Raw genomic sequence first — 86,479 nt, forward strand, 5'->3', positions numbered from 1 at the left:
CCGCGACCGCCCCGCGGCCCCCACGCGCCGCCGCTCTTATTGTCGTCCGCGCCCCACGTCCCCCTGGAGCCCCCCGCCCCCCCCCTCCCCACTCTACAGAAGCGCTTCACCGCGCCGCCAGGCGCTCGGGGTCAGGCCCGTCTCGCGGCGCAGCGCACGGGTCAGTGCGCTCTGCTCGGAGTACCCCGCCGCCAGCGCGATATCGCTGATCGACACTGCAGTGGTCAGCAGCGCATGCTTGGCCCAGCGCAGCCGGCTGGCGCTGAGCCACGCCTGCGGACTGACCCCGAATTCGCCCTGGAACAAGGCATGCAGTCGGCTTTCGCTGACGCCCACATGGGCCGCCATGCGCGCCACCGGCCACGCCTGCCCGGGTTCGGCCTGCACGGCCGCACACAGGGCCTGCAGCCGCGCACCACTACCCGCAGGGGCAAACGCCCGCAGCAGGTCGGGCAGCAGCTCCGGCATGCAACCGCCGACCCGCACCTGGGCCAGGCGCTGGCGCAGTGAAAGCGGGAGGTGCAGCCAGCGCTGGCGACTGAGGTGTTCCTGGGTCAGGTCATCGAGCACGCCCGGTCCGCAATCGACGATCACGAAACCGTTCGGCCCATGTGCCACCTGGTCATGCGCCTCACCGGCGGCAACGAAGGCTCCCTGCAACAGGTCCAGGCGGCCGCCGCGCCCTTCCAGCTCGAACTGCAGCTCACCCTGCAGCGGCAGCACCCACTGTGCATAGTCGTGGCGGTCCAGGCCCGTTGACTGGCCGTAGTGCCGCAGGTGGAAGATGGCGCCCATCGCGGCAGTGTGCGTGTGCGCAGTCCGGCCTGCAATGCAGTCATCAAGGCGGGCAGGACCGCATGCTATGTTCGGACGATGTTCACCCCGCAAGGATTGCATGATGAATATCCGACCTTTCCTGCTCGCCTTGGCCCTCGCCGGCCCCGTCGTGACGCCGCTGCACGCGCAGGAAGCGCGTACGCCGCCGGCGCCGGACTGCCTCGACGCGCGCGATGTGCAGCAGGTGGAGCAGGACACGCCCGGTGCCATTGCCGTCGCCGATGGCCAGGGCCGCGCATTCCGCCTTGATTTCGCCGCCGCCTGCCCCGGCGTCAACGAAGCCGACGCGCTCAGGCTGGAAGCCCCGCAGGGCTGGGCCTGCGGCCAGCCGGGCGAACGGGTGGTGGTTGACGGTCGGAGCTGCGCGGTCAGCGCGGTCACGCCGATCGACGGCCGCAGTTTCGCCACCATCGCCCGCGAAAGCAGCCGCCAGTACGCGGCCACCCTGCCCGGCGTGACCGTGAGCGCGAAGGGGCGCGGGGGCCGCAGCGGCGACACCCCGCATACCTTCCAGACCTCGTCTGCGGTGTGCTTCGCCACCCGCAACGTGCGCGGCTGGAGCGAAAGCCCGGAAGGCGTGGTGGTGGAAACCAACCCACGCCGCAATGGTGGCCATCGCTATTACCACGTGGAGCTGGCCAGCAGCTGTTCGATTCTTGCCGGCGCCACCGACGTGGACTTCCAGTCCGGCCTGCAGAACGGCCTGATCTGCGGCAACCCCCGCGACCGTATCGTGCTGATGCCCTCGGGCATCGAGAATGACGGCCGCACCTACACTCCCAGCATGGCCCGCCCAGGCTGCGACATCCTCGCGGTCTATCCCAAGGACGACAGCCGCGCGCCCTAGCCGTCGGTGCCGAGGAAGGTGAACGGCTTGCTCGGCACGAACTGCGACAGCGCATCACCGGAGAAGGTGTTGCGCTGGTCCCGGCCCAGGTCGAGCTTGAGTACCTGCCCGCCGAAATCAACCTTGTTGAGATCGACCCAGAACGTATTGGGCGTCAATGCCGATTCAAAGAAGTACAGCCGGCGCTTGTGGTCGGCCACCGTGCGCCAGCGCGTGGACGAGATGTTCGGCTCGCCCGGCGTGGTGATGCCAAACGGCACCGATACGTTGCGGATGACGCTGAACACACTGGCCAGCGCCTCCACCGGATCCTCGGCCTTGGGAATGGCATTGATGTAGAACGAGGCGCGTGCGAAACGATCGGCCGAGCGGTTGGTACCCGGCAGCATCACCGTGCCGCCGATGCTCTTCCAGTAAGCATTGAGCGCAAGCTGCTGATCGAAGATCGGCGAGTTCGTCATCACCTGGTAGCGGCGGTCGTGATGGATGACCTGGCGCCCGCCGATGTATTCGATGATGGCGCTGTCGCCGGTGGCATCAGACAGCGAAAGATGCAGGGTCGCCTGACGGTCCTCACCGGGCACCTTGTCGGTGACGATGGCAAACGGCTCGCGCTCCAGTGCAGCCACGGCCTCGGCCACGCTGCCGAAATTGTCCAGCACGTACTGCGCCCACAGCGAGATGGCCAGCCCCGGCTTGTTGCCGCGCTGCTGCGGATACTCCGATTCGACCAGCCACAACAGGTTGGCCACCAGGCCCTTCTCGTTCATGCCGTCGGTGGTGGACACGTCGTAGCCGGTGGCCACCACGCTGCCGTAGCGCGCGGTCCACTTCGCCGACTTCGGTCCGGCCTGGCCGGTACGTTCGATGCCGCGCGGCAGGACATACAGGTTGGTGGCAACGTCCACCTTCCAGTCCATCGACCGGGCGGTGATCACATCGCCGTTGTCACCCAGATAGACCGCGCGCGTGCACGCCCATGCAGGAACCATCGCTGCCGCCAGCGCCATCGCCAGCGCCGCCCTGCCCTGCCACTTCATCCGCTTCATGCCGTGCTCCCTTCCCCAGGAAGCCCGATGGGAACCCGGCAACGGTGACAGCGGGGTGAAGCCCCGCGTCCGGCGTCAACCAGCGCTGAGCATCGGGCGCACGAGGGCGCTCAGAAGATCCACCGCCGTGGGAGCAGCATCATCGCCCTCCACCGTGCGCGAGAAACCGGACCAGTCACTGCTGCCCAGCTGGCGCAGCTTCAGCGCATCGACCGGCAATGCGCGCATCGACCAGTACGGAAACTGGCGCTGGCCCAACCGACCGCGCGCCAGTTCGACGATGTCCACGTGGCTGCCCGCCTGCAGGATGCGCTCGTACACCGAATCGATGCCATCGGGCGGCCCTTCGATGTACTGCAGGAAACGCTGCCCATCGTGCAACAACACGCCCGTCACCCCGGCCATCCGGTTGAACCGGGTGGCATCGTTCACCAACGTCTGCAGGCGTTCGGCGGAAAGGTCCGGCCGGGCCTGGCTGACGTAGGCAATGGCGCGTAGTGGCATGAATCTTCCTTGGCAACGTGAGCGGCCACGGTAGCAGCTACGGACGAGCCCGTCTCAGTTCGCCCCCGCGCTCCCTGAAGAATTCAGTTAACGGCTGATGCGCGTGTCGGCGCGGCGCGGCAGCACCGCCTCGAACACCACCTGCCCCTGCTCGTTGCGCGCACTCAGCCGTCCACCGTGCGCGGCCACGAACTGATCGACGATGTACAGGCCAAGGCCCAGCCCCTTGCTCTGGTGGAAGCTGGCCTTGAACGGCTCGAACAGGCGCGGCAGCAGAGCTTCCTCGATGTGCCCGACATTGCGCACGCGCAGGGTCACCACACGCGAATCGCTGCCATCGACGGCAACCCGCACCACATCGTTGCCCCCATGGGTGATCGCATTGCCGACCAGGTTGGCCACCACCTGCCCCAGGCGATCTATGTCGCCGTGCAGGGTGGCATCACCAGTGGCTTCGAAGGCGATGCGATCGCTGCCGTGCGCGCTGCCGGCTTCGGCGATCACCGCACGCGCCAGTTCCTCCATGTCGCAGGCATTGGTCTCCAGGCGCAGTCCGCCGCTGCGGATGCGCGAGAAATCCAGCAGCTGCTCGACCATGCGCGCCATGCGCACGGTGCTGGCCTCCAGGTGCTGCAGGGTCTGCTGCGCACTGGTGTTGCCCGGCGGCAGTTCCAGCGACAGCTTGTCGGCGCACAGCAGGATGGCCGACAGCGGCGTGCGCAGATCGTGGGTCAGCACCGCGGCCATCGTCTCGTTCAACTTCAACGCGCGCTCCAGCGCCTCGTTGCGCGCCTTCAGCAGCTGGCGCTGCTGGTAAAGCTCGATGAAAACATTGACCTTGCTCAGGATCACCTGCGGCGCCACCGGCTTGTGCAGGAAATCGACCGCACCGCTTTCGTAGCCCTTGAACGCACGCACCGGATCATCCGGCGAGGCGGTCAGGAAGATGATCGGCACATCGCGGCTGCGCTGCGAGCCGCGCATCAGCTCGGCCAGGGTGAAGCCATCGATCTCCGGCATGTGCACGTCCAGCAGCGCCAGCGCCACTTCATGCTCCAGCAGCAGCTCCAGCGCCTGTGCGCCCGAGCCGGCCAGCAGCAGGTTGACGCCCTCGCGGCGCAGCAGCGCCTGCATGGCTACCAGGTTCTGCGGCACGTCATCGACGATCAGCAGGTTGACCGGGGTCTGCGACTGCGCAGGGTCCGGTGGCAGCAGGTTCATGCGAACAACTCCTTCAAGCGGCGGCACATCAATTCAAGAGGCAGCACGGCATCAGCGCCGGCGTGCTGCAGGGCGGAGGCCGGCATCATCGATGCCTCGGCCTCCTCGGGGCATTGCAACCAGGCACGGCCACCGGCGGATCGCACCGCGGCCACCCCTTCACTGCCATCGCTGCTGGCACCAGTCAGCAGCACCGCCAGCAGCTGCGGCCCGAACACGGCCGCGGCGGATTCAAACAACGGGTCGATGGCCGGGCGCGAGAACAGCACCGGCTCATCCATCGACAGCGCGATGGTCTGCGCGTCCTCCACCAGCAGGTGGTAATCGGGTGCCGCGAAGGTCACCGTCCCTGCCTGCAGCGGCTGCTTGTCCTCTGCCTCGCGCACCTGCAGCGCGCAGTACGGCGCCAGCACCTCGGCGATGCGACTGCTGCGGTCACGCGGCAGATGCAGCACCACCAGCACCGGTATCGGCAGACCGGCCGGCAGCGCACCCAGCAGTGCCTGCAGCGCGGCCACGCCACCGGCAGAGGCGCCGACGACCAGCAGATGCGGACGCGGGGCGACCATCAAACGACCTTCCGGTACAGCCGATGCTCGCGCGAGCAGGCTTCGAACGCATCGTGGTGGCGGCCGAACTGCAGCGATTCCTTGCTGCCCAGGCCAAGGAATCCACGGTGCACCAGCGCCTCGCGGAACAGACCCACGGCACGGTCCTGCAGGTCGCGGTTGAAGTAGATCAGCACGTTGCGGCAGGACACCAGGTGCACTTCGGAGAACACCGTGTCGGTGGCCAGGCTGTGGTCGGCAAACACCACGTTGCGGCGCAGCTGGCGATCGAACACCGCACCGTCGTAGGCGGTGGCGTAGTAATCGGACAGCGAACCGGTACCGCCGGCGGCCAGATAGTTGCGGCTAAACTGGGCCAGGCGGTCGATGCTGTAGGCACCGGCTTCCGCGGTGGCCAGCGCTGCCGGATTGATGTCGGTGGCGTAGACGATGCTGCGCTCCAGCAGCCCTTCTTCGTGCAGCAGGATGGCAAGCGACCACACCTCTTCACCGGTACTGCAGCCGGCCACCCACAGCTTCACCGACGGGTAGGTGCGTAGCACCGGTACTACCTGCTCGCGCAGCTGCTTGAAATAGGCCGGGTCACGGAACATTTCCGAGACCTGCACGGTGAAGAACTGCATCGCCTGGGCGAATAGATCCGGCTCGTGCAGCAGCCGGTGCTGCAGGTCGACCAGGCGCTCGCAGTCATAGCGCTGCATGGCCTGGCGGATGCGCCGCCGCAGCGAAGAGACCGCGTAGCTGCGGAAGTCGTAGTGGTAGCGCTGGTACAGCGCCTCCAGCAGCACCTTCAACTCCAGGTCGAACAGCGCCTGCTCATTCATTGGCGCGAGCACCAGACCCGGCACAGCGAGACCAGCTTGTCGACGTCGATGGGCTTGGCAATGTAGTCGTTGGCACCGGCCTGCAGGCAGCGCTCGCGGTCATCGGGCATGGCCTTGGCGGTCAGCGCGATGATCGGCAGGTCCTGCAGGTGGCGCTGCGCACGGATCTCGCGCATGGCGGTCAGGCCATCCTTCTCCGGCATCATGATGTCCATCAACACTAGGTCGACCTCGCGCTGGGCCAGGCGATCCACTGCTTCCTGACCATTGCGCGCGATCTCCAGGGTCACGCCCAGCGGCTCGAGCACGCTGGACAGGGCGAAGATGTTGCGCACGTCGTCCTCGGCCAGCAGGACGGTGCGGCCATCGAGCACAGTGTCGCGGCGGCGGGCCTCACGCAGCAGGCGCTGCTGGTCGCTGGGCAGGCTGGCCTCGACGCTGTGCAGGAACAGGGTCACCTCGTCCAGCAGGCGCTCGGGCGAGCGTGCGCCCTTGATGATGATGCTCTTGGAATAACGGCGCAGGCGCTGTTCTTCCTCGCGGCTGAGCGCGCGGCCGGTGTAGACGATCACCGGCGGGAAGCCGACATCATCGTTGCCGGCCATGTGCTCCAGCAGATCGTAGCCACTGCCGTCGGGCAGCGACAGGTCCATCACCATGCAGTCGAAGGTCACCGTGCTCAGCTGCTCCACTGCAGCGGCCAAGGTACCCACCGCCACGATCTGCAGCTGGTCACGGCCCAGCAGCAGCTCCAGGTTGCGGCGCAGGTCGCTGTCGTCCTCGACGATCAGCAGGCGGCGCACATCGCGCTGGCTGGTCTGTTCCAGCTGCTCGATCGCGGCGGCCAGTCGTTCGCGGGTCGCGGGCTTCACTGCGTAACCAATCGCGCCCAGCTCGCGCGCCACCTGGCTGCGATCCATGGCCGAGACCACGTGCACGGGAATGTGGCGGGTTTCCGGATTGCGCTTGAGACGTTCGAGCACGCTCAGGCCGGACACGTCCGGCAGGCCGATATCGAGCAGGATCCCGTTCGGCCGCAGCTCGCTGGCCAGGGTCAGCGCCTCTTCGGCAGTGGTCGCCACCACGCAGTCGAAATCAAGTTCGTGTGCCAGCGACACCAGTGCCTCGGCGAAGCTGGCATCGTCTTCAACGGCCAGGATCAGACGCCCGGCACGCTGGCGACGGCCACGATCATCGGCAACGCTGGCGGCGGCCGCCGCCGGTGCAGCAGCCATGGCCAGCGGCGCGGCAGCGGCGACGTTCTGCACCGAAGGCATCGGCGCCGGCGCCACCGCGGCCGGCTCGGCCGGCATGTCGCTGGCCGGTGCGCCCTGCAGCGGCAGTTCCAGGATGAAGCAGCTGCCGCGACCCGGCTCACTGTCCACCTGGATGTCGCCGCCCATGCGCACGGCCAGGTCGCGCGAGATCGACAGGCCCAAGCCGGTGCCACCGTAGCGGCGGCGGGTGCTCCCATCGGCCTGGCGGAACGCCTCGAAGATCACCTGCAGCTGGTCACGGGCGATGCCAATGCCCGAATCGCAGACTTCGAAGCGGATACGGCCATTGCCACCCGCTCGAACGTGCAGGCTGACCTTGCCGTGCTCGGTGAACTTCACCGCATTGGCCAGCAGGTTCTTCAGGATCTGCTGCATGCGTTGGTTGTCGGCCACCAGCTGGGTCGGCGCCAGCGCATCGGCCTCGATCTGCAGGGCCAGGCCCTTCTGCCGGGCCATCGGCTCGAACGTCTCGCGCAGGCGCTGCAGCACGCTGTCGACCACCACCACTTCGTCGGCCAGCTCCACATGGCCGGCTTCGATGCGCGACAGATCGAGGATGTCGTTGATCAGCGCCAGCAGGTCGTTGTTGGACGACAGGATCGCGCGGGCGTACTTGACCTGTTCCTCGGTCAGCGTGCCGTCCTTGTTGTCAGCCAGCAGCTTGGCCAGGATCAGCGAGCTGTTCAGCGGCGTGCGCAGCTCGTGCGACATGTTGGCCAGGAATTCGGACTTGTAGCGCGAGGTCGCCGCCAGCTCGTTGCTGTTGCGTACCAGCTGGCCCTGCGCCACCAGCAGCGCCTGCTTCTGCGCTTCCAGCTCGTGGGTGCGCTCTTCCAGCTGCACGTTGCTCTGTTCCAGCTCGGCCTGCTGCTGCTCCAGGTGGCCCTGCGACTGCATCAGGCTGCGGCTCTGCTCTTCCAGCTCTTCATTGGCCACGCGCAGTTCTTCCTGCTGGGCCTGCAGCTCTTCACCCTGCCGCTGCGATTCTTCCAGCAGCACGACCAGCTGCGCGCGTAGCAGCGAGGCACGCAATGCCATGCCGAGCGTGTCGCCGCAGCGCTCCAGCAGTTCCGCATCCAGCGTGCGCTGGCCGCCGGCCTGCGCGCGGCCCAGCTCGACCACGCCCACCACCACGCCATCGCTGCTGATCGGCGCCAGGATGCGCTCGCGCACCGTCACCTGGCCCAGGCTGGACTGCAGCTGCAAGGCGTGCTGGTCGTCGCCCTGCACGTGGCGGATCTCCTGGTCGCGCGCGGTCTGGCCCAGCAGGCCCTCCTGCAGCGTCACCGACGAAGGCAGCCCACTTGGCAGCGAGACGCCCCCGGTCAACTGCAGCCGACCACCTTCGAGGCGATACATCACGCCCACATCGGCCTGCAGCTGGCCCGCCAGGCTGGTCATCGCCGCATCGGCAATCTGCTCCGGCCCCAAGTCACCGCGCAGGCTCATGGACACCGCGTTTTCTGCCTCCTGAAGCCACAGCGCACGCATCGCCTCGCGCCGCGCAGTGATGGCGCGCGAGACGATCAGCGCGATCATCAGGAAGCCGATGCCACCGATGGAGCGGTTGACCAGAGAGAACGAGGAATTGGTGCTGGCCGGGGCGACGTTGTAGCCGATGGCCAGCAGGCCGCAGGCGATCACCGCAACCACGAACGGCGCCCGCGCACTGCGCTGGAACACGGTGACGCCGACGGCCATGAAATAAGTCAGCCAGGCCGCATAGCCCAGCGGGACCACCAGTTCCATGGCGATGGTCACTGCCAGCAACACGGCGGCAGCCATCCAGATCCAGCGGTCACGCGTTGTTGCACCAGGACGCATGCAGGCAGGTTCCAAAACACGAAAGGCCGATGATGTTACTCCCTGTCGCATTCAGCCGCATACGACCAATGGCACACGCGCGGCGTGCACAATTCCTTCACGCTCGCCTGCCTACGGTCGCAGCCCTTACAGGGGTATTACTGACTTTACGTGGACGCTCTTGCTTCTACGCCCTCCGTGCTGACGGACACGTCCCGACAACTGCGATTGCTGATCGACAGCGTTCGCGACCATGCCCTGTACCTGCTCGATCCGCAGGGCATCGTCTGCAGCTGGAACCCGGGCGCCGAGCGGATCAAGGGCTACCGTGCCGACGAAGTCATCGGCACCCACTTCAGCCGCTTCTACCTGGCCGATGAACGCGAGGCCGGCGAGCCGCAGCGCCTGCTGCACCTGGCCGCACAGAACGGCCATGTGGCCAGCGAAGGCTGGCGGGTGCGCCGCGACGGCTCATCATTCAGGGCCAGCATCGTCATCGAGGCGGTACGCGAGGACCGCGAGCTGCTGGGTTTCGTCAAGATCACCCGCGACATCACCGAGCACTGGCAGGCCCAGCGCCTCCTGCGCGACGCCCAGCGCGCCCTTCGCCAGACCCAGCAGTTCGAGGCCGTGGGCCGGCTCAGCCGCGGTCTGTCGCACGAGTTCAACAACCTGCTGACCACGGTCGGCAACGCGTTGGACCTGCTGTCGATGCGCCTGGGCAGCGACGCCCGCGCCGCCGAACTGCTGGCCACCGCGCAAGCTGCCACCGACCGCGGCGCCCTGCTGACCCGGCAGCTGCTGGCCTTCAGCACGGGCCAGACCCTGATCCGTGAACCGCTGGACATCAACCAGCAGATCCGCGAGTGGCTGCCCGGCCTGCGCAGCGCCTGCCCGCCCGGGGTCACCGTGGAAGCTGCGCTCACGCCGGGGCTGCCCCTGCTCAGCACCGACCCGCTGCAGCTGCAGACCGCGCTTGCCAACCTGGTCGCCAACGCTGCCGACGCCACGCTGGACGGCGGTCGCGTGCTGGTGGCCACCGCGCTCGAGCACCGGCTGGATCCGGATGCGGACACCGCGCTGCAGCGCCGATATGTGACACTAAGCGTCTGCGACGAGGGCCACGGCATGGCCCCGGACATCGCTGAACGGGCCACCGAGCCCTTCTTTACGACCAAGGACATCGGCAAAGGCAGCGGCCTGGGCCTCAGCCAGGTGTTCGGATTCACTACCCAGAGCGGCGGCTTCGTTGATGTGTCCACCACACCCGGTGTCGGCACCACGGTCAGCCTGCTGCTACCCGCAATGGAGGACCCTGCCGATGACTGATGACCCGCTCCGCGTATTGATGGTGGAGGACCAGTCCGATCTGCGCGAGATGATCGGCCTGGCGCTGCGCGATTTCGGCATCGATGTGGCAACCACGTCCGACGGCCACGAAGCCGTTGCCCTGATGCAGGGTGGCGAGCGCTTCGACGTGGTGTTCAGCGACGTCAGCATGCCCAACGGCATGTCCGGCATCGAGCTCAGCGAGCACGTGGCCCGCGACCAGCCGCATGCACGGATGATCCTGTCGTCCGGCTATGCACGTTCGCAGCTGCCGCCGCTTCCCGACCAGGTGGAGTTCCTGCCCAAGCCTTATCGGCTGCGCCAGCTGGTGGAGCTGTTGAAGCAGGATTGAGGGATCACCGCCCGGTGTTGGGTGCGTACCACTGGCGGTGGGTACGGACCGTTGGTGGTGGGTGCGGACCGTTGGTGGTGGGCGCGGACCGTTGGCGGTGGGTGCGGACCGTTGGTCCGCACTGCGGAAACCCTCATCCACGCCCGACGTGGATCGACGCTCGCCTGGTAGCGCCGGGCCATGCCCGGCGGCGAGACGCGGCTACCAACGCAGGAACAGCGTCACCACGAATATGGCCAAGGCCACGCCGATGACGATCCACAGCCCTCTGCTCTGGCGCCAGGAGGGCTTACGGGTGCCGGGGTTGTTCATCGCTTGCTCCATCGTGATAACAGGGATGGAACGAGCTTCGCGTTCTAGATGTGCAGTGCGCGTGCATGCTCACGACGTGCGACCCAGTGCATTCAGGAATCCGCGTCGCGGTCCACCCGCAGACGACTGACCCGCCAGCCCCCATGCGAATTGAATCGCCCAGTGTCACCGGTCAGGCCGTAGCGCAGCGCCAACCAGCCGGCGCGGACCGAGCCCACATGCCATTCCCGCACTTTCCTGTACGCATACCGAAAACGACAAGCTTGCATGGGCACACCCCAAGTGTGACGTTCATCACGATTTTCGGACGATAGCGCGAATTCATTTCGGCGGGAAGACACCGCTCGATCCACCCGAAATCAGCGTTTGCGACGGCGCCAGGCCCGGTCTGCGACATGAACGAGCCCAAGCAGGCAGGCGGCCACCAGCGCTACCTCACCAATTGCGAGCAACAGGTCCACAGTGATACTCCGGCCGACAGGGTTGCGGCCAGGCTGATGCCGTGAAAATGACGGCCAACCTGCGCTGCAGGATCACCGTAAGGGCAAACGGGCTCGCCGTTCTGCAGGGTGATACGCATTTCCGGCAATCGGGTGCGGATGAATGCGGGGAATAAGGGCGGCACTGCGAATGAGGCCGCCAGGAGCATGGTGACCCCGGCCCGATTCGAACGGGCGACCTTACCCTTAGGAGGGGGGCGACCACCCCTTATGTACCAACGCGCTCGGAATGCACTGTGCCAAGGCTGTGCCTAATTGGGCCCCGCTGCCGCAGATCTAGCCGGAATCTGCGCGGTTACGGCGCCCACCCGGTCGACCCCAGCGCCTCGGCCGCCCCCTGGTGGATCGGCGGCTTTGACAACATGTACAGTTCATGAAACCTTCATGATCCACCCAGCCGCCCGGCTGCCAGGAGTTGGCGGAGACAGACTGTGGAGAGCAGTAAATGAAGATTGCGAAGATCTTAGCGGCAATGGGACTACTCGCCGCTGGCGCCTTTGGAACGGAAGCCCAAGCCACCACCCTTCGGTGCGACGGCTGTTCCGGGCCTGAAATGCAGGAGTGGGCCATCATGGAGGTGGCTCAAAACGGGTACACCTACGACGAGGTGTACGTCATCAACCAGACCGAAAACTTCATGAAGAAGTTCATCGTGACCGTGGATGCTGGCGGGGGGGATATCCCGGATCAGATACCTGACGGCACGAGCTACGGGACGGCTACCGAGGTCCCAGTACCGGCGAGTGAGCTGCAGTACTTTTCTGTAGCGCTTGTGGTCAATGGGCAAATCATCGCAATGGCTAGTGGGCTGCCAGGCTCGATGTACGACGTAGTGAACAACCCATCGGCCGACTTCGCACTTTCGGAATACGCGCGTACCACTCCACAAGCCCAAGGTCAGACGCTGTTGGATTTTCTGTCGGCGTTGAAGTTCAGCCTTCTCGATTTTTCGAAAATCGACATATCAATCAGGCTAGTGGCGAGCGATAACTCTTACGCGACACTAGTGTTTGATCCCGTAGCGAAGAAGTGGGAACGCCTGAAGAACGAGACTCGCGACTCAAGCGGCAACGTCATTCCGTCCACGAAAACTGAAGTGAGCGGTGGGTCTAACAGCTTCAGGGAATACACGTTCAACAACCCAAATGACTTTACTAGCTTCGTTCAGCACGTAGGGAACTTGGGCGTTGTCTTCGTAGGCTCAGTTGGAAACGTGAGCGGTCAGACAGGTGTGGTCTGTACTTCGATCATCAAGAGCACCGAAGGCCAGGAGTCTCGGGAAGAAACGCAGTGCTCAACGACCAATTGAGCTGAAAGCCTAAGCAAAAATGCCTCCGCAGCTGCGGGGGCATTTTTTTAGCTGCAAGAGAGCACAGGCTTAGAAGTCTACCTGACTGTCGTTGCAAATCAGCCACTTGGATCGAATTGATTTCTGGAAGCGGACTACCCTGGCCCTTGCGGCACAACGGTTCCACACGGAATTTTCTGGAGCCAAGGCAGCCATTGCGAGACATCTCACACCAAGCGGGATAGGCGCCCGCTGCCCGCCCCTGCGGCGAGGCAACCGTCGTATGCAGGCAGTTGTCACGAACTGAGGCCGTCTGGCGTCTCCACCTATAAGTGGGCCAATTCCGGTCCACACTTACAGGACAGGACAATGCAGATGAACCGAGCGAACTGGTTTGTGGTCTCTCCCGAGGGTGCCAAAGCGGTTGGACAGCTCCATCACTTTGTGACCACCGGCACATCGTTGCCCTCAAAATTGATCCACCTGGTGTTCTTGCGCGTTTCTCAACTGAATGGATGCGCGCACTGCATAGACATCCACACACGCGATCTACTCAAGGAAGGAATGCCCTTCGACACAATCACCCTTCTGCCTGTTTGGCACGAAGCCGCGTACCTCTTCTCGGACCAAGAGCGCGCCGCGTTGGCATGGGCTGAGGAAGTGACGCTTGTCAGCGAGACCCACCCATCTGACGAGGCGTACCAGGCCGTGGCCGCAGCCTTCAGCGAGAAGGACCTTGTCGATCTCACGCTCACCATCGCGGCAATGAACGCGATCAATCGGCTAGGCGTGAGCTTTAGGCTCAAGCCCCGGGCCAAGCCCGCTACCGAGTAACCACACCGGCGAGCGCTGGGCATTGGCCCAGCGCCGCGTCAGCGCCGCTTCGATCCGACTTTTGCCTCCCTCAACCGAGCCTTAGCGGGATCCGTCAGTCGGGGCTTTGCCTCCGCTGGCGGCCGGATCGGCTCCAGTGCCGCCATCACCCGGGCGGACGCAGCCGCAGCCGCCCCTCCAAGCGCTGGGCCTGCTGCTGTTGCTGCGGGTCGGAGGCAAACCCGGCAACGGGGCCCTCGGACCGATGGGCGTGCTATCAGTGAGCAGGGCAACGGCCTCGCGCAGCGGCAAATCGGGATAGAGCCTGGAAACGCTTGCCCTGCCCGATGCTGACCACCTTCACGCTCTTGGTCTGCCACATCTTTAAGGCGTTCAGAGCCATGCGCTGGCCACCAGCGCAATCAGGCGTCAGGCTGGCCACCTCAAGGCCGTTCCACCACAGGCCCCAGCGGTCACCCATCTGCACCCAGCCCGATGGGATAGGTGCAGTGCGGAAGCCCTGGTAGCCAATTGAAGGAAGCATAGTCGCAGGATACTGCTGGCCGTCGCAAAGCCTGAGAACACCCGTGTGCAGCAATTTGATGAATTATTCACACACATGTGAGATGGTCACAGCTCTTGGCTCTTCTCTGGCGCGAAATTCTTCGCCCCCGTGTCCAGCCCCTAGCCGGCCAGACACATGCCCTCCCCTAGCTCATTCCGGATTATTAGAATTCGTCCGTTGCTTTGCCCGTATGGTTCATATGAGGGTGTCCAAGCCATCCAATGCAGGTGCGAGACCTGCAGCAAGGAGTGCCGGTTAGAACCAGGCCTCGGCCTCTTAGACGTACCGGGCGGTCTTGAGCTGGCCTGTCCCTTCTGCCAAGCCCATGACCGTATTACCACCGGAACGCTTCGTATGCACTGGTCTGAGCAGCTTAGGCGCGACCGGCTGCTTCGTTCATCCGGCATCGATCCAGACGACTTGTATCCAAGCAGGTAGCGCCTTCCGCCGAGCTCTACTTCGCAGACAGAACCGATGCGGAACGTAACGACGCAGCTTAGACCTGCGGCTTTGCCACGATCTCTTCCGCACCCAGGTCGCAATCGACCCCCGTCACGTACGAGGCCGCCACTTGGGGCGGCACAAAGAAGTTCCAGACGGCGCCGGAACCATCGTTGAGGCGGAAGATCAACTGCACCTTCCCCGGGGTCTCTGCATCCTCAACCTTCCGGTACAGCTGTGCACGTGCAAGCATGGTGTATCTCCTGTAGGAAAAGCGGGGCAAGAGCCAGCCCCGCATGGCTTACTGCTCGATGGACACAATCGACAGGCTCTGCGTGATCGTTTGACTGTCGAAGCTGCCCGACTGGTGGGTTACGGTCTGTTCGGTGAAGCCCACAATCTCGGCGCGGTAGCTACGCCGTGTCGTGCCGTTGGTGTTGTCGTTCAAGGTCAGCGATGCATTCCAAATCGAGTCGGCCGAGTCAGGGCCATCGGGCTGATTGAGAATGTTCACGCTGCCGGTGATCGGGATCTGCTGCCACAGCGTCTCGGCCTGGCCATCCAGCTGTCGATACAGATTGATGGTCCCGCCATTGGTGCCGGCACCTGCCACAAAGCCCTGCGCGGTCTGCGCATTCTTGATGCGACGATGCCGCCGGTTGAAACCGACCACCACTTGCTTGTTCCGGCCATTGGTATCGAACGGGCCCACCAGCACGCTGTTGCCCATGGTGACGATGCTGGTGCTTTGCGCCGCGTTGCGCAGGATACCGGCGGCGATAGAGCCACCCCAGTAGGCATTACCGTCGCGATCCATCCACATGGTCGCGTTGGTCTTGCTGGCATTGGCAGCACCCACGTTCGGCCCGAAGTAGTCGACCAGACCGTCAGCGCCGAAGTTGTTGCCGATGATGCGTTGCGAATTGCCTGCCCACGTGCGGATGTAGCCATTGGTCATTTCGACTCCGTCTGCACCACCTGGCGAAAGGATGTTCATCGCATTCGCCATGATGTTGAACGCAGACGTTTCACCAGTGACGCCCAACTGCAGACCAGCCGCGATGCCGTTGGCCTGAATCGCCAAGCTCCACTGCGCGGACGCTTCGGCACCGCCCGTGGAGTACATAGGTGGCTGCGTAGCACCGGCAGCGACTTCCGAGAACATCGGATACCACATCCAGTAGTAGGGGTCCGACTCCCCAGTACCTTCCAGCATGAAAACGACCATCGCGCTGACAGCACCCGCAGGCGGCTTCCCGATCATCTGGAGCCCGGCGTGGCTGCTGTGTGGAAGGAGCTGGAGCGATGTGCCCTGCCCGGGGTGCTGACCAGCTCCGACCGGTTCGTGATGGAGGTCGCCGCCTCCCTGCTCGCTGAGTTCCGGGCCATCAGGACCGAGTTCAAGGCGGCCAAGTATTCCCACCTGATCGGGTGCCTGGCCCGGCTGGGCCTCACCCCTGCGGACCGCCAGAAGCTGGGGACCGAAGCGCCGAAGGAGGGCAACCCATTCGACGAGTTCTGACCCATGACGCCGAGCGAATCCGCCAAGGCCTACGCCAAAAGCGTTGTGGCCGGGAAGACGCCGGCCAACGAGTACATCCGCCTGGCGTGCCAGCGGTTCATCGATGCAGCAGTATCTCGGGCCAGTGCAGCTCAGGCGTCCCGCGCCAAGCCTGCAATGTGCTTCTCGATGGCAGCCATGGCGAGTTGCATGGCGTCACCCTTGTTGCGGATCGCGCCGGCGCGCGGCGCGTCCACGGCAGCGCCATCAACCGTGGCAGCGAACTCAAACACGTCCTCCACCTGGCTGGTGATCGTGACGTGGAACCGACGCCCGTCGATCACGCCCTGCAGTGTCCGGCGATAGCCCTCTGTCTTCATTTCGGTTCCCCAACCGTCAGCGATGGCAAATCTACTTCACGGCGAACCCCGGTGAAAAGGGCCAGATCTGGCGGCTCAGTACCAGTCGGCACCCATGAGGTCGGAGAGCAGCGCCTCTGTCTTGACTGCAGCGTCCTCTCTGGACTCCACGCGCACCTCCAGGCCGATCCGGCTGGGGCCGTACACCACATGGAAGCCCGTCAACGTCCCCTGTCCGACTCGGCCGATGCCGTCGAGCGCAACCCGGACCGTCACGTCGCGGCCCCGAATTTTCAGGTTCCAGTCTTCTTGCCTGTGCATCCCATCACCTTCGCACCTGCTCCGTTCCGGTGCGCTTACCCGCAAAGCATACACAGCGCGCGCACCGCGAAGGATTCGACCAATGGCTGACCACCTCGCAACCGTCGTCGTACGGTTCGTCATCGTGCTGGGCGCTCTCCTGTTCGGGATCACCGCACTGTGGCTGGGGCGTCAGGCTGGAAGGGCATGCGACAGGTGCTGGCGGAGGGTGGCGGCGTGATGGCGCGCGTCCAGCTGCGTGCATTCGCGCGCTCAATCCTCGACCGCAAGCTGCGCAAGGGCTGGCGCCCCGAACAGATTCAGCGCATCGAGTACGAGGCATTCACCGGGCCGGCCCACGCGAGCTACCTGATTTCCGCCGGCAAGATTTCGGTGTGCCAGGAGGATCAGTACCTGATACGCCACGCCGATGCATGGGCTGTGACCTTCCGCATGGCCGACCTGCTTCGCGAGGAAGCCACCCCGCCGCCGGCACTGCCGTCCCAACTGGATCTGTTCGCATGACCGCTGCAAGCTTCCCCACCACCCCGGCAGCCACCGCTGACGCATGCCAGGCATCCTCGCCCGTCGCCGCGGTCGTCGCCACCATGCACCGCCTGGGCGCCGCCGGCGCGCCGATCTCGGCCGACCAGGTCCGCGAGTGGAGCGACACCCTGCTGCAGGAGCTGTATACCCAGCCGCCCGTCCGATGGGAGTACCGGCACCAAGGCGACTCGCGCCCCGGCTGCTGGATGACCGCGACCCCGGAACACGTCTATCACGCTCGCGTCCGCCGCTGGGTCGTCCGGGCCCTGTGGGAAACCCCGCGCGTCATCCAGCCCCAGCGTGACCACGCGTTCAAGGCAGGCGTATGCACCAGGTGCGGCGACCCCGAGGACTGGGCCGGCCCCGACTGCAAGCCGATGGTCAAACCCGTGGACCCGCGCACCCGCCTCCCCATCGATGCCCGAATGCTGGTCGAGCCCCTGAAATGGCTGCGCGATGCCGGGCCCTACGTCTTGAACCGCTACGACCGGGAGAAGCGCGCCAGGGAAGCCGCCTTCCTGCTGGAAAAGATCGAAGCCCACATCCTGGAGTGCCAGAAGCCATGACGCAGAAACACATCAGCCATCCCGAAGGCCTGCCGAACTGCGCCCCCGGCCACCGCGCACGCCACATCCACGACCTGCGCGGACCCGCCGCCGGCGGCGGCCACTTGGTCGAGTGCGCATGCAGGGCGACCAGCAAGAACCAAGATCCGGAGAAGGCCCTTGCCGAGTGGCGCCGCATCAACCGTCCGGCACGCAGCGCGCGCACGCCAGCGCCGTGCGACTCGGCCGACAACGTCCTCCAGTTCAAGCTAGGCCTGGCACCGGCCCGGCAGGGAGCGCGGCGATGAGATCAGTCTGCGGCGGCTACAAGCTCAAGAGCGATTCGCTCACTTGCTTGGAGGGCTTCCAGACACGATCTGGCCTCGACCCCCTCCACTTGCCTCTCCCCTTTTCCACGCACAGAGACCCGCAACACGTGCCAGCGCTCCGCGTTCTCCCTCAAAAGTTCGGCCGTGAACATATCGGCGCCAACCGCCAGCGTCACGCGCCTGATGGGATCAACAATTTGGCCAGCCACTCTTTTCATGCCCTATGCCATCAAAAAACGAACTACCAGGGCGTTTGCAGAGGTAGGTACAGGTGGCGAGCCTACGCGCCGGCTCTGAGTATCCATCCGCGCACCCACCGTCCGCAAGGCCTCGGAGACCGATATGGGAGCCGCTGAAAAGCTGGACCTCTCCGGCAAAGACTGGCTGACGGTCGAGGAAGCCGCTCACTACTGTGGCGTCTGCAACAGCCAGTTCAGGAAGAGCGCCATGGGCTATGGGCTGACGCCCCGCCGCTTCATGGGAAAGCAGTTGTACGAAAAGGCGGCGCTCTATGCCGCGATTGAGGGTGCAGAGGAATGGCAAAGGTTCGACTCTACTGGCCCGGCAGCAAGGCCTACCTCGACTGGTCGGAAGGCGGCGAGCGCTTTCGCAGGTCCATTGGGGAACCTGACGCCCGTGAGGCGGAGAGAATACGTGCCGCGAAAGAAGCAGAACTGACCCATGGGGTCCGGATCTTGGCGCGCTTGCCCAAGGTCCGCGACTACCTGGAGTGGTATCTGGACTGGTACGAGGCCGAGCACCCGACCACGATCTCGAAGGCCAGGAGCGAGGTGAAGCGCTTCATCGAGCGCTTCGGCCACCGACCGATCGACAGCATCCGAGCGGTCGAGGTGGAGCAGTACAAGCGCGCGAGGCTGCTGGACGACAAGGCAGCTAAGGAAACTGTGGGGAAAGAAATTCGACGGCTGAAGGCGGCGTTCAACCGCGGCGTCGAATGGAAAGAGCTGGACGTGAACCCGCTCGCCTCTGTTAAGGCGCCTCGCGGCGTGCGGAGCGTGGCCGTCAAGTTCTATGACCGGGCGGCGATGCGCCGGCTGTATCGGGCGAACCCTGGACGGGCGCCGCTCTGGCTCTTCATGGCCCACACCGGGCTGCGGCGGGGCGAGATCATCGGCTTGGAGAAAAGCTCTGTCGTGGCCGGCCGCCTTCTGGTGGAGAGCGATCCGGACGAGAACGGCGAAGGCCGGACCAAGTCAGGGAAATGGCGGGAGGTTCCCCTCAACCGCTACGCCAGGTGGGCGCTACGTCACCTGCCTGATCCTCTCGTAACGGTCCATAAGGATACCGTCTCGGACTGGTTCAAGAAGGATTCGGAGCTGGCTGGTGTTGGTGGGCACCTACATAGGCTACGCCACACCTTCTGCGCTCATATGGTGATGGCTGGCGTGCCATTGCGTCGCGTTCAGATTCTTGCGGGACATGCAGACTATGCGACCACTGAGAAGTATTACGCCCATCTAACTCCCGATGGGGATGAAAGCGCGGTAGCGAAGCTGCACTTCTGAAGTCCAGCTCCGCGCCTCCGCGCTCGTTATCCTAAAGAGCGATGCCGAGATCCGAGTAAATCATTTCGAGATCTCTAACGGACCCCGGATAAGGCCAGTGCCTCGATGTACTACGAGCATTCTTGCTTGCCAGCCAATAGACCAACAGCGTAGACGCTGGGAAGGCAAAGACGCCCCGCCCTTTTCGCGATGCAATCTTTTCCAGAATGTAGTTGCGCCCACGGATAAACTCTCTGAACTCCGCAAGTCCTTCAAACGTAATGGATTCGGGATAGGCTTCGAACAAGTCATCCAACAGATCCGCACCCGCTCCGCCAACCGAAGACGCTTGGACAAGAGCTTCTTTTCTCATTGCTTCAAACGGAGCTTGAGCAGTGCGTATCGTGTCCATAGCCATGCACATTAGCTCGTCGGTCGTCTCCATGAGAGCGATGCTACGAGCTACCAATCTCTCAGCCTGAGACGGTACTGGGATGGGAGACTTGTAGATGGCGTCGTGAGAGAGCTCAGCCATCGTGTGCTGAAGCAATGTGCGAACCTGAACTTCACAGCACCATTGCGCTCCATTAGTTGGGCGCAGCTCATAGTGATGCGATTGATAACCGAACGTCGCCGGATTCTCTCTGGCCTCAGCGTTCGGGTCACCTGTCTGCTTATAATTCCAGCAATCGCTGCTTTCGATCGCCTCCAGGATCGGGCTAAGTTCGTCAGAGGTAAGCACGACGAAGCGAACTCCAACCAAATCAGTCATACCGACCACGGGATTGGCGTACTGCTTTTTCAGTTGCTTCTTTCGAGCAGAGTCCGGATCTTTCACCCGAGGAGTGGCAGGAACCTTGAACGAATCGCCGTGTTTACCCCCGATAGCAGCAGCGATCAAATCTCCCCATTCCTGCAGACTGGCTCGATTTTCGGTGATGAAATCGCCGATATCGAGATCACTCTTCATGGAAAGTACCGCGAACCACGATGGTAGCCTGCTCGTCGTTCTGATCAACAACTTCGACGACGCATTTTTCAGAGTCTGGCGGAATGATGATCTTGACGCCGCTTGTAAAACTCAGCTTCCGCGGACTACGCAGCTTCGATTTGACGAACTCAACGTCCTTCGCAACCGCAGCCTTGGGGAAAGACCTGGCGTCCATAAAATCAAGGAACGAATCCCGAATTTGCTCGGTAGGCATGTTCTGCTCGGCAAAATCGGAAGCACTTATTACAGCAGACGTACTGCGGAGCTCAACTCGAAGCGCCTCTTTTAGCTCCCAACGCTGATCCTCAGACAATGGAGAAGATGCGATGAATGTTCTCACATTCTCATAAAAGTCCTGGGTCAGCTTCTTCGAAGACTTTTGTATCCCCATACCGAGGAATGCTTGGTAGAAATAGGCTGCAGCAGATCGCGTCTCCGTGGCAGTGATCAGATGATCAAAGAGAAAACCCCTGTAGTTCCCCCGACTGTAATCGCCAAGAGTGGTGGCAGGTACAGGTGTCTCTTCAAGCAGCAACCCGACCTTATACAAGCGCTGCGAAGGCGTTAAGGCGAGATTTTTCAAATATTTGAATGCAGCATCCTCAGCGTCGTCAGATGAGCCGAAACCATCATGGAGCTCCGCCTTGATCACAGAGACAAAGCGTTTCGATGCTGCACCCATGCGCCCTCGGATTACGAAAACGATGCCTGAGAGACCGCTGGTACTGGCTTGAGCAGTTGAAAGATTGATAGCCATAGTCTTCGAGGCGGATATAAAGTCCGCCTTGGGCAGCAGCGCAATGGCATGCGCGCCGAGCTGCATGAAGCTGCCAACATCGTCGCGCTCAATCGAGAGCTCAATCCCATGGGACCGACTGCCGAATGCCTTGGTAGGCGTTGCTGCAGCGCGTCGACCCCCTCGCCCGGGAGGACCATGAGCTCGCCCTTCAGGTGGGGAGGCTTCACCACCTTCTTTGCATCTTTTGCATACACCCCATGCGAAATGATCTCGTCGATCAGCAAATTGGACGTATCAAGTGCTGTTGCCGGCTTCACGGAAACCGGCGCGATGGCAACTGCAACGTTCATCCCCAGACATCCATCTTTGGCGGGAGGATCCTGGCCGGCCCCCCCCCCGGACCGGGCCGTCGAGGGTCGACGACAGCCCTTTTACCCAAAACCGTGTCCGAAGTCACATCAGAGCAGCTCGCTATAGCGAAGCTGGCTGTCCATCGGCGCGCGGACATTCGTTGCGGGGGGCGCCTCATCCGCACGCTCCAACCCCGACCCGCCCTGTGCCATCTGTGCCAAACGACCGTCGAATCATGGCATTCAATGCCATGCCGACACGCCACGTGAAAGGCTAAGCCTTTGATTTATGGTGACCCCGGCCCGATTCGAACGGGCGACCTTCCCCTTAGGAGGGGGACGCTCTATCCAGCTGAGCTACGGGGCCATTGGCAGCTGGGAAGGATACCGCGTCTGGCTGAATGGACCAAGCCACGTACCGTCGACACGGGTGCCAACGTCGCTATTCTGTCCGCCCCCAACCCACTGCCATCCGACCTCCGCCACATGACGACTCTCTGGGAGAGCCTGTCCGCCCTCGGCGACAGCCGCGCCCTGCTCCCGCTCGCCGTGATTCTGGCGTTGTTCCTGCCTGCCACTTATCGCACCCTGCTGTGGCGCTGGACAGCGGCCATCGCCGTGGTCGCCAGCGTCACACTGGCCAGCAAGATCGCCTTCATGGGCTGGGGCCTGGGCGTGAAGTCATGGGATTTCACCGGCATTTCCGGCCATGCCGCGATGTCCAGCACGCTATATCCGGTGGTCGTCTGGCTGCTCGCCAGCGGCCGCAGTCGGCACCCTGGGGCCTGGGCGATCGCCGGCGCCGTGCTCGCCGTGGCGATCGCGTGGTCGAGAGTACCGCTGCGCGCACATTCCCTTTCCGAGATCATCATCGGGCTCGGGATCGGCTTCGCCGCATCGCTCTGGGTGTTGCGCGGCGTGCGTTTGACCGGAATGAACCTGGCCGTGCGCGCCCATGCCGTACTGCTGGCCATTGCGGCAGCTGTTGCCGCCCCGGTACTGCTGGCAGACCTGCACACTCATGACGTCGTCAAGGCCACCGCCAAAGCGCTATCTGGCCGCGAGCGGGCGCTCGAACGTGACGACCTCCGCAGTTCTACCTCACCAGTGGGTAACCAGCATTGACAGGGCGCCTCACAAACCTTGACAGCCAAGGCTCATACACCGAACATACAGGTGGAATTTTCCCTGACGGAGCAGGCCTCCCCATGTTCAAGAAGACGATCGCAGTTGTGGCCCTGGCGGCCTTTTCCGCCTCCCCGATGATGAGTTTCGCGCAGGAAGCGCAGGCTACCGCCGGCGCAGAATCCTCCTCGGAAGTTACTGCCGCTGAAGTCGCTGGCGCAGAAGCTGCAGGCGTATCGACTGCAACCGTAGTCGGCACCACCGTACTCACCGTGGCAGCAGCTGCTGTTGCCTACAGCATCGGCGGCGACAGCACCAGCGGCAGCAACGATGGCGGTGGCGGCACCGATCCGGGCGGCCCGGGTCCGGGCGGCCCCGGCACGGGTGGCACCGGCGGTACCGGTGGCACGGGTGGTACGGGCGGCACCGGCGGCTGATCGGCGCTCTGCGTACCACACAGGCCCTCGCCGGGCGCGACCCGGCGGGGGTTTTTTATGCCCGCCAGAATTTCATCCTCATGACCAACACCACCCCTCGCCTTCTTGCCGCCGCACTCACTGCGCTGGCGCTGTCTAGCTGCGCGCTTGCGCCGGGCCAGCATCTACGCCGCGGCGACGTCGCCATTGACCGCCACAGCGGCGATGGCCAGCTGGAAATCGTCACCATCACGCCGAAGCTGATTGCCCAGGAGAATGCGGCGCGGGCGCAGAAATCGCTGCCGAATGCCCTGTTCGACTACCAGCCGGAACCGTACAAGGTCGGCATCGGCGACATTCTCTACGTCACCGTCTGGGATCACCCTGAGCTGACCGTACCGGCAGGCTCGCAGCAGGCAGGCGCCCTCGCCGGCCGCCTGGTGCAGAGCGATGGCACGTTGTTCTACCCCTATATCGGAAAGGTCAAGGCATCCGGCAAGTCGCCGGTCGAAATCCGCGAAGAAATCAGCCGCCGCCTGGCGCAGTACGTGGAGTCACCGCAGGTTGACGTCTCCGTCCTCACCTACGGCAGCCAGCGCGTCTGGGTGACCGGCGCCGCCGAGCGATCCTCGCCGATCGCCCTGGGCACGTCGCCGCTGACCCTCGCCGACGCCATTAGCCAGGCCGGGCTGAACAGCGCCCAGGCCGACCTGTCGGGCATCCAGCTCAGCCGTGACGGCACCACCTACACCATCAACCTGGAATCCCTGGCCCGCCAATTCGGCGGCCGCCAGCTGTTCCTCAAGGATGGCGATTCCATCTTCGTGCCCTACCTGGATCGCAAGGAGATCTTCGTGGTGGGCGAAGTCAACCTGCCCGGCGCATACAGCTTCCGCACCGGCGATGTCTCGCTGAACCAGGCACTGGGCCGTGCACGCGGCCTCCTGCAGCAGACCGCCAACGGTAACGCCGTGTACGTGATCCGTGGCAGCACCGATCTGCAGCAGGAGCCCTCGATGGTCTACCAGCTGGAGGCACGCTCTCCCACCGCATTCGCCGCAGGCAGCCAGTTCCATCTTCAGCCGGGCGACGTCGTGTTCGTGGGCGCCGCCGGTGTCAGCCGCTGGAACCGCTTCGTGAACCAGCTGCTGCCCTTCACCAGCATCCTGTACAACGCGGCGCGTACCGGAACCGAAGTCAGGGACAACTGACATGGCCCGCATGGATGCGGCCAGCCAGCGTCTGGCCCGGCGCGCACTTCGCGCGCTGCTGCCGGCCGTCGTCGCGGCCCTGCTGTTCACCGGCTGCACTACCGGCAGCCGGTCTACGGCGGACACCTTCCGTCTGATCACGCATCGCCCGGCGCAGGCCACCGCCGAAGGCGTCGCCAGCAATCGTTTCCCACAGATGCAGGTGGATACGCCCGACATCGTCGCCGTGGCCGTGCTGGGCTACATCGATGGTGGCCGCCAGCAGTGGTACGCAGGTTCGCACGCGGTGTTCGAGCTGGACCGCCACGGCCTACTGCTGGGCGGAAGCGGTCTTGGCCAGCAGTGGCACGCGCGGATCGACGGTGCTTCGCCTTTCGATGACCTGCGCACGGTGACCACACCGGTGACCGTGCAGCGCCGCTATGACTGGGTTCCCGCCTACCAGGTCGACGTGGCAGTGACCGGCACCCTGAGCAAGGGTGCACTCGAACAGGTGGACATCCTCGGCACGCGCCACACCCTCCAGCGCTTTGACGAACAACTGCAGGGCGGCGGCATGCACGGCCGCAATGTCTACTGGGCCGATCCGGCCACCGGCTTCATCTGGAAGAGTCGTCAGTATCTGGCGCCCGGCCGTGTTGCTGAGCTGACCCAGCTCAAACCCTATCGCTCGGCCAAGGACTGAGCCATGACGTTTCGATTTTCCGGCGCGGCCGTCATCGCCGCGCTGTTTGCAGCCAGCGCCGTCCACGCGACCCCAGTGCGCATCGAGGGCGCGACCGAGACGACCGGCACGCTCGAGCTGCCGGCCAACGCGCGACTGGCCGATGCCCTGCTGCTGGCCCGCCCACGCGCTGACGCCTACCTGCTGGGCGCCAGCTTCGAGCGGCCGCAGGCCCTGGAGAGGCAGGTGCGCCTTCGCGCCGGTCTGCAGTATGGCGCCGGGCAATTGGCAGAATCCAGCGACCCACAGCTTTCGGCGTTGGCGCAGACACTCCAGGCGTGGCTGGACGCACATCCGGCCACTGGGCGGATGACCATCGCCAGTTCCGCACGACTGATCCAGGTCCAGCCCGCAAACAATCCGGTGCTCGCCGCCGGCGATACGCTGCGCTTCCCGCAGCGGCCGCGCACGATCACCGTCATGGGCGCGGTCGGGCAAGCCTGCGTGCTTCCCCACGTCCCGCAGCGCGATGCGCGCGACTACCTGCGTGACTGCCGGCCCAGCTCCCTCGCCGACCGCAATGACATCTTCGTGATCCAGCCCGACGGCCGGGTCCAGCAGCTGGGCATCGCCCTGTGGAACCGCGCCGATCCCCAGGCCATTGCCGCCGGCGGCACGCTGTTCGTCCCGCTGCGCGCCTCGCTTCTCAAGCGCCTCGATCCGCTGTTCAACAGCGACTTCGCCGCGTTCATCGCCACCCAGCCAGTCAACCCGTGATGACCCAGCCCAACCCGCGTGCGCGCCTGGCGCGTCCCGCCCGTTTCGCGCTGAGCGCGCTCGCCCTGTCGCTGTCCTGCGCGCTGCATGCACAGGAGGCGCCACCGCCCACCGCCAATGAGTGGGGCGGCATCGGTCTGCTGCAGACACCAACTGCGCGAATGGCCGACGATGGCGACCTGAGCTTCACTGCGTCGTACAACTCGCCCTATGCCCGCTACAACCTGACGATGCAGCCGTTCCCGTGGCTGGAGGCGTCCTTCCGCTACATCAACGTCAACAACCTGTACTACGGGCGAAGCTACGCCGGCAACCAGCACTACAAGGACAAGTCGATCGACTTCAAGCTGCGTCTCTGGGAAGAGTCGCGCATGCTGCCGGAAGTGGCCTTCGGCGTGCGAGATCTTGGCGGCACCGGCTTTTTCTCAAGCGAGTACCTCGTCGCCAACAAAAACTTCGGCCCCATCGATGCGTCCATAGGCTTTGCCACCGGCTACATCGGCAATCGTGGAGATTTCTCCAATCCGCTCGGCGCCCTCGATGACCGGTTCAAGGATCGGCGTCCCGTTGGCACCAGCACTATCTCCCAGGCCGGCAAATTCGGTCTCAGCAACATGTTCAAGGGCCCGGTCGGTATTTTCGGCGGCATCACCTACCAGACGCCAATGGACGAGCTGCTGCTCAAGGTCGAGTACGACGGCAACGACTATCGTCGCGAGCCCCGCAACAACAACCTGCGCCAGCGCACGCCCATCAACGTAGGCCTGGTCTATGTGCCCAGCCGGAATGTCGAGCTGACCGCCGCCTGGGAGCGCGGTGACGCGGCGATGTTCTCGCTCACCCTGCGCGGCAACCCGGGCAATACGCCTGCGGCACCGAAGCCGTTCGACCCGCCCCCGCAGCGCCTGCTGCCCACGGCAGCCGTCGCCGACCAGCGCGATGCCTCCAACAGCAGCGATGCTTCCGCGGCCGCACCCGCCATCAGCCCCGACTGGGCAGCGGTCACCGCCGAACTGCAGCGTAATGCCGGCTTCCGTGTCGAGCGCATCTCCCGCCGCGGCGACGAGCTGTACATCGATGGCTACCAGACCCGCTACCTGCACGCCGCCAAGGGCCTGGGGCGCGCCACGCGCATCCTTGCCAATGCGACCGGCGACGACTACGACTGGTTCACCCTGCGCACCACCCGCGTGGGCATGCCGATCGCCGACCTGTCGATCAACCGCGAAGCGTTCGCCGGCTACCTGGACGGCACCGTCAGCGAAGACGTCCTGCGCCGGAGCACGGAGCTGCAGGCGCCCGACGCGCGTGCGCGGGAGACGCTGTACAAGCCCAAGCGCTCGCCGTTCGGTGGCGGCTTCAACGTCGGCTACCGGCAGAACCTCGGCGGTCCCGACGGATTCATCCTGTACCAGGTCGCCGCCAATTACACGGGCAGTCTATTCCTGCGCGACAACATCTGGCTGACCGGCACCGTCAGTGCCGACGTCACCAACAACTACCACAAGTTCAAGTACAACGCCCCCAGCCGCCTGCCGCGCGTGCGCACGGACATCCGCCAGTACCTGACCACGTCCGATGTCATGCTGCCCAACCTGCAGGCCAACATCGCCGGGCGACTGGCACCGGACCTGTATGGCATTGCCTATGCGGGCTACCTCGAGTGGATGTATGCCGGCGTCGGCGGCGAGCTGCTGTACCGCCCCAGCGGCGAGCGCTGGGCGGTGGGCGCAAACCTCAACCGGGTACAGCAGCGCGACTACGACCAGCACTTCGGCCTGCGCGATTACCGCATCACCACCGGCCATGCCACGTTCTTCTACGCGTTCGACGCCCAGCAGCGCATCATCGGCTCGCTGTCGGTTGGCCAGTACCTCGCAGGCGACAAGGGCGCGACGCTGGACCTTGCCCGCGTGTTCGACAACGGCGTGACCATGGGTGCCTATGCGACCAAAACCAATGTCTCGGCGCGCGACTTCGGCGAAGGCAGCTTCGACAAGGGCATCTACTTCAGCATTCCGCTGGATGGCTTCCTGCCGCGCTCCACCCGCGGTCGTGCCGCGTTCAACTGGAATCCGCTGATCCGCGACGGCGGCGCGATGCTCGGGCGCAAGTACGGCCTGTACGGCATGACCGGCGACCGCGACGAGCGCTTCTTCTACGGCAACCTGCGTACTGTCGGCGATTGAAAGAAAGGCCGGGAGCTTACTGCTCCCGGCCTTCCATCTGTCGCGCCCCTGGCAGGTCGCGGGTGTTCAGAGGTAACGCACCCAGCTTTTAATGCCCTCATCCATCAGCGTGTAGACGTGCTCGAACGCAGCACGCTGCTGGCGATAGGGATCGGGAATCTCGCGATCGGACTGCCACTTGCCCAGCAGGAAGGTCTTTCCCGATGCCTCCGGCGCGATCTCGATGATGCGATGGACGTGCTTGCGCTCCATCACCAGCACCAGATCCGAAGCCCCCAGGATGCTGCGGTCGATCTGCCGCGCACGATGGCCGCTGCCATCCAGGCCATGCTCGACCAACAGCGCCTGTGCGGTGGCGTCGACACCATGGTTGACCAGGGCCCCCAGGCCGGCCGAGGACACCGTGATGCCCTTGCCCTGCACTGCTTCACGCAGCATCACTTCAGCCGACGGACTACGGCAGATGTTGCCGACACATACAACCAGAATATTCTTGAACACGGACTACGGCTTCCATCAGTTCTTCGATACATGAAACGCAGCGCCCGGTCGCTGCTGCAGACCGGGCGCTTCCACGTGGACGGGGCCGGCGCAACGCCGACAACAGCCTCGGTGCCTAGTATGCCGACTTCTGGCCCAACACCTTGAATGCCGTCATCACAATGATGCGCACATCCAGCGTCGGGCTCCAGCGGCGGATGTAGTCGATGTCGTACTGCACGCGCTTCTTCATCGAGCGCAGCTCAGGGGTCTCGCCACGCAGCCCATGCACCTGCGCCCAGCCGGTGATGCCCGGCTTCACATAGTGGCGGTGCATGTAGCGGTCGATCAGGCGCTCGTAGTGATTATTGTGCTGCACGGCATGCGGCCGCGGCCCCACCACCGACATGCTGCCACCCAGCACATTGAAGAACTGCGGCAGCTCATCCAGGCTGCTGCGGCGCAGGAAGGCGCCAAAGCGGGTCACGCGCGGATCGTTGCGCGTCGCCTGGGTGATCTTGTCCGAAGAACCTTCCGCATGAACCCGCATGGAGCGGAACTTCAGCATCGAGAACTCCTTGCCCCCCAGGCCATGGCGGCGCTGGCGGAACAGTACTGGACCAGGCGAGCTCAGCTTGACGCCGATCGCCAGCACCGCGAATACCGGCGCCAGCATGATCACCGCCAGGCCCGCCACCAGGATGTCCTCGATGCGCTTGGCCAACCGGAAATTGTGGTCCGCCAGGCCTTGGCGCACACCGATCATTGGCACGTTGCCAACCTGGTGCACGCCCGGATTCAGGGTGCCCCAGCCCGTGGTGTCCGGAATCAGCCGCACCGGCACCGGGAAGCGCTCGATCTGCTTCAGCATGGCCTTCATGTCACCGGCATCACCCGGGGTCATCGACACCCAGAGCTGATCGAATTCGCCACGATGCTGGTCCATGTAGCGCGGCAGGTCGGCCAGCGCACCCAGGCAACGGGGCGCATCGCCGCCGCGGCGCGTCGCAAGATCGCCCTTGGCGGAGAAATAGCCGACCACTTCCTTGCCCAGTTCAGGCTTGCCGCGCAGCAGGCGATGCAGCTTCAGCCCCGACGAGCGCAGGCCGACCAGCAGCACGCGCTCGCGATCCAGGCCGCGCGCGCGCAGGCGATGCAGTTGCACCCGCAACAATACGCGCACGCCGACCATGCCAAGCAGGCCCGACACATACCAGGTCAGCAGCCAGCGCGTGGGAACGGCCCCGGCCATGTCGACCAGGACCGCGTAGAAAGAGAACAACCCGAAGCCGCAGGACCACGCCAGCAGCAGGATCCACAGATCCACCACGAGACCACGACCCCGCCACGCCCGGTACACCGGACCGATCATGAAGCAGACCATCGCGCTCAGCAGCACGGCACCAAACACCACCCGCTGCGACGGGTCCGGCGCGGCCGAACCATAGAAAAGCACGTGGGAAAGAATGGCCGAAACCGGCACGACGACCACGTCACCGAGGCGCAACGCCAGTTCGAGGGCGGCACGCGCTTCTACACGCCTGCGTGAGCGACTGGGGTGGCTGGCAAGCTCTTCTACGGATCCATGTAGCACGAGACAACTCCTATGAAGGTTCCGCAGATCCGGGCGAGATCCAAAGCGGCTCCGGTCTCCCCAGCCGGCGCCTGCATTTCGTTGCGGTTCTATTGAATACCGCGTGATTGTGTCTGAAGTCCGTCACAAAAGATAGCAGCCAGCTGAGGTTCATGTGTCGCAACGGGACCTCAAGCGAGACGCAGACCCATGATTTATATCACTTTGCAGCAATTTACCCCGACTCAAATCGTGACGCTCGCGACGTCAAGCCTCTGGCACCACCCCACCCCGCACCGCACCAAGCCCGGCCACATCCCTCTGCTACCATCGCCGGTTCAGTCCACCGCATCCCCCACCTGCCCGCGGCGGCACCAACTACGTAACGAAACACAGGAGTCTGCATGTCTTCCGAGCTGCTCAAGTCCCTTGGTCTGGACGCGATCAACGCTGGCACCTACCTGGGCAACGGGGAATGGTCGAGCGCCACCGGCGGTGAGCTGATCACCCCGGTCAACCCGACCACCGGCGAGCCGATCGCGCAGGTCCGCGCCACCACCGAGGCCGAGTACGAAACCGTCATTACCCGTGCCCAGGAAGCCTACAAGAACTGGCGCACCACCCCGGCCCCGCGCCGCGGCGAAGCCGTGCGCCTGTGCGGCGAAGCGCTGCGCAAGCACAAGGACGCCCTGGGTTCGCTGGTCGCACTGGAAATGGGCAAGAGCAAGCCCGAAGGCGACGGCGAAGTGCAGGAGATGATCGACATCGCCGATTTCGCCGTGGGCCAGAGCCGCATGCTGTACGGCTACACCATGCATTCGGAGCGCCCCGGCCACCGCATGTACGAGCAGTACCATCCGCTGGGCCTGGTCGGCATCATCTCGGCCTTCAACTTCCCGGTCGCGGTGTGGAGCTGGAATGCCTTCCTGGCCGCCATCTGCGGTGACATCTGCATCTGGAAGCCGTCCAACAAGACCCCGCTGACCGCCATCGCCTCCATGCGCATCTGCAACGACGCGCTGCGCGAAGCCGGTTTCCCGGACATCTTCTTCCTGGTCAACGACGCCGGCACCGCCCTGTCGGAAAAGATGGTCGACGACCGCCGCGTACCGCTGATCAGCTTCACCGGCTCGACCCAGGTCGGCCGCACGGTCAACGAGAAGGTCGCCCGTCGCCTGGGCCGCTGCCTGCTGGAGCTGGGTGGCAACAACGCCATCATCCTCGACGAGACCGCCGACCTGAAGCTGGCCGTGCCGGGCATCGTGTTCGGTGCGGTCGGTACCGCCGGCCAGCGCTGCACCACCACCCGCCGCCTGATCGTGCACCGCTCGATCTACGCCGACGTGCTGGCCACCCTGGTCAAGGCCTACAAGCAGGTGGAAGGCAAGATCGGCGATCCGACCGATGCCGCCAACCTGATGGGCCCGCTGAACAGCGACGGCGCCGTGCAGCAGTTCCTCGATGCCATCGCCCAGGCCAAGGCCGCCGGCGGCACCATCGAAACCGGCGGCACCCGCATCGATCGTGCAGGCAACTTCGTGCTGCCGGCCATTGTCTCGGGCCTGAAGAACAGCGACGCGGTGGTCCAGCACGAAACCTTCGCGCCGATCCTGTACGTCATGCCGTACGACAGCCTCGATGAAGCCATCGACATGCAGAACGGCGTGCCGCAGGGCCTGTCGTCCTCGATCTTCACCCAGAACCTGAAGACCGCCGAGAAGTTCCTGTCGGCAGCCGGCAGCGACTGCGGCATCGCCAACATCAACATCGGCACGTCCGGTGCGGAAATCGGCGGCGCGTTCGGTGGCGAGAAGGACACCGGCGGTGGTCGCGAGTCGGGTTCGGATGCGTGGAAGGTCTACATGCGCCGCCAGACCAACACCATCAACTACTCGGATTCCCTGCCGCTGGCCCAGGGCATCAAGTTCGACCTGTAATGGCAGAGGTTTCGGCCATTGCTGCGGGTCAGAGCCCCTCCGGGGATCTGACCCCTGCCCAGGGTCGGATCCCCACAGGGGCTCCGACCCTCGACTTCAGCGGCCGCCGCGTACTCATCGCCGGCGGCAGCAAGGGTATCGGCCGTGAACTGGCGCTGGCATTCGCCGGCGCCGGGGCACGGGTCTCGGTCTGCGCCCGCGGCCTGCCCGGGCTGCAGGCACTGCAGGCCGATGCCGAGGCACAGGGCACGCCCGTGCATGTTGTCGCGGCCGATCTGGCCGAGGTCGAGCAGATCGGCGGCTGGCTGCAGGCCGCCGCCGATGCGCTCGGCGGCATTGACGTGCTGGTCAACAACGCCACGGGCTACGGCATGGCCGACGACGAGGACGGCTGGGCGGCCAGCCTGCAGATCGACCTGATGGCGGCCGTACGTGTCTCCCGCCTGGCCCTGCCCTGGCTGCGGGCCTCCGATGACGCCTGCATCCTCAACCTGTCCTCGATCGCCGCGCAGCAGCCCCGCCCCGGTGGCGCGCCGTATGCGGCGGCCAAGGCCGCACTCTCGCACTACACCACCTCGCAGGCGCTGGCGTTGGCGGCGGACCGCATCCGGGTCAATGCCATCGCGCCGGGCTCGATCGAGTTTGCCGATGGCCTGTGGGACCGACGTCGCGTGGAGGATCCCGCGCTGTACCAGGCCACCCTGGCGCGGATCCCGTTCGGTCGTTTCGGCCACCCGCGCGAGATCGCCGATGCCGCGCTGTTCCTGTGCTCGCCGCTGGCGCGCTGGATCACCGGCCACGTGCTCAACGTGGATGGTGGCCAGGTGTTGATGGGCTGATGCTTCCGCCCCGGTAGCTGCCAACCTTGGTTGGCGCTCTCCATCGACCAAGGTCGACGCCTACCCCAGCCGCCACGCTGCCGCGCTGCCGCCCATGGGCTTGCCGGCCCGCAGGCACTATCATGTGTGCACTGCCAAGGAGGATCCCCATGAGCGTGGCACCCCGACAGACAAGCGGCCTGGCCGTCCTCAGCCTGGTGCTGGGCATCGCCAGCTGGACCGTTCTGCCCTTCGTGGCCAGCATCGTGGCCATCATCACCGGGCACATGGCCCGCAGCGAGATCCGCCGCCGCCCCGCCGAGCTGGAAGGCGATGGGCTGGCCCTGACCGGCCTCATCCTGGGCTGGTTGAACGTGATCATGCTGGGCCTGGGCCTGCTGGTCCTCGTCCTGTTCTTCGGCGGTCTGGCCTGGCTGGCCACGCTGTCGAACTGACCGCCATGAGCGCGTCGGACAGCACTGAACGCTTCAGCAGCCGGGTCGCCGATTACGTGCGCTACCGCCCGGACTATCCCGCTGCGCTGATGGACTGGTTGCACGGGCCGATGGCCGTGCCCACTGCGGCGCTCGTCGCCGATGTCGGTGCCGGCACCGGCATTTCCAGCCGCCCGTTCCTGGCCGCGGGTCATCCGCTGGTGGCCGTGGAGCCCAATGCGGCCATGCGCGCGGCGGCCGAGCAGTGGCTGGCACCGCAGTTTCCGCTGTTCCGCGCCGTCGATGGCCGCGCCGAGGCGACCGGGCTGGCCGATGCCGGCGTCGATCTGGTCAGCGCCGCGCAGGCCTTCCACTGGTTCGACACCGTGGCGGTGCGTGCCGAATGGCAGCGCATCCTGCGCCCGGGCGGACTGGCGCTGGTCTACTGGAATTCGCGCCTGCTCGATGCCAGCCCGTTCCTGGTCGGCTACGAGCAGCTGCTGCTGGACTACGGCACCGATTACACCGCCGTGGCCGAGCGCTACCAGGACGATGCCACCATGCAGGCCTGGTTCGGCCCCGGCCTGCGCGGCATGATCGAGCTGCCCAACGTGCAGCAGCTGGACTTCGACGCCCTGCGCGGACGCCTGCTGTCTTCCTCCTACGCACCGCAGCCCGGGCACCCGCGCCATGCGCCGATGCTGGCTGCGCTGCAGGACCTGTTCAACGCCCATGCGGTGGATGGACAGGTCGCCTTTGAATATCGAACCCGAGCCTTCCTCGGCACGCTGGACTGAACCGACGCATGTATTCGCTTGCCCGCCCCTTCCTGTTCTCGCTCGACGCCGAGCGCGCCCACGGCCTCGGTCTGTCCGCATTGGACCTGGCCTACCGCACCGGCACCACGCCGCTGCTGGCCGCACGCATCGCGCCGATGCCGAGCACCGTGTTCGGGCTGACCTTCCCCAATCCGGTCGGCCTGGCCGCCGGCCTGGACAAGAACGGCGAGCACATCGATGCCTTGTTCGCGCTGGGCTTCGGCTTCGTCGAGATCGGCACCATCACCCCGCGCCCGCAGGATGGCAACCCGAAGCCGCGCCTGTTCCGGCTGCCGGCGCACCAGGCCATCATCAACCGCATGGGCTTCAACAATGCCGGTGTCGATGCGCTGGTGCGCAACGTCGAGCGCGCGCGCAACCGCCGCGGCCTGCTCGGCATCAACATCGGCAAGAACAAGGACACCCCCAACGAGCAGGCAGTCGATGACTACACGACCTGCCTGGACAAGGTGTATGCGCTGGCCGACTACATTACCGTCAATATTTCCTCGCCCAACACCGCCGGCCTGCGCGAGCTGCAGGAAGAGACCGCGCTGCGCCAGCTGGTCAGCCAGCTGCGTGAGCGCCAGGAGACCCTGGCCGCGCAGCATGGTCGACGCGTGCCGATGCTGGTGAAGGTGGCGCCTGACCTGAGCGAGCGCGACATCGACGCCGCCGCCCGCGTGCTGGGCGAACTGCAGGTGGACGGCGTGATCGCCACCAACACCACCATCAATCGCAGCCGCATCGCCGGCGATCCGCTGGCCAGCGAGGCCGGCGGCCTGTCCGGTGCGCCGGTGCTGGACCAGTCGACCCTGGTACTACGTCGCCTGCGCGCGCGCCTGCCCGAATCGGTGCCCCTGGTGGGCGTGGGCGGCATCCTCTCCGGTGCAGACGCGGTGGCCAAGATGGCCGCCGGTGCCGCGCTGGTGCAGTGCTACAGCGGCCTGATCTACCGTGGCCCGTCGCTGGTGGCCGAGTGCGTGGAGGCGATCCGTCGCCGCCGCGAAGCGCCCAGCCGTGGTGCGGTGGCGCCGCTGTGAGCGCGCCCATGAACGGCCACGACACTTCCGCCGCACCGCTGCGCTGGACCCTTACCGAAAACGCCCCGCTGCAGGCGCTGAACACTTTCCACGTGCGCGCCAACGCGGCGCAGCTGCTGGAACTGCACGACCCTGCCCTGCTGCCGGACGTGCTGGCCCTGCCCAGCGTGGCCAATGGCCCGCTGCTGGTGCTGGGCAGCGGCAGCAACGTGCTCATCGCCGATGATCTGCCGGGCACCGTGCTGGTGTTCGGCAACCGCGACATCAGCTTCCTCGAACACCGTGCCGACCACGCGGTGATCCGCGCCGGCGCCGGCGTGTCCTGGCACGGCCTGGTGATGTTTTCGCTGCAGGAAGGCCTGTCCGGCCTGGAAAACCTCGCGCTGATTCCCGGCACCGCCGGTGCGGCGCCGATCCAGAACATCGGTGCCTATGGCGCGCAGGTGGGCGAGTTCATCCAGACCGTCGAAGCCTGGGACTGCCAGGAGCAGGCCTGGGTGCGCATGGACAACGAACAGTGTGGCTTCGGATACCGCGACAGCGTATTCAAGCAGCAGCCCGACCGCTACCTGATCACCGCCATCGAACTGAGACTGCCGCTGCTGCACGCCCTGCGCATGGACTACGCCGGCATCCGCGAGGAACTGCAGGCACAGGGCGTGGAACTGCCCAGCGCGGTGGACGTGGCCAATGCGGTCATCACCATCCGCCGTCGCAAGCTGCCCGACCCGGACGTGCTGGGCAACGCTGGCAGCTTCTTCAAGAACCCGGTGCTGCCGCTGGAACAGGTGGACGTGCTGCTGCAGCACTTCCCCGAACTGCCAGTGTTCCCGGCCGAGCGCGATGACCAGCGCAAGGTCTCGGCGGCCTGGATGATCGAATCCTGCGGCTGGAAGGGTTTCCGCGAAGGCGACGCCGGCGTGGCCCCCAGCCATGCGCTGGTGCTGGTCAACCACGGCAACGCCACCGGCGCCGAACTGCTGGACCTGGCGCGGCGCATCTCCGCCTCGGTGCTGGAGAAGTTCGGCGTGCCGATTGAACCGGAGCCGCGCCTGCTCGGCGCCCAGTGGTGAACACCACGGCACGGCCCGCGCTCGCCACTCCGGCGCGGGCGGCGCTGCTGATGCTCGCCAGCACGATGGCGTTTGGCTTGATGGCCATCGCCATCCGCTATGCGACGCGCTACGTGCCGACCCAGGAGGTCGCGTTCTTCCGCAACGCCTTCGGCCTGCTGGCACTGCTGCCGATGTTGCTGCGCCCGGGCCGCGCGCCGCTGAAGACCCAGCAGCTGCCGCGCTACTTCGTGCGCAGCGCGATCGGCCTGGGCTCGATGCTCTGCGCCTTCTGGGCCCTCGGTCACCTGCCCCTCGCACAGGCGGTGTCGCTGTCCTACTCCACACCGTTGTTCGTGACCATTGCCGCAGTGCTGTGGCTGGGCGAAACCGTGCGCGTGCGGCGCTGGGCGGCGGTGGTGGTGGGTTTCATCGGCGTGCTGGTGATCGTGCGACCGGGCACGGCGGGGTTTTCCGCCGGCAGCCTGATCGCCGTCGCCGCGGCCCTGCTCAGTTCGCTGGTGGCCATCCAGATCAAGCAGCTGACCCGCGTGGACAGTGCCGACACCGTGGTGCTCTACACCTACGTGTTCTGGGTACCGCTGTCCCTCGTGCCGGCGGTGTTCGTATGGGTCTGGCCCACGGGCCTGGCGTGGGTGTGGCTGGTGGCAACGGGCGTGATGGGCACCGTCGGCCAGCTGCTGTGGACGCGCGCCTTGCGCTTGGGCGAAGTGTCGGCCCTGACCCCGATCAGCTTCCTGCAGCTGCCGCTGGTGACGCTGGGTGGCTGGCTGCTGTTTGACGAAAGCGTGGACCGCTGGACGCTGATCGGTGCCGGCATCATCCTTGCGGCAAATGCGTATATCGCGCATCGCGAGGCAGTGCTGGCGCGGCGCGCCGCGAGCGTGGCGGCGACGGCGGCGGCCAAGCCGGCCGAGTAAGGGTTGTTCGGCAGGGCTTGCAGCCCTGCACCTGCAGAGGCCGAAGCAAGATCAAGAGCGGAATTCCGTGGGATGGCGGGGCGGTGTGGGTGGTCAGGACACGCCGTAAACCCATCCATGGGGGCTCGATGGCGCCATCCATGGCGCCAACGGTCCTGCCCACCCACACCGCCCCGCCTCTGACAGGTTCACGCGGCTGATGGGAACTGCTGGTGGTGGGTGCCGACCGTTGGTCGGCACATCTGTCAGATGTCGAATGAATTCATCCACGCATGGCGTGGCTCTACTGCGACATGCGGCTGTCGGTAGGTGTCGACCGTTGGTCGGCACATCTGTGGGATATCGAATGAATTCATCCACGCATGGCGTGGCTCTACTGCGACAGGCGGCTGGTAGGTGTCGACCTTGGTCGACACGATTTTTCTATCAGATATCGAATGAATTCATCCGTGCCGACCAACGGTCGGCACCCACCAAAGCAGAACGCCGTTCTGACAGATCGCGGAGAACTGTCGAAGGCCGGGTGGGTCCGGTTGAGGGGGTGTGAGCGGCATGGATGCCGCGGCCAAGCCTACATGGACGTATTTACGGCGTCCCCCTCAACCGGACCCACCCCGCCAACCCACGGAAAGCACGCTTTTGCAGTTGCCGTTGCAGTTGACGTCGCCGTTGCATTGAGCAGGTGCAGGGCTGCAAGCCCTGCAGAAACCCCTACACCGCGCTGTAGGCCCGTTCCGCCGCGCAGAAAACATTCCCCTGCGCGAACAACTCCCCCAGATGATGCAGCGCCTGCCGCCGCTGTTGCGGCGGCCGGTAACCGCCCTCCACGCCCATCAGCATCTGCTGGAACGCCACCAGATCCTCCAGGATGCGCACATGCCGATACCACGCGATCCACTGCGCATCGCCCAGGTCATCGCCATACCCCTCGGCAAACCCCTGCGGACGCTCGCGCCCCCAGCGGCCACCCACTGCTGCCCCGACGAACATCAGGTCGCGCTCGCGCGGCGCCAGTGACAGACCGTCCCAGTCGATCAGGTGCAGCGCCCCGTCGTGCTCCATCAGCAGGTTCCCCGCATGCAGATCGGTATGGCAGGGATGCAGCAGCGGCTCACGCTCGGCCAGCGCCTGCTGCAGCGCCAGCGCACGCCGGTGCAGCGCGGTGATGCGCACGCGCTGTAGCGCCCACACCGCGTGGAAGGCACGCCCCCAGCGATCCTGCGCGGCGGGCAATGCCGCCGGTTCCTGCAGCCAGTGCCCTACCATCTCAAGTGCCTCGCAGCACAGCGATTGCCGCGGCAGTCCTTCGGCCAGCGCCTCCGGCAGCTGCGCCGTGTGCAGGCGGCGGAGAATTTGACCCAGACGCTGCCATTGCGCCGCACTCAACGGCGCTTCGAAACCGGACTGCCCTTCGATATACGGGAACAGCGTGAACTGCAGGCCCCAGCGCTGCACCGACGCACCACCGGTCATGGCCGGCCACGGTGCCACGATCTCCTCGATGCCCAGCGTGCCGCGCAGCCAGTGCAGACCGTCCCACACCTGCGGCGCCACCTGGTAGCTGCGGCACTTCAACCACCACTGGCTGCCGCGCGCATCGATGCGGAACACGCTCGCGTTGGCGTCGGCACCCACCACGCGCGGGACCACCGCGGTGGCGGTGATGCCGTAGGACTGCTGCAGTACTTCATTGATCTGCTGCGCCGACGCGAAGGACATAGGGCGGTCTTGCCGTGGAATCCTGACGCAGTGTCGCAGATGGCCAAGTCGGTTCGATGGCGATCCCGTCACAACATTGCATCAGTGGACAGCGACGCGATGCTATGTCGCAGTCGCTGGCGCAGCTCAGCGTGCGTAGAACCCCAGGAACATCGCCACCGCCGATTCGGCGACCTTGCGCCGTTCGACCGGGCCCAGCGGCGGCTGGCCCATGGTGACCTGCGGCCAGAACGCGAAGCCCTTCACCAGGCCCTGCAGCTGGTGGTCGGCGAATTCCGGATCGACCTCACGCAGGCGTCCATCGGCGATGGCGGCGCGGATCCATGCGCTCACGCCACCTTCCTTTTCGCCCATGCGGCAGACAATCGCCTGCGCACGCTCGGGCGAATGGATGATCTCGGCCATCGCCACACGCGCCAGGTCGATGAAGTTGGCATCGCCCAACAGGTCCAGTTTCTGCCCGAGCAGCTGCAGCAGCTGCACGTCCAGCGGCTGGTCGGCGCGGTACGGCAGCACGACGGCGGCCATGCTGCTTTCCCACAGCTCTTCGAGGATGTGGCCGAACAGCTCTTCCTTGCTGGGGAAATGGTTGTAGACCGTGCGCTTGGACACGCCGGCCGCCGCCGCGATGCGGTCCATGCTGGTCGCCTCGTAGCCGGCGCTGCGGAACTCCTCCACGGCCGCGCGCACGATGGCTTCGCGTTTGCGGTCGGTCAGGCGTTGCGGGGCGCGGGACATGGCAGGGAACCAGGAAACTGAACGGATGCGCATATTTTACACCGACCAGTGTACTTTCCTGAAATCGGAAACTACACTGTGCAGTGTACCCAGCGGACGTCCCTGATGAAGCGCCTGCTCCTCATCCTCCTGATCGGAACCCTTGCCGTGACCGCCTATACCTTCTGCAAGTCGTGGTCCCTGCCCGACTTCCCTGATTCTCCGCAGTACCGTGATGGCCGGTTCCAGAATGTCCTGCCGAAACCGGCGATGGGCCTGCGTGCGGGCGTCGAGCTGTGGTGGACCTTCCTGTTCAACCGGCCCAAGGGCACCGTGCCGACCGACCCGATCCCGGTGCAGGCGCTGGACCGTGCCACCTTGGACGCCGCACCGGACCGCACCCTGTTCCGGCTTGGCCACTCCACGATCCTGCTGAAGCTGCGCGGCCAGTACTGGCTGACCGACCCGGTGTTCTCCGAGCGTGCCTCGCCGGTGCAGTGGATGGGCCCGGCACGCTTCCACGCACCGCCGATCAGCATTGAAGACCTGCCGCCGATCGCAGCCGTGATCCTCTCGCACAACCATTACGACCATCTGGACCATGCCGCGGTGATGCAGCTGGCCGGCAAGACCGCGCGCTTCATCGCGCCGCTGGGCGTGGGCGACCAGTTGATTGCCTGGGGCGTGGATGCGGCAAAGGTCGAGCAGCTGGACTGGTGGCAGTCGACCGATGCCAATGGCCTGCGCCTGACCGCCACCCCGGGCCAGCACTTCTCCGGCCGCGGCCTGGGTGACAGCGATCGCAGCCTGTGGGCCTCGTGGGTGATCCAGGACGGCGATTTCCGCGTCTTCTTCAGCGGCGACACCGGCTATTTCGACGGCTTCAAGGCCATCGGCGAGGAGTACGGCCCGTTCGACCTGACCATGATCGAGACCGGCGCCTACGACAAACGCTGGGCCTTCGTGCACATGCAGCCCGAGCAGACCCTGCAGGCGCACCTCGACCTGCGCGGCAAGTGGCTGCTGCCGATCCACAACGGCACCTTCGACCTGGCCCTGCACGCATGGCAGCAGCCGTTCGAGCGGATCACCGCGCTGGCGGCGGCGAAGAACGTGCCCGTGGCTACGCCGATCATGGGCCAGGCGCTGGACATGCAGGCGCCTGTGGCGGGTACGCGATGGTGGGAGACGGCGAAGCTGTAACGCAGCACGGTAGAGTCGAGCAATGCTCGACTGTTTTCTGCTCTCCGCGGAACGCAGTCGAGCTCGCTTATTTACCCGGCCAGATCCAGGTTCACATCAACCAGCTCGGCACCAGGTACGGCGCTTTGCACGTGTTCAAGCGCAGAGGCCAGCGCAGATGCAGCACTCTCAGACTCCCTGTAGAAGGCCAACGCCAGGTACCCCGGTTGACCGCTTCCCAACAGTGCATCATCGCAACCTGCATCGGCCAGGCACTGCTCGATCAGGTCGATGTCATGGGGGGCGTGCGGCAGGCGATATGTGAGCGTGAAGGTGAATTCCACCACGGGGAGTCTCCGGCGACAACGCGGCACAGGGCTCTTGCACCCTACCGCCTGTGCCCAGCAGCGCCAGAGCCATCTACGACACCCGCGCTCTGGTAGCTGCCAACCTTGGTTGGCGCTCTCCGTCGACCAAGGTCGACGGCTACCCGAGCGCCCCAAGGCGATCACCCTTGCTGGTGAATCCCAAGACCCTCGGCTCCTTCTGCCAGACCCGGCCGCAGTTCCAGCGAAGGAATCAGGTAGTCCCCTGCGTTCTGCCGGCGGTACGGAATCACCGCGTCAGTGGCCAGGCCATCCAATCGCCTGCCCAGCCCTTCCAGCACGTCCGCCACGTTCTGCTCGCCCACCTTGCTGCTGCGGTAGATCACGTGGGGCGGCAGCACATCGAAACCGGGATAGAACAGGATCCCGTGCTGGATCGGGAACAGCAGATCATCGATCGGACCGTTGATGCCGCGGGCGGCGTAGTGCGACTCCCAGCCACCGGCGGTCACCACCAGCATCGCGCGCTTGCCGGCCATCACGCCCTCGCCATAGCGATCGCCCCAGTGGTGGTCCGAATGCTCACCCACGCCATAGGCGAAGCCATAGGCGTAGACCCGGTCGATCCAGCCCTTGAGGATGGCCGGCATCGAGAACCACCACAACGGGAACTGCAGGATGACCGTGTCGGCCCAGCGCAGCTTGTCCTGTTCGGCGGAAATGTCGTCACTCTGGCGGCCATTGGCATAGGCCTCGCGCGAATCCAGCGAGGCATGGAAGGGGCGCTGCGGATCGCGCCCCGGATGGTCATCGCCATCGATCGGCGCCTTCCAGCGCATGGCGTACAGGTCTGACACCTGCACGGTATGTCCTGCCGCCTGCAGGCGCCGCACGGCGAAGTCCTTCAGCGTGCCGTTGAGCGAGGTGGGTTCGGGATGGGCGTAGACAAGCAGAACGTTCATGGATCACCAGATCAGGGAATGCCGATGACGATAGGCAGCATCACGCTATAGTTGAAATGAATTCCCGCAATTGCCCCCATTGCCATGGACAATATCCTGCGTCGCATCGACCTCAACCTGCTGGTGACCCTGCAGGCGCTACTGGAAGAACAGAACGTGACCCGCGCGGCCGAACGCCTGCACCTGGCCCAGCCCACCGTCAGCATCCAGCTGGCGCGGCTGCGTGACTTGTTTGATGACCCGCTGCTGCTGCCGGGTTCGCGCGGCATGCGCTGTACGGCCCGCGCCGAGGCGCTGCGCGAGCCGCTGGCCGAAGCACTGGAAGCGGTCCGGCGCACCGTCGCGCCGGTGCAGGCGTTCGATCCTGCCCGTGCACAGCAGACCTGGCGGATCATGGCGTCGGACTTTGGCGAATCCACCGTTGTGCTACCTGCACTCCCCGCGATCCGCGATGCCGCGCCGGGCACACGCCTGGCGGTGGTCAGCCTGGCGCCGGCGCAGATGGTGGCGCAGGGCGAGCGTGGTGAGATCGACGTTGCCATCCACATCGCGTCTGAAGCGCCGCCGTCACTGCACCAGCGTCCGCTGTTCCAGGAACGGTATGTCCTTGCTGGCCGGCGCGACCATCCAAAATTGAAGCGACGGCCGACGCTGAAGCAGTTCTGCGCGTTGCAGCACGCGATCGTGTCACCCGATGGCGGAGGCTTCCACGGCAACACGGACAGCGCGTTGGCGCATGTCGGTGCACGGCGCGAAGTCGTGCTGTCGGTGCCGCACTTCCTGTTCCTGCGCAGTGCCCTGCTACGCACCGACCTGGTCGCGATGATGCCTTCGCGGATGGTGGAAGCTGATCCGGCGTTGAAGGCGGTGGAGCCGCCGATCGACGTGCCGGGATTCGAGATGATGCTGTTCTGGCACGAGCGCGTGCACCGCGATCCCGCGCATCGATGGCTGCGGGAGCGTTTGGCAGCCCTGTAGAGGCCAACCCTGGTTGGCGCTCTGCCGCTCTGGTAGATGCCAACCTTGGTTGGCGCTCTGCGTAGACCAAGGTCGACGGCTACCAAAGCAAGGACGGTCGACGGCCATCAAGCGTGGTCACAGATCCGGCAAACCCGGCGGATTGGTCTGCGACTGCGGCACGGCTTCCTCGGCCAGGTTCCAGCGCGCCAGGGCCTGCGCATAGGTGCCGCTGCGGATCTGCGTGTTCAACGCTGCGGTGATCGCATCGGCCAGGCCGCTGCCCTTGCGGGTGGTCGCCGAGATCGCCGCGGCATCCGGCCAGCCACCGGGGAACAGCCCCACCCGGCGCACCTTGCCGTCGCGTGCGGAGTACGCACCCGTGGCGTTCGGCTCGAACGACACATCGGCGCGGCCGGTGATCACCGCCAGCCGCCCCACCACGGCATCGTCGAAGTACTGGTACTCCACCGGCTTCAGGCCGGCGGCGATGTTCTGCTGGTCCCAGTGCCGCAGGATCTGGTCCTGGTTGGTGCTCGCCCCGACCACCACCTTCAGCCCGGCCACGTCGGCCGGCTTCTCGATCTTCTGGATCGGCCCGTCGGTGCGGGTGTAGATGCCCAGCAGGTCGAACCGGTAGCTGGAGAAGTCGAACTTCTTCTTGCGCTCCTCGGTCACCGTCACATTGGACAGCACCGCATCGTACTTGCCGGATTCCAGCCCCAGCGGCCAATCCGGCCATGCCACCGGCACCAGCACCAGCTTCAGGCCCAGGCCATCGGCGATCAGCTTGGCGATGTCCGGCTCGACACCCACCACCTGCTTGCTGTCGGCACCGTAGTCGGCCAGCGGCAGCTGCGCCGGATGGGTTGCCACGGTCAGCACACCGGGGGTCACGAAACGGTAGCCCGCCGGAATCAACGCCTGCGCCTTCGGGTCGGGCGTGCCGGTCAGCGCAGGCGCATCGGCACCGGCCAGGGTCACACTGGCGGCAGGCGCATCAGCGGGCGCGCGCACGCGGGAGTAAACGATGCCGGCGATGCCGATGACCAGCACAGCGCCGATCAACAGGGTGCTGCGCGAGGGGCGGCGGGATGCTGCAGGGCTCATGGAAGTCCTTGGGAGTTACAGGGTCTTGGCCAGGAAATCGGCCGTACGTTGCTGGCGTGGGCGCTCGAACAGCGCCTCCGGGCTGCCCTGCTCGATCACCCGCCCCTGATCCATCATCACCACGGTGTCGGCCACGCGGCGGGCGAAGCTCAGTTCGTGGGTGACGATCACCAGGGTGGTGCCGGAGCTGGCCAGCTCCTCGATCACGCTCAGCACTTCGGCCACCAGTTCCGGGTCCAGCGCCGATGTCGGCTCGTCAAACAGCAGCACCTTCGGCTGCAGCGCCAGTGCACGCGCAATGGCGATGCGCTGCTGCTGGCCACCGGACAGCTGCCGCGGGAAGGCATCGGCCTTGTCGGCCAGGCCGACACGCTGCAGCAGGTCGCGCGCCTGCTGCTCGGCCTGCGCACGCGCCAGGCCACGCACCGCGATCGGCGCCTCGATGATGTTTTCCAGCGCGGTCAGGTGCGGGAACAGGTTGAAGCCCTGGAACACCATGCCGACCTCGGCACGTCGGCGGCGGATCTCGCGCTCGGGCAGCTCGTACAGCGTGTCCCCGTCGCGGCGGTAGCCGATCAGCTGCCCGCCCACGGTCACATAGCCACCGTCGGCGCGCTCGAGATGGTTGATCAACCGCAGCAGGGTCGATTTGCCCGCGCCCGAAGGACCAATCAGCACGGTCACGCTGCCGGCGCGCAGCTCAAGGTTCACATCCTCCAGCACCGTCTGTTCGCCGAACACCTTGCCGACACCGTGCAGCGCCACCGCGGCGCCCTGCCCGGGCTCGACCTGGGCCGCGACACGCGGTCGGCTGGCCACGCGCGGTTCCCCCTGCGCTGCGGGCCTTACCGGTGAGGACACCCGCGAGATGCTGCGCTCGCGCTGCAGCTGGCCACGCGCGAAACGCTGCTCCACCCGCCGCTGCAGCAGCGACAGCACGGTGAGAATGACCAGGTACCAGACCGTGGCCACCATCAGCAGCGGCACCACTTCCAGATTGCGCCGGTAGATCACCTGCACGGTGTAGAACAGCTCCGGCAACGCCAGCACGTAGACTACCGACGTGCTCTTGGCCAGGCCGATCACATCGTTGAAGGCCGCCGGCAGGATCGAGCGCATTGCCTGCGGCAGGATGATGCGGCGTACCTGGCGACCGCGCGGCAGGCCCAGCGCCGCGGCGGCTTCGTACTGCCCATGGTCGACCGAGAGGATACCGCCACGGATCACTTCGGCCGAGAACGCCGCCTGGTTCAACGTCAGGCCCAGCACCGCCGCGGTGAACACACCGATCAGCTGCGTGGTCGGGTACGAGAACAGGCTGATGCCGGTGAACGGCACGCCCAGTTCGATGGTGCTGTAGAGATAGCCGAGGTTGTTCAGCAGCAGCAACAGCACCAGCAGCGGAATTGAACGGAACAACCACACGTACCCCCATGACACCGCCGACAGCAGCGGCGAGCCGGAGACGCGGGCCAAGGCGAGCAGCGTGCCGAGCGCGAAGCCCAGGCCGGTGCCCAGCGCGGTCAGCAGCAGGGTGCGGCCCAGCCCTTCCAGCACCGGGCGCGCGAAGAACCATTCGGCAAACGTGCCCCAGCCCCAGCGCGGATTGCCCAACACCGACTGCAGCCCGATCAGGATCAGGGCCAGCGCAAGCACCGTGCCGACGGTCTGCAGCGGATGCCGCGCCGGTACGATCTTCAAGGCGGGTGCGGGTGCGCTTGCTGGGCGGGCGGCGATGCCCTCCAGCGCGGTGGAAGGCGTGCTCATGTATGGGCTCCGTGCAGCAGTGCAGCACTGGCCGCCGGCAACGGCGCCGACGCGTGCAGGTGTTTCTCGAATGGCAGATGGGCGATGGACTCCGGGTCCGCCTGCAGATCGAACAGCGCGGTGTAGCCATGGCTGAGGTACAGGCCCACCGCCTCGGGCTGGCGGAAGCCAGTGGTCAGGAACACGCGGCGATAGCCCTGGCGTGCGGCCTGGTCTTCCAGCTCCTGCAGCACGCGACGGGCAATGCCCTGGCGGCGCAGGCCGGGCAGCGTCCAGATCCGCTTGAACTCGGCGGTGTGCGCATCGCGGTGCGGCATGAAGGCCCCGCCGGAGATGGCGACGCCATCGCGTAGCAGCAGCACGAAGGCCCCCACCGGTGCGGCAAACGCCTGCGCCGGGTAGCGCTGCAGCTCCTCGCGTGCACTCCCGCCGACGCGCCCGCGCACATCGGCGTAGCGGCTGTCGTACTCCTGCTCCAGGCCATCGAACAGCGGCCGCGCCAGCGGGTCATCCACCGAGGTGTAGAGGAAACGCTCGTTGTCGAACTGCACGCTCATGCCGCGTCCTCCACCAGGTAGTGCTCGGCCAGGCGCGCCCACAGGCTGGCTGCCGGGGCGATGGCTGCGTCGTTGAACACGTAGCGCGGGCTGTGCAGCGGCGCGCTGTCGCCGTTGCCAACGAAGACGAAGCTGCCAGGCCGCGCCTGCAGCAGGAAGGCAAAATCCTCGCTGGCCGTACGCGGCGCGAACGTCGGCACCACCTGCGCGTCACCAAAGCCCTGCCGCGCGACCTCGCGGATGTAGGCGGTCTCCTGCGGGTGGTTGATCACGCTGGGGAAGCCGCGCGGGAATTCGATCTCGGCACGCGCACCAAACGCAGCGGCGGTCTGCTCGGCAATGTCGGTGACCCGGCGGCGCAGGGTGTCGCGCACTTCCGGCAGGTAGGCGCGCACGGTCAGCTTCAGCTCCACCACGTCGGGAATCACGTTGGCCGCCTGCCCGCCGTGGATCGAGCCCACGGTGACCACGCCCATCTGCCGCGGGTCCACGTTGCGCGAGACCACGCTCTGCAGCGCAGTGATGATGTGCGCGGCAACCAGGATCGGGTCGACGCTGCCCTGCGGCTCTGCGCCATGGCCGCCCTTGCCGATCACCTTCAGCCGCGCCCAGTCCACCGATGCCATCGCCGGCCCATCGACGAAGCCGAAGTGCCCCACCGGCACGCCCGGCCAGTTGTGCAGGCCGTAGATGGCATCCACCGGGAAGCGCTCGAACAGGCCGTCCTCGATCATCTTCGAGGCACCCGAACCGGTCTCTTCGGCCGGCTGGAACACAAGCTGCAGGGTGCCATCGATGCGCCCGTGATGGGCCAGGTAGTGCGCCGCCGAAAGCAGGATGGCGGTGTGGCCATCGTGGCCGCAGGCGTGCATCAGGCCTTCGTTCTGGCTGGCATAGGCCAGGCCGGACGCCTCCTGGATCGGCAGTGCGTCGATGTCCGCGCGCAGGCCCAGCCGGCGACTGCCCTGCCCACGCTGCAGCGTGCCCACCACGCCGGTGCCACCGACGCCCGTGGTCACCGCATAGCCCCACTCCTGCAGCAGCTCGGCCACGCGGGCGCTGGTGCGATGTTCCTCGAACGCCAGTTCGGGGTGGCGGTGCAGATCGTGGCGCAGGGCGATGGCTTCTTCGGCGCGTGCTGCGATCTGCGGCAGCACACCGATCGTTTCATCGTGTCGGCGGGCGTGGCCCGGGGCGACCGGCAGTTCTCCGCTCATCGTCCTACCCCACCTTCCGCGCCGGCTCGGCGTCGCTCGCATGGCGGCTGGCCTTGCGCGGCAGGCCCAGATGGTCGCGCAGGGTCTGCCCCTGCAGCTCGCGCTGGTGGTAGCCACGCGCCTGAAGAATCGGCAGCACCAGCTTCACGAAATCATCCAGGCCCTCGCGCTGCGCGGCAAAACCCAGGATGAAGCCATCGCTGGCACCGGCATCGAACCAGCGGATCAGTTCGTCGGCCACGTGCTGCGGCGTGCCGATGAAGTTCGGCCGCGGGCTGACCGCCTGCAGCGCCACCTGGCGCAGGGTCAGGCCCTGCTCGCGGGCGTCCTGCTTGATGCGGTCGGTGGTGGAGCGGAACGAGTTGCTGCCGATGTCGCCCAGCTCAGGGAACGGCGCATCCGGGTCGTACTGGCTGAAATCATGGTGGTCGAAGAAGCGCCCCAGATAGGCCAGCGCATCGTCCAGGCTGGCCAGCGCGGCAATGGCCTGGTACTTGGCCTCGGCCTCGGCCGCCGTATGACCAACGATGGGGCCGATGCCGGGGAAGATCTTCACGTCGTTGCCGCTGCGGCCATGGGCGATGGCCGAATTCTTCACCTTCTGGGTAAACCCACGCGTCTCTTCCAGCGAAGGCGAATGGGTGAACACCGCATCGGCGTACTTGCCGGCCAGCGCGATGCCATCATCGGACGAACCTGCCTGGAAGATCACCGGCTGCCCCTGCGGCGAGCGCTGGATGTTCAACGGGCCTTCCACCTGGAAGAACTTTCCCTTGTGGTCCAGGCGGCGGAATTTCTCCGGCGCGAAGAAGGTGCCGCTGTCGCGCTCACGCACGAAGGCATCGTCATCCCACGAATCCCACAGGCCCTGCACCACGTCCAGGTACTCATCGGCAATCTGGTAGCGCAGCGCATGCTCCGGGTGCGGGCGGCCGTAGTTGCGGCCCGAGCCTTCCAGTGGCGAGGTCACCACGTTCCAGCCGGCGCGGCCACCGCTGAGCAGATCCAGCGAGGCGAACTGGCGGGCGACGGTGAACGGATCGCTGTAGGAGGTCGACAGCGTGCCGGCGAGGCCGATCTTCTTCGTCGCGGTCGCCAGCGCGGACAGCAGCGAAATCGGCTCGAATCGGTTGAGGAAGTGCGGGATCGACTTCTCGTTGATGTACAGGCCATCGGCAACGAAGCCGAAGGCAATGCCGTTGTCCTCGGCGGTGCGCGCGATGTCGATGTAGAACTGCAGGTTGACGCTGGCGTCGGTCGGGTTCGAGGGATGCTTCCAGGCATGCATGTGGCTGCCGGGGCCCTGCAGCATGATGCCGAATGGAATGTGGCGCGGAGGGGTGCTCATGGGGGTCGCTCCTGCAGGTCAGGCCACCGCCGCGCGCGGCGCGGCCGACAGCAGTTCAAGGGATGTCAGGCGGGCATCCAGGTCGGTCACGGGGGTGTCGAGGATGAATTCACCCACCCCGAAGCGCCGGTGCAGTGCGTCCAGTTCGCCCCGCACGTGCGCGGCATCACCGGACAGCACGCTGGGACGGGCTTCCTCGATGCGGAAATCGCTCACCCCGACCTGCCGCGCGTACTCGGCGGCGGCTTCCGGGCTGGGCAGGTTCACCGTCTGACCCGGGCCGAGGTGCAGCTTGTAGACGCGCAGTGCACCGATGTGGCGTGCGGCGGCTTCGCTCGTGGGCGCAGCGAAGGCGACGGTGGCCAGCAGCGGCGGCTGTGCAGACACCGCGCGATAGGCCTCGAACGCCGCTTCGATATGGGCTGGATCGCCATCGAAGTGCGCGGCATAGACGAAGCGCCAGCCGAGCTCGGCCGCCTGTCGCGCGCTCTGCGGGCTGGCGCCCAGCAGGAAGCGTTCGGGTGCACTGTGTGGCACAGGCCGCGCCTGCGCGTCTTCCTGCGTGCCGGACAGATAGCCTTCCAGATCACGCAGCTGCTGGGCGAAGTCGGCGAAGGCCGGTCGACCCGCGGCCAAAGCTGCGGTCGAGGCCGGCAGCCCACCGGGGGCCTTGCCCACGCCCAGATCCACGCGGCCCGGCGCCAGCGCTGCCAGCAGGTTGAAGTTTTCGGCCACCTTGTACGGTGCGTAGTGGCGCAGCATCACCCCGCCGCTGCCGATGCGGATGCGCCGGGTCTGCGCCAGCACCCACGCCGCCAGCACTTCCGGCGCCGGGCTGGCGAGGGTCGGTGCGGCATGGTGTTCGGCGAACCAGTAGCGGTGGTAGCCGAGTTGTTCGGCACGCTGCGCCAGCTGCAGGCTGTTGCGCAGTGCCTGCTCCGGCGTGCCACCGTCGGCCACCGGGCTCTTGTCCAATACGCTGATCAGGTAGCTCATGCGCGCGTCCTCGCTCAGGGATGGGCCACGGGAATGCCGAGCAACCCGTTCAGGGCAGCCAGGATGGGTTCGGCACCGGACACGTACTGGCGCTCGTGGTGGGCACCGTTGGCGTGTTCGCTGTGCACGCCCTGCGGCAGCACCAGCTTGGGCAGCGACTGGTCCTGTTCGCCGATCTCGGCAATCACTTCGCGGCGCGGCCGTGCAAAGCCGATCCGGCGCACGTCCAGGTGTGCATCCAGGCCATCGATGCTCGACAGCGCGCCTTCCAGCAGCAGGCTGTGGCGGCAGAAGAAGCGCTGACCGGGCAGCTGGCCGTCCTCGAATTCGCGGTCCATCAGGAACAGGATGGGTTTGGGGGTTGCGTCTACAGCCACGGGGTCGTCCTCATCAGGTCCGGCACCGCAGTGCCGCTTCGTCTTCGATGCTAGAGAAGGCCGGCGCTGCATCTGCGCCATCGCGCGACAATCGGCGGTCAGATCCGGCCACGCAGATGCGCCTTGGCCATAAGCAAAGCGCCGCCGGTTATGCCGCGCGCTCGCCGCTCACGCGATACGCCGCAATGGCGCGGGTGCAGCGACCGCCTGCACCGTTAGGCGCCCAGCGGCACGATCGGCCGCCAGCGCGATGCGCGCCTGCAGCGCCGCGCTGTTGATTTGCGCGCCATCGAAGTCGGCCGGTGTGGCATACACCCCGATCGGCAGCGTGTGCGCCTGCAGGAAACTGAACAACGGGCGCAGCTGGTGGTCGATCACCAGTGCATGGCGCTCGCTGCCACCGGTGGCGGCCAGCAGCACCGGCGTGTCCACCAGCGCCTCCAGCTCGATGAAATCCACCAGGTGCTTGAACAGCCCCGGGTAGGAACCGCGATACACCGGCGTGGCCACCACCAGCAGATCCGCCGATTCCACCGTGGCCAGTGCCTGCTCAACGGCCGGCTCAACTTCGGCACGCGTCAGCGACTGGCCCAGCGATCGCGCGATCGGCGCCAGCTCCACCAAGGTGACGCTGGCATGCAGGCGCTCCTGCAGTGCGTCCAGCAGGTGCCGCACCAGCAGCAGCGTCCGCGACGTCGCCGAACTCGACGGCGAACCAATCAATGCAACCACGTTCAATGCAGATGACATGCAATGCTCCTTTCAATCAAAACCGGAAATTGACCCGCCCGTACCAGAACGCACCCACGGTGCTCAGCACATCGCCGGTATCCCAAGTGGTCTCGATGCTGGCCACGTCGCTGGCGCTGCGTGCGTACTCGGGCACCTTGCGGGTGCGCTTGTCGAACAGGTTGTTGATGCCCAGCGCCGCGCTCCAGCCGCCGCCCAGCTCGACGCCGCCGGACAGATTGGTCACCAGCGCAGGCGGCTGCTTGTATTCCACGCCGTTGTTCAGGCGCTTGATCGGGCCGTAGTAGGTGAAGTCCAGGTTCGAGCGCCAGCGTCCGTTCTGCCAGCCCAGGCCCGCCACCTGCGTGTAGCTGGGCGTGCGGAAGCGCAGTGCGTATTCGCTGGATTTCGTCAGCAGGTTGATGTTCGGCAGGCCCTGCAGCGCGGCAGGAATGTCGCTGACCTTCTGGATGGTGGTGCGGCCGACGTTGGCCGCGTAGGTCCAGCGCAGCTTGCCCCACGCGGTGTCCTGGTTCGCTTCCAGGGTCAGCTCCACGCCGCGCGTACGGGTATTGCCGACGTTGGTGAAGTAGCTGGCATAGAACGCATCGCCGGGCAGGATGCTGATGCCGGCCGTGCCCAGCAGCGCATCGATGGTGTTCTTCTGCGCCGCGGTCAGCACCGTGCCGCTGTTGTCGGTGATGTTGGCCGGGTCCTGCGCGTTGTAGCCGATCTGGCTGGACTGGCCCAGCTGCCCGCGGATGTCGATCTGGTAGGCATCCACCGCCAGATGAAAGGCCGGGCTCGGGTCCCAGGTCACACCCAGGCTGTAGTTGGTGGCTTTCTCCGGCTTCAGCGGCGTCGCGCCGAGGGCAATGGCCGCCGGCGATGACACCTGCGCGACCAGCGTGGTGCCGCACGGGCAGCTGCCGGTGGCCTGGTAGAACTGTGCCCCCAGGCTGGGCGCATGGAAGCCGTTGCTGACCGTCGCGCGCACGCCGAGCGCATCGGTGAAATCAAAGCGCGTGGTCAGGCGCCCGGTCGACACGCTGCCGAAGTCCGAATGGTCTTCCCAGCGCGCGGCCGCATCCAGGTACCAGCGCGAGGTGATGTTGCTGGCCGCGCCCACGTACACCGCCTTGCTGTTGCGCGTGGCCTTCACCGCATCGGCAGTGGAGTAGCCGACGAAGGCCGCGGCACCGAAACCGGTGTACGACTCCCACTGCCCTGCCCCGCGTTTGTACTGTTCGTGCTGGTACTCGGCGCCGGCGCTCACTTCCAGCGGCGAAGCCAGTGCCGCCACTTCAAAGCCACGACGCAGGTCGAGGTTGGCGATGCCCTGCTGGTAGTCCAGCTTGCCGTCGTAGAAATCGGTGGGCGAGCCCGGGTACGGCAGCGAGAAGTTGGCCGAGTTGCGCGTGTAGGTGCGCACTGTGCTGCGGTTGCCGGTCAGGCTGGCATCGTAGTCCCAGCCCGCCAGCTGGCCCTTCACCCCGGCACTGCCGGTGTACTGCTTTTCCTTGGTTTCCAGCACCGGCAGGAAGCCGTCGGGCCAGACGCTCAGCACGCTCGGTGCCTTGTAGGTGGTGAAGATGGTCGCCGGCAGGCGGAAGTTCTGGATCGCCTGCGCGCTGCGGTCGCTGGCCGTTGCCGTGGCATAGAACTGGGCGTTCTCGCCCAGGCCGTGGCCAGCATTCAGCGTGAAGGACTTCAGCGAATACGACGGCGAACTGAGGATGGTGTTGGCTTCGGCATCGCGCGTGGCCTCGGCCGGGTTCGGCGTGGCACCGGCGGGAAGCTGGTTGTTCGGCCGCAGGGCAACCAGGTTGCCGTTGGCATCCACCGCTGGGTAGCTCAGGTAGCCGTCGATGTAGCGGCGCGTGCGGATGGCGTGGTGCTGGCGGGTGGTTTCGCCGGACAGGTTGACGAAGCCATCCTCACCCCACGGCAGGCCGACGTTCGCGCGCACGCTGCTACGCGTGCCGTCGCCATCGATGCTCTGCCCGCTTTCCACCGAGACGTCGCCACCGTGCGCCTGCGATTTCAGGATCACGTTGACCACGCCGGTGATGGCATCGGAGCCGTAGATGGCCGAGGCACCATCGCGCAGCACTTCCACATGGTCGATGGCCGCCACCGGAATCAGCGCGAGGTCGGCCCAGGCATGGCCGGGATAGCCGCCGCCATTTGCACCGCTGACATAGGCGCTGGCGTTGCGGCGTTTGCCGTTCACCAGCACCAGCGTGTAGCCCGGCGACAGGTTGCGCAGCTGGTAGCCGCGGATCAGGCTCTCCTGGTCGCTCTGGTAGCCACCGATCTGGCTCAGCGACGGCAGGCTTCGCTGCAGCGCTTCGAGCAGGTTGGCCTGCCCGGTAGCCGCCAGATCCTCGGCGGAGATCACGTCGATGGGCGTGGAACTGTTCTTGACCGTGCGCGTGCTGGAGCGTGAGCCAGTCACCACCACTGCATCCAGGGTGGAGGCGGCCAGCGTGGCGGACGTGGCCGTCGCCGTGTCTGCGGGGGCATCTGCCTCGGCAGCATGGGCAGTGGCAGCGGCCAGTGCGGCTGCGATCAGGACAGCAAGGGTATTCAGGACAGGCGAATGGGTGGCAGGCATGGGGGCTCGTGGGGGTGGGCTGGAGACACACGTCCATTCAAAGACCCCGACCGACGACGCAACAGCCGATATCGCGTCACCCAACCGTCATATCCGGCCAGCCACATGACCGCTGGTAATGACCTTACGCAAGGGGTGATGCCAGGGGTCGGATCCCTTCCGCAGGAAGGGCTCTGACCCCGATTCCCGCACCCGGCCGTCTGCGGGGTCAGAGCCCGTCCTGCGGACGGGATCCGACCCCATCCATATGCCCCGCCGGCATCTGCACATGCCCGCACGCCACTGCGCGCACTGCGGCCGCCTCGGTAGCATCAAGCCATGAGCATCGACCCGACCGCGCCCACCGTCGCCATCGTGGCCTGCCACGGCCAGGGGCTGTTCGAGTTCGGCTGCGCGGTCGGCCTGTTCGCGCCCATCCGCCCGGAACTGGGCGTGGCCTGGTACCGCACCCAGCTCTGCGCCGGCGAACCCGGTGCACTGCGCATGTTGGGCAGCGCACAGGTGCAGCTGCCCTACTCGCTCGATGCCATCGACGACGCCGACATCATCGTCATCCCCGGCTGGCGCGAGCCCAGCGAACGGCCACCGCAGGCGCTGCTGGATACGCTCATCCGCGCCCACGCGCGTGGCGCACGCATCACGTCCATCTGCTCGGGCGCGTTCGTGCTGGCCTGGGCCGGCCTGCTCGATGGCCGCCAGGCCACCACCCACTGGCGGCTCACCGAAGCGCTGGCGCGCGACTTCCCGCGCATCCACGTGCGCGAGGATGTGCTGTACGTCGACACCGGCGACATCATCACCTCGGCTGGCTCGGCAACCGGCATGGACATGATGCTGCACATGGTCCGCAAGGATTACGGCGCGCGCGTGGCCAACCTCGTTGCCGAGCGTCTGGTGCTGGCACCGTGGCGCGATGCCGAGCGCAGCCAGCGGGTCAGCCGGGCCATTCCCAACGGCAAACCCACGCGGCTGGCCAAGCTGATGGAATGGATGCGCCACAACCTGCGCGAGGCGCATTCGCTGGGCAGTCTTGCCGAGCAGGCGGCGTTGAGCCAGCGCACCCTGCAGCGGCAGTTCCTCGAAGCCACCGGCCTGTCACCCATCGACTGGCTCATCCGCGAGCGCGTGGCGTTTGCCCGCGAGCTGCTGGAATCCACCGACCGTTCGCTGCAGTGGGTGGCCGAGCAGGCCGGCTTCGGCTCGCAGGAATCCTTCCGCCGGCATTTCCGCGGGCTGGTCCATGCCAGCCCGACGGAATACCGCAACCTGCATCGCGGTGCGCTCAGTGCGGATCGGCTGGTGGGATGCTGATCCCCGCGCTCACGAACGCACAGCTCGCGCATGGATGCGCCAGCACTGCGCGGCGAAGCCGATCACGAACACCACCGCACAGCCCAGCAGCACCTGCAGCACCACCGGTGCCAGCGGCGCGGCGGCAATGGGATGGCCCACCGGCACGCGGGTCAGCGTCTCGTTGGTGCCCGGCACCAGCGACAGCAGGAAGCTGAAGGACAACGCGAACGTCGACAGGTACGGCGCCAACCGGCCGAGAAAACGAAGCCGCCCCGCCAGCACGCCGCCGAAGGCAACCAGCAGCACGATCACCCCGAACGCATGGCCGGGGTTCAATCCGCCGGTGCTGGAAACGGTGAAGGCCGTCGCGACCGACAGCACCAGGCCCAGCAGGTAGAGCTTGCCCGAGCGCGTGGCCGGGTCGATTGCGCGATGGCGGATGAAGGCATACAGGCCGGCAAGAACCGGGATCAGGCTGACGGCGGTGTGGATCGCGCCGAGGGTGGACAGGGGGTGTGCCATGGGATGTCTCCGAGGATGATTGAACCTACTAGTAGGTAGGCCAGAAAGGTATAAAGAAGGCCCGCGCTGCCGCAGGCCCATCACACAAACCTCAGGCCGCCGCGCTGACCCGCGCGATGGCCAGGCGCGCCAGCGCCGCGAACGTGGCCGCATCCCCCAGGCCACGCGCGGCCAGCATCGCGCCGTGCACCGATGACATGAACGCCTTGGCTTCTTCCGCCGCCGAACCCTGCAACCGCAGTTGGCCCGTCGCCGCGCCCTTCTCCAGGGTCAGCGCCAGCCAGCCGCTGAGATCCTCGAAATGGCCGCGCACTTCATCGGCGATCTCGGCCGGAATCATCGGCGCCTCCGCGGCCAGCATCGCGCAGATGCAGAACGAGGAGGTGCCGCCGGCAATGCAGCTGGACCAGTAATCCACGTAGGCATTGAGCTCCTGCAGCGGGTCGCCCAGCTGCCGGTCGAGCAGCGCCAGGCCCTCGCGCGCCTCGGCCCGGTAGAGCACCACCACCGTCCGCACCAGATCCGCCTTGCTGGGGAAGTGGTGGTGGATGCTGGCCTTGCTGATGTTCACCCGCGCCGAGATGTCGGCGTAGCTGAAACCGTTGTAGCCGCCGGCTTCCAGCAGCGAACGGGCGTGGGCGAGGATCTCGTGGGCTTTGGGGGAGAGCGGGTCTTTCATGGAGCTCCACCCTACTAGTAGGTAGATTCACTGTCAATACGCCGGGCATGGCCCGGCGCTACCGGGAGTCGTGGCCTTGCGCCCCTGTTGGCTGGGGATCTTGGCCTCGAGACCCTGCTGGTGGGTGCCGACCGTTGGTCGGCACGGTGTCGGGTCCGCGGGCCATAGCCCGATGCTCGCCAGGCATTGCCTGGCGCTACCGGGGGCGACTCCCTCAATGCGATGACACATACACCGCATCCACCGGCGCCGGCGGCAGGGCGAAGCTGCGCCGCATTCGCGCCACCTCGGCCGCCGGCGGCAGCGCGAACAACCGCTTGAACTCACGATTGAACTGCGAGGCGCTGGCGTACCCGACCCCCAGCGCCGCCGCCTCGGCCGTCATGCCCTGGCGCAGCATCAGCAGGCGCGCCTGGTGCAGCCTGGTCGACTTCACGTACTGCATCGGCGAGGTACCGGTGATCGCACGGAAGTGATCGTGGAAGGTCGGCACGCTCATCTCCGCCTCCGCCGCCAACGCGTCCACATCCAGCGCCGTCGCGTAGGCCGCATGGATACGCCGCAGGACCTTGCTGATGCGGCCAAAGCGCCCGCGCATCGCCAGTGCCTCGCGCATCGCGCCGCCCTGTGCACCGGTCAGCACGCGGAAATACAACTCGCGCACCAGCGCCGGGCCGAGCACCGCCGCCTCCAGAGGATCGCCCAGCGCCTCCAGCAGACGCAACACGGTGGCCTGCATCGCCGGCTCCATCGGGCTGGCCATCATGCTCTGCGCCGGTGCTGGCACAGCATCCGCGTGCGCCTCCAGCTCCAGCATCAGATCCGCGGCCAGTTGAAGGTCGAGGTGCAGGTAGATCGCCAGCAGCGGCGCGTCGGCGCTCGCCTCGGTTTCCATGGTGAACGGCACCGGCACTGACACCGCCAGGTAGTGCTGCGCGTCGTACTGGTAGACCTTCGCGCCCATGTAGCCGCGCTTCACGCCCTGGCAGACGATCACGATGCCCGGGTCATACAGCACCGGCGTCCGCGCCAGCGGCCGGTCCGAGCGCAGCAGGCGCACGCCCGGCAGGGCCGTCAGCGTGTAGCCCTCCTGCGTGGCCTGCGCCTGCAGCAGGCCGACCATGCGCGCCTGCAGCGACGATTCAACAGCGGGCACGGGCACCTCAGAGGAATAGGCAAGAATGACCGAATCCTAGGTCTGGGCCGCCTTCCAGGCAAGCACTAACGTGCAAGTCCCGCAACCGAGACCCATGACCATGACGACCTCCCGCCTCTTCCTCATCACCGGCGTCAGCAGTGGCTTCGGACGTGCCCTGGCCGAGCAGGCCCTGCAGGCCGGCCATCGCGTGGTCGGCACCGTGCGCAGCGAAAACGCCCGCAGCGACTTCGACGCCCTCGCCCCCGGCAAGGCCTTCGCGCGCCTGCTCGATGTCACCGATGCCACGGCCATCGATGCGCTGGTACGCCATATCGAAACCGACATCGGCGCCATCGACGTGCTGGTCAACAACGCCGGCTATGGCCACGAAGGCGTGCTCGAGGAATCGACACTCGCAGACCTGCGCCAGCAGTTCGAGGTGAACGTGTTCGGCCCGGCCGCCCTCATCAAGGCCGTACTGCCGCACATGCGCGCGCGCCGCCGCGGCCACATCCTCAACATCACCTCCATGGGCGGCTTCATCACGATGCCGGGCATCGCCTGGTACTGCGGCAGCAAGTTCGCGCTGGAAGGCATCAGCGAAGTGCTGGCCAAGGAAGTGGCCGGCTTCGGCATCCACGTCACCGCCGTCGCGCCCGGTTCGTTCCGCACCGATTGGGCCGGCCGCTCGATGGTGCGCTCGCCACGTGCGATCGAGGATTACGACGCTCTCTTCGACCCCGTCCGCAGCGCGCGCGAGGCCAAGAGCGGCCAGCAGCTGGGCGACCCGGTCAAGGCCGCGCAGGCCATGCTGCAGCTGATCGATAGCCCTGCCCCGCCCACCCACCTGCTGCTGGGCAGCGATGCGGTGCAGCTGGTGCGCGGCAAGCTGCAGGATCTGGCTGCCGGCATCGAGGCGTGGGAGGGACTGAGCCGTTCCACCGATGGCTGAGCTGGCCTGGCCGCTGCACTCGCCGGGCATGGCCCGGCGCTACCCGCGCACGACCCAGTTGGTGAGTGCCGACCGTTGGTCGGCACACCGCCGGCTCCCTGGTCCGCGCCCCTTTCGGTGGGTGCCGACCGTTGGTCGGCACGCTGCCTGGCCCCTGGTCCACGTGAAGGCCGCGCGCACGGTTCGCCCTCCCCCCGGTTGTAGCCTGAGCGCCTACCAGCAGCCAGGGAGGCGCGAGGGTGAATGCATCGATCCGGCAGGTGAACCTGCAGCGGCTGATCCTCGCGCTCGCCACGCTGTCGGCACTCGTCATGCTGGCCAATACGCTGTGGGCCAGCTACCAGGTGCAGCACCAGCAGCTCGTCGAAAAGAGCCTGGAAGCCAACCGCGTGTACGCCCACTCGCTGGCCCAATCCACCCAGCACTTCGTATTGAACGCGCAGCAGCAGCTCGCGCTTGGAGCCGAGCGGCTCAGTCGTGGCCTCGGCCAACCGACCGCGCATGACGATGAAGTCGAGCGCATCAAGCTGCAGACCGATGCCTTCAACAGCGTCATCGCGGTGAACGCGCAGGGCATGGTGGTCGGCACCTCGCCCTCGCTGCCGGAACTGCAGGGCAAGGCGCTCACCAGCGCCGCCAACCGCAAGGCGCTGCAGCAGCGGCTGCCGATGGTCAGCGATCCGTTCATGGCCCACACGGGGAACCTGGTCGTCACCCTCTCGCACCCGGTGTTCGATGCCGACGGCGAGTACGCCGGCTACATCACCGCCTCCATCCACCTGCGCGACCCGAACGTCCTGCATTCCCTGCTCGGCACGCACCCCTACGAGGATGGTTCGTACCTGTACGTGGTCAGCCGCGATGGCACCGTGCTCTACCACCCCGAGCCGGACCGGGTCGGACAGCCTGCCACCCGCAACGCCGCCGTCGATGCCCTCAGCCAGGGCCGCGCCGGCGCACTGCATTCGCACAACAGCCACGGCGTGCGCATGCTGGCTGGCTTCGCACCGGTGCCCGCCGCCGGCTGGGGCATCGTCGCCCAGCGCCCCATCGAGGCCGCCACCGCGCCCATGGGCAGCCTGTTCGGCACCGTGCTGCGCAATGCCGCGCCGCTGGGCCTGCTGTCGCTGGTATTGATCTGGCTGTGCTCGCGACGCATCGCCGCGCCGCTGCAGCAGCTGGCCCGGCACGCGCAGGAAGGCGATGTCGGCGCCGCCATGTCCCGGGTCAAGGCGGTCAATTCCTGGTATTTCGAAGCCGCCCAGCTGAAGCAGGCGGTGCTGGTCAGCTTCCGCAACCTCAGCGACCGCATCGGCAAGCTCGACCTGGCCGCACTTACCGATCCCCTCACCCAGCTGCTCAACCGGCGCGGGCTGGAACGCGCGCTCAGTGCGCTCACTGCCTCTGGCGTGCCGTTCGGGGTCATCACCCTCGACGTGGACCACTTCAAGGAGGTGAACGACCGCCACGGCCACGAGGCCGGTGACCAGGTCATCGCCGGCGTTGCCCAGAGCATGCGCGCCAATGCCCGCCCGCAGGACGTGCTGTGCCGCCTCGGTGGCGAGGAGTTCCTGGTGCTGCTGCCCGAGGTGAGCGCCGAGACCGCGCTGCAGGTGGCCGAGCGCCTGCGCGTCGCCATCGAAGCGCAGGCCTTCGCAGAGGTCGGGCACGTCACCATTTCCGCCGGCGTCAGCCATTATCCGGAAACCCAGGCCAACCCGGATCTGGCCATTCGCCAGGCCGACAAGGCGCTGTACCGGGCCAAGCACGGCGGCCGCAACCAGAGCGTGCTCTACCGCAAGCGCAGCCAGCGGCCTCCACCGCCGTCTTGACGCGCTGCTTGCCGCGTCTACACGGCATCCCCGCCGGCCACGTGTATATCTGACACCGCCGCCTTTCCGTCAGTACCGCGGCACCCCGGCTTCCCTGCGCTACCGTTCAACCGGAATCAGCACATGGCCCCTACCCGTTCAGAAGAACGCATGTCGACGCTGGGCAGCCTGGATGTCCTGGACGACGTCGCCAGCAGCTCGCTTGACCGCCTGACCGAACTGGCCACGCGGCTGTTCCAGACCCAGGTGGCCTTCGTGTCGCTCGTGGAAACCAACCGGCAGCGGATGATTGCCCGCCAGGGGCTGGACGTCGCCGAGATGCAGATCGAGCATTCCATCTGCGCCCACACCATCCGCTCGGCCGATGGCATCGTCGTGCCTGACCTGCGCGTTGACCCGCGCTTTGCCGGCAACCCGCTGGTGGTCGAGCCGCCGCATCTTCGTTTCTACGCCGGGGCTCCGCTGGTCGCCAAGAATGGGGTAGCCATCGGCGCCCTGTGCGTCATGGACCCTGACGTCCGCACGTTCGGCGATGACGACCGCAGGCAACTGCAGACGCTGGCCATCGCGGTCATGAACGAACTTGAGCTGCGCGTGCTGACCGGCCGCCGCGATCCCGTCAGTGGGCTGCCCAATCGCCACCAGTTCTCGCTTGACTATGCCGCGTGGTCGGCGCGCGCACCGGGGCGTGCCTGCATTGCCGTGCTGGTGGACGTATTGGATCTGCCGCGCGCCAACGAGGCAGGCCAGGTGCTGGGCATGGCGCCTTTGGAAGCGCTCATCCGCCGGGCGGGTGCACGCCTCAAAGCCGCTCTGGAGGGAGTTGGCAAGGTCTACCACGTGGGCGTTACCCGCTTCGCATTCGTGCTGGAACAACCTGATCCGGACGCGGCGGAGCGGCTGGTGACCGAACTGCATGGCCGGTTGACCCGGCCCATGCTTGCCGCTGCCGTGCCGATGTCGCCGTTGTTCCATGCCGGCCTCTGCGAGGTCGAACTGGGCCTGCACACTGCCGACGATGCCCTGCGGCGCATGCTGATCGGCCTGCACTGCGCGCACAGCACCGGCGCACCGTTCTGCTGGTACTCGGCCAGCCGGGATGCCGGCTTGAAGCGCGGCTACCGCCTGGCCACCGACGCCGAGCGTGGCCTGCTCAATGAGGAGTTTCATCTGGTCTACCAGCCGCGGTACCGCGCGCTGGATCTGGTGCCGGTCGGTGCGGAAGTGCTGCTGCGCTGGCGTCATCCCGAACTGGGTGCGGTGAGCCCGGCCGAATTCATTCCCGTGTTCGAACGCACCGCCTTGATGGAAGCTGTGACCGATTGGGTGCTCGATCATGCACTCAGCCAGCTGGCACAGTGGCGTCGGGACGGCCTTTCATTGACGCTGTCCATCAACCTGTCTCCGCGCGACGTTGCGCGTGCAGGGATGGCCGACCGGCTCATCGCCCGCATCCACATGCACGGCCTGGCCTTCACGGATGTGGAAATCGAGATCACCGAGGGCGAGTGGCTGCGCGCCGATTCACCTCCCGGCGAACAGCTGAAACAGCTGGCGGTCGCAGGCGTCCGCATCGCGGTGGATGATTTCGGCAGCGGCTACAGCAACTTCGGCTACCTGACCGACCTGCCCATCAGCACGATCAAGCTGGACAAATCGATGATCGACGCCTTGTCCACCGACAGCCGCGCGCAGCTGAAGGTGAAGGCGGTCATCGGCCTGGCCCATGGCCTGGGCTACCAAACCGTGGGCGAAGGGGCGGAAACGCTCGAGCAGGTTGCCCTGCTGCAGGCATATGGCTGCGATGAAATCCAGGGCTTCGCGCTGTCGCGTCCGATCAGCGCCGCCGATCTGGCCACCTTGCACAAGGAACCCTACGCCCCGGCGTGAGCCCTACGGCTGGCTGAACGTCATTCAGGGCATTCATGTTCTCCGCACACCTTTTACGGCGGCAACGCGTCATGATGCAGCCGCAGCATCAATGCCCCTTCCCCTGGATTTCCTTTGCAGCCCTCTCCCCCTTCGGCCGGATCACCGGCCTCGCCGTCGCGTACCTTCTTTGAATACCTGGCCGTACGGGCCGGTGAGCAGTGGTTCGCGGTGGACGTCCAGGCCGCCGTCGAGATCCGCGGCCCGGAGACCTTTGACCGCCCGGTGGGCGAAGTCGGGCCCAGGCTGACCGTCCGCGGGGACGCCCTGCGCGTGGCCGATCTGCGCCGCCTCAGCGGGCTGGCCCCGTTCACCTACACTTGCGCGGCAATGGTGCTGGTGCGCGCGGGGAGTGACGTAATCGGCTTGGCCGTGGATGAGGTGGGCGACATCGAGAGCGTCCCGCGCAAGCGACTGCGGGCGGAAAATCCGCTGGGGTATGTGTTCTGCAGCCAGAGCATTGCCATGGCCGACAACGGCGAAATACCGCTGATCGACCCGATGTTGTTGATTGCCCCGTAGCCCGTGTAGAGCCGAGCCCACGCTCGGCTGTTCTTGCCCATCACGCCCGGCAACGTTGAGCCGAGCGTGGGCTCGGGCCTACAGCCCTTCTCGCCGCCCTCGCAACGCGTGCTGTAGGGTGGCCCCATCTGGCTCCTCTGCGGTGCGAATCCTTCGTTCCCCTGTCTAGCCCTCTACCGGCTCGACACATGAACTTACCTCCTGCATTCCGGGTGCTTCGCATCCGGCCGCTGCTACGCCTCAACGGCACCGTCGAGCGGGTGGAGGTGCTGCACGGCGCCTGCACCCACTGTGGACACGAGGCTAGCTATTCCCAACCCGGAGGTCTGCGGCAGGTCGGCCTGGACATCGAGTTGACCTGTGCCCACTGCGGCAACACCGGCACGTTGACCGAGGCGCGCATCTTTGCCGCGTGGGTACAACAGGTCCGGCGGGACCGCGTGCTCGTCCTCGCCGGAATCGACCCCGAAGCGCTTTACGGCCCCTAGCCGCGTCACCCTGCGCCTCGCGCGCGGTGGCCTATTGGCACACTACTTCCACATTCACCCCATCCGGGTCCAGAACATACGCCGCGTAATAGCCGGGGTGGTAGCGCTCGCGGATGCCGGGGGCTCCATTGTCGACGCCCCCTGCAGCCAGCGCCGCCTGGTGAAACGCGTCCACCTGGGCCCGCGTTGCGGCCGCAAAGGCAATGTGGGTGCCCTGCCCTGGCACGTCCTTATCGTGGAACCACAGGCAGGGGTAACCCTCAGCGCCGAAACCATGGCGCGCACCGCCTGTGGCCGTCCGCACCTGCAGCACATGCACGATGCCCAACGGTGCCAGTGCACAGGCATAGAACGCGCGGGAAACCGCCGCATCGCGCACGGCAAATTCAATGTGGTCCAGCAAGCTCATCGCACGCTCCTCATGGTGGTGTGGTGCTTCACTCCAGGTCCGCATCGATACGCGTGATACGCCCCGCCGTGTCCAGCGTCATCACCAGGCGGCCAGTCTCATGGCCGAAGTCACCCTTGAAATCGACCCGCACGCAACCCCGCCCGCGGGCGTCGGCATCCACCGCCAGAATGCGGGTCACCGTGTGGTACGCCACGAAATAGCGCGCAAGGTAGTCCCGCACGCCGGCCGCGCCGTCAAAACGGTGGCCGGTGGACGGGTCATCAATTACCGCATCCGGCGTGAACAGCGACACGGCCGCATCCACGTCGAATGCATTGGTCGCCGCCACCAGCGCGTCGGCAGTGCTGCGCATCCTTTCCATCGAAGCAGGCATACGTATCATCCTCCGTGTTGCCAGGGTTTGTGCACGAATTCCAGGCTGTAGCCATCCAGATCCCGCACCTGTGCAGCGTAGTAGCGCCGGTCGTAGTGCAGCTGTGCGCCCGGCAGGTGCATCACCGTGGCGCCCGCATCCAGCGCCGCGGCGAACGCCGCGTCCACCTGCGCGGTGGAAGCGGCGGCAAAGCCCACATGCACCGCCTGCGGTGCCGGCACGCCGTGCCGCAGCCAGAAGAACACCCGCCCACCCGCGCCGAACCCCTTCAGATCCGGGTGGCCGGGCGGGCCCTGGCGGCCGTCGTAATCCAGCCGGCGGTCGATGCCCAGCAGCGGCAGCACATGGCTGTAGAAGGCGATGGCTCGCTGCGTATCGGCAACGGTCAGAAATACATGGTCCAGCATCAGAGGGCTCCTGTGCAGTGATCAGATGACATAGCCGCCGGACACTTCCACGTTCTGCGCCGTCACCCATCCGCTGTCCACGCACAGCAGCGATGCAATGACCCGGGCCACTTCCTCCGGCTCGCCCACCCGGCCCAGCGCGGTCTGCGCCGACAGGGCGGTTTCGAACGCTGCGTCCAGGCCGCCGCCCAGCTCGGTCCGGATCGGCCCCGGCGAGACCGAGTTGACGCGAATGCCCTGCGGCCCGAACTCCTTGGCCATGTAGCGTGTCAGCACCTCCAGCCCGCCCTTGAACGCCGCATACGGCGCCACCCCGGCCGTCGCCACACGCGTGGTGGCGCTGCTGACATTGACGATGGACGCCTGCGGGCCCAGCAGCGGCAGCAGCATCTGGGTCAGGAAAAAGGGGCCTTTCAGGTGCACGTTGAACAAGCCATCAAACTGCGCCTCGCTCACCGTGGCAATGGGGTTGAACAGGCCATGGCCGGCGTTGTTCACCAGCCCGGTCAGCTGCGCGGTCGGCCAGTGTGAAGCCAAGGCATGTTCCACCTCCGCGCGGAAGCCGGCAAAGGTGTGCACCTGGCCCACATCCAGCGGCAGCGCCACAGCCAGGCCGCCTTCGTCGGCAATCTGCCGCACCACGGCCTGGGCAGCCTCTGCGTTCTGCTGGTAGGTCAGGATGATGCCGTGGCCGCGGCGTGCGCAGGCCCGCGCGGTGCTGGCGCCAATGCCGCGGCTGCCGCCGGTGATGAGGGTGATGGACATGGATACTCCGTGTTGGGGACAGCCCCCACCTTAGGCAAACGGGCCAGCAGCGGCCGCCCGGATCCTCGCCCATTCCTGCCCAATCCTGCTTTGTGCCTTGCGCACGCGCCGCGCGAAGCGTCCAATGCCGGCATGCAAACCCAGCTTGAAGAACTGCGCGCGTTGACGGCGCATGCCCAGAACCGCCGAACGGAAACGGGCATCCCGCGCGTAACGATGGTGCAGGGCGCCGTACCCGAGCACGAACTTGCCGCCGTCTACGAGCCGATGGTCAACCTGATCCTGCAGGGCAGCAAGTCGATGACCGTGGGCAACCAGACCCTGCACTACGACCCGGCCACCTACTTTGTGATGTCCGTGGATCTGCCCGCTGCCGGCGTGGTGCGCAGCAGCGCTGCCGGTGCACCGTATCTGGCGGTCGCCCTCAGCCTGGACCCGGTGCAGCTGTCGGGGCTGCTGGCCGACCTGCCCCTGCCTGCCCCGGCCGCGCAGGCCAAGGCTTTCTCCGTGGCGGACGTGACCCCGCCGCTGCTAGACGCCTGGGTGCGGCTGCTGCGCCTGATGCAGCACCCCGCCGACATTGCGGCACTGGCCCCGGCCTACGAGCGCGAAATCCTCTACCGCGTACTGCAGGGCCCGATGGGCTGGATGCTGCGCGATATCGCCAGCCCCGACAGCGCACTGGCGCGGGTCAACCACGCCATCCAGGCGATCCGCCGCGACTACGCCCGCAGTTGGCGGGTGGAAGACCTGGCCGCCGATGCGGCCATGAGCGTTTCCGCCTTCCACCGCCACTTCAAGGCGGTGACCTCCCTCAGCCCGGTGCAGTACCAGAAGCAGGTGCGCCTGCTGCAGGCACGCACGCATCTGTTGGCCTCCGGCTGCAGCGTCATCCGCGCCGCGCACACCGTGGGCTATGAAAGCCCCACCCAGTTCAGTCGCGAATACGCGCGCGCGTTCGGGCACCCGCCAGCCAAGGATGTCGCGCGCATTCAACAGCGCAGTGCCGGCAAGGGCTGACGACACCGGTCAGGCAGACGCACTCATACCTGCGCCATGCCCCCATCCACCGCCAGTTCGGCACCGGTGGTGAAGCTGCTCTCGCTGCTGCCCAGGAACAGCGCGGCCGCGGCCACTTCCTCGGCCCGGCCCAACCGCCCCATCGGCACCAGACCGGTAATCGCTTCGCGCACCTCGTCGCTCACCGCATCAAACATCGCGGTATCCACCGGCCCGGGGCTGACCACATTCACGCGAATGCCCTTCGGCGCCAGCTCATTCGCCCAGGTCCGCGCAAACGCGCGCAGTGCCGCTTTGCTCGCGCCATACACGCCGTAGCCCTTCGTTCCGATGGCCCCGGCAATGGAGCCGATCAACACGATGCTGCCACCGGCCGGCATCAGATCAAGCGCACCCTGCGCGGCAAGCAGTGCCGCGCGCACGTTCAGCGCGAAGGTGCGGTCGAACAGATCCTCGCTGACGTCGCCCAGCATCGCGAACTCGGAAATACCGGCGTTGATGACCAGCACATCGATGCGCCCGGCATCCGCACGGATGCGATCGAACACCTGTGCAAGCCCAGCCGTCGTGCCCGCATCAGCGCGAAGAGGGTGGATGCGCCCGGTTCCCGTTTCCGCAGAGGGCTGCGGCGCGGCCTCCCCGGCTGAGCGGCTGGTGGCGTACACCGTTGCGCCCTCGGCGGCGAAGCGCTGCGCGATCGCGCCACCAATGCCCGAGCCGCCACCGGTTACAAGGGCGACTTTGTCCTGCAATCTGTTCATTACGACCTCGCATGGTTAAGTGCGGTCGATGATATACAGCTTATACTTACGGCAAAATACGCACTTAAGCTAGCGTAGATATCGTGGAGTAAACCGATGCCCCGCCCTGCCCGCCCGCATACCCGTACCGACTGCGTTGCCGAAGACGCGCTGATCGATGTGCACCGTTCGCGCCCGATCCTCGAACAGATCGCCAGCAAGTGGTCGATCCTCATCCTCACCGTGCTGTGTTCGCGTCCGTCACGATTCAACGAGATCATGCGCCGGCTGGACGGCATCACCCACAAAGCGCTGGCCGATGCGCTGAAGCGGCTGGAGCGTAACGGCTTGATTCAACGGCACGTGCTGCCGACCACGCCCGTGGGCGTGGAATACACCATCACCGCGTTGGGGCGTTCGCTGCAGCAGCCGTTCACCGCGCTGTACGACTGGGCCTTGCACTACGGGCCCGAGATGGAGCGCGCCCAGGCCGAGTACGACCAGGCAAGGTAGCGCCGGGCCACGCAAGGTAGCGCCGGGCCATGCCCGGCGAGCGCAGCGGCGCCGCCGTCCATCAGCTGTCGCATCCGGCTCGCCAACAGCGCCGCTCAGGTCGCTTCAAGGCACACCTCACGCCATCAACGCGTTCGGCAAGGCCGCTTCATACAAGAACTAGTAAGCGGGAAGCGTCACACGCGCCTGGGCTTTCCGCGCACTTTGCGTCATTCCCGGTCGTGAACGGCGTACGTAAAGCCCGATGGCGTCATTCACTGTCGCGTGCGTCCGGGATGAAGCATGCGACACTCGCGCCTGCCTCGCCGATGTCCGCATGATCTTCAGATTTTTCTCATTGCATCGAACAAGCAGGCGTAAACACCATGGCGTGCCACTGACAACGAGTGGCCGGGTCTGCAAACCCGCGATGCATTGATGTGCCTGTTGTTTGCGCTTGCCCGCCGGTACCGCCCGGAAACCGGTACCGGCGGGCAATCCGTCGGCCTGTATGGCGGGCGGTGCGTGGGGGTATTCGTACCCACCGGCCAATGGCACATATTGCATCCCGGTTTGCAGCCACGCACCGTCCGCCACCCGCTTCTGCGCGGTGGCGCTGTTAAGTACAGCTACGGAAGCCGACGCCATGACCATTCCCAAGAACCCGCCCTTCCCCGTCGATGACCCCATCAACGACGACAACAACCCTTCCTCTGACCTCAGCACCTTCCAGGGCTGCCTCAAGCGCATCCGCGATGGCGAAGGCTCCGATGGAATGTTGTGGCCCGAAGAGAACCTTTCCGAAGGACGAAGGCAGTCGCTGGCCCGGATTGATCGTGCCGCCGTGGCGATTCTGACGGGGGTCGAGATGTTGCACGCGGCACGCCGGTGCGAATCGGTGGCCACGCCCAGCCGACACCTGGACGAAGGCGTGGTTGAGGGGTTGTTCTTTGCCTGCCGGGAACTGGCGGAACTGGTTTGCAGGGAGGTCAGGCCCGCCTGACGATGCGGCAACCGCACGGTAGCGCCGGGCCATGCCCGGCGGGAAACCCAAACACGCCGCGCTGCGCGCGCGCGGGGCAGGGCCCCGCGCTACCACCACCTGCACGGTAGCGCCGGGCCATGCCCGGCGGGTAATCAAACATCCCGTGCAGCCACCCTTAGCGCGCGGTCCAACCACCATCCATCGGAAGCGCCGTGCCCGTCATCTGCGCCGCGGCGTCCGACGCAAGAAACACCACCATCTCCCCAAGCTGCTCCGGCGTCACGAACTGCAGCGAAGGCTGCTTCTCGGCCAGCAGTTCGCGGGCCGCCGATTCCTGGTCGGTTCCCTCCCGCTCCGCCAATGCGGTGATCTGCTTTTCAACCAGCGAGGTCCGCACCCAACCCGGGCAGATGGCGTTGGCCGTAATGCCCGTGCCCGCGTTCTCCAACCCGGTGACCTTGGTAAAGCCGACCACGCCATGCTTGGCCGCTACATAGGCCGACTTGTTCACCGAGCCCACCAAGCCGTGCGCCGACGCGATATTGATGATGCGGCCCCACCCCTGCTGCTTCATGTGCGGCACGGCCGCTGCCGTTGCATGGAAGACGGCCGAAAGATTCAGCGCCAGGATCGCATCCCACTTCTCGACGGGGAATTCCTCGATCGGGGCGGTGTGCTGAATACCCGCGTTGTTCACCAGGATGTCGATGCGCCCCATCGTGGCAACGGTACGAGCGATCATCTCCCGCACCGCTTCGCCACGGGAAAGGTCGGCGCCATCGTGCGCCACCCGCACCCCGAACTCGGCCTCCAGGCTGGATCGGATGCGCTCGATGTCCTGCGCATCGCCGAAGCCATTCAGTACGATGTCAGCCCCCTGCCGCGCCAGGGCAGTGGCAATGCCAAGACCGATACCGCTGGTGGAGCCAGTGACTACCGCGACCTTTCCAGAGAACATGGGGAAGATTCCTTAGGACGGAGGCCCAAGTGTAGATCCACGCCACGCGTTGATGGACCACCTCTCGGCACAAGCTCAGGCTGGCCGTATAGTCAGCCCATCACGCCAAGGATGGTCCGATGAACCTGCGCAACGCCCTGCTGCCCGCTGCCCTGACCGCACTGCTTTTCCCCGTGGCCAGCCTTGCGTTACAACCGCAGGCCCCCAGCACACCCCTGACTACCGGCAGCGTGCGTCTGGATATTGCCAGCGGTCGCGTCGAGGGCGATATCTGCGTTACCCACCTGCCAGCCGAATCACGGGGCTCGTTCGCAGTCAACGCCGGCCTGAATGTTGCGCGGGTCACCAATGGTGACGGGAAGGCAGTCGACTTTGATGGTTGGTATCAACCCGGCGTAAACGGCGAAGCACGTGTCTACACCCTTGCCGAACCCGCAACCTCGTTGTGCGTGCAGTACGTCGGCGCGTTTCCGCTCTACCCGAAGCACGATGCCATTGACGACTTCAAAGGCATGATGGCCTTCAACGGCGACAGCGCCCGCTTTACCGAACAATCCGCATGGCTGCCACTGGCATTCGACCCCAAGACCCGTGTGCGCAGCCGCGAGAGTCGTTACGACCTGCAGGTAGACTGCAATGGCTGTCGGTTCCTCTACCTCAACGGCAGCCCGGCCATCGAAGGCACACAAGGCCGCTTCCGCAGCGATATCGCACGGCCGATTCTGCTGTTCGGCGGCAGCGGCCCGATCACCCGCACCGCACAGGTCACCCTGCTCAACGAGAGCCTGCCCGCGGCCAAGGTCGATGCGCTGTCCAACACGGTTCAGAAGGTGGCCGATTTCTATGCGCGCTACATGGGCGTACCGACCGCCGATCATCCCACCTTCCTGCGCATGGTGACGCTCGACCAGATAGAGCGCGACCGCCGTGGTAACGAGTGGGGTTTTGCCACCTGGCCGACCATCGCCATGAGCGGCAGCATCGGCAACGTAGCCGATTCGCTGCTGGCCGGTGGCGAACCGGCCGAGCGGCGCGTGCAATACATCGCACACGAGATGGGCCACTACTATTTCGGCACCGTGAACCAACCACAGGGCCCCTACTATTGGTTCCTGCTTGAATCCAGCGCCGAGTTCCTCTCGATCAAGGCGCTGCGTGAGGTCAATGGCGATACGGCAGCGGATCGCTACGTCGCGCGGCTGCAATCGTCCATCGACAAGCAGGACAAGCCACTCCCTGCATTGGACACCGTCGACGCCAGCTCCGATCTGGACGAGCTGCATCGCTACGTCTATGCGCCCTTGCTGCTGCTCTCGCTGGAACAGCAGGTGGGCGAAGCGAAGATGCAGGCCTTCATGCGCGGCCTGCTGGCTGCGCCCTCCCCCAAAGATTGGGCCGAGCTGCAGAGCATTGCGATGAATGCCGGCATCGACGCCAAGGCTTGGGAACAGTGGCGCGCCAGCTGCGTGTCGGGCGGAGCGCCACGTTGTAGATCCACGCCACGCGTGGATGCTCCTCCTCAGCACCCCATCACTTCAAGCGCTCAACCAACCGCTGCCCCACCTCCAGTGCCGAAGCCGGGTTCTGCCCGGTGATCAGCTCGCGATCCACCACCACGTGGCCGGTCCATGGCGTGGTGTTGCTGCTGAACCGCGCACCCGCCCGCTCCAACCCCGTTTGCGGGTGGAACTTCATCTCACCGCCGCCCAGCATCGGCTTGGCCTGCTCTTCTTCCTGGTTGCTGATCACCGTCATCTGGTACCCGCTGTAGATCCACTTCGGAGCGGTCGGCATGCCACCCGCTTCCAGCTTCGCCACGAAACCACCGGCATCCGGCAGCGTGGACAGCAGCGCGATCGGGCCGTGGCAGACCAGCGCGGTGGTCTTGTTGCGCTGGTGGAAGTCTGCCAGTAAGCGGCCCAGCGCCGGGCTCTTCAGCAGGTCCTGCATCGGCGCATGGCCGCCGGGAATGTAGACCGCGTCGAAGTGAGCGTAGCCCTGCTGCTCGACGCGCGCCAGGCTGACCACCGGCGATGCCGTCGGTGAGGTCAGCGCCAGCTTCTCCAGCAGAACCTTGTGCAGCTTCAACTGCGCGGCATCGTCGCCGAAGTACGCCGCCGTCACCGAGGACGCATCCACCGTCGGCGCCCGCCCCTGCGGCGTGGCAAAGGTCACCTCGTGGCCCGCGTCCAGCAGCAGCTTGACCGGCTGCATCAGCTCGTTGAGATAGAAGCCGGTGGACAGCACCTTGCCGTCCTTCAGGTCCAGGTGGTTCTCGTCGGACAACACCACCAGTACGTTGGCGGCATGGGCGCCGGTCGCGGCCAGGGTCAAGGCGAGCGCTGCGGCCAGCCGGGTCATCAGGTTCATGGGTAGCTCCTCTGGGAATGGCGGCCACTTTATTCATCGCCGCAGCGGCGATAAATTGGCCTCCTCGCAAAAGATCTGTTCCCCGGAGAGCAAAATGAGCCGCAAGTTCGACTACCTGGGTGATGTGGAGGTGTTCCTGGCGGTGGTCGAGCACGGCTCGTTCACTGCCGGTGCGGTGGCGCTGTCCACCACGCCCTCGGTGCTGAGCCGCGCCGTCACCCGCCTGGAAGCGCGGCTGGGCCGGCAGCTGCTGCAGCGGACCACCCGCCGCGTGGGCCTGACCGACGCCGGGCGGCTCTATCTGGAACAGGTGCGCACTGCCTTCGGCCTGCTGGACGACGCCGAGCGCGACGTACAGGGACAGGACGGAGCGCTGGCCGGCCGCGTGCGCCTGAGCGTGCCGACCACCTATGGCCACTACCGGCTGCCGCCCGTGCTCGCGCGCTTTGCGCAGCAGTACCCTCAGGTGCAGGTGGAACTGAGCATCACCAACCGCAATGTGGACCTGGTGGCTGAGGGCTTCGACCTGGCCATCCGACTGGGCCAGCTGCCGGACAGCGGGCTGGTGGGGCGGAAGCTAGAAGATGCGGAGTTGCTGCTGGTGGCTTCGCCGGAGTACCTGGAGCACCGGGGCACGCCGCAGACGCTGGACGACCTGCAGCAGCACATGTGCATGCCGTTCGTGATGCCGCGTACTGGGCGGCTTGCGCCGTGGGTGTTTCGGGATGGCGGGCAGGATGTGGATTGGGTGCCGCGGTCGTCGATTGAGACGTCCGACGATGTGTTGGGCGTGGTGTCGCTGGCCGAACAGGGGATTGGGATTTGCCAGAGCTATGCGTTCATCGTGCGCGAGCGGTTGCTGCGTGGGGAACTGGTGGAGGTGTTGCCGCAGCTGCGCGGGAGATCGCGGCCGTTCTCGGTGATTTATGCGCCGCATCGGCGGCAGTCGGCTGCGGCGCGGGCGATGATTGAGTTGCTGGTGGGGAATACGGCTGAGGCTGGCGTTGGTTGAAGCCCCAAGGCTCGCTGGCGGTGTGGGGTTTGAACCGATTTTCGGGGTGTGCGGTTGATCGGGCGCCGTTGCCATTCGGTGCGGATTAAGAACTGTTGCAAAGAAGGCTATCGCGCTATTTGCTTGTGGCATGGGCGATTGCGCCACTTTGATCCGCAATTGACAGGGCGGTTGCGCGAATGCGTCTACTGGCGTCGCGTGCTGCACGAATGGTGCATGCAACAATAGTTCTTCGCTCTCGGATTCAACGATTCCTTCGCGAATTTCTATTGGCATTCGGAGCGGCTGCGTAAACACCATGGCGCGCCACCGAAAACGGGTGGCTCGGGTCTGCAAACCCGAAGAAAGGGATGTCTGTAGTTTGCGCTTGCCCGTCGGCACCGTCCTTAACCGGTGCCGGCGGGCAATCCGTCGGCCTATCTGGCGGGCGGTGCGTGGGGGTCTTCGGACCCACCGGTCATTCGTTGCTTCATCCCGGTTTGCAGCCACGCATCGTCCGCCACCCCGCTACGCGGTGGCGCTGTTAAGCACAGCCACGGAAGCCGACGCCATGAACGAATCCGACACCTTCTCCTCGTACACCGTCGTTGAGCCCATCAACGACGACACTCCCCTGCCCGACCTGAACTCCCTGCTCGGCATCCTCAAGCGCATGCGTGGCTGCGAGGGAGCCGATGGGCACCCGTGGCCAGAGACCGACGTGTCACCCGGCCGTCGCGTGAGCCTGGCCAGGAGCGAGCGCGCGATGGTGGGGGCACTCACGGTGCTGGAACTGCTGCACGCGGCAGACCGCTGCCGGGTTGCAGCGGAGCCGGAGCGGCATTTGGATGAGGGAGTGGTTGATGGGCTATTTCTGGCTTGCCGAGGGTTGGTTGAGTGGGCTTGTCGGGAGGTTAGGCCGGAGCCATGACACAGATCCTAGAACAGTGAAATACTTCGTTTATTGCAGACCATACCAGGCGTGACGTTCGTCAACCTTGCGTTGCCATGCCGCAAATCCCCGACTCTCCCTAGGTCTAAGTAGCACGGCGAACCGGAGTTCAATCCCCAACGAGATGGATACATAACATAAAGAAGCGCTTCTTCGACGAACAGATCATCGCCTTTCTGCGCGAGGCATAGGCCGACATGGCTGTGAAAGACCTATGCCATTGGTCCGGTTCGGTGAGGCCTCTGGCGACCAAAGCCGCCACGATGAAATCTAAGCTGCAAAGAGCCCCGCCAGCTAAAGCGCGGCGACGCAGGTGTTTCTTCTTGCATCCCAATACCAGGCGAAACAATCACATGTGACGAGATTACAGTCGCCCAGCAAGCCCGTACCCAAAGAATGCTGACAAGGCGAACTCATCCATAATGCGCCCCCCTGACCGCCATCCCTTTAACCGGTAAATGGCTATTAATTATACCCGACACTTCTTAGAAATGAACTCAAAGAGCGGTCTAAGCGGCTCGAAACAGACTACCGGCAACTGCGGCACAACCGTCTTTGCAAAAGCTGCCTTATCCCTGTTTGACTTGAATGTCACTTTGCTGCCGCCAGGGCATGGCTCTTTTTGGTAATAATCAGTAGCAGCATCATACCCATAGAAGAGATGCTCGATTTCGCAACAAGATTCGCCACCAAATGTTTCACCTGTTGCTGAATTTTTAATGACCTGCCCCCTAATTTCTGCATGTGGCGGAACCGGCAGCATAAGTGCGTAGGATTCACCATTTTTCCACTTTTTTATCAAACCCTGCACCGGATCAGCCACAATCACGTCGCCATCCAACCCATACCATTGGTTGTAGGCTTTATCGAAGTCAAACAGAGCGAAAATTGGCAAGCCACCCATTTCGCCGTGAATACGGTTATCGGTCAGCAGCTGGTTAATGTAAGTGCAGCTGAATGCGTAGAATGGAATGAAGGGCATCTCCTCTTCGTATAGCTTGTACCAAGCCTCCTTGAGAATTATTGGGTCAGTGCTACCCTCTGTAAACAGAACAGGCTTCCGCTCTATCTGAATCGCATTAATAATACTTAGCAGCCGATCCTGCTCTGAATATTTGATCAAATCTGCACTCAGTTTTTTGATTGCAATTGCTTTCGGCAAGTCATAGCAGTTCGCCTGACTATCCTTGATGTCAAAAAATTTGATCTTCTTCTTGTCATGAGGAATTAGCGTTACAGCACTGTGACTACTCATCAACACATGACTTGATTTTGCTGCAGCATCTGTGATGTCGAAAACTTGCCGAAGAAAATCAAACTGCCATTCTGGGTGAAGAAAAGCGTCCGGCTCATCCAGAAAAATCAGGCAATTGCGGTCTTTAAACAACTCAACGATGGAATAGATGTAGATAGACTGAAACTGCCCATCACTGAAATGAGCGACAGTAGCATTCAATCCGCTGATCAGCGTGAGCGGAATCGATATCTCCGCCAACATCCCCAATGTCTTTAAATTATCGAATTTGCGGAATATGTCCGCCATCGACTCATCAGCAAAGCGCTTTTGAAACAATTCAACGTTCACGCGTAGATGATATCTATCTTTGTCTGCGTCAAACACGTCGTCATGCTTAAACTCACCCTTGACACAGGCGACCAATTTCCCTAGAAAATCACGCGTAATACCATCCGCACCCCAATAGTGGGTACGAGGATCAAAGTTCTCGACGCTGTCCGCGCCAATTGCCTTGAGCGCGCCAGCGGCAAATGATGGCCGCTGCAACACCAGCTCCAAGTCCGCGCCAACATTTTCTATCCCCAGCTTTTGACAAATAAAATGCCGCGCCCTGTTATTAGCTGGTTGCATCAGCAAAACGGATAGCAGGAGTTCCTTGTACTCCTGACCAACGCCGATAAAGCGGCGACTTTCATCGAAATTCGCGCCTTTAATGCGCTTGCGGAAGCCAGCCTCGTACCATTGGACCAGATTGGCTACGGTGCTGTTGTGACCAGAATAGTAGATCAGTACATTGTCTGGCAATGGCGCCCTGCCAATAGTAGTGCGCTCTTTGCCGTTGATGCTGAGCTTACCTGCCCTCCACGCGATTTCGGTTTCTTTACCGTGGATTTCGTATTTGATGGAGTAGTCGAAACTGATGTCGCCCTTCTCCCTATCGAACTCGTAAATGTGACGGAAGATTTCAACCAGCGCCTCGAAGAGATTCGACTTTCCGCTACCGTTCTTGCCAACGAATACATCAATGAAACTGATACCATCGAAGCTCAAGGAAAAATCGAGAAGGTTTTTGTATTGACTGATAGTGAGCGATATTAGGCGCACAGCATCTCCTCACACCTGCGCCATGACTGCGCTCAGCAATTGACTTCGCTTTCTATTGGCCGAGTCAATCTGCTGTTCTAGAGAATCGCATAGAGCCATCAACTCTTTGATTTTTTTGACGATTCGATATTGCTCCTCAAGTGGAGGAATAGGAATCGGAAGGCTGCTCAATGTTCTTTGATTTATTTTCGGCATAGTTCCGGATGTACCAGACGCTCGACCACGAAGAAAATCACGACTCGGCGGAGAGCTCATCACAAAATAAACATACTCCGTGTTGAGCGCGGCAGAAATACGAAGCTTCATCATTAGGTCAGGGTAAATGAACGTATTTGGCTTTCCTCGATAAATAGCCGGAACGCCGACATACTGAAGCGCGTTCCCACGTTGCACAAGGATATCCCCCTCCTGCAACCAGAGCTCCGAATCAGCAGGAATCTTCTCCGAAATAAATTTAAAGCACTCACCCCTGAAGGTGCCAGACGTTGTTGCACTCAATGTCAGTGATTTTACGTCGGTTTCATAATCAACAGCCCTAGGCGAGTAGCCATTGGCAGGACCAAAGACCAAAATATCCCCCAAAGGCAATATGGACCAATGGTCTGGAATGGTATAACCAAGCTTATTTCGCTCAATTGCCTCTAAAGGCGTATTACACAATTTTAGATGCAACCGCTCGCCCTTAACTCTCTGCAAAAGCTCGCTTACGGCACGATCATCTTTACTGAAAGATGTGAGCTTCCCTGCTACTGCTAGTTGCAGGATAGCTTTCCGCAGCTCTGTGACGTTTTCTTTGACGGAGTAGAGCTCACCAAAGTGCTCAGCGAGGAAGGTTTGAGCGCGCTGGTACTGGATGAATTCGGCGGTGTTCAGCAGCCGCTTGAGGGCTGCTGCATGAACGGTCAGACGCGCTTCCTGCCGTGTAGCATGCAGTTCTTCCAATTCATCGCAACGAGCCATCAGTTCGGCAATTTTAGATGCAATGCGGTGTTGCTCTTCAAGCGGCGGGAGAGGCACAGGTATCTCGACAAACTTTGCAATGGACACACCACCAATGATGCCTGTCATCGCGGACATAAATGATGCACGAAAAACAGGAGACAGATAAATGTAGAGAATGAGTCGTGAGGGGATCTGTCCGTACAGTTCATTGGCAAAGAGTTTGTTGCCAAAGCAGATATCGCGATCGGTCAGACCACACTTTTTCCCAGCACTACCTCCTTCCGCGCAAATCAACACGGCGCCTTCGCGAGCTATCCTGAACTTCTCCTCGCCCGGAGGAATATAAATCCCATTGTCATAGTCCAATGCATCTAAACCGTAACCGACATCCTTCGTTGCTATGTAGGGCAATCCCTCGACACCAGCATACTTTGATTCCTTTTCTCCGGCGTTGATACTATTGCCATTGAAAATATTGCCAATAGCGCCGATTCGAACCCACTCCCATCCCTGCGGCAGTGAATAAGCCTTTGCGTTTTCGGGTATCGGTGGCAGCGGCTTAGCTTTTTTGATCGCGCCCTCCTTCACCAGACGCTGTTTCTCAACCTCAATTTCTTCCAACAGCTTGCTTGCAGGCTGATTATTCGGATCCTGCGGAACCAGCTTGCCCTGCATGGCCAGCGTCAGAATCAACTCGCGCAGCTTTTTGATGCCATCGGGGGCCGCAAAGGCGGTATCGAAGTGCTTTTCCAGCAGCTCGGCGGTGTGCTTACTCATGCTCGCTTCCCAAGTTCGCACTCGATCTTTCGCACCAGCGCTCGGTTGACGGCCAGCGCCGCCCACCGCTGAGCGCTAGGGATGCTCTTCAGCTCGCCCAAGAAGTTGGCGTAGTTTTCCGGAGCTGTAACGAGAGACATGGGCTTGTCGCTCATTTCGCCTCCCCGCTGATGGCTTTGAGCGCGGCCAGCAGTTCAGTTTTCAGTGTCTCTTGAGCAACCTGCAGCTGGCGGGTGATGTCCTGGTATTCGGACATCAGCTCGTACGGATCACCCAGTTCAACAGCCACCTCGTGCGGGTTCTTGCAGTCCAGATTGTAGCTGCGAGCCGCCAAATCCTTGGCAGATACTTTCCAGGCATGCTCGGTGGTCTTGCGCCCCTTACGCTGCGGGCCGCCCCACCACGCCTTCTCAAGACCGAATTCCTCGATGGTCAGGGGCTTGGAGCGGGAATAGCTCTTGTAGCCTGCCGGGTAGGGATGCTCGAAGAACCATACGTCCTTTGTGGGGCCGCCCTTCTCAAAGAACAGGATGTTGGTAGCGATGCCGGTGTAAGGAGCGAACACACCCTTGGGCAAGCGCACGACGGTATGCAGGTCAAACTCTTCCAGCAGTTCGCGCTTGAGCGTGGTTTTCACCCCCTCACCGAACAGGAAGCCATCCGGGAGCACCACGGCGGCGCGGCCGGTGTCGTGCCTGAGCAGGTGCATGATCAACGCCATGAACAGATCCGCAGTCTCGCGGGTCTGGTGCTTCGCGAGGAAGTTCTTTTCGATTCCATCCTCTTCCATCCCGCCGAACGGTGGGTTGGTGATGATGATGTCCACCCGGTCGCGCGGGCCATAGTCCTTGAAGGGACGAGAGAGTGTGTTGTCGTGGCGGATCCGGGTAGGCACATCGATGCCGTGCAGCATCATGTTGGTCATGGCCAGCATGTGCGGCAAGGGCTTCTTCTCGACGCCATGGATGTTCTCTTGCAGCAGCCGGTTGTCATCTGGCGTCTTGACCTGCTTCTTGAGGTGTTCGATGGCGCAGGTTAGAAAGCCGCCCGTGCCGCAGGCCGGGTCGAGAATGCTCTCGCCGAGTTTCGGGTCGAGGATATCGACCATGAATTGTGTGACCGCACGCGGGGTGTAGTACTCGCCGGCGTTGCCGGCCGACTGCAGGTCGGCGAGGATTTTCTCGTAGATATCGTTGAACAGGTGCCGGTCGCTGGACGAGTTGAAATCCACGTCCTCTTCAATTGTGTTGATCACTTGGCGCAGCAGCGTGCCGGACTTCATGTAGTTGTAGGCATCCTCGAATACCGAGCCGATCACCCGGCCTTGCGCGGACACGCCCGCCTTGGTAGCAAGCTGTTTCAAGGAGGGAAAGAGGTCATTGTTGACGAAGTCGATCAGCTCTTCTCCGGTCATGCCTTCCGGATCTTTGGCCCAGTTGCTCCAGCGAAAGCGGCTTTGCAGTGGCGAGCGGTAGCTGGACTGGGTCAGTTCCCACTCCTGTTCCTTGTCATCGAAGATCTTCAGGAACAACAGCCAGCAGATCTGGCTGATGCGCTGGGCATCGCCATCGACGCCGACATCCTTGCGCATGATGTCCTGAATGGCTTTGATAAGAGTTGCAAGTGACATGAATACTTCCTGAGTCTAGTTCTGGTCAGGCGCGATAGAGCTCACGCTCGAGCTCGCCCACGGCCTGCTGGTATTGGGTCTTGCCGCCAAAAGCACGCACAAGTTCGATCGGTGTGCCCAGGCGGTTGAAGGGGGCGATGGCGAGGATCTGCGTTTCCTCGATGGCGGCCACGCCTTCGTCGGCATACTTGTCGAGCAGGGCTTCGAGTACCTTCTGCGCTTGCTCGCCGTACTTGGCGAAGTAATGGCGCTTCTTGACCTGCTCAGCCCGCTCCTTGCGCGTGAGAGGGGGTTGATCCCAGGCCACGTGGCATAGCAGATCGAAAGGGTCGAAATCCTTGCCTGATTGCTTGTCTACCTCGTCGGCCAAAGCCTCGAAGAAGATGCCCTGATGAGCCAGCTCATCGATGATGGCCTGCTTCTTCTCGGCCTTGCTCCAATGGCGCAGGAAATCGTCGAGCGACGCGAACTCCTTGGCCAGGGTATTGCGGGTGTAATCCTTCAGGGACTCGGTGATCAGTTTGCCGTTGGCGTCGAAATACTGCACCCGCTCGGCCACCACCTTGACCTCGACGTTGGCGACAACGTAACGGCGCACGTTGCTGCCTTCCTCACCTGGCAGCGGTTCGGCTACGCCACCGGGAGGCGTGGGGTTGTCATCCGGCGTGGGATAGGTGAATTCATCGTCAGGCGACGCCTCCCCATCTTCTTCATCTGGAGGAAGCGGTGACTCGCCTGGGCCTGGCTCATAAATCTGCACGGGATCGCCATCGAAAGCCGGATCGGCGAACAGCTCGGTCGCCTTCTTGAAATCAAGGATGGTGAACCAGTACTTGTCGAAGTCCTCGTTGATACGCGTTCCACGACCGATGATCTGCTTGAATTCGGTCATCGACTGGATGCGCTGATCCAGCACGATGAGCTTGCAGGTCTGAGCATCGACGCCCGTGGTCATCAGCTTAGAAGTGGTCGCGATGACGGGGTATTTGCTTTCCGGGAAGATGAAATTGTCCAACTCCATCTTGCCTTCTTCGTTGTCGCCGGTGATGCGCACGACATAGCGGTGGTTCTGCGCCACAAGGTCGGCGTTTTCGTTTACCAGCGCCTGGCGCATGCGTTCGGCATGGTCGATGTTGTCGCAGAAGACGATGGTCTTGTCGAAGCGGTTGCTGGCTTTCAGGTATTCGCTGATCTTGCGCGCCACCACGTGCGTGCGCTGTTCCAGCACAAGCGTCTTGTCAAAATCACGCTGGTTATAGATTCGGTCTTCGATCTCGTTGCCGTGCTTGTCGAGCATGCCCTTGTCGGGACGCCAGCCGGTCAGGTCTTTGTCCAGGTCGATGCGCACCACCTTGTAGGGCGCGAGAAAGCCATCGTCGATGCCCTGGCGTAGCGAGTAGGTATAGATGGGCTCACCGAAGTAGTCGATGTTGGATACGTCCTTGGTTTCCTTGGGCGTAGCGGTCAGGCCAATCTGTGTGGCGGAATGGAAATACGTCAGGATCTCGCGCCAGGCCGAATCTTCGGCGGCGCTGCCTCGGTGGCATTCGTCGATCACGATCAGATCGAAGAATTCCGGGCTGAACTGCTTGTAGATGTTCCGTTCTTCTTCGTTACCGGTAACGGCCTGGTAAAGCGACAGGTAGATCTCATACGACTTGTTGGCCTGCCGCTTCTGGATCTTGGTCATCGCTGCGCCGAACGGCTTGAAGTCGTTGGTCATGGTCTGATCGACCAGGATGTTGCGGTCAGCCAGGAACAGGATGCGTTTCTTGGCACGCGACTTCCACAACCGCCAGATGATCTGGAAGGCGGTATAGGTCTTGCCTGTGCCCGTGGCCATCACCAGCAGAATGCGCTTCTGCTCTTTGGCAATCGCCTCGATGGTCTTGTTGATGGCGAGCAATTGGTAGTAACGGGGCGTCTTGTTGCTACCGTCGCTGTAGTAGTCCTGGGCTACCAGGGCCTGTTGCTGTGTGCTCAGCCCTTGATGCTCTGCCCACCATTGCCACAGCGTATCGGCACTGGGGAACTCGTCCAGGCTCAGTTCGCGCTCGATCACACCGTCCTTGGCGATCTTGTTGTGGAACAGGAAGCCATCTCCATTGCTGCTGAATACGAAAGGCACTTGCAGCATTTCGGCATAGCCGAGGGCCTGTTGCATACCCGAGCCGATGGCATGCTTGTTGTCCTTGGCTTCGATGACGGCAATGGGCAGGTTGGGCTTGTGGAACAGCACGTAGTCGGCGCGCTTGTGCTGACCACGTGTGTGCAGTTTGCCGCGCACGATAATGCGCCCCTTGGTCAGCAGAAACTCTTCGCGTACCTGGGTCAGGACGTCCCATCCAGCCCCTTCTAGCGCTGGCGTGATGAACTTGGTGCAGATGTCACGTTCGCTGAGCGCCTGCTTATTCATAGGATGTTGCTCCTTCCATGTCGGCATTGCCCGTTGCTTCTACCCATCGCCCGCCGCCCAGCAATCAATCCCGCATCCTATTCCATGCGCCTGCCAAGCTTTACCTCAACTGCGCAATACCCTGCCCCCTTCCCGCCCGGGTGGAAACTTAAGGAATTCAGCCTCAGGCTGGCTAAGTCGTTCGGAGCCCGACACCCGCCCAATGCTATGAATTCTGCGGACACGAAGATATCACTGCTGCAAAGAGAAAAGGCGCCGCAGCGCCTTTTCTCTAACTGCATCACACCCGCAATTTCACTCCCACTCAATAGTAGCCGGCGGCTTCCCCGAGATGTCATAGACCACCCGCGACACCCCCCGCAACTCATTGATGATCCGGTTGCTCACCGTCCCCAGGAACTCATACGGCAGATGCGCCCAATGCGCCGTCATGAAGTCAATCGTCTCCACGGCCCGCAGCGCAATCACCCACTCATAAGCGCGCGCATCGCCCACCACGCCCACTGACTTCACCGGTAGGAACACGGCAAACGCCTGGCTGGTCTTGTCGTACAGGTCCGCCTTGCGCAGCTCATCAATGAAGATGGCATCGGCCTTGGCCAGCAGTTCGGCGTATTCGCGCTTCACTTCACCCAAGATGCGCACGCCCAGGCCCGGGCCCGGGAACGGATGGCGGTAGACCATGGTGCGCGGCAGGCCCAGCTCAACGCCCAGGCGGCGCACTTCGTCCTTGAACAGCTCGCGCAGCGGCTCCACCAGGCCCAGCTTCATGTGCTCCGGCAGGCCGCCCACGTTGTGGTGGCTCTTGATCACGTGCGCCTTGCCGGTCTTGCTGCCGGCCGACTCGATCACGTCCGGGTAGATGGTGCCCTGCGCCAGCCACTTGGCGTTCTTCAGCTTGTTCGACTCTTCATCGAAGATCTCGACGAACAGGTTGCCGATGATCTTGCGCTTGGCTTCCGGGTCGCTCACGCCTTCCAGCGCGGCGAAGTAACGGTCGGCGGCATTCACGCGCACCACCTTTACACCCATGTGCTCGGCGAACATCGCCATCACCTGGTCGCCTTCCTGCCAGCGCAGCAGGCCGGTATCCACGAACACGCAGGTCAGCTTGTCGCCGATGGCCTTGTGCAGCAGCGCGGCCACCACGGACGAATCGACGCCGCCGGACAGGCCCAGGATCACTTCGTCATCGCCCACCTGTTCGCGCACGCGGGCGATCTGGTCGTCGATGATGTTGGCGGCGGTCCACAGGGTCTGGCAGCCGCACACATCCACCACGAAGCGGCGCAGCAGCGCTTGGCCCTGCAGGGTATGGGTCACTTCCGGGTGGAACTGCACGCCGTACCAGCGCTTTTCTTCGTTGGCCATGGCGGCCACCGGAATGCGGTCGGTGGTGGCAGTGATGGTGAAGCCCGGCGGCGCGACGGAGACGTGGTCGCCGTGGCTCATCCAGACATTCAGCTTCGGCTCGCCGCCGTGGTCGCTCAGGCCCTTGAACAGTGCATCGGGGTTGATGACGTTCACTTCGGCGTGGCCGAACTCGCGCTGGTCAGCGGCTTCGGTGGCACCGCCCAGCTGGGCAGCCAGGGTCTGCATGCCGTAGCAGATGCCGAAGATCGGCAGGCCGCTGTCGAACACTTCCTGCGGTGCGGCCGGGGCGCCCGGCAGCGTGGTCGATTCCGGGCCACCGGACAGGATGATGCCCTTGGCGCCAAACGCCGCGATCTCGGCCGGGTTGTGGTCCCACGCCCAGATTTCGCAGTAGACGCCCAGCTCGCGGATGCGGCGGGCGATCAGCTGCGTGTACTGCGCGCCGAAATCGAGGATCAGGATCTTGTCGTTATGGATATTGGTCATGGCGCCCTGGCAATGCAGTAGGGAAAACGAAACTTCAAATAATTTGCTGCGGCAGATGGAAAAAGAGGAACGGGAATCAGCTTCCTCGTTCCTCTTTCTCCGGCCCGCGTCAGGCGCGGTAGTTCGGCGGCTCTTTGGTGATCGTCACGTCGTGGACGTGGCTCTCACGCTGGCCGGCGCCGCTGATCTTGACGAACTTGGGCTTGGTGCGCATGTCGTCGATGGTGGCGCAACCCACGTAGCCCATGGTGGCGCGCAGGCCGCCCATCAGCTGGTGGATGATGCCGCCCACCGGGCCGCGGTACGGCACGCGGCCTTCGATGCCTTCCGGCACCAGCTTGTCGGCGGTGGCGGCGTCCTGGAAGTAGCGGTCCTTGGACCCCTTTTCCATGGCGGCCAGCGAACCCATGCCGCGGTAGCTCTTGTACGAACGGCCCTGGTACAGCTCGGTCTCGCCCGGCGATTCCTCGGTACCGGCCAGCAGGCCGCCGACCATGATGGTCGAGGCACCGGCGGCCAGCGCCTTGCCGATGTCACCCGAGTAACGGATGCCACCATCGGCAATGAGCGGGATGCGGTCCTGCAGGGCTTCGGCCACCAGATCGATGGCGGTGACCTGCGGCACGCCGACGCCGGCGACGACGCGGGTGGTGCAGATCGAGCCCGGGCCGATGCCGACCTTGACCGCGTCCGCACCGCTGTCCAGCAGCGCCAGTGCGGCTTCGCCGGTGCAGATGTTGCCACCGATGACCTGCACGTGCGGGAAGTTCTTCTTTACCCAGGCAACGCGGTCCAGCACGCCCTGCGAGTGGCCGTGCGCGGTATCGACCACGATCACGTCCACGCCGGCGGCAACCAGCGCTTCCACGCGGCGATCGGTGTCACCACCCACGCCGACGGCAGCGCCGACCAGCAGGCGGGTCGACAGATCCTTGGCAGCGTTCGGGAAGTCGGTGTTCTTCTGGATGTCCTTGACGGTGATCAGGCCGCGCAGGGCAAAATCATCGTTGACCACCAGCACCTTTTCGATGCGGTTGCGGTGCAGCAGCTGCAGCACTTCATCGCTGGCGGCGCCTTCCTTCACCGTGACCAGGCGATCCTTCTTGGTCATGATGTGGCGGACCGGATCGTCCAGCTCGGTCTCGAAGCGCATGTCGCGATGGGTGACGATACCGGCCAGCAGGCCGTCGCTGCCCACCACCGGCACGCCGGAGATGTTGTGCGCCTGGGTCAGGGCCAGCACGTCGCGGATGGTGGTTTCCGGGCCGACGGTGATCGGGTCGCGGATGACACCGGCCTCGAACTTCTTGACCTTGGCCACTTCCGCGGCCTGCTGTTCCAGGCTGAGATTCTTGTGGATGATGCCCATGCCACCCAGCTGTGCCATGGCGATGGCCAGGCGGGCTTCGGTGACGGTATCCATGGCCGCAGACAGGATCGGAAGCTTGAGCTTCAGGTCGCGAGTCAACCGCGTTTCGAGGTTGACGTCCTTGGGCAGGATGGTCGAGTGGGCGGGGACGAGCGAGACGTCGTCGTAAGTGAGTGCTTCAGCCTGGATGCGCAGCATCGGCATACCCGAGATGTGGGGAAGCGCGACATTTTACCCCTTTTTCACGCCCCGTGGGAGGGGGTGGATGCGACGCAGTGTCGCGCGGGCGGCGCCTTTGGAATGTGCCGACCAACGGTCGGCACCCACCAGAAGCCAGCCCGGCCTGTTTTTGGTAGGTGCGGACCGTTGGTCCGCACTGTCCGGCAATGTGCCGACCAACGGTCGGCACCCACCAACCCACCAGGAGCCGGCAATCAGCTCAGCGCTTCCGCAGCTTCCAGCGTGTTCTGCATCAGCGTGGCCACGGTCATCGGGCCAACGCCGCCCGGCACCGGGGTGATCCAGCTCGCCCGCTCTGCAGCAGCCTCGAAGCCGACATCGCCCACCAGGCGGCCGTCTTCCAGCCGGTTGATGCCGACGTCGATCACCACCGCGCCCGGCTTCACCCACTCGCCCGGCACGATGCCCGGGCGGCCCACGGCCACCACCAGGATGTCGGCATTGCGCACGGCCTGTTCCAGCACGTCCTTCGGGGTGAACTTGTGGCAGCTGGTGACGGTGCAGCCGGCGATCAGCAGCTCCAGGCCCATCGGTCGGCCGACGTGGTTGCTGACTCCGACGATGGTGGCGTTGCGGCCACGCACCGGCTGGTCGGTGTGGCCCAGCAGCGTGGTGATGCCGCGCGGGGTGCACGGGCGCAGGCCGAATTCACGCAGGGCCAGGTGGCCGACGTTTTCCGGGTGGAAGCCGTCCACGTCCTTGCGTGGGTCGATACGCTGGATCAGGCGGCGTGCGTCGGGAATGCCCGGCAGCGGCAGCTGGATCAGGATGCCGTTGATCTTCGGGTCGGCGTTGAGCTGGTCGATCAGGGCCAGCAGCTCGGCTTCGCTGGTGCCGGCCGGCAGATCGTAGTCATGCGCTTCGATGCCGACCTTTTCGGCCGCGCGGCGCTTGTTGCGCACGTACACGGTCGAGGCCGGGTCGCCCCCCACCAGCACCACGGCCAGGCCGGGGCGGCTGCCACCGGCGGCCACCCGGGCGTCGACGCGCACCTTCAGGCTGTCGAGCAGGTCCTCGGCAATACGTCGGCCATCGAGGATGCGGGCAGGAAACTGGGGGGCGGAGTCAGTCATCGAATGCGGGGGGCAGGCGGCGGCGGGGACGCTATTGTCCCTGATTCAGGCCCCCTCGCCCACCGGGATGTGGCAGCGGGGTCGGATCCCTTTGCCGCAGGCAAAGGGCTCTGACCCCCACCGACCAAGCTCAGGTACCGGTAGTGGGGGGGGGGGGGGCGGGGGGGGGGCAGCCCCCCGCACGCCCCCCCCCGCCCCCCCCGCCCCCCCCCGCGCCGGGGGGGCGACGACCACGGGGACGGCCACCGACGCGGCC

General features: G+C 64.8%; 82 protein-coding genes and 1 tRNA gene. 37 read left to right on the forward strand and 46 right to left on the reverse strand.

The genetic code is table 11. The annotated features are described in order from the left end of the window. Positions 1 to 93: 93 nt before the first annotated feature. On the reverse strand, positions 94 to 795 hold the full coding sequence (locus tag ACVOK1_RS02750) for a helix-turn-helix domain-containing protein (RefSeq protein ID WP_481561011.1): 702 nt from the start codon (positions 793 to 795) through the stop codon (positions 94 to 96). A gap of 103 nt (positions 796 to 898) precedes the next feature. Here ACVOK1_RS02750 and ACVOK1_RS02755 point away from each other — a divergent pair, with 103 nt between their 5' ends. Continuing rightward, positions 899 to 1,684, forward strand: coding sequence for a DUF6491 family protein (locus ACVOK1_RS02755; protein ID WP_481561012.1), 786 nt, complete (start codon positions 899 to 901; stop codon positions 1,682 to 1,684). Here ACVOK1_RS02755 and ACVOK1_RS02760 read toward each other — a convergent pair. From ACVOK1_RS02760 to ACVOK1_RS02785, 6 genes are all read right to left on the reverse strand, one after another. After that, a complete protein-coding gene (locus tag ACVOK1_RS02760; RefSeq protein ID WP_406231674.1) occupies positions 1,681 to 2,733 on the reverse strand; it encodes a linear amide C-N hydrolase in 1,053 nt (350 codons plus the stop codon). The two genes, ACVOK1_RS02755 and ACVOK1_RS02760, sit on opposite strands and share 4 nt — an antisense overlap. A gap of 75 nt (positions 2,734 to 2,808) precedes the next feature. Then, entirely contained in the window at positions 2,809 to 3,237 is a 429-nt protein-coding gene (locus tag ACVOK1_RS02765; protein WP_481561013.1) for a BLUF domain-containing protein, read from the reverse strand. An 87-nt stretch (positions 3,238 to 3,324) separates the two neighbouring features. After that, positions 3,325 to 4,458, reverse strand: coding sequence for a hybrid sensor histidine kinase/response regulator (locus ACVOK1_RS02770; RefSeq protein WP_481561014.1), 1,134 nt, complete (start codon positions 4,456 to 4,458; stop codon positions 3,325 to 3,327). Further along, complete coding sequence (locus ACVOK1_RS02775) at positions 4,455 to 5,027, reverse strand: chemotaxis protein CheB (protein WP_481561015.1); 573 nt, start codon at positions 5,025 to 5,027, stop codon at positions 4,455 to 4,457. Before ACVOK1_RS02775 ends, ACVOK1_RS02770 begins: the two co-directional genes overlap by 4 nt. Continuing rightward, positions 5,027 to 5,851, reverse strand: a complete 825-nt coding sequence (locus tag ACVOK1_RS02780) for a CheR family methyltransferase (RefSeq protein ID WP_108759365.1) — start codon at positions 5,849 to 5,851, stop codon at positions 5,027 to 5,029. The genes ACVOK1_RS02775 and ACVOK1_RS02780 overlap by 1 nt, the downstream gene beginning before the upstream one ends. Beyond that, positions 5,848 to 8,952, reverse strand: a complete 3,105-nt coding sequence (locus tag ACVOK1_RS02785; RefSeq protein WP_481561016.1) for a response regulator — start codon at positions 8,950 to 8,952, stop codon at positions 5,848 to 5,850. The genes ACVOK1_RS02780 and ACVOK1_RS02785 overlap by 4 nt, the downstream gene beginning before the upstream one ends. Positions 8,953 to 9,102: 150 nt before the next feature. On the opposite strand from ACVOK1_RS02785, the gene ACVOK1_RS02790 reads away from it, so the two are divergent. From ACVOK1_RS02790 to ACVOK1_RS02805, 4 genes are all read left to right on the forward strand, one after another. Then, a complete protein-coding gene (locus ACVOK1_RS02790; RefSeq protein WP_481561017.1) occupies positions 9,103 to 10,260 on the forward strand; it encodes a two-component system sensor histidine kinase NtrB in 1,158 nt (385 codons plus the stop codon). After that, positions 10,253 to 10,612, forward strand: a complete 360-nt coding sequence (locus ACVOK1_RS02795) for a response regulator (RefSeq protein ID WP_116863368.1) — start codon at positions 10,253 to 10,255, stop codon at positions 10,610 to 10,612. The genes ACVOK1_RS02790 and ACVOK1_RS02795 overlap by 8 nt, the downstream gene beginning before the upstream one ends. 1,257 nt (positions 10,613 to 11,869) lie before the next feature. Next, complete coding sequence (locus ACVOK1_RS02800) at positions 11,870 to 12,733, forward strand: hypothetical protein (RefSeq protein ID WP_481561018.1); 864 nt, start codon at positions 11,870 to 11,872, stop codon at positions 12,731 to 12,733. Between the two features lie 354 nt (positions 12,734 to 13,087). Continuing rightward, positions 13,088 to 13,546, forward strand: a complete 459-nt coding sequence (locus tag ACVOK1_RS02805) for a carboxymuconolactone decarboxylase family protein (RefSeq protein WP_481561019.1) — start codon at positions 13,088 to 13,090, stop codon at positions 13,544 to 13,546. A 1,040-nt stretch (positions 13,547 to 14,586) separates the two neighbouring features. Here ACVOK1_RS02805 and ACVOK1_RS02810 read toward each other — a convergent pair. Then, the gene (locus ACVOK1_RS02810) at positions 14,587 to 14,784 is read right to left on the reverse strand and encodes a hypothetical protein (RefSeq protein ID WP_481561021.1); all 198 of its coding nucleotides are present in this window, start codon (positions 14,782 to 14,784) and stop codon (positions 14,587 to 14,589) included. 48 nt (positions 14,785 to 14,832) lie between these two features. Continuing rightward, positions 14,833 to 15,747 carry a hypothetical protein gene (locus tag ACVOK1_RS02815; RefSeq protein ID WP_481561022.1) on the reverse strand — a complete coding sequence of 305 codons (915 nt, stop codon included), beginning with the start codon at positions 15,745 to 15,747 and terminating at the stop codon, positions 14,833 to 14,835. Positions 15,748 to 15,807: 60 nt separating this feature from the next. On the opposite strand from ACVOK1_RS02815, the gene ACVOK1_RS02820 reads away from it, so the two are divergent. Continuing rightward, positions 15,808 to 16,053, forward strand: coding sequence for a hypothetical protein (locus ACVOK1_RS02820; protein WP_481561023.1), 246 nt, complete (start codon positions 15,808 to 15,810; stop codon positions 16,051 to 16,053). Between the two features lie 131 nt (positions 16,054 to 16,184). Here the strand turns inward: ACVOK1_RS02820 and ACVOK1_RS02825 are convergent, their stop codons facing one another. Then, positions 16,185 to 16,412, reverse strand: a complete 228-nt coding sequence (locus ACVOK1_RS02825) for a hypothetical protein (protein WP_481561024.1) — start codon at positions 16,410 to 16,412, stop codon at positions 16,185 to 16,187. A 75-nt stretch (positions 16,413 to 16,487) separates the two neighbouring features. Continuing rightward, entirely contained in the window at positions 16,488 to 16,712 is a 225-nt protein-coding gene (locus ACVOK1_RS02830; RefSeq protein WP_481561025.1) for a hypothetical protein, read from the reverse strand. 186 nt (positions 16,713 to 16,898) lie between these two features. Between ACVOK1_RS02830 and ACVOK1_RS02835 the strand changes: the two genes are divergently transcribed. The 4 genes from ACVOK1_RS02835 to ACVOK1_RS02850 all read left to right on the forward strand — a co-directional run bounded on the left by ACVOK1_RS02835 (position 16,899) and on the right by ACVOK1_RS02850 (position 19,637). Beyond that, positions 16,899 to 17,216 carry a hypothetical protein gene (locus ACVOK1_RS02835; RefSeq protein ID WP_481561026.1) on the forward strand — a complete coding sequence of 106 codons (318 nt, stop codon included), beginning with the start codon at positions 16,899 to 16,901 and terminating at the stop codon, positions 17,214 to 17,216. Then, positions 17,213 to 17,803 (forward strand): hypothetical protein, encoded by a 591-nt coding sequence (locus tag ACVOK1_RS02840; RefSeq protein ID WP_481561027.1) that lies wholly within the window; start codon positions 17,213 to 17,215, stop codon positions 17,801 to 17,803. The genes ACVOK1_RS02835 and ACVOK1_RS02840 overlap by 4 nt, the downstream gene beginning before the upstream one ends. Next, on the forward strand, positions 17,800 to 18,090 hold the full coding sequence (locus tag ACVOK1_RS02845; RefSeq protein ID WP_481561028.1) for a hypothetical protein: 291 nt from the start codon (positions 17,800 to 17,802) through the stop codon (positions 18,088 to 18,090). Before ACVOK1_RS02840 ends, ACVOK1_RS02845 begins: the two co-directional genes overlap by 4 nt. 557 nt (positions 18,091 to 18,647) lie before the next feature. Then, complete coding sequence (locus tag ACVOK1_RS02850; RefSeq protein ID WP_481561029.1) at positions 18,648 to 19,637, forward strand: tyrosine-type recombinase/integrase; 990 nt, start codon at positions 18,648 to 18,650, stop codon at positions 19,635 to 19,637. A 31-nt stretch (positions 19,638 to 19,668) separates the two neighbouring features. On the opposite strand, the gene ACVOK1_RS02855 is transcribed toward ACVOK1_RS02850, so the two are convergent. The 3 genes from ACVOK1_RS02855 to ACVOK1_RS02865 all read right to left on the reverse strand — a co-directional run bounded on the left by ACVOK1_RS02855 (position 19,669) and on the right by ACVOK1_RS02865 (position 22,063). Beyond that, positions 19,669 to 20,586: a GTP pyrophosphokinase gene (locus tag ACVOK1_RS02855; RefSeq protein WP_481561030.1), complete on the reverse strand. Its 918-nt coding sequence runs from the start codon at positions 20,584 to 20,586 to the stop codon at positions 19,669 to 19,671. Next, a complete protein-coding gene (locus tag ACVOK1_RS02860) occupies positions 20,576 to 21,430 on the reverse strand; it encodes a nucleoid-associated protein (RefSeq protein WP_481561032.1) in 855 nt (284 codons plus the stop codon). Before ACVOK1_RS02860 ends, ACVOK1_RS02855 begins: the two co-directional genes overlap by 11 nt. Positions 21,431 to 21,986: 556 nt before the next feature. Beyond that, positions 21,987 to 22,063 (reverse strand) — tRNA-Arg (locus ACVOK1_RS02865). 119 nt (positions 22,064 to 22,182) lie between these two features. Here ACVOK1_RS02865 and ACVOK1_RS02870 point away from each other — a divergent pair. The 6 genes from ACVOK1_RS02870 (at position 22,183) to ACVOK1_RS02895 (ending at position 28,078) form a co-directional block, all read left to right on the forward strand. Then, a complete protein-coding gene (locus ACVOK1_RS02870) occupies positions 22,183 to 22,821 on the forward strand; it encodes a phosphatase PAP2 family protein (RefSeq protein WP_481561033.1) in 639 nt (212 codons plus the stop codon). Between the two features lie 83 nt (positions 22,822 to 22,904). After that, positions 22,905 to 23,258: a hypothetical protein gene (locus ACVOK1_RS02875; protein ID WP_481561034.1), complete on the forward strand. Its 354-nt coding sequence runs from the start codon at positions 22,905 to 22,907 to the stop codon at positions 23,256 to 23,258. Between the two features lie 80 nt (positions 23,259 to 23,338). Beyond that, on the forward strand, positions 23,339 to 24,448 hold the full coding sequence (locus ACVOK1_RS02880; RefSeq protein WP_481561035.1) for a polysaccharide biosynthesis/export family protein: 1,110 nt from the start codon (positions 23,339 to 23,341) through the stop codon (positions 24,446 to 24,448). A 1-nt stretch (position 24,449) separates the two neighbouring features. After that, positions 24,450 to 25,133, forward strand: a complete 684-nt coding sequence (locus ACVOK1_RS02885) for a YjbF family lipoprotein (RefSeq protein WP_481561036.1) — start codon at positions 24,450 to 24,452, stop codon at positions 25,131 to 25,133. A gap of 3 nt (positions 25,134 to 25,136) precedes the next feature. After that, positions 25,137 to 25,889 (forward strand): capsule biosynthesis GfcC family protein, encoded by a 753-nt coding sequence (locus tag ACVOK1_RS02890; protein WP_481561037.1) that lies wholly within the window; start codon positions 25,137 to 25,139, stop codon positions 25,887 to 25,889. After that, positions 25,889 to 28,078, forward strand: a complete 2,190-nt coding sequence (locus tag ACVOK1_RS02895; RefSeq protein WP_481561038.1) for a YjbH domain-containing protein — start codon at positions 25,889 to 25,891, stop codon at positions 28,076 to 28,078. The genes ACVOK1_RS02890 and ACVOK1_RS02895 overlap by 1 nt, the downstream gene beginning before the upstream one ends. Positions 28,079 to 28,144: 66 nt before the next feature. Here ACVOK1_RS02895 and ACVOK1_RS02900 read toward each other — a convergent pair whose 3' ends face one another. Together ACVOK1_RS02900 and ACVOK1_RS02905 are read right to left on the reverse strand one after the other, a co-directional pair. After that, positions 28,145 to 28,579 carry a low molecular weight protein-tyrosine-phosphatase gene (locus ACVOK1_RS02900; RefSeq protein WP_481561039.1) on the reverse strand — a complete coding sequence of 145 codons (435 nt, stop codon included), beginning with the start codon at positions 28,577 to 28,579 and terminating at the stop codon, positions 28,145 to 28,147. A 115-nt stretch (positions 28,580 to 28,694) separates the two neighbouring features. Continuing rightward, positions 28,695 to 30,152, reverse strand: coding sequence for an undecaprenyl-phosphate glucose phosphotransferase (locus tag ACVOK1_RS02905; protein WP_481561040.1), 1,458 nt, complete (start codon positions 30,150 to 30,152; stop codon positions 28,695 to 28,697). Positions 30,153 to 30,535: 383 nt separating this feature from the next. On the opposite strand from ACVOK1_RS02905, the gene amaB reads away from it, so the two are divergent. The 7 genes from amaB (at position 30,536) to ACVOK1_RS02940 (ending at position 37,174) form a co-directional block, all read left to right on the forward strand. Next, the gene (gene amaB, locus ACVOK1_RS02910; protein WP_481561041.1) at positions 30,536 to 32,068 is read left to right on the forward strand and encodes an L-piperidine-6-carboxylate dehydrogenase; all 1,533 of its coding nucleotides are present in this window, start codon (positions 30,536 to 30,538) and stop codon (positions 32,066 to 32,068) included. Beyond that, the gene (locus tag ACVOK1_RS02915) at positions 32,068 to 32,907 is read left to right on the forward strand and encodes an SDR family NAD(P)-dependent oxidoreductase (protein ID WP_481561043.1); all 840 of its coding nucleotides are present in this window, start codon (positions 32,068 to 32,070) and stop codon (positions 32,905 to 32,907) included. Before amaB ends, ACVOK1_RS02915 begins: the two co-directional genes overlap by 1 nt. A 149-nt stretch (positions 32,908 to 33,056) precedes the next feature. After that, positions 33,057 to 33,341 carry a DUF4190 domain-containing protein gene (locus ACVOK1_RS02920; protein ID WP_108768676.1) on the forward strand — a complete coding sequence of 95 codons (285 nt, stop codon included), beginning with the start codon at positions 33,057 to 33,059 and terminating at the stop codon, positions 33,339 to 33,341. A 5-nt stretch (positions 33,342 to 33,346) separates the two neighbouring features. Beyond that, positions 33,347 to 34,117, forward strand: coding sequence for a class I SAM-dependent methyltransferase (locus ACVOK1_RS02925; protein ID WP_481561044.1), 771 nt, complete (start codon positions 33,347 to 33,349; stop codon positions 34,115 to 34,117). 8 nt (positions 34,118 to 34,125) lie between these two features. After that, complete coding sequence (locus ACVOK1_RS02930) at positions 34,126 to 35,181, forward strand: quinone-dependent dihydroorotate dehydrogenase (protein WP_481561045.1); 1,056 nt, start codon at positions 34,126 to 34,128, stop codon at positions 35,179 to 35,181. A gap of 8 nt (positions 35,182 to 35,189) precedes the next feature. Then, positions 35,190 to 36,254, forward strand: a complete 1,065-nt coding sequence (gene murB / locus ACVOK1_RS02935; RefSeq protein WP_481561046.1) for a UDP-N-acetylmuramate dehydrogenase — start codon at positions 35,190 to 35,192, stop codon at positions 36,252 to 36,254. A gap of 50 nt (positions 36,255 to 36,304) precedes the next feature. Next, complete coding sequence (locus ACVOK1_RS02940; protein WP_481561085.1) at positions 36,305 to 37,174, forward strand: DMT family transporter; 870 nt, start codon at positions 36,305 to 36,307, stop codon at positions 37,172 to 37,174. Positions 37,175 to 37,885: 711 nt separating this feature from the next. Here ACVOK1_RS02940 and ACVOK1_RS02945 read toward each other — a convergent pair. Both ACVOK1_RS02945 and ACVOK1_RS02950 read right to left on the reverse strand, forming a co-directional pair. Next, complete coding sequence (locus ACVOK1_RS02945; protein WP_481561047.1) at positions 37,886 to 38,893, reverse strand: phosphotransferase; 1,008 nt, start codon at positions 38,891 to 38,893, stop codon at positions 37,886 to 37,888. A 126-nt stretch (positions 38,894 to 39,019) separates the two neighbouring features. Then, positions 39,020 to 39,631, reverse strand: coding sequence for a TetR/AcrR family transcriptional regulator (locus tag ACVOK1_RS02950; protein WP_108770667.1), 612 nt, complete (start codon positions 39,629 to 39,631; stop codon positions 39,020 to 39,022). A gap of 105 nt (positions 39,632 to 39,736) precedes the next feature. Between ACVOK1_RS02950 and ACVOK1_RS02955 the strand changes: the two genes are divergently transcribed. Then, positions 39,737 to 40,813, forward strand: a complete 1,077-nt coding sequence (locus ACVOK1_RS02955; protein ID WP_481561048.1) for an MBL fold metallo-hydrolase — start codon at positions 39,737 to 39,739, stop codon at positions 40,811 to 40,813. Positions 40,814 to 40,884: 71 nt separating this feature from the next. On the opposite strand, the gene ACVOK1_RS02960 is transcribed toward ACVOK1_RS02955, so the two are convergent. Beyond that, the gene (locus ACVOK1_RS02960; RefSeq protein WP_108768671.1) at positions 40,885 to 41,139 is read right to left on the reverse strand and encodes a hypothetical protein; all 255 of its coding nucleotides are present in this window, start codon (positions 41,137 to 41,139) and stop codon (positions 40,885 to 40,887) included. A 161-nt stretch (positions 41,140 to 41,300) separates the two neighbouring features. Continuing rightward, positions 41,301 to 42,080 carry an NAD(P)H-dependent oxidoreductase gene (locus ACVOK1_RS02965; protein ID WP_481561049.1) on the reverse strand — a complete coding sequence of 260 codons (780 nt, stop codon included), beginning with the start codon at positions 42,078 to 42,080 and terminating at the stop codon, positions 41,301 to 41,303. An 84-nt stretch (positions 42,081 to 42,164) separates the two neighbouring features. Between ACVOK1_RS02965 and ACVOK1_RS02970 the strand changes: the two genes are divergently transcribed. After that, complete coding sequence (locus ACVOK1_RS02970; protein WP_481561050.1) at positions 42,165 to 43,058, forward strand: LysR substrate-binding domain-containing protein; 894 nt, start codon at positions 42,165 to 42,167, stop codon at positions 43,056 to 43,058. A 117-nt stretch (positions 43,059 to 43,175) separates the two neighbouring features. On the opposite strand, the gene ACVOK1_RS02975 is transcribed toward ACVOK1_RS02970, so the two are convergent. The 9 genes from ACVOK1_RS02975 to ACVOK1_RS03015 form a co-directional block, all read right to left on the reverse strand. Then, complete coding sequence (locus tag ACVOK1_RS02975; protein ID WP_481561051.1) at positions 43,176 to 44,147, reverse strand: ABC transporter substrate-binding protein; 972 nt, start codon at positions 44,145 to 44,147, stop codon at positions 43,176 to 43,178. 15 nt (positions 44,148 to 44,162) lie between these two features. Beyond that, a complete protein-coding gene (locus ACVOK1_RS02980) occupies positions 44,163 to 45,914 on the reverse strand; it encodes an amino acid ABC transporter permease/ATP-binding protein (protein WP_481561052.1) in 1,752 nt (583 codons plus the stop codon). After that, the gene (locus ACVOK1_RS02985) at positions 45,911 to 46,471 is read right to left on the reverse strand and encodes a GNAT family N-acetyltransferase (protein WP_481561053.1); all 561 of its coding nucleotides are present in this window, start codon (positions 46,469 to 46,471) and stop codon (positions 45,911 to 45,913) included. Before ACVOK1_RS02985 ends, ACVOK1_RS02980 begins: the two co-directional genes overlap by 4 nt. Beyond that, positions 46,468 to 47,688 carry a M20 aminoacylase family protein gene (locus ACVOK1_RS02990; protein WP_481561054.1) on the reverse strand — a complete coding sequence of 407 codons (1,221 nt, stop codon included), beginning with the start codon at positions 47,686 to 47,688 and terminating at the stop codon, positions 46,468 to 46,470. The genes ACVOK1_RS02985 and ACVOK1_RS02990 overlap by 4 nt, the downstream gene beginning before the upstream one ends. 4 nt (positions 47,689 to 47,692) lie before the next feature. Next, positions 47,693 to 49,036 carry an LLM class flavin-dependent oxidoreductase gene (locus ACVOK1_RS02995; protein ID WP_481561055.1) on the reverse strand — a complete coding sequence of 448 codons (1,344 nt, stop codon included), beginning with the start codon at positions 49,034 to 49,036 and terminating at the stop codon, positions 47,693 to 47,695. 18 nt (positions 49,037 to 49,054) lie between these two features. Then, the gene (locus tag ACVOK1_RS03000; protein WP_481561056.1) at positions 49,055 to 50,032 is read right to left on the reverse strand and encodes an LLM class flavin-dependent oxidoreductase; all 978 of its coding nucleotides are present in this window, start codon (positions 50,030 to 50,032) and stop codon (positions 49,055 to 49,057) included. Positions 50,033 to 50,046: 14 nt separating this feature from the next. Next, on the reverse strand, positions 50,047 to 50,409 hold the full coding sequence (locus ACVOK1_RS03005; protein WP_481561057.1) for a DUF3088 family protein: 363 nt from the start codon (positions 50,407 to 50,409) through the stop codon (positions 50,047 to 50,049). Between the two features lie 168 nt (positions 50,410 to 50,577). Further along, positions 50,578 to 51,159, reverse strand: coding sequence for an FMN reductase (msuE, locus tag ACVOK1_RS03010; RefSeq protein ID WP_406231751.1), 582 nt, complete (start codon positions 51,157 to 51,159; stop codon positions 50,578 to 50,580). A 16-nt stretch (positions 51,160 to 51,175) separates the two neighbouring features. Then, positions 51,176 to 53,755, reverse strand: a complete 2,580-nt coding sequence (locus ACVOK1_RS03015) for a TonB-dependent receptor plug domain-containing protein (RefSeq protein ID WP_481561058.1) — start codon at positions 53,753 to 53,755, stop codon at positions 51,176 to 51,178. Positions 53,756 to 54,073: 318 nt separating this feature from the next. Here ACVOK1_RS03015 and ACVOK1_RS03020 point away from each other — a divergent pair, with 318 nt between their 5' ends. Next, positions 54,074 to 55,066: a helix-turn-helix domain-containing protein gene (locus ACVOK1_RS03020; RefSeq protein WP_481561059.1), complete on the forward strand. Its 993-nt coding sequence runs from the start codon at positions 54,074 to 54,076 to the stop codon at positions 55,064 to 55,066. A gap of 9 nt (positions 55,067 to 55,075) precedes the next feature. Here ACVOK1_RS03020 and ACVOK1_RS03025 read toward each other — a convergent pair whose 3' ends face one another. The 3 genes from ACVOK1_RS03025 to ACVOK1_RS03035 form a co-directional block, all read right to left on the reverse strand. Beyond that, the gene (locus tag ACVOK1_RS03025) at positions 55,076 to 55,570 is read right to left on the reverse strand and encodes a hypothetical protein (RefSeq protein WP_481561060.1); all 495 of its coding nucleotides are present in this window, start codon (positions 55,568 to 55,570) and stop codon (positions 55,076 to 55,078) included. Between the two features lie 91 nt (positions 55,571 to 55,661). Further along, on the reverse strand, positions 55,662 to 56,249 hold the full coding sequence (locus tag ACVOK1_RS03030) for a TetR/AcrR family transcriptional regulator (protein ID WP_481561061.1): 588 nt from the start codon (positions 56,247 to 56,249) through the stop codon (positions 55,662 to 55,664). A 214-nt stretch (positions 56,250 to 56,463) separates the two neighbouring features. Next, positions 56,464 to 57,405 carry an AraC family transcriptional regulator gene (locus ACVOK1_RS03035; RefSeq protein WP_481561062.1) on the reverse strand — a complete coding sequence of 314 codons (942 nt, stop codon included), beginning with the start codon at positions 57,403 to 57,405 and terminating at the stop codon, positions 56,464 to 56,466. Positions 57,406 to 57,505: 100 nt separating this feature from the next. On the opposite strand from ACVOK1_RS03035, the gene ACVOK1_RS03040 reads away from it, so the two are divergent. From ACVOK1_RS03040 to ACVOK1_RS03060, 5 genes are all read left to right on the forward strand, one after another. After that, positions 57,506 to 58,339, forward strand: a complete 834-nt coding sequence (locus ACVOK1_RS03040; protein ID WP_481561063.1) for an oxidoreductase — start codon at positions 57,506 to 57,508, stop codon at positions 58,337 to 58,339. A 239-nt stretch (positions 58,340 to 58,578) separates the two neighbouring features. Next, on the forward strand, positions 58,579 to 60,171 hold the full coding sequence (locus tag ACVOK1_RS03045) for a sensor domain-containing diguanylate cyclase (protein WP_481561064.1): 1,593 nt from the start codon (positions 58,579 to 58,581) through the stop codon (positions 60,169 to 60,171). A gap of 123 nt (positions 60,172 to 60,294) precedes the next feature. Beyond that, positions 60,295 to 62,061, forward strand: coding sequence for an EAL domain-containing protein (locus ACVOK1_RS03050; RefSeq protein ID WP_481561066.1), 1,767 nt, complete (start codon positions 60,295 to 60,297; stop codon positions 62,059 to 62,061). Positions 62,062 to 62,175: 114 nt separating this feature from the next. Then, complete coding sequence (locus tag ACVOK1_RS03055; RefSeq protein WP_481561067.1) at positions 62,176 to 62,622, forward strand: chemotaxis protein CheW; 447 nt, start codon at positions 62,176 to 62,178, stop codon at positions 62,620 to 62,622. 188 nt (positions 62,623 to 62,810) lie between these two features. Continuing rightward, positions 62,811 to 63,110: a hypothetical protein gene (locus ACVOK1_RS03060; RefSeq protein WP_481561068.1), complete on the forward strand. Its 300-nt coding sequence runs from the start codon at positions 62,811 to 62,813 to the stop codon at positions 63,108 to 63,110. A 31-nt stretch (positions 63,111 to 63,141) separates the two neighbouring features. On the opposite strand, the gene ACVOK1_RS03065 is transcribed toward ACVOK1_RS03060, so the two are convergent. Genes ACVOK1_RS03065 through ACVOK1_RS03080 form a run of 4 tightly spaced genes read right to left on the reverse strand, consistent with a single transcriptional unit; the run spans position 63,142 to position 65,067 of the window. After that, positions 63,142 to 63,519: a VOC family protein gene (locus tag ACVOK1_RS03065; protein WP_481561069.1), complete on the reverse strand. Its 378-nt coding sequence runs from the start codon at positions 63,517 to 63,519 to the stop codon at positions 63,142 to 63,144. 28 nt (positions 63,520 to 63,547) lie between these two features. Beyond that, a complete protein-coding gene (locus tag ACVOK1_RS03070; protein WP_481561070.1) occupies positions 63,548 to 63,895 on the reverse strand; it encodes a nuclear transport factor 2 family protein in 348 nt (115 codons plus the stop codon). A 5-nt stretch (positions 63,896 to 63,900) separates the two neighbouring features. Further along, a complete protein-coding gene (locus ACVOK1_RS03075) occupies positions 63,901 to 64,302 on the reverse strand; it encodes a VOC family protein (RefSeq protein ID WP_481561071.1) in 402 nt (133 codons plus the stop codon). 21 nt (positions 64,303 to 64,323) lie between these two features. Further along, entirely contained in the window at positions 64,324 to 65,067 is a 744-nt protein-coding gene (locus ACVOK1_RS03080) for an SDR family NAD(P)-dependent oxidoreductase (protein WP_481561072.1), read from the reverse strand. 132 nt (positions 65,068 to 65,199) lie between these two features. Here ACVOK1_RS03080 and ACVOK1_RS03085 point away from each other — a divergent pair, with 132 nt between their 5' ends. After that, complete coding sequence (locus tag ACVOK1_RS03085) at positions 65,200 to 66,087, forward strand: AraC family transcriptional regulator (RefSeq protein WP_481561073.1); 888 nt, start codon at positions 65,200 to 65,202, stop codon at positions 66,085 to 66,087. A gap of 23 nt (positions 66,088 to 66,110) precedes the next feature. Here ACVOK1_RS03085 and ACVOK1_RS03090 read toward each other — a convergent pair whose 3' ends face one another. Beyond that, positions 66,111 to 66,848, reverse strand: coding sequence for an SDR family NAD(P)-dependent oxidoreductase (locus ACVOK1_RS03090; protein ID WP_481561074.1), 738 nt, complete (start codon positions 66,846 to 66,848; stop codon positions 66,111 to 66,113). Between the two features lie 96 nt (positions 66,849 to 66,944). Here ACVOK1_RS03090 and ACVOK1_RS03095 point away from each other — a divergent pair, with 96 nt between their 5' ends. Then, a complete protein-coding gene (locus ACVOK1_RS03095) occupies positions 66,945 to 67,340 on the forward strand; it encodes a winged helix-turn-helix transcriptional regulator (protein WP_481561076.1) in 396 nt (131 codons plus the stop codon). A gap of 625 nt (positions 67,341 to 67,965) precedes the next feature. Then, positions 67,966 to 68,322, forward strand: a complete 357-nt coding sequence (locus ACVOK1_RS03100; RefSeq protein ID WP_481561077.1) for a hypothetical protein — start codon at positions 67,966 to 67,968, stop codon at positions 68,320 to 68,322. 157 nt (positions 68,323 to 68,479) lie between these two features. Here the strand turns inward: ACVOK1_RS03100 and ACVOK1_RS03105 are convergent, their stop codons facing one another. Further along, positions 68,480 to 69,262 carry a 3-hydroxybutyrate dehydrogenase gene (locus ACVOK1_RS03105; RefSeq protein WP_481561078.1) on the reverse strand — a complete coding sequence of 261 codons (783 nt, stop codon included), beginning with the start codon at positions 69,260 to 69,262 and terminating at the stop codon, positions 68,480 to 68,482. Between the two features lie 119 nt (positions 69,263 to 69,381). On the opposite strand from ACVOK1_RS03105, the gene ACVOK1_RS03110 reads away from it, so the two are divergent. Beyond that, complete coding sequence (locus ACVOK1_RS03110) at positions 69,382 to 70,857, forward strand: M1 aminopeptidase family protein (protein WP_481561079.1); 1,476 nt, start codon at positions 69,382 to 69,384, stop codon at positions 70,855 to 70,857. On the opposite strand, the gene ACVOK1_RS03115 is transcribed toward ACVOK1_RS03110, so the two are convergent. Further along, a complete protein-coding gene (locus ACVOK1_RS03115; RefSeq protein WP_481561080.1) occupies positions 70,793 to 71,632 on the reverse strand; it encodes a type 1 glutamine amidotransferase domain-containing protein in 840 nt (279 codons plus the stop codon). The genes ACVOK1_RS03110 and ACVOK1_RS03115 overlap by 65 nt on opposite strands. A 94-nt stretch (positions 71,633 to 71,726) precedes the next feature. On the opposite strand from ACVOK1_RS03115, the gene ACVOK1_RS03120 reads away from it, so the two are divergent. Together ACVOK1_RS03120 and ACVOK1_RS03125 are read left to right on the forward strand one after the other, a co-directional pair. Continuing rightward, the gene (locus ACVOK1_RS03120) at positions 71,727 to 72,644 is read left to right on the forward strand and encodes a LysR family transcriptional regulator (protein WP_481561081.1); all 918 of its coding nucleotides are present in this window, start codon (positions 71,727 to 71,729) and stop codon (positions 72,642 to 72,644) included. 550 nt (positions 72,645 to 73,194) lie between these two features. Further along, positions 73,195 to 73,554: a hypothetical protein gene (locus ACVOK1_RS03125; RefSeq protein ID WP_295545848.1), complete on the forward strand. Its 360-nt coding sequence runs from the start codon at positions 73,195 to 73,197 to the stop codon at positions 73,552 to 73,554. Between the two features lie 490 nt (positions 73,555 to 74,044). Here ACVOK1_RS03125 and ACVOK1_RS03130 read toward each other — a convergent pair whose 3' ends face one another. From ACVOK1_RS03130 to folD, 7 genes are all read right to left on the reverse strand, one after another. Then, the gene (locus ACVOK1_RS03130) at positions 74,045 to 75,862 is read right to left on the reverse strand and encodes an AAA family ATPase (RefSeq protein ID WP_481561082.1); all 1,818 of its coding nucleotides are present in this window, start codon (positions 75,860 to 75,862) and stop codon (positions 74,045 to 74,047) included. Positions 75,863 to 75,925: 63 nt separating this feature from the next. Next, a complete protein-coding gene (locus tag ACVOK1_RS03135) occupies positions 75,926 to 77,635 on the reverse strand; it encodes a restriction endonuclease subunit S (protein WP_481561083.1) in 1,710 nt (569 codons plus the stop codon). A gap of 151 nt (positions 77,636 to 77,786) precedes the next feature. Continuing rightward, positions 77,787 to 79,265: a type I restriction-modification system subunit M gene (locus ACVOK1_RS03140; protein ID WP_295545861.1), complete on the reverse strand. Its 1,479-nt coding sequence runs from the start codon at positions 79,263 to 79,265 to the stop codon at positions 77,787 to 77,789. Positions 79,266 to 79,290: 25 nt separating this feature from the next. Continuing rightward, positions 79,291 to 81,681, reverse strand: coding sequence for an EcoAI/FtnUII family type I restriction enzme subunit R (hsdR, locus tag ACVOK1_RS03145; protein ID WP_295545863.1), 2,391 nt, complete (start codon positions 81,679 to 81,681; stop codon positions 79,291 to 79,293). Between the two features lie 294 nt (positions 81,682 to 81,975). Beyond that, complete coding sequence (gene guaA / locus ACVOK1_RS03150) at positions 81,976 to 83,541, reverse strand: glutamine-hydrolyzing GMP synthase (protein ID WP_136639453.1); 1,566 nt, start codon at positions 83,539 to 83,541, stop codon at positions 81,976 to 81,978. A gap of 109 nt (positions 83,542 to 83,650) precedes the next feature. Further along, a complete protein-coding gene (guaB, locus tag ACVOK1_RS03155; RefSeq protein ID WP_108747812.1) occupies positions 83,651 to 85,108 on the reverse strand; it encodes an IMP dehydrogenase in 1,458 nt (485 codons plus the stop codon). A gap of 236 nt (positions 85,109 to 85,344) precedes the next feature. Next, entirely contained in the window at positions 85,345 to 86,223 is an 879-nt protein-coding gene (folD, locus tag ACVOK1_RS03160; protein ID WP_481561084.1) for a bifunctional methylenetetrahydrofolate dehydrogenase/methenyltetrahydrofolate cyclohydrolase FolD, read from the reverse strand. Positions 86,224 to 86,479 lie beyond the last annotated feature (256 nt).

The organism is Stenotrophomonas sp. STEN087 (assembly GCF_056759115.1).

Bases quoted from the DNA above. Each gene is read 5' to 3' on its own strand.
- ACVOK1_RS03060 (WP_481561068.1), top strand. From the start codon at position 62,811: ATGAACTTACCTCCTGCATTCCGGGTGCTTCGCATCCGGCCGCTGCTA.
- ACVOK1_RS02815 (WP_481561022.1), bottom strand. From the start codon at position 15,747: ATGCTGGAAGGTACTGGGGAGTCGGACCCCTACTACTGGATGTGGTAT.
- ACVOK1_RS02835 (WP_481561026.1), top strand. From the start codon at position 16,899: ATGCGACAGGTGCTGGCGGAGGGTGGCGGCGTGATGGCGCGCGTCCAG.
- ACVOK1_RS02915 (WP_481561043.1), top strand. From the start codon at position 32,068: ATGGCAGAGGTTTCGGCCATTGCTGCGGGTCAGAGCCCCTCCGGGGAT.
- folD (WP_481561084.1), bottom strand. From the start codon at position 86,223: ATGACTGACTCCGCCCCCCAGTTTCCTGCCCGCATCCTCGATGGCCGA.
- ACVOK1_RS02830 (WP_481561025.1), bottom strand. From the start codon at position 16,712: ATGCACAGGCAAGAAGACTGGAACCTGAAAATTCGGGGCCGCGACGTG.
- ACVOK1_RS03030 (WP_481561061.1), bottom strand. From the start codon at position 56,249: ATGAAAGACCCGCTCTCCCCCAAAGCCCACGAGATCCTCGCCCACGCC.
- ACVOK1_RS02895 (WP_481561038.1), top strand. From the start codon at position 25,889: ATGACCCAGCCCAACCCGCGTGCGCGCCTGGCGCGTCCCGCCCGTTTC.
- ACVOK1_RS02940 (WP_481561085.1), top strand. From the start codon at position 36,305: ATGCTCGCCAGCACGATGGCGTTTGGCTTGATGGCCATCGCCATCCGC.
- ACVOK1_RS03020 (WP_481561059.1), top strand. From the start codon at position 54,074: ATGAGCATCGACCCGACCGCGCCCACCGTCGCCATCGTGGCCTGCCAC.
- guaA (WP_136639453.1), bottom strand. From the start codon at position 83,541: ATGACCAATATCCATAACGACAAGATCCTGATCCTCGATTTCGGCGCG.
- ACVOK1_RS02950 (WP_108770667.1), bottom strand. From the start codon at position 39,631: ATGTCCCGCGCCCCGCAACGCCTGACCGACCGCAAACGCGAAGCCATC.
- ACVOK1_RS03095 (WP_481561076.1), top strand. From the start codon at position 66,945: ATGCCCCGCCCTGCCCGCCCGCATACCCGTACCGACTGCGTTGCCGAA.
- ACVOK1_RS02985 (WP_481561053.1), bottom strand. From the start codon at position 46,471: ATGAGCGTGCAGTTCGACAACGAGCGTTTCCTCTACACCTCGGTGGAT.
- ACVOK1_RS03105 (WP_481561078.1), bottom strand. From the start codon at position 69,262: ATGTTCTCTGGAAAGGTCGCGGTAGTCACTGGCTCCACCAGCGGTATC.
- amaB (WP_481561041.1), top strand. From the start codon at position 30,536: ATGTCTTCCGAGCTGCTCAAGTCCCTTGGTCTGGACGCGATCAACGCT.
- ACVOK1_RS02750 (WP_481561011.1), bottom strand. From the start codon at position 795: ATGGGCGCCATCTTCCACCTGCGGCACTACGGCCAGTCAACGGGCCTG.
- murB (WP_481561046.1), top strand. From the start codon at position 35,190: ATGAACGGCCACGACACTTCCGCCGCACCGCTGCGCTGGACCCTTACC.
- ACVOK1_RS02755 (WP_481561012.1), top strand. From the start codon at position 899: ATGAATATCCGACCTTTCCTGCTCGCCTTGGCCCTCGCCGGCCCCGTC.
- ACVOK1_RS02850 (WP_481561029.1), top strand. From the start codon at position 18,648: ATGGCAAAGGTTCGACTCTACTGGCCCGGCAGCAAGGCCTACCTCGAC.
- ACVOK1_RS03125 (WP_295545848.1), top strand. From the start codon at position 73,195: ATGAACGAATCCGACACCTTCTCCTCGTACACCGTCGTTGAGCCCATC.
- ACVOK1_RS03140 (WP_295545861.1), bottom strand. From the start codon at position 79,265: ATGTCACTTGCAACTCTTATCAAAGCCATTCAGGACATCATGCGCAAG.
- ACVOK1_RS02840 (WP_481561027.1), top strand. From the start codon at position 17,213: ATGACCGCTGCAAGCTTCCCCACCACCCCGGCAGCCACCGCTGACGCA.
- ACVOK1_RS02890 (WP_481561037.1), top strand. From the start codon at position 25,137: ATGACGTTTCGATTTTCCGGCGCGGCCGTCATCGCCGCGCTGTTTGCA.
- ACVOK1_RS02970 (WP_481561050.1), top strand. From the start codon at position 42,165: ATGGACAATATCCTGCGTCGCATCGACCTCAACCTGCTGGTGACCCTG.
- ACVOK1_RS03110 (WP_481561079.1), top strand. From the start codon at position 69,382: ATGAACCTGCGCAACGCCCTGCTGCCCGCTGCCCTGACCGCACTGCTT.
- ACVOK1_RS02860 (WP_481561032.1), bottom strand. From the start codon at position 21,430: ATGCAGCTCGGCGCGCATGCCATTGCGCTGCTGCCCAAGGCGGACTTT.
- ACVOK1_RS02995 (WP_481561055.1), bottom strand. From the start codon at position 49,036: ATGAGCACCCCTCCGCGCCACATTCCATTCGGCATCATGCTGCAGGGC.
- ACVOK1_RS03070 (WP_481561070.1), bottom strand. From the start codon at position 63,895: ATGCCTGCTTCGATGGAAAGGATGCGCAGCACTGCCGACGCGCTGGTG.
- ACVOK1_RS03040 (WP_481561063.1), top strand. From the start codon at position 57,506: ATGACGACCTCCCGCCTCTTCCTCATCACCGGCGTCAGCAGTGGCTTC.
- ACVOK1_RS02845 (WP_481561028.1), top strand. From the start codon at position 17,800: ATGACGCAGAAACACATCAGCCATCCCGAAGGCCTGCCGAACTGCGCC.
- ACVOK1_RS03120 (WP_481561081.1), top strand. From the start codon at position 71,727: ATGAGCCGCAAGTTCGACTACCTGGGTGATGTGGAGGTGTTCCTGGCG.
- ACVOK1_RS03015 (WP_481561058.1), bottom strand. From the start codon at position 53,755: ATGCCTGCCACCCATTCGCCTGTCCTGAATACCCTTGCTGTCCTGATC.
- ACVOK1_RS02965 (WP_481561049.1), bottom strand. From the start codon at position 42,080: ATGAACGTTCTGCTTGTCTACGCCCATCCCGAACCCACCTCGCTCAAC.
- ACVOK1_RS02980 (WP_481561052.1), bottom strand. From the start codon at position 45,914: ATGAGCACGCCTTCCACCGCGCTGGAGGGCATCGCCGCCCGCCCAGCA.
- ACVOK1_RS02870 (WP_481561033.1), top strand. From the start codon at position 22,183: ATGACGACTCTCTGGGAGAGCCTGTCCGCCCTCGGCGACAGCCGCGCC.
- guaB (WP_108747812.1), bottom strand. From the start codon at position 85,108: ATGCTGCGCATCCAGGCTGAAGCACTCACTTACGACGACGTCTCGCTC.
- ACVOK1_RS03025 (WP_481561060.1), bottom strand. From the start codon at position 55,570: ATGGCACACCCCCTGTCCACCCTCGGCGCGATCCACACCGCCGTCAGC.
- ACVOK1_RS02775 (WP_481561015.1), bottom strand. From the start codon at position 5,027: ATGGTCGCCCCGCGTCCGCATCTGCTGGTCGTCGGCGCCTCTGCCGGT.
- ACVOK1_RS02760 (WP_406231674.1), bottom strand. From the start codon at position 2,733: ATGAAGCGGATGAAGTGGCAGGGCAGGGCGGCGCTGGCGATGGCGCTG.
- ACVOK1_RS02955 (WP_481561048.1), top strand. From the start codon at position 39,737: ATGAAGCGCCTGCTCCTCATCCTCCTGATCGGAACCCTTGCCGTGACC.
- ACVOK1_RS02785 (WP_481561016.1), bottom strand. From the start codon at position 8,952: ATGCGTCCTGGTGCAACAACGCGTGACCGCTGGATCTGGATGGCTGCC.
- ACVOK1_RS03080 (WP_481561072.1), bottom strand. From the start codon at position 65,067: ATGTCCATCACCCTCATCACCGGCGGCAGCCGCGGCATTGGCGCCAGC.
- ACVOK1_RS02800 (WP_481561018.1), top strand. From the start codon at position 11,870: ATGAAGATTGCGAAGATCTTAGCGGCAATGGGACTACTCGCCGCTGGC.
- ACVOK1_RS02765 (WP_481561013.1), bottom strand. From the start codon at position 3,237: ATGCCACTACGCGCCATTGCCTACGTCAGCCAGGCCCGGCCGGACCTT.
- ACVOK1_RS02810 (WP_481561021.1), bottom strand. From the start codon at position 14,784: ATGCTTGCACGTGCACAGCTGTACCGGAAGGTTGAGGATGCAGAGACC.
- ACVOK1_RS02780 (WP_108759365.1), bottom strand. From the start codon at position 5,851: ATGAATGAGCAGGCGCTGTTCGACCTGGAGTTGAAGGTGCTGCTGGAG.
- ACVOK1_RS03090 (WP_481561074.1), bottom strand. From the start codon at position 66,848: ATGAACAGATTGCAGGACAAAGTCGCCCTTGTAACCGGTGGCGGCTCG.
- ACVOK1_RS03135 (WP_481561083.1), bottom strand. From the start codon at position 77,635: ATGAGTAAGCACACCGCCGAGCTGCTGGAAAAGCACTTCGATACCGCC.
- ACVOK1_RS02920 (WP_108768676.1), top strand. From the start codon at position 33,057: ATGAGCGTGGCACCCCGACAGACAAGCGGCCTGGCCGTCCTCAGCCTG.
- ACVOK1_RS02990 (WP_481561054.1), bottom strand. From the start codon at position 47,688: ATGAGCGGAGAACTGCCGGTCGCCCCGGGCCACGCCCGCCGACACGAT.
- ACVOK1_RS02885 (WP_481561036.1), top strand. From the start codon at position 24,450: ATGGCCCGCATGGATGCGGCCAGCCAGCGTCTGGCCCGGCGCGCACTT.
- hsdR (WP_295545863.1), bottom strand. From the start codon at position 81,681: ATGAATAAGCAGGCGCTCAGCGAACGTGACATCTGCACCAAGTTCATC.
- ACVOK1_RS02975 (WP_481561051.1), bottom strand. From the start codon at position 44,147: ATGAGCCCTGCAGCATCCCGCCGCCCCTCGCGCAGCACCCTGTTGATC.
- ACVOK1_RS03000 (WP_481561056.1), bottom strand. From the start codon at position 50,032: ATGAGCTACCTGATCAGCGTATTGGACAAGAGCCCGGTGGCCGACGGT.
- ACVOK1_RS02805 (WP_481561019.1), top strand. From the start codon at position 13,088: ATGAACCGAGCGAACTGGTTTGTGGTCTCTCCCGAGGGTGCCAAAGCG.
- ACVOK1_RS02925 (WP_481561044.1), top strand. From the start codon at position 33,347: ATGAGCGCGTCGGACAGCACTGAACGCTTCAGCAGCCGGGTCGCCGAT.
- ACVOK1_RS03085 (WP_481561073.1), top strand. From the start codon at position 65,200: ATGCAAACCCAGCTTGAAGAACTGCGCGCGTTGACGGCGCATGCCCAG.
- ACVOK1_RS03065 (WP_481561069.1), bottom strand. From the start codon at position 63,519: ATGAGCTTGCTGGACCACATTGAATTTGCCGTGCGCGATGCGGCGGTT.
- ACVOK1_RS02770 (WP_481561014.1), bottom strand. From the start codon at position 4,458: ATGAACCTGCTGCCACCGGACCCTGCGCAGTCGCAGACCCCGGTCAAC.
- ACVOK1_RS03075 (WP_481561071.1), bottom strand. From the start codon at position 64,302: ATGCTGGACCATGTATTTCTGACCGTTGCCGATACGCAGCGAGCCATC.
- ACVOK1_RS03050 (WP_481561066.1), top strand. From the start codon at position 60,295: ATGGCCCCTACCCGTTCAGAAGAACGCATGTCGACGCTGGGCAGCCTG.
- ACVOK1_RS02875 (WP_481561034.1), top strand. From the start codon at position 22,905: ATGTTCAAGAAGACGATCGCAGTTGTGGCCCTGGCGGCCTTTTCCGCC.
- msuE (WP_406231751.1), bottom strand. From the start codon at position 51,159: ATGTCATCTGCATTGAACGTGGTTGCATTGATTGGTTCGCCGTCGAGT.
- ACVOK1_RS03100 (WP_481561077.1), top strand. From the start codon at position 67,966: ATGACCATTCCCAAGAACCCGCCCTTCCCCGTCGATGACCCCATCAAC.
- ACVOK1_RS02795 (WP_116863368.1), top strand. From the start codon at position 10,253: ATGACTGATGACCCGCTCCGCGTATTGATGGTGGAGGACCAGTCCGAT.
- ACVOK1_RS02880 (WP_481561035.1), top strand. From the start codon at position 23,339: ATGACCAACACCACCCCTCGCCTTCTTGCCGCCGCACTCACTGCGCTG.
- ACVOK1_RS02825 (WP_481561024.1), bottom strand. From the start codon at position 16,412: ATGAAGACAGAGGGCTATCGCCGGACACTGCAGGGCGTGATCGACGGG.
- ACVOK1_RS03115 (WP_481561080.1), bottom strand. From the start codon at position 71,632: ATGAACCTGATGACCCGGCTGGCCGCAGCGCTCGCCTTGACCCTGGCC.
- ACVOK1_RS02855 (WP_481561030.1), bottom strand. From the start codon at position 20,586: ATGAAGAGTGATCTCGATATCGGCGATTTCATCACCGAAAATCGAGCC.
- ACVOK1_RS02945 (WP_481561047.1), bottom strand. From the start codon at position 38,893: ATGTCCTTCGCGTCGGCGCAGCAGATCAATGAAGTACTGCAGCAGTCC.
- ACVOK1_RS02930 (WP_481561045.1), top strand. From the start codon at position 34,126: ATGTATTCGCTTGCCCGCCCCTTCCTGTTCTCGCTCGACGCCGAGCGC.